The sequence below is a fragment of the Marisediminitalea alba genome (assembly GCF_002993365.1).
GTDB classification, from domain to species: Bacteria; Pseudomonadota; Gammaproteobacteria; order Enterobacterales; family Alteromonadaceae; genus Alteromonas; species Alteromonas alba.
Window position 1 is genome coordinate 1 of the sequence record NZ_PVNP01000003.1, and the last position, 115,343, is coordinate 115,343.

Here is a 115,343-nt window from a genome sequence, read left to right on the forward strand (position 1 = left end):
GGTTAGTCAGCCTTCTCAGGAGATCCCGGATAGCGCCTTTGGCGCTTCCGGGATAACAAACGCATACTGTTTAGGTTAGTCAGCCTTCTCAGGAGATCCCGGATAGCGCCTTTGGCGCTTCCGGGATAACAAACGCGATACTATTTAGGTTAGTCAGCCTTCTCAGGAGATCCCGGATAGCGCCTTTGGCGCTTCCGGGATAACTTCGCGCTTAGGCGCGAAGTTACTCTAAATGCTTGGGTTTATCTGTGTATGGAGGCCAGCCCATCATTTTCCCGGCCAGAACATGTAAATGGATGTGATAAACGGTTTGGCCACCAAACTCATTACAGTTCATTACCGCACGGTAACCCTCTTCGGCAAAGCCCATGTCCTTAGCCAGTTTGGCTGCTACTGTGTAGAGATGGCCGACCACCGCTTCATCTTCTTCGCTGATGTCATTAATGGTGGCAATCTGCTTTTTAGGAATGACCAGAAAATGAATCGGTGCCTGCGGATTGATATCTTTGAAGGCTAACGCCTTGTCGTCCTCGTACAAAATATCTGCCGGGATAGACTTATCAATAATCTTATCAAAAATAGTTTCAGCCATTTGTTATCTCCATCAAATCGATACAGGGCTTACCAGAATATAAAGGCAATCAGCACGACGCCAAGCAGTAAGCGGTATATCACAAACGGTAACATACCGATGCGGCTTATCCAGCTCAGGAACAAAAAGATGCACAGATAAGCACTAACAAAGGAAAAGCCTGCACCATAAATTAATGCCGACCAATCCACAGCTTCATTAGCTTCGAGCAGGTCTTTTACTGCTAGTAATCCGGCTCCGAGAATCACCGGAATAGACAGTAAAAACGAAAAGCGCGCCGCACTTTCCCGATTTAAGCCCAACATTAAACCCGCTGTCATCGTAATGCCTGAACGGGATGTACCCGGAATTAATGCCAGCATCTGGGCCAGACCAATAATAATGGTCTGACGCAGTGTCAGTTGTTCCAGCTTCTGCACATGTTTAGCTTTTACATCGGCGTACCACAGTAGTAAGCCAAACAGGATTGTCGTGGTAGCAATTACCGCGGCACTGCGCGCATGGGTTTCGATCAGGTCTTTCAGTAAAAAGCCGGCGATTACTGCCGGTATAGTGCCAATTACCACAAACCAGGCAAGCTTGCTGTCGGTGGTTTGTTGTTTGCTAAATCCATGCTTAAAGAAGGCCCCTGTCATTTGCAGGATGTCATTACGGAAGTAAATCATTACTGCCAGTAAACTGCCCACGTGCACAGCTACATCGAATGCCAGGCCCTGATTACGCCAGCCGAGCACTTCGGCAGGTAAAATCAAATGGGCGGAACTACTGATAGGTAAAAATTCGGTAAGGCCCTGGATAATGGCCAGAACAATAATTTCGAAAAGCGTCATCCCTGGGGTGAACTCCATTTAAAATCGACAGGTGTGGTTAGCTGCTTGCTGTGATCAAAGGCCTGCCAAAGTTGCGAGAACGTTTTGCCTACTACCGGATGGCGCATATCCGGGGCAATATCAGCCAGCGGCCGTAGTACAAACGCGCGCTGGAGAATTTCCGCTCTGGGCAGCGTCACCGGCGCATCACACACCATTTGATCGAAGCACAATAAATCTAAATCCATTGTGCGTGAACAGTGCTTTTTATACCAGTCTTTTCGCCCGTATTCGGCTTCTAATTGTTTGAATAACTGATAAATAGCCTCCAGCGATAAGCTGGTATCCACTCGTGCCACCCAGTTGTAAAATCCCGGCCCGTCAAAGCCCTCTGCCGGGCAATCATAAACCGGTGATACCAGCACATTGTCAAAGTACTGGTGCAGCAACCGGTAAGCTTCGCGGGTATGAAACTCACGCTCAATGTTTGAGCCAATACCAATAAAAACCTGATGCAGGCTCACTTTATTTGCCCGCCTCGTGGGTAATACGGATACCGACCTTAAGGGCATCGGGTAATATCCCCGGCTTTTCGATCGTCAGTACCAGTTTTTGGATGGGAAAGGCACTGCATACTGCACTGATAATGGCATTGGCAAACGCTTCAAGTAATTCAAAGGAAGAGTCGATACCCACTTGCTTAACGGTTTCTGCAACCGCTGCATAATCGATAGTGTGAGCCACATCGTCTGACTGCATAGCTGCGCTCAGGTCGGCATCGATCAGCAGATCGATAATAAGTACGGTATTTTGCGTGCGTTCCCAGTCATATACGCCTATCAGGGTAGGCACTTCCAGCCCTTCGATAAATATTTGCTGCATTGTTTGCTGCACCTTAAATCTCATTTTTTGCGAGTATAGCATTGGCGTTGCAGATTACGCGATCCCGGTAATCATGGCCAGTCCGGCCAGCTCACAGAACGTTTTATAACTATCACACATAGCGTCACAATGTCTGGCTTTGCGGGCGATATTCTAGTAGTGTGTGCACACTTTTCATACATAGTTGGAGCATTGGCTTGATTGCACTCAGTCTGTTAATGATTGGCGTTGCCTACCTGATAGGCTCTGTTAGCAGTGCAGTATTGGTCAGCCGTGCTTTTCGATTACCTGATCCGCGCCGACATGGCTCGGGCAACCCCGGTGCCACCAATGTTTACCGCCTCGGTGGTCGGGTTCCAGCTTTACTGGTGCTAATTATCGACGTCCTGAAAGGTACCATTCCGGTGTATTCGGCCTTTTTTATGGGGCTTGCCCCGGTGGCCCTGGGTTTTATTGCCATAGCTGCTTGTCTGGGTCATATCTTCCCGCTCTATTTTAATTTTGCCGGCGGTAAAGGCGTCGCTACGGCATTTGGCGCTATGTTGCCAATTGGACCAGCGCTGGCCGGTTCGCTGATTGCCAGCTGGGCGGTTGTGGTGTTTATCTGGGGATATTCTTCACTGGGCGCTATTGTTACCGTGCTACTGGCGCCAGTGTTTACCTGGTTTATCAAGCCTACTTACACCATACCGGTGGCCATGCTGTCGGTGCTGATCATATTCAGGCACAAAGAAAATATTCAGCGCTTGCTCAAAGGCGAAGAGAGTAAAGTCTGGGATAAAGGCAAAGCCAACGAGTAGGCGTTACTCTTCAGGGGTACTTTGCGTAAGTTGTTGCAATGCGTAATCAAGACTTGCTGTTGAGACACCGCCTACATGGCGATACAGTAACTTACCTTGTGGCGAATAAAACAGCGTGGTGGGCAATACCGCCACGCCGAAAGCTTCACTTACGGCTCCGCTGGTATCAAGCAGGACGTTTTCGAGTTTAAGGCCCTGGCTATTGAGAAAGTCATTAACTTCGGCAGCCGACTCCCCCTGATTTAAAAAAATAAAATGCAGATTAGGGTAATTTTGCTGGGCCTGTTCAAGCACTGGCATTTCGCGGCGACATGGCGGGCACCAGGTAGCCCACACATTCAGTACAATGGGCTTATCCGTAAAGGCTGCAAAGTCCACCGTTTGAAGAACATTATTCTGCACCACCGGTAACGGCATGGTCGTGCTGCGATTTACCCAGTTAACCCCAATATAAACCGGCAACATACAAGCGGCAGTGAGCAGAACAACTTTCACTGAAGGCTTGCGGGTAACAGGCAGTTTATGCACACGCCATATCAGTACCAGTGCCCCGGCTATCAATCCGGCCTGGGGCAAAAAGCCGCCATCGCGAATATCCAGCATGGCCAGCAAGTCAAATTGATATTGTGGCCACATGCGCCAGATAAATCCGGCTCTGGCGCCAAGGAGTGCCGCCACAAAAACACTGAACAGGGTGTTTTCTACCTGCGCGCGTAGTGGCTTTTCTTTTACGACCAGACGAAGCCAGACAAGTGCGAGGAACAAAGCTCCCCACACCAGAACATAGTCGATAGCCAGACCTACCGGCCCTATCGACAAGCTATGCAAGCCGGTTCAACCGGCAAGAGTGATTAAGCGCTGGCTTCACTGAACTGTTCATAAGCCAGCATGGCATCTGCGGCGTACATCAGCGACGGACCACCTCCCATGTAGACCGCCATGCCCAGCGTTTCCTCGATTTCCTGCTTGGTTGCACCAAGCTCCACCAGAGCTTTAACGTGAAAGCCGATGCAACCGTCACAGCGGGTAGATACGCCGATTGCCAGGGCGATGAGTTCTTTGGTTTTCTTGTCCAGTACGCCATCTTTGGTAGCGGCTTGCGCCATGGCAGAAAAGCCCTGCATGGTATCGCTGATATCACTGCGTAATGCTTTTAAATTACTGGAAATACGTTGGGTAATTTCGGGATAAGACTTACTCATTTTCACGACCTCGTAGGTTACTGTTCAGCCAGCGCCTGATTGAGTATGTCCAGCTTACCGTCGATGGGGCGGAGCAACTCAAGTCCCAGCACTTTTGCCAATGCCGGATACACCTCCAGATTACTGAAGCGCGGAAGGCGTTGCCCTTGCTTAAAGGCAGGCCCGGCAGCGACAAACGTTGCCCCCATGTCCGGATGTTCAGGCAGATAGCCATGACCGCCCGGACCAATACGGCTGTCTTTATTTTTAGCAAACCGGGCCGGTGCATCAATGGTAATGATAATATCACCGGTACGCGGATTATGCGGCATGTGATAATGGTTTCGTTGATTTTCATCAAACACTCTGACTCCGGGCAGTGCTAATGCTCGCAACGCCTCTTCCTGCTTTTTAACGTCCGCCTCGCTGACACCGTCTTTGGCGTACAAGAGTATTTGTTCGCCTTCGTTGAGTACCAGAAAGTCATCGCTGATATTCAGCTCGTCCTGATAAATTATCCGGCTGGTATCTACCGCGTTCATGCCGTGATCAGACACCAGGATTAGGTTAACCTTAATTGGCAAAGCCTGAATACGTTCATACAACTGGCCAATCAGCGCATCAATTTTTTGCACGGCGGCAAAAGTCTGCGGTGCGTCCGGACCATAATCGTGCCCCACGGTATCGACTAAAGAGAAGTAACCGGCAATAAACACCGGGCGGGTCGCATCCGGATAGGTCAGCCATTCAATGATCTGATCAATACGCTGCTGATAGTCTGAATATTTGGAATAGTGAAAATGATAAGAAGGTAACTGCCCGCCAATCCGTGCGTCTGACTCCGGCCAGAAGTAGGTGGCTGCCGGGTAACCATGGGTTTCTACCAGATTCCAGAACGGCATCGCCGTGATCCAGGTGCTGTCTTTGTAAGCTTCCCCCATGGAGTAGTAAGCATGGCGGCTTTTATCATAAAAACGGTTGTTCACAATACCGTGATTAACCGGCAACAGGCCGGTCAGCAGCGAAATATGATTAGGAAAAGTATTGGCCGGATACACCGGCTGCATGCTTTCAGCGCGAACACCGCGAGCGGCAATATTGGCCATAGCCCGGGCCTGATGCTTGTCGATATAGTCGTGACGAAAGCCATCGATTGAGATTAATACCACATGCTGTTCCGGACGTTCAGCATGTACATTCAGACTAAGAAGAATCAGGCAGCCAAGTAGACTGCGCCAGCTAAAAAATGTCATAAAAGGCTTTGATATCAATTAAAAAGCATAAGATAACACCTTTTTTATGACACTGGTGTTAACGAATCAAGCGGCCAGCGAGGAACTACCGATTCTGACAGAGGAGTGGTTTCACCTGCTTTGAGTCGCTGCAAGCCTGCATACGCTATCATTGCGCCATTATCGGTACAAAAACTTAAGCCCGGGTAATACACTTCGCCGTTGATATCCTGCATTAATTTGGTCATGGCAGTACGTAGCGAAGTGTTGGCACTCACGCCCCCGGCTATCACCAATCGTTTCAGTCCGGTTTGTTTAAGTGCCCTTTTACACTTAATAATCAGGGTATCGATTACCGCTTCCTGAAAAGCAAAGGCAATATTGGCCTTGGTTTGATCACTGCCGTCGGCGTCGCGAATAGTATTGGCAGCAAAGGTTTTAAGACCACTGAAGCTAAAGTCCAGACCAGGGCGGTCGGTCATCGGGCGCGGAAAACTGTAGTGGCCGCCTTCGCCCTGATCGGCCAGCTTCGCTAGCAGCGGGCCCCCCGGATAATCCAACCCCAGCAGCTTGGCCGTTTTATCAAAGGCTTCACCAGCCGCATCGTCGATAGACTCACCGAGTAATTCATAACTGCCGATACCATCTACGCGCACCAGCATGGAATGACCGCCAGACACCAGCAGCGCAACGAAAGGAAACGGCGGCGGGTTATCTTCCAGCATGGGGGCTAACAAATGCCCTTCCATATGATGCACGCCAATGGTCGGCACATTCCAGGCATAGGCTAACGAACGTCCTACTGAGGCGCCCACCAGTAATGCGCCAACCAGGCCGGGCCCGCGGGTATAGGCAATACCATCGATATCATCAGAAGAGGAATCCGCATCGCTCAACGCTTTTTGAATCAGCGGGACGATTTTGCGCACATGGTCTCGGGATGCCAGCTCGGGAACTACGCCACCGTAATCGGCGTGCAACTTAACCTGACTGTATAAGGTATGCGACAGAAGCCCCTGTTCGTCGTCATAAACAGCAATACCGGTTTCATCACAGGATGTCTCAATACCTAATACGCGCATAGTGTTCTGTTTGCCTTTAGTTGATCAGATTTAGCAGGGGTGACTGGCTGCGAAGTTTAACCGAATTGGTGAATTCAGGCCACTACGGTGCATTGGGTGTATTATATGGGGCGTTTTGGCTATTTTTTTAACACTAAGACTTTACATCCTTGGCGTGAATGATTAGAATTTCGCACCATTTTTAACCCGGGTGGTTTAAAAGTACCTATTTTAACCCGGACATCCTGTTAAGTTTTGAGGTGAATTTTTAATGCCTATCGTTAAAGTTAGAGAAAACGAGCCATTTGACGTAGCACTGCGTCGTTTTAAGCGTTCTTGTGAAAAAGCCGGTGTTCTGTCAGAAGTTCGTCGTCGTGAATTTTTCGAAAAGCCAACTTGGGAACGTAAGCGCAAGAAAGCAGCTGCTAAAAAGCGTCACCTGAAAAAGCTGGCTCGCGAAAACGCACGTCGCGTAAAACTGTACTAATTCACCTTTAGTCCAGTTTAGCTGCAATAACATGCAGCAAAAAAACCTGTAAGCAACTATCGACTGAGTAACTTATGGCGCTAATCGACGATTTAAAAAATGCACAAAAAGAGGCAATGCGGGCAAAAAACAAGGTCCGTCTTGGCACTATTCGCATGGCGTTAGCAGCTATTAAGCAAAAAGAAATCGATGAGCAGGTAACTTTAGGCGATTCTGATATCCTGGCAGTGTTAACCAAAATGGTTAAACAACGCCAGGATGCTGCCGCGCAGTACGATTCGGCAGGTCGTGAAGACCTGGCGCAAACTGAGCGCTCAGAGATTGTCGAACTCGAGTCTTTCCTGCCCCAGCCTCTTACAAAAGAGGAAATTGCCGTGCTGATCGATGAAGCTATGACTTCAACCGGTGCCAGCGGCATGCAAGATATGGGTAAGGTGATGGGTGTGTTAAAACCCCAGGTACAAGGCCGGGCCGATATGGGCGCACTGAGCGCCCAAATCAAACAGCGTTTAGGGTAAATTACCCAACCCACGCTGGCATTTATGGTAGCGGCGCAGATCGTTGCGCTTACCACATATCCTGATAAAGTATCCGCAATCCAATACTTCATGGCAGCGTAGTACAATCTATGGCAGGTAAAATCCCTCGCGAATTTATCGACGACCTGTTGGCCCGTACCGACATCGTTGAAATTGTTGATAGCCGTGTCCGGCTCAAAAAAGCGGGGAAAAACTATTCAGCCTGCTGTCCGTTCCACGACGAAAAAACGCCCTCTTTTACCGTAAGCCAGGATAAACAGTTTTATCACTGCTTTGGCTGTGGTGAGCATGGCAATGCCATTTCGTTTCTGATGGACTATGACCGGCTGGAGTTTGTTGAAGCTATTGAAGAACTGGCGAAGATGCACGGCCTGGAAGTGCCAAGGGAGCAAGGTTCAGGTCGTTTTACCAGTAACAAAGAGAAGCAGCAGAACGAGTCAGACTTCCAGTTAATGGAAAAGGTCACACGCTTTTTCCAGCATCAGCTTAAACACCATGCCCAGGGCAGTAAAGCGGTGGAGTATCTCAAGCAGCGCGGTTTGTCTGGCGAAATTGTTAAGCAATGGGAAATTGGTTACGCGCCGCCGGATTGGGATGCGGTACTCAAAACCTTTGGTACCGACAACGCGTTAAGAAAACAGTTACTCGATCTTAAACTGGTAAACCAAAACGACAACGGCAAACAGTATGATTTTTTTCGCGACCGGATCATGTTTCCGATTCGTGATAAGCGTGGCCGGGTGTGTGGCTTTGGTGGCCGGATTATGGAAGGCAATGGCCCGAAATACCTGAACTCACCGGAAACACGTATCTTTCATAAAGGATACGAGTTGTTTGGCTACTACCAAACCCGCCAGCAACGTAACTTACAGCGCATCATGGTGGTTGAGGGTTATATGGATGTGGTAGCGCTAAGTCAGTATGGCATCCAGTATGCCACCGCTGCACTCGGTACCGCGACCACTCAGGATCATATGACCATGCTGATGCGTGGTACGCAGGAAATTGTGTGTTGTTACGATGGCGACCGGGCTGGTAGAGATGCTGCATGGCGCGCGGTGGAAAATGCCCTGCCAGCCTTAAAGGATGGCGTACAATTAAAATTCCTGTTTCTGCCGGATGGCGAAGACCCTGATACCATGGTACGTCAGATTGGTCAGGAAGCCTTTGAGGAAATGGTCGCCAGGGCAACGCCGCTATCGACCTTTTTCTTTGATGCCTTACTTAAGCAGCATTCTGTTGGTACCCCGGAAGGTAAAATTGCCCTGAAATCAGCCGCCCAGCCACTGATAGACCAGGTAGCCGGCGAACAACAAAAGCTGATGCTGAGTGAAGAACTCAGCAAACACGTAGGTGAGTACGACCGTTTTAAGCTCGATAGGGATATTCGCGCCGCCAATGCCAGCCCTGGTTCAGCGGCCCCCAGACAGCAAAAAAATGACGGCGGCAATATCAATAAAACCCGCCTGTCGCCGATAAGTGTAATGATTAGATTGTTGCTGGAACATCCGTCACTGGCAGCAGAGTGTAGTGATTCCGTACAGCCTGAATTTCTCAACGGTTCAGGGATTGCCGGCCTCAATGTTTTACAGGATGTGTTCAGTTTTTGTGCCAGCCATCCGCAGGCTAAAACTGCACAAGTGGTTGAAAACTTCCGCGAGCACCCTTATTCAAAGAGTCTGGGTCGGTTACTCGTGCAGGAGCACTTCATTGATGAGGCCGACGCACAAAGGGTATTTCGGGACTGCTTTGCCCGCCTGTTAGACTGGCATTTCGATAGCCGCATTGACCAATTGTTGTCAAAATCAAGAATTCAGGCGCTTAGTAGTGACGAAAAACAGGAATTAAATATGCTCATGCGGGAACGGCAAAGCAGTTAATTCATCACAGCAACCTATGCATTGGGTATAAGTATTGAAAGTTGCGGTGAAGGCTTTAAACCTAAGCAACAACGAACCCGGAGCAGACTTCGGCATTAATCGCAGGCAACGGGCCTGCGACCGACAGACCAGTTAACGGCGAATTAGCACCACATTTACAGCAGAACCGGCAAGTTTTGAAAGGCTTATCAGCAAAATTAGATGCGGTAAAAGTAGCCGCCGTAGTAGTCAAAATAACCGTGTTTCTGTTATACTGTGTAATTCGCTGCCGTCGTCGCAATGGGCAGGCAATTAAACGTAAACCAACAAAAGCAGTCTACCGTAGGTAAGTTGTAACGTTATTACCTCGGTCCGTCATAGATTTACATTTGGACGGGTCATATTGCAATGGTTAATTTTTGAAAAGTGTAGGGTATATGGCGCAAAGCAAGCAGTCTCAGATTAAACTCCTGATTGCGAAAGGTAAAGAACAAGGTTATTTGACGTTTTCTGAAGTCAACGACCATCTGCCTCAAGACATTGTCGATTCGGATCAGATAGAAGATATCATCCGCATGATCAATGACATGGGTATCCAGGTAGCAGAATCAGCACCGGATTCCGATGAACTGTTAATGCAGGAAACCACCACTGACGAAGAAGTTGCAGAAGCGGCAGCACAAGCGCTGGCTACTGTTGAAAGCGAAATTGGACGTACCACCGACCCGGTCCGCATGTACATGCGTGAAATGGGTACCGTAGAACTCCTTACCCGTGAAGGCGAAATCGAAATCGCCAAACGTATCGAAGACGGTATTAATCAGGTTCAGTGTTCTGTTGCAGAATACCCTGAAGCCATTACTTACCTCCTCGATCAATGGGACCTTTACGAAGCAGAAGAAATTCGCTTAAGCGATATCATTTCTGGCTTTGTTGATCCGAATAACGAAGAAGACCTCGCCCCCACCGCCACACACGTTGGTTCAGAACTTTCTCAGGAAGAGCTGGACGACGAAGATGATGACGATGATGACGACAACGATGATGATGACGAAGATGATACCGGTGTTGATCCGGAAGAAGCTCGTCAGAAGTTTGCAGAATTACGCGATCAGTATCAGGTTGCCCGCAAGGTCATTGAAACAAAAGGTCGTACTCACGCCGATTCGCGTAAAGAAATTAACGCGCTGAGCGACATCTTTAAAGAATTCCGCCTGGTGCCAAAACAGTTCGATCGTCTGGTTCGCAATATGCGTGAGATGATGGACCGCGTACGCATCCAGGAACGTCTGGTAATGAAGTACTGCGTCATGCACGCCAAAATGCCGAAGAAAGACTTCATCAAAGCTTTCGCCGGTAACGAAACGTCTACCGCATGGTTGGATACGATTCTGTCTGGCAACGCACCTTATGCTGGCTTGTTACAGTCGTACAAAGAAGAAATCGAGCGCAGTGTTGGCAAGATTTCTCAGGTTGAGCAAGAAACCGGTTTGGTTGTTGCCGACATTAAAGATATCAACCGTCGCATGTCGATTGGTGAAGCTAAAGCCCGTCGTGCCAAGAAAGAAATGGTTGAGGCAAACTTACGTCTGGTTATTTCAATTGCTAAGAAGTACACCAACCGTGGTCTGCAATTCCTCGACCTTATTCAGGAAGGTAACATTGGTCTGATGAAAGCGGTGGATAAGTTTGAATACCGCCGTGGTTATAAATTCTCAACCTATGCAACCTGGTGGATCCGTCAGGCGATTACCCGTTCGATTGCCGACCAGGCGCGGACCATTCGTATTCCGGTTCACATGATCGAAACCATTAACAAACTGAACCGTATCTCTCGCCAGATGCTGCAGGAAATGGGTCGTGAACCAACGCCGGAAGAACTGTCTGAGCGCATGCTGATGCCGGAAGACAAAATTCGTAAGGTACTGAAGATTGCGAAGGAGCCAATCTCGATGGAAACCCCCATCGGTGATGATGAAGATTCGCATCTGGGTGACTTTATCGAGGACAGCACCATTATTCAGCCCCTCGATTCAGCTACCGGCGGCAGCCTGAAAGACGCCACTCAGGAAGTTCTGGCTGGCCTGACTGCCCGTGAAGCAAAGGTACTGCGTATGCGTTTCGGTATCGACATGAATACCGACCACACGCTGGAAGAAGTGGGTAAACAGTTTGATGTAACCCGTGAGCGTATCCGTCAGATCGAAGCCAAGGCGTTGCGTAAGCTGCGCCACCCCAGCCGCTCTGAACAGCTGCGCAGCTTCCTGGACGAATAAATCGTCTTGCTACTAATCATCAAAAGCCAGTCTTAATGACTGGCTTTTTTGTTTATTTCAACAAAGTGCATCTGGTGATTAAACGGGTTAATAATCACCTTATAAAGATGCAGTAAGTCACTACCCAGAATACCGACTACCTCTAAATCGGCCAGCACTGCCAGGTCCTGCTCGTAACCGGTTAGGGTTATCGCCTCGCCGCCAAGGGTAAAACTCACTTCGTTGTGTTTGCCAAACTTAACCAATTGGGGATCAAACACCGATACGCTTGCACCAGTATCCAGCATCACGCGCTGCATTTTGCCTTCCAGCATCACCTCGATAATAAGCGGGCCATACTGATCTTCATAGGCCAGCGTCGTGGTTGGCAGCAAACCGTGCGGTGGCTGTTCGTACAGGCAGATGAATTTGTTTCGGTAATCGAACTCCACGATATAATCCTGCAGAAAGCCCCACCCGATAACCGCCTCAATATCCGTAGAAATTTGCTCTGCCACACCTTCGATATCGCCGCGGGAACTGCTGAAACTAACGTCTGAAAACATGCGTTCGCCAAGCTTAAGCGTGCTTAACGTGCCCTGATATACGTCCCATTGATTGCCGTTAATATCACCGGCCTTAAAACCGGCCTTTTCGAGTGGAATCGCCAGGGCCTCAGCGGTAGAAAAAGCAATTTGCAGATTTTGCTGATCGCCAATATCAATCATCGCTAACATTGGCTCACCGTTAGCCTCGATGTCGGTAAAAATCAGTCCATAAGGGCTGATTTCAAATTTAAACGTTATGGGTTCATCGGCTGCATAAGCCGCATTAACTGCGGCTAAGGTAGCCAGCAAAAGATACAAAAGCTTGTGGATAAGACGACGTTTCATGGGTATTCATCCTTGAATAATTCTCAACGTAAAGCACCTTAAAATATAATCATCACTGTATAAAATTTCAACGCATGGGTGCTTGCATGGCTGCGTCTTGAGAGAAGTTAACCGTATGTAAATGTTATTTAGCCCCGAACCTATTCACCTCAATGAATAAATCAGGCTAAGATACACTGTGGTTAAAGTCACTTTACCGCTAAAAAACGACAGATACGAAATTCTAATAACGATAAGGGAATCACATGCAACTTCACAGGTTACGCCTGAGAGCTGCTGCACTCTGTTTTGCAGTCATCCTCTCTCCCACCGTTCCGGCAGCCACCGAATATCAAAAACCGGCGGAAGAAATTCTCCAGCTCGTCGATGTAAAACGCGCTCCCTATTTTCTGATGAATGATAGTCAGGATACCGCGTTGATGCTGTACCGCGATACTTATAAAACTATCGCCGAGCTATCCGAAGAGGAGCTGCGACTGGGGGGATTACGTATTGATCCCAAAGCGAATATCGGCAGTCGAGATACTTTTTATAACGATTTAAAAATTCAGCGAATCAACAGTCAACAAACGGTAGAAATCGCCGGATTACCCGATAGCCCGCGATTATCCAACTTTGCCTGGTCGCCGGATCAGCAAAAAATGGCCATGACCCACAAGACCCCGAACGGCATTGAGTTATGGGTTGTAGATTTAAAAACCGCTAAGGCCAAGCGCCTTACTAAAACAATCCTTAACGCCAACATGCGTGATGTAATCAACTGGTTTGCTGACGGCTCTGCACTGCTGGTAAAAGTGGTACCCGAGAACCGCCAGCCGCTGATTAACACCGAATCAGCCACCCCGACCGGCCCAACGGTATCGGTGAGTGACGGCAAAAAAGCCCAGAATCGTACCTATCAGGATCTGCTGAAAAACAAAAATGACGAATTTAACTTTGAACAGTTAACCCGCTCTGCGCTGGTAAAAGTCGACCTTAACGGCGACACTTCCAACTGGCTGGCACCGGCGATGTACGGCAATATTGATGTCTCACCCGATGGCCAGTATGTACTGGTTACCCGTTACAAAAAGCCGTTCAGCTATCTGGTGCAATACAACCGTTTTCCATCGGTCACCAGTGTGTATACCCATCAGGGCAAATTTGTTAATGATATTGTTTCGGTACCGCTGATTGAGGATCTGCCCAAGGGCTTTATGGCCACTCGCGAAGGCCGCCGCTCTGTCCAGTGGCGTGATGATAAACACGCAACCCTGGTCTTTGCCGAAGCGCAGGACAAAGGCGATCCGGCTGTTGAAGTTGACTATCGCGATGCGGTATACGCGCTGGAACCGCCATTCGATGGCACTCCGTCGCTGCTACTTAAAACCCATAACCGCTTTTCACGCATTATGTGGGGTAACGACGATCACGCGATTGCCCAGGATTACTGGTGGAACACCCGTAATACTAAAGCCTATGCGTTTAACCCGAGCGACAGCAATACAGAGCCTACGGTTATTTTCGACCGCAATTATCAGGATGCCTACAGCGATCCGGGCTCTTTTGTAACTGAGCGCAATGAATTTGGTCAGAGCGTACTGGCAATGGATGGCGCGAAGGTCTTCTTACTAGGCGATGGCTATTCAGATAAAGGACAATTTCCTTTCCTCGACAGTCTTAATCTTAAAACGCTCGAAAAAGAGCGCCTCTACCACTCTGCCTATACCGATAAACTGGAAGAGTTATACGATTACAAAGTTGATGAGCAAAAACTCACCGTGAGTATCGAGTCAAAAAGTAAATACCCGAACCGCTACTTCCGTCATCTAACCGACCAATCGATTACGCAGTTAACAGACTTTGAAAATCCGTTTAAAGCCATTCAGAGCGTTAAAAAGGAAGTCATCACCTATAAGCGTGACGACGGGCTGGAGCTTTCCGGCACGCTTTATTTGCCGGTTGGCTACGAGGAAGGTAAGCAATATCCGATGATCCTGTGGGCATACCCCCGGGAGTATAAAGATCAAAACAGCGCCTCACAGAATACCAGTAATCCCAATGAGTTTACCTATCCGTTCTGGGGCTCACCGATTTACTGGGTAAACAAAGGCTATGTGGTACTCGATGGCGCGGCCTTCCCCATTGTTGGCGAAGGCGATGAAGAGCCCAATGACAGCTTCCGCAGCCAGTTAGTAGCTAACGCCAGGGCCGCCATTGATGCCGTTGACGCGCGCGGGCTTATCGACCGACAGCGCGTAGCAGTGGGTGGTCACAGCTATGGTGCCTTTATGGTGGCTAACCTGCTGTCTCATTCTGATTTATTTGCTGCCGGTATCGCTCGCAGTGGTGCCTATAACCGCACCCTCACGCCCTTTGGCTTCCAGTCTGAAGAGCGCTCTTACTGGGAAGCTCCAGAGGTGTATTACACCATGTCGCCCTTTATGCATGCCGACAAAATGAAAACCCCGTTATTACTTATACATGGCGAGGCTGATAACAACAGTGGAACCTACCCCATGCAAAGTGAGCGCTACTTTAATGCCCTTAAAGGCCTTGGTGCCACAGCACGACTGGTAATGTTACCCAAAGAGTCCCACGGCTACCGCGCCAAGGAAAGTATCCTGCACATGCTGTGGGAACAGGACCAGTGGCTGGAACAACACGTAAAGGCTAAGTAACCCCTGCAGCGCGCAGGTCCGGCGGGCCTGTGTGCTCAGCAGCCTATTTCAACAGGAAAACAACAATGAAAAAACTGATTACACTTTTAACAGGATTATTTGTAAGCGCTTCCACCGCGGTACTCGCCAGTGATAACACACTCTCAGCTATAGAACAGCAGCAGGGTTGGGAAAGTTTGTTCGACGGTAAGTCACTTAAAGGCTGGCGAAATTATCAAAAGGACGAAGCCGGCAGTAACTGGCAAGTCACTAACGGCACCATCACCCTTACAAAAGGTGGCAGTGGCGACCTGATTACGGAAAAGCAGTATGACGAGTTTGAACTGAGCCTGGACTGGAAGATTTCCGAGGCCGGAAACAGCGGTGTTTTCTTTCTGGCTGATGAGAGTGAGCAGTATATTTTCTTCCATGCCCCTGAAATCCAGATCATCGACAATGAAAAACATCCCGACAGCAAGCTCGACTCTCATCGCTCTGGCTCACTGTACGATATGGTGGTTGCACCGCCTGCGGCCTATAAGGACGCGGGAGAATGGAATAACCTGCGCATTAAACTGCACAATGATGTGCTGGAAGTCTGGCAGAATGGCGTAATGACCGTTCACATCGTGATGCATTCGTCTACCTGGGACAAACTTGTAGCAGCCAGTAAATTTGCCAAATGGGAAGGCTTTGGCGACCAGACCAAAGGCCATATCGGGCTCCAGGATCACGGCGACAAAGTGTGGTTTAAAAAAATAAAAATCCGGGAGTTACGCTAATGACAAAATTTGCCCATCAGGTGGTTATTGTCGGCTCAGGTGCTGGCGGCGCGATGGCCGCCTACGAGCTGACCAAAGCAGGCATCAATGTACTGATGCTCGAAGCTGGTCGTGACTATAATCCCAAAACCGAAACGCCGATGTTTAAGCGCAACGCCGACGCGCCATTAATGGGCGCGGCCACATCAGATAAAAACTTTGGCTACTACGATGCCACCGTTGATGGCGGCTGGTCGGTCATTGATGAGCCCTACACCACCGATGATGAATCCGATTTTTTATGGTGGCGGGCGCGAATGCTTGGCGGTCGCACTAACCACTGGGGCCGTTATTCACTGCGCTTCAGCGAACATGACTTTAAAGGCAAAAGCCGCGACGGCCTGGGTGCAGACTGGCCCTTTGAGTATGCAGATATCGCCCCGTGGTACGATAAAACCGAAAGTCTGGTAGGGGTGTGTGGCACCAACACCGGGCTTGATGATATGCCCGATTCCCCGCCCGGCGTGCTGCAGCCGCCGCCCACACCAAGGATCCCGGAGTTACTGGTGGCCGCTGCCGCGAAAAAACACGGCATTACTGCGGTTCCCATGCACCGCGCGGTACTTACCCGGCCTAAGGACGAGCGGGCAGCCTGCTTTTATGCCACGCCCTGTGGGCATGGCTGCTCAATCGGCGCGGCATTTCAAACCACGACGTCGTTAATTCCAATGGCCCACAAAACGGGACATTTTAAGCTTATCACCAACGCCATGGTCAAACAGGTAAATACCAATGACGAAGGCAAGGTCACAGGACTGACTTACATCGATAAAGCCAGTAGCGAAGAGGTAACGCTGGACTCGCCAGTGGTTATCCTGGCAGCCAGCGCCTGTGAATCGGCCAGAATTATGCTGAATTCAGCGTCGCCCGGTCATCCCAATGGCCTGGCTAATTCAAGCGGCCAGCTGGGCCGTAACCTGATGGACTCCACCGGTGCCGGGCTAGGCGCTACTATACCAGCGTTGAAAAACCGCCCGCGCTACAACGAGGATGGCCATACTGCCAACCACCTGTTCATTCCCTGGTGGGGTCACAACGAGCAACATAAACTGAATTTTCCCCGTGGTTATCACTTTGAGCTGGGTACCGGTTTCAGAGAGCCCGGCGCCTGGGTATCCGGCGATTTCTCAGGGTATGGCGAGTCATTAAAAGATGAAGCCAAGGCTAATTATGGCGCCAGTGTGTACTTTGCCCTGCGCGGCGAAATGCTGCCTAATGAACACTGCTACATGGATATTGACCCTGACGTTACCGATAAATGGGGCATTCCGGTTGCCCGTTTCCATTGGCAGTGGTCAGAACATGAACTTAATCAGGTAGCCCACGGCCTGCAAACCGCTAAAACTCTGCTTGAGACCATGGGCGCAACCGTGGGTGAGCTGCCACCGCCAGAGCAAGCCATTGCCAAAGGCGGCGAGATTATCCATGAAGTGGGCACGGCCAGAATGTGCGACTCACCAACAGATTCTGTGACCAATCAATGGGGACAAACCTGGGACTGCCCGAATCTGTTTGTGATGGACGGCGGCGTATTTGCTTCTAACCCACATAAAAACTGCACGCTCACTATTATGACGCTGGCTATGCGAAACGCTAACTGGCTGGCAGGCCAGATCCAACAGGGAGCTTTGTAAGATGACCAATTCTAACCCTAACAATTCTTCTTACGGCTTAACCCGTCGTCAGTCGCTAAAGCTGTTTGGCATGATGCTGGCCAGTGCCGCTGTGCCAGTCCTTAGCGGATGCGCCACCAGTGAAAGCAAAGTCAGTGCTGTTGCCTCAGACTGGCCAACGCTAACCATAGAACCCATTAGTGTGGCCGGTTACGGGCAGGATCCCAGTTTGATTATGCCCCCGCCCTCACCGTGGCCAAAAACCCTCACTCAACAGCAGATTGCCCTGGTCTCCCGGTTAACGGATATTCTGGTGCCAGCGAGCAACGGTCAGCCCGGCGCGCTACAAATAGGCGCTGTGGATGTGATTGATGAGTGGGTCAGTGCGCCCTATGCTCAGCAACAGCGGGATCGGGACAGTATTTTGCGTTTGCTGATCTGGCTTGATGAAGAGTCGGTCCGCCGGTTTGACCAGCCGTTTCTGGCAGTTAACGAAAGCGAACAATTTGCCCTGCTCGATAACATTGCCTACGACAGAAACAATATCGAACAGCGCCTGCAACAACCCGCGGCGGTATTCAACCGCTTACGTTCACTGGTACTGGCGGCATATTTCTGCTCTGAAGCAGGCAGCCGCGAGATTGGGTATCAGGGGAACGTAGCGATAAGTGGGGACTACCCGGGCCCAACAGAGGAAGCCAGAGCCCATCTTGATGGCATTCTCGATGAGCTTGGTTTAAGCGAATACGCCTACCAGCCATAAAAACGGCTCTGGCTAAACACTCTCTGGCTGAGATTGCTCAGGGAGTGTTTGCCGCTTTGCCAGGCGCTCCAGCAACATGGCCGTAATAAACAGCACTAACATCGTCACAAAGCCAGTCAGCGCCAGCATCAGTGCGCCTTTTTCGTCACTGCTGTCCACCACTAAACCGGACACCACCGGCGCCAGTGTGCTGCCTATACTGCCGCTAAATAACATCAGCGTAACCAGCATGGGGGGCGAATCAGCTATCTGCTGGGTGCCAACAGAAATCGCAATCTTATAAATGCAAGTGGTCAGTAACCCAAAGGCCAGGCCCAGAGTCAGAAACGTTTCCACCGACTCAATGAGCAAAAAAGCTGTTGTGCAGGCAATAGCAATGCCAGACACCACCAGCAACATGATTCGGGTGGGGATAAAGTTCACCAGTACCACCGACGTGAGCAAGCCAAAAATAGAAAAGCCCCAGTAATTGCCTACCACCTGCCCGGCCACTTCCGGCTGGGCGTCAAAATAGGCCATCAGGTAATTCGGCGCCCAGGTTAAAAAGGTTGTCTGGGCAATAAGATAAAGGCAAACGCCAATAGCAAAACACATCACCCGCGGTGTAAGAATACGCTTGAACTGCATTAGCGCTGTCTCGCGCTCAGGGGCAGGTTCATCGTTACCCGCGGTTGATGTAGCATGATGCGTGTCGGGGAAAGCAGAGGTGGCGGCCAGGCTCAGAACAATAACCGCCAGGGAGGCTACCGCCAGATAACTTAACGTCCAGTCCAGCTCCCTGACCAACAGCCAGCCTGCCAACGTAGGAAAAATAAAACCGGCTGCGCTAAACGCACAGTCTGTGGCGATAAACGCCGAGGCCCTGCGCTGTGCACGGTAGATACGGGAAATGATAACGGCTCCGCCGGATAGTCCACAGCCGCAGCACACGCCTAAGCCAAGAAATACGGCCGCCAATGTGGAATATCCGGCCCCGGTTAAAAACGGTAACGCCAGACCCAGCAGCAACAATACCGAATATGTGGTTATCAGCAAGCGGCGCACACTAAACCGGGTATACAGATACATCGACAAAAGCGTACCGATAAGTGCGCCGCCGGTAAGCCAGGAGAAAATACTCACCGTTCTGGCTGCGCTCATGTCCAGCTGGGCTGCAATAGCATTAAGGATCACGCCAGCCTGAGTTAACAAACCAGACATGATCATATAGCTTAAAAACGCAATAAGGGTTAACCGAACCTGGCTGCTCAACTACGTGTTATCCTGTTGCTAAACGAGAAAATTAAAAGGGAAAGCTAATCGGCATAGCCCGCACCGATAGCGTTAAACGGCATATCAAGCTCCAGTTCTGGCACCTGTAACCCTATCCAGGCAGGAAAGGTATTACTGTTCGGCCCCGGAAAAACAGTGTATTCGTTAGCCCAGGGATATCTGTCGATAGCCGCCACAATATCCGGGATAAGCCGACGCGCTTTATCGCCCTGAATCGACAGTACCTTTTCTGGTCTGGCCCCGTACCAGTAGCGGTCCGGACTGGCAGTTTTGAAGTTACGCAGCGCCGGAAGACCACTTCTGACGCGCCAGCCAACCACTTCATACACCTGATACTCTTTGGCACCCTGCTCTTTAAATGCCAGCCAGGTATGCACAGCAAACCAGCCACGCCAGCTAAAGGCATCGGCAGCATAAACCTCGATCACCGCATCCTGAACCAGTTCTGGCGAAGGCGCGATCCCCGCCGGCTCCCGACTGGCAGTACGCCAGTCACTGTTGCTACAGGACGTTGTGGCAAACAATATTAATAAAACAGCGGCCAGTTGCCTGCCCATTCTTTAAACCTTTTGTCGTATAAATAATCCGATAACTATCTAATCAGCAGCCATGGGGTTATGCAAGCCAGTGCCGACCAAACTACCAGTGGTCAGGATAAACTTTAATCAGCACAACTGGAATTTGTACTGGTAAATCAGCATACTGGTTTAACAAACAGCAAATCAGGGAGCGTGTTTTGGGCTGGATTGATTACACAATCATCGCGATTTACCTTGTTGGCTTACTCGCCATGGGACTGGCTTTTCGTCATCAGCATAACAGCCGGGAGTATTTTCTTGGCGGCCGGACGATTCCGTGGCCGGCATTATCGCTGTCGGTGATGGCCACCCAGCTCTCTGCTATCAGCTTTATCTCTGCCCCTGCATTTGTAGGCTTACGGGAAGGCGGCGGCCTTATCTGGTTGTCTTACGAACTGGCGTTACCCTTTGCCGTGCTGCTAATGCTATGGCGTTTATTGCCCACACTACACCAAAGCGGTGTGGTAAGTGTGTACGATTTCCTCGAACGCCGCTTTGAACGCTCCACCCGTCTGCTGATTAGTTTTGTGTTCCAGCTCAGTCGTTCATTTGCCACCGCCATCATGATTTACGCCATCTCACTCATTCTGCAAGGCACCATGGGGCTGGAGCAATGGCACAGTATTGTAGTGATTGGGGTAATTACGCTGGTTTACTCTGCCATGGGCGGTATGAAGGCCGTGGTGTTCGGTGATGCGATACAGATGATTATCATCCTCGCCGGTGCGCTCACCTGCCTGTTTGTGGCATTGGACGTGATTGGTGGTGTGGACGCTGCCCTGGCGCTTATCGACAGTGATCGTATGGAAGCGGTTAACATCGACTCTCTGGGACTGAACGGGAATGATTTCGGACTCCTGCCCATGCTGTTTGGCGGTATTGTACTTTACGCTTCTTATTACGGCTGTGACCAGTCAGAAGCCCAGCGTTCGCTTTCGGCTCATAGCGTAAAGGATCTGCGCAAGGTGATGTATACCGTCGCGCTCAGCCGCTTTCCCATCACGGTAATTTATTGCACCACGGGCTTAGTGATAGGCGCACTGGTACTGAATACACCATCACTGGCAGCGCAAATCCCGGCAGAACAACCCGACTGGATGATGCCGGTTTTCATTATTAACTATCTGCCTGAAGGCGTTATTGGCTTATTGGTAGTGGCTATTATGGCGGCCGCTATGTCATCATTGAGCTCCGCCATTAATAGTCTGGCAGCGGTTACCACCGAAGACTTCTGTCGCTACAAAGGACATGAACCCAGTGATGATGAATACATGCGTTTCGCCCGCACCGCAGGTATCGGCTGGGGCCTGGTAACACTGGTATTAAGTTTATTTGCCGGAGACATTGCGCCCACTATCATTGAAGCCATCAATAAAATAGGCTCCGTATTCTACGGCCCGGTGCTGGCTACGTTTTTACTCGGCATCCACAGTAAAACCATTACCGCAAAGGCCGCTAATATTGGCTTATTACTGGGCGTATTCAGCAATACCTTTTTATGGCTCAGCGACAACCCTATTTTCTGGTTCTGGTGGAATGCTATTGGTTTTGCGGTCACGGTTCTCAGCGGCCACCTCGCGAACCGCTTAATCCCCACCAGCAATAAGGCCACACCACAAGCCAGTTTTGCCGGTTTAAATACCCGGATGATTGTGGTGTTGTTAATTTGGAGCGCTGTATTGCTCTACATCTGTTTCAATTTATCCGCCTGGCTGGCCTGACGACAGGGGATTTTGTAGCCGTAAAACGTATTCGAAATACCGGCCTACGAGCCGGTATCTCCCCAAAAGGCTATTGGCTCGTAAACAATCTGGTTTAACTGTGGTGCTGTTTTGGCGAGTTACTGGCTGTATACAGTGTGGCACTGCGGCTGAAACAACTGCTGCAAAGAAGCCAATACATCCTACACGTCATCCCCGAATTTGCGCAGCAAATATCGGGGACCCCCTACCTTGATATCGTAGAGTTTAAATTTCCTTTGCTCAAAGGCTGTATCAGATAATCTAGCCTGCTTGGGAGATCCCCGCTCAAAAGCATGCGGGGATGACAGATATTTTTTGGCCGGTATGACGAAAAAACTGTCATGCCGGAAGCTGCCTTGGCAGCTATCCGGTATCCCCTGAAAAGGTCTGCTCAGTCAAAAAGAGTGATATTAACATCTTCGGCAATCTCCACATCTTGTCGGCACCCCAACAAAATGCGGATGCTTCATCAGTGGCCCAACTGAACTTGTTAACACCACGACACCATGCGAGGAGATCCCCGCTCAAAAGCATGCGGGGATGACGGGTATTTTTTGGCGGAGATGATAGTTATTTTTTGGCCGGGATTACGGGATAATTGATACCGGCTCAAAGCCAACGCTACCCGTCTTCCCGGAAGTTTCGTAGAAACTGTCCGGGATCTCCTTGCGCAGTGACCGATTATCACTGCTGCCAATATAACGGCTTATCACCCGTTCGGTTATTGCGAACTATTGAGAAACAAAAAGTTTCCGGTAATCCGTAGGCTCGTCACGGACGACGAGCCAGGGCAGCGCGGGCAGGACGCCCGCTCTGCCTCGTTAGGGTTACCCTTTTTGTTTCTCAATAGGCTTCTTCGCAATGTAGAACTGAGTGAAGCTGTTATAGAGAGCTAAAGGGGTAGCCTCACTGCCACCCCTGGGTGCTGTCAGCACCCCAACAAAATGCGGATGCTTCATCAGTGGCCCAACTGAACTTGTTGACACCACGACACCATGCTAAGAGGTCCCCGCTCAAAAGCATGCGGGGATGACGGTTATTTTTTTGGCCGGCATGACAGCATCACTCCCCTTTCACATAAGGAATGTCATCATCCAGCTCTTCCAGTTTATGCGTACGCTTAAGCGGTGAGCCGGTGTGACGTGCCATCCAGTAATAGGCGGTGGGCACTATATACAGCGTCAGGAAGGCCGAGACCAGAACCCCGGCGAAGATCACCATACCAATAGCCATACGACTTTCCGCCCCTGCACCACTGGCCATTACCAGCGGAATACTACTGAAAACAGTAGTAAAACCAGTCATCACAATGGGCCGTAAGCGCATTGCTGAGGCTTTTCGTAAAGCCTGTTCAAACTCCTCACCGGCATCACGCAACTGGTTGGCGAACTCAACAATGAGAATACCGTTCTTGGCTGCCAAACCAATAAGCATCACCAGGCCTATCTGACTGTAGATGTTGAGTGTCATACCGGCAAAATACAGCCCGATAAACGCCCCCAGCAGGGCCAGTGGCACAGTCATCATGATCACCAGTGGATGCACCCAGCTTTCAAACTGGGCAGCCAGAATAAGGTAGGTGATCGAAAGCGCCAGCAAGAAGACAAACACAAACGAGTTACCAGACTCCTGATACAACTGAGACTCGCCTTTATAATCAATCGACACCGAATCAGGTAATTCGGTTTCTACAATATTTTCCAGATATGCCAGCGCTTCGCCCAGCGAATAGTCGCCTGCCAGGTTAGCCGAGATAGTAACCGAGCGCATACGATTGTAGCGGTTTAACTGCGCTGAGGTTGCCTGCTCTTTGAAGGAAAGCAGGTTATCCAGCGGGATCAGCTTGCCGGTATAACCAGAACGAACATAGAGGTTTTCAATGCTGTTGGGGCTTCTGAATTCAGACTCTACCCCTTCCATAATTACATCGTACTCTTCGCCACGATCGAGGAAAGTGGAAACCCGACGCTGGCCCAGCATGGTTTCCAGCGTGCGGCCCACATCACTTATTGATACGCCCAGATCTGCGGCGCGGTCGCGGTCTATCTCAATCAGTAATTGCGGTGAGGTGGATTTATAATCGGAATCAATACGCACCAGTTTAGGATTCTCTGAGGCTTTTTCGATGAGGATATCGCGCCACTCCGCGAGGTTTTCATAAGTATCGCCCTGCAACACAAATTGTACCGGCCGGTTAAAGCCGCCACCGCCTATACCTGAGCGCATAATCGCAAAAGCTCGCACATCAGGAATAACATTCAGCCGTTCACTGATTTCATCCATAATGTCAAAAGTGCTACGGTCCCGCTCGTCCCAGGGCACAACGCCTACAACCACAATGCCAGCCCGGCCGCCCCAGCCTGGTGCGCGCACTAAGACGCGGTCGAGTTCACCGGCATCACGGTACTCCATCACAATGTCTTCGACTTGTTTGAGGTTACGTGAGTTGCTTTCAAAGCTCGCGCCTTCCTGCGACTGCATTATAATAAAGAAGTTACTGCGGTCTTCTTTAGGTGTGAATTCGGCCGGAATACGTTGCTGCAACTGATAAATTAAGCCTACTGCCACAGCCAGTAGCAGCATCATCATGATTGGCTGATGAATGGTTTTACCCAGACTGTTAAAGTAGCCACCTTCCAGTTTTTTGAAGCTGTTATCCAGCCAGTTGCCAAACCCGGAGCGTTCGCTTTTCTTCAGCAGGATAGAGCCCAGCATGGGTGACAGGGTAAGAGCCGTAACACTTGAGAAAGCCACTGCCGCGGCGATGGCCAGGGCAAACTCGGTAAACAGGCGGCCCACGTTACCTTCCAGGAACACCAATGGCACAAACACCGAAATCAATACCAGCGTAGTAGCGACAACCGCAAAGCCAACTTCCCGGGTACCACGATATGCCGCCAGTATGGCGGGCTCACCCATTTCGATACGGCGGTGAATGTTTTCCAGCACCACGATAGCGTCATCCACCACCAGACCAATCGCCAGCACCATGGCCAGCAACGTCAGCAGGTTAATGGAAAAGCCCAGCGCCAGCATCACGATAAACGCCGCAATCAGAGAAACCGGTACTGTGACAGCGGGGATCAGAGTGGCGCTTACATTTCCCAGGAATAAATAAATCACCACGACCACCAGCAACATGGCAATGCCCAGAGTGTTGTATACCTCTGAGATAGACTGCTCAATAAATACCGAGGAATCGTAGCTTGGCACAATAAAAATATTGTCCGGCAGGCTTTGTTCGATGCGGGCAATTTGTTCGCGGGCCGCGCGCGCCACTTCCAGCGTATTGGCCTTGGACTGTTTGATTATGCCCAGGCCAATCATGTTCACGCCGTCACCGCGAAACTCGGTTTCATCCTCTACCGCAGTAAGCTCAACTTTAGCGATATCGCCTAAACGTACCAGGTAGCCGTCGGCACCAATGGCTACGGTGAGCGCCGCAAAATCTTCCGGGGTCAGGAAGCTACGCGCCACCCGTACCTCAAAATCACGGTTTAACGACTCAACCTGCCCAGCCGGTAACTCGACGTTTTCTGAGCGGATCACCGACTCAACATCGGCCACGGTAACATCTCTGGCGGCCATGGCGGTTCTGTCGAGCCACACTTTCATAGCGTAGGTTCTGCCGCCACCAATGCGTACCCGGGCAACACCGTTAACAATCGACAAGCGATCGACCAGATACCGCTCGGCGTAATCGGTTAGCTCCATGGTGTTGAGGTTGGTACTTCGCAGGTTAAACCACATTACCGGCTGTTCATCGGAGTTGGACTTCGACACCTCCGGCGGATCGGCCTGATCCGGCAGGTTATTCAAAGCCCGGCTAACTCTTTCCCGCACATCATTAGAGGCCGCATCAATGTCCCGCGACAGTTCAAACTCAATGGTAATATCGGAGCGCCCATTACGGCTGGTAGAGGTAATATTTTTAATTCCCTCAATCCCGCTGATACGGTCTTCGAGTAACTGGGTAATGCGGGTTTCAACAATGTTTGCAGATGCGCCAGGATAGTTAGTATTAATGCTGACGATAGGCGGATCGATATCCGGATATTCGCGCAGTGACAACATAGAAAAAGACACGATACCAAAAATAATCAGCAGCAGATTGACTACCGAGGCAAAAACCGGTCGCTTTACCGATACGTCTGATAACCACATGATTTAGCTCTCCAGCGTATCGCGATTAAGTACTCTTACCTCAGAGCCGTCGCGTACCCGCAGCGTGCCTTCAACGATAATTTGTTCGCCCGCATTCAGGCCATTAACGATTTGCACCCAGCCAGGGCGACGCTCGCCAACCATGACCTCGCGCTCGGAGACGACGTTATTCTCGGCCACCACGTATACAAACTGCTTATCGGCATTGGGCACCAGGGCTTCTTCCGGGATCACCAGCGTATCGAGAACCTGCTTTTCAATAGTGACTTGCATAAGCATGCCCGGGCGCAGCTCTGCCTCGGGATTGTTAATTACGGCACGGGATAAAATAGAGCGGGTAACCGGGTCGATACGCGAGTCCATGGCAACAATCTCGCCGCTGAATTCACGGCCCGGATAGGCTACCGATGTAGCCGTTACTTTCTGACCGATAGCCATACTGGCTAAATGATTCTCAGCTACGTTAAAATCCACCTTGATAACACTGATATCATCCAGCGTGGTAATTTCATCGGCGGGACGAACCAGCGAACCAACGCTGACCCGGCGAATACCAAGACGACCATTAAATGGCGCTTTGATTTGCAAGTCATCCAGTTGCGCATTGGCAACCGCTATTTGCGCTTCAAGGGATTTTACCAGGGCCTGCTGCTCATCCAGTAATTGTTCCGAAGCAGCACTGGTGCTGGCCAGGTTTTTAATTCGGCTCAGCTGGCGTTTAGCCTCTTCCAGGCTTACCTGTAACTGCGCCACCCGGGCGACTTCTTCTTTATTGTTCAGTTGTACCAGCAGTTGACCGGCTTCGACCTTATCACCGTCATCAAATAACACACGGGTTACCGTGTCGGCTACCTGGGCCGTAAGGGTTACGGATTCATTCGCAGTGGCAGTTCCCAGCGCATCGATGGTAACCGGAAACAATTTATTGCTGACTTCGTAAACCTTAACCGGCGTCAGTTTTTTTGTCATCGTCTGACCGGCTTGCTCCTGAGGCCAGTTTAAAAAAGCCAGCAACCCAACCAGTAACACCAAACCCAACAACAGTGGCGACAGCTTTTTACCCAATGCCATAATCAATCCTGCTATACTGGTACCCAGGATTATTGTCATCAGCGGGCACCGGAACTTAATAATAAATGTTAACCAACGGCTTAATTTTACCCGATAACCTCAGTAAGGGAGCGCGTTTAACAGCAATAATCTGTGTTTTAACGTTTTTCGGTTGCCACCCCCTGCCCCCGTCTGCACCGAGCTGCAGAATTTCTGAAAATGCCAGCCCGTTGCCCCCCTTACCAGAAGCTACTGCTGCAGCATGTCTTATTCGCATAGATAACAGCGTGTTGATGGTCAGGCACCGTTTGTCCGGTAAGCTGGATTTCCCGGCTGGCGGCCTACAGGGCGATGAAAGTCTGCGTTGCGCGGCACACCGGGAAACCTGGGAAGAAACGGGGTTTAACCTTGAGGTAGGCAAGCTGCTTACCTATTCCTCCTCAGGAATGCCAGTATTCCATTGCACAGGCGATGCTTCCATGGCGGCGCTGGCCGAGCAGGTGCCAGCGCCAGACTGGGCTAAAATAGAGGTAACCGGGCTGATTCGGGTAAACCCATTTGAGATAACAGACGAAGCATTAAGATTTAATGATGATCTGATCCCGCTCCGTGATGCGTTTGTACAGGCAGGAGAAGAAGATTAGCCAGCCGGTTGTTGCTTTATTGCGCTGGCTCAAGTTAATGACACACTGTGATTTTGCATTTCATACAGGCGTTGTATGGTAACACCACCACACAATCAGACCTGATTGAACAAAGGAGAATGTTATGCCGGCATACACCCCGCCACTCGCTGATTTTACTTTTCTGGTGAAAGACTGGCTGAAAATTGATGCACTTTATCAGTCATTAGGACTGGAAGAATTCGATGCAGAACTGGCATTGGAGGTTATAGAGCAAGGCGGTAAATTTGCCACGGACGTAGTCGCGCCGCTCAACCGTGAGGGCGACGAACAGGGTTGTAAGCTAAGCAACGGCCAGGTAGTAACCCCTGATGGCTTTGCTGCAGCCTATCAAAGTTATGTGGATAATGGCTGGAATGCAATGCTCGGCGATATTGAGTATGGCGGTCAGGGGCTCCCCTATTCGATGGCCGTACCGGTGCATGAAATGCTGAATTCAGCCAACCTTAGCTGGCGCTTAACCACCATGCTTACCGAAAGTGCCGTGCTTGCCGTCACCAAGCATGCTTCTGATGAACTCAAAGCACAGTATCTGGAAAAGCTGGTCAGTGGCCAGTGGACCGGTACCATGAACCTTACCGAACCGCAGGCCGGCAGCGATCTGAGCCTGCTATCGACCAAAGCAGAGCCCAATGATGACGGCAGTTACAAGATAACCGGTAGTAAAATTTTCATCACCGCCGGCGATCATGACTGGACTGAAAATATCGTGCACATGGTGCTGGCACGCTTACCGGATGCGCCGGCAGGAGTGAAAGGCATCAGCCTGTTTCTGGTACCTAAATTCCTGCTCAACGACAACGGCAATCCGGGCGAGCGTAATGCCCTGGCGCCCAGTGCGCTGGAAAAGAAAATGGGTATTAAAGCCAGCCCTACCTGCGTAATGAATTTCGACGGCGCTAAAGGCTGGCTGGTTGGCGAGCCCCACTGCGGTCTGGCCTGCATGTTTACCATGATGAATGATGCCCGTTTTCAGGTGGGTCTTGAGGGGCTAGGGGCTTCAGAGGCCTCCTTTCAGGGCGCATTAACTTATGCACGGGAACGTCTTCAATCCCGCGCACCACAAGGCGTACAACAACCGGATGACAAAGCTGATGCAATTGTTTATCAACCCGATATTGCCCGCATGCTGCTCACCCAAAAAGCATTAACCGAAGGTAACCGGGCACTGGCAATGCTGTATGCCAAATATATGGACATAGCGCATAACTCAAGCGACGAAGCGCATGACAATGCTGAAGCCATCCTGCAGTTTCTTACACCTATCTGCAAAGCCTTTATGACCGATACCGGGTTAGAGTCCACCAGCCTGGGCATTCAGATATTCGGCGGCCATGGCTATATTCGCGAATGGGGTATGGAACAACTTATGCGTGATGTGCGCATTGCCATGCTCTATGAGGGCACCAACGGTATTCAGTCGCTCGACCTGATTGGCCGCAAACTGACCCGCGACCGGGGCGACATGCTGGGTATTACACGTAACGCTTTTGCCGAATTAGTGGCCGGCATGGCCAGCGGCGAAGCCCAGCAGCACGCATCGGCTTTACTGGACGAGTGGTATCAGACCTCATTACAGGTAAAAGCGTTTTCGGCAGTGGATGCTGCCGGTGGTGCCTGTGATTATCTGGCCTACAGCGGTTACTGCCTGCTTGGCGTTTTATGGTATTCCATGGCAGATTGTGCGGCACAAGGCGATAACCCGGTGCTGGCCGCTGGCAAACAAAAAACCTGTGACTTTTATATTCAGCGTCTGTTGCCACGAACCGCTGCTCACAAGGCTGCGCTGTTAGAATCTGCAGACACCTTACTGGCCGTTGAGGGCAGTGAGTTCGACTACCTGTAAGCCTGTATTAGACCGATAAAAAAGGCCGCTGAGCGGCCTTTCTAACACTTAGTTTTTCGCGATAGTATCTTCAAATTCATCATCAAACCAACGTTTGATCATGTCTTTTTCATAACGGAACTGATCGCTGCTGCGGGCGCGGCTTATACGATTCATAAAAGCCATTTCTTTTATCTTTACATCAGCAGACTTCACCACTTTGTCGCCTTCTTTCAGTTGGTAACTAAACTCCATCCGCGGGATATACACTGTATCGATAATACGGATATCGAAAGCTCCCGCGCGCATGGTTGGCCAGACTTCCCCGGCTAAATCCAGATCGGTAACAGTTACCTCAAGTGTCTGACCTTCCGGTAAGGCTTCAGCCAGTTTATTAAAGTATTCATCCAGCGACTTAAATACGCGGTTACGAAAACTTTTGCGCGATTCGTTACTTGGTCTGACATCGGTATATGACTTGGGGTCTTGCCAGGTAATTTCGACTTTCGTCTCTGCCGCTTCAGCAGTGCTTTTTTGGGCCAGAGTGGCGCCAGAAAATACCATGAGCGCAGGTACCAATAACCACGACGCTTTTATATTTCGCATTGTAGGGTCCCCCCGAAGGTGTGATTAGAAGTCAGAGTATATACGTACTCAGTTAACTATTAGAACAATAAACCGCCAAAAAGTTTAACGGTTTATCGTATCTTTGAGCCTATCAGTCTTCACCTGAACCGGGGATGAACAGGAGCAATCAGCTATTTTGCGTGTCGGTATTCAACACCGGTGAACGGCGAATCTCAGAGCAAAACGTGTGAAGCGTCACGCCGTGGATGTAAGGATTTCTGTCTGTATTTTCACAATAAGCATCATAGAATTGCAGCGTTCTGACTCGTGAGGACAGTACCGTATCGAGATAGTCTTTCTGATAAGGACGCATTGCCGAATACTGCACTGCCAGACTGTCTTTAATTTCAGCCAGCTGCTGGCGCTCTTCACGCGTAGCGATCTCTTCCATCCAGTCACTCAGCGTAGCCTGAACGTCAGAAAATAAATACTGAACAAACGGTAGCTGTAATACCACTACCAAAATAGCGATTTCAATGATGACAGCGATTGAACGAAACATGCTTTATACTTCTCCCAAACTAGTGAGCCAAGTTTATCCCACGTCTAACCATTTAATAAGGTACGTGTTTTATACGTAGTTATTAAGAGTTATAGCTGTACTGGATAGTTCATTTTTTCGCCTGACCCGTTTATCGCTGCCCTGGCACCAAGTGTGTACACCTAAAAAATACGTTACACTGTCGCCGCGGCGAATCAGACTGCGATTGATCTATATTAAGTAAAATTAATATATGACAGGTATACTGCTGCCGTAATCATGTTTAGCTTCAGTGAAGGTAGTCCCATGAACGATCAAATCCCGGTGAAAAATGTTACTCCGGTAAAAGTTCACAAACCCGAAAAACTCGACGAGTCAAAACGCTATACGGCGCGCGATCGAATTTATGTACGGTCGGTTAAAGGCCCGTTAGAAAACTTCCGTCGCTTCTTCGGCTTCTTTTTTATTGCCTTATTCGTTGCCATCCCCTGGATCCAGTATGACGGCCATCAGGCTGTGCTGCTGAATATTGTGGATCAGCGCTTTACGATTTTCTCACTGACCCTGTGGCCACAGGATCTGACGCTGCTGGCTTATATCTTTATTGTGTCTGCCTTCGCACTGTTTTTTATAACTACCTTTGCAGGCCGGGTTTGGTGTGGCTTTATGTGCCCGCAGACTACCTGGACTTACATATACGTATGGTTTGAAGAATTCTTCGAAGGTAACCGTAACAAGCGTATTAAGCTGGACGAACGCCCAATGGACTTCGATAAGTTCTGGCGCAAAGCGGCCAAGCATACCGCCTGGGTTCTGGTTGCCTTGCTCACGGCGATGACCTTTGTTGGCTACTTCACTCCAGTGGCTCAGCTTTACGTAGACTTCTTTACCTTCAACACCAGTTTCTGGGCCGGCTTCTCAATTATATTCTTTACCGTTTGTACTTATGGTAATGCCGGCTGGATGCGCGAAATTATGTGTACGCACATGTGCCCATATGCTCGTTTCCAGTCAGCGATGTTTGATAAAGATACCTTTACCGTATCTTACGACGCCAGCCGCGGTGAACAGCGTGGTCCCCGCTCTCGTAAACTGGCCCATGAAGACTTGGCTGAAAAAGGCCTGGGCGAATGTATCGACTGTAACCTTTGTGTGCAGGTATGCCCTACCGGCATCGATATTCGTAACGGCTTACAATACGAGTGCATTAACTGTGGTGCCTGTGTGGATGCCTGTAACGGCGTAATGGAAAAAATGGACTATCCCAAAGGGCTGATCAGCTTTACCTCAGAGCACGAACTGGCTGGCGGTACTACTCATATCGTTCGCCCTAAACTGGTAGGTTACCTGGTGGTACTACTGGTAATGTGCGGTCTGCTGGTTGCGGATATCGTAACCCGGGTGCCTCTGGAAGTGGATATTATTCGCGACCGTAACTCCCTGTACCGCGAAAATATGAATGGCGACATTGAGAATGTGTACACCCTTAAAGTCCTCAATAAATCACAAACTGAACACACTTATACAATTAAGGTAGAAGGTTTGGCGGAATACGAGTACATTGGCGAACAAGTTGTTACCGTGGGTGGCGGCGAGGTATACAGTCTGCCTGTATCTGTCGCAACTGACCCCTACAACCTGTCTGACCGGGTTACCGAAATATACTTTAATGTTTCCACTACCGAAGCAGACGGCACTGTTGTAGAGGTTAGCGAGCCATCGAAATTCCTTTATCGATAAACAGGCCTTAATGTGAGTGACTTTACCTTTGCCGAACTGTCACCCGATATGATCCTTGCCGCACTGGAACAGTGCGGCATTTTTCCTCAATCAGGACTCCTTGCGCTAAACAGTTACGAAAACCGGGTCTACCAGTTTTTGAGTGATGAACAAAAGCGCTACGTAGTGAAGTTCTATCGCCCCCAGCGATGGACTAACGAACAGATTCTGGAAGAACATGCCTTCAGCCAGGCGCTTGCCGATGCAGAAATCCCGGTGGTTGCCCCACTTGCCCATCAGGGTCAAACACTGCACTTTGCCGAGCAGTATCGCTTTGCCTTATTTAATTCCGTGGGCGGCCGTCAGTTTGAACTGGATAATCTCGACCATCTGGAATGGATGGGTCGTTTTATTGGCCGCATGCATAAGGTAGCCAGCAGTACACCTTTCACGCACCGTCCGACCATGGATATTGAAAGTTACCTGACCAAACCAAGGCAAACCCTGGCCAGCAGTACGCTGTTACCGGAGTCACTGCATACCGCGTTTTTCACCATACTCGATCAGGTTATTGAGCTCACCCAAGAGTTGTATCAGCCAGGCCAACTGATTCGACTGCACGGCGATTGCCATGCCGGTAATATTCTGTGGCGTGACGGCCCGATGTTTGTCGACCTGGATGACAGCCGCATGGGGCCGGCGGTTCAGGACTTATGGATGATGCTGAACGGCGACCGCTCGCAGCAGCAGATGCAGCTTGAAACCCTGATAGAATCCTATGAGGAGTTCTGTGAGTTCGACAGCAAGGAACTGGCATTAATGGAACCATTGCGGGCCATGCGAATGGTGCATTATATGGCGTGGCTGTCTGACAGATGGGAAGATCCAGCGTTCCCGCGTGCCTTTCCCTGGTTTGCCGAAAACCGCTATTGGGAGCAGCAAATCCTGGCTCTGAAAGAGCAATTTGCTACGTTGCAGGAACCGCCACTCTCTTTGGTGCCGTACTAAGTACGGACACCATCAAGCCGGAGAATTATTCCCCGGCTTTTTTACTGCTTAACACTTCGATTTGATGTTTATCCGCCAGCGCATCAAAGGCACCGTAGCGAGACACTGCAATAGCACCACACTGCGTAGCAAAGCGCAAAGACGCCAGAATATTCTCAAAGTTTGCCACCCAGTGAGTAAACGATGCTTTATCCTGTACTTCGCCGGCCAGAGTAAATAAAAAGCCTCCCACAAAAGCATCACCTGCCGCGGTAGTATCGACTACCTGAGTTTTCGGTGTGGGATAAGTTCCATCGGTATCCCGGGTATAAAACGCTACCGGGTTAGCACCATCGGTAACCAGAATAAGCGATACGCCGCTGTCCAGCCACTGCTGTATGCTGGCGTCCACATTGGCTTCGCCATACAACTCCACCAGCTCTTCGTGACTGGCTTTAATCATATCCACTTTAGTGGCTGTCTCACTAATAAGCTTTGGTGCCAGGGCGGCATCATCCCAGAACGCCGGGCGCAGATTGATATCCAGACATAAAATACTACCGGCATCGCGAAACTGGTTGAGGGCATTTTCGGTTACCTTGCGCAATCCCGGTGTACTTACCGAGCCTGAACAAAAACTGATAATACGCGGCTCGGCAAACAATGCAGGCTCCAAATCGGCCTCAGATAAATCAGTATGAGCAGCGTTATCAATATAGAAATCGAAAGAGCGTTCGCCGCTATCATCCAGCCCAACAAAAGCCAAAGCTGTTTTGCCCTGTTCAGAAAATCCGGTAAACCGGGTACTAACACCCAAATCAGCCAGCGTGCGATACAGGTATTCGCCAAATTGATCCTTGCCGAGCTTGCCGAATAACCCGCTGTTGCCCCCCAGCTTGGCAACGGCAACCGCTACATTGGCAGGTGCCCCACCGGCGAATTTTTTAAAACTCTCGGTAGCGCCTGTAGCATCCTGCTCTTTGGTTGAAAGCATATCTATTAATGCTTCGCCCATACATAAAACCTGCATATGTTTTCTCCTGTTGGATGTCAGAGAAGTGTGAAATTAATCCCAAAGCAACCCGGCGAGATCCACGTCGAAGCGTAAACCAGCCACCCAGGCATTGTCTAAATCTTCAACACGCCCTCTGTCATTAAACTGGTCCGGATTTACAATGTAGTGGATATTCGGCTGCACGCGAATGTGATCGCCAAACTGCAACCCATAGCTCAGCTCCATCATAAGCTGATAGCCCGCTGGCAGACCGTTGCCGCCGTTAAGCTGTCTAAGCAGCGCCTGGTCCTCTAGTGCTTCATCACTGTAGTCCTGACGGGTTATCACAAAGCCAATGGTATCGGTATCGCGACCGGCAAAGGTACCATGCTTAACAAAACCGGCTTTCAGGTAATAATCCTGAGTTAGCTCGCCTTCAATACCGGTTAGTACCGCGCCAAATAACGTGACGCGGCGACGGGAATTTAAATCCGGGCGCAGTACGGTTTGCTCAAACCGGGCGAATACTCCGGAGCGGCCATTTTGGGTAGCATAGTTCTCGCCACTAACGGCTGCGAGGTTGCCCTCAGCATCACGGGACGGATCGGCGTAGTCAGCACCATCATACCAACCACCCACTTCATACCGGCGTGGATAGTCATCGTTATCCCAGGACGTTTTATAACCCAGCGTTACGGGCACCACTACGCCGGTGGAGTCTGCAATACGCCAGTCAAAACCGTGATCGCCAGCACGCTGATGCGCAGTGTTCTCTTCGTAAACACCGGCATGGAAATACACTTTATCATTGAACCAGAACTTGGCGTGGCCGCCCCAGCTCGATACCGGCCACCAGGTAAAATTACTGGTACGAAACACAAAGGTGGGGTTGCCACAGGCGGAGTTGGTCTGAAAGTACTGGCAAAGCTCAGAGCCTAAAAACGAGATGTTGGCCACCGTTCTGCCAGCTTCCAGCTGTAACTGCCCGTCCAGAAAAGACGTCTCAATGGTAAAGCGGGCTAAGCGAGAATTCTGGCCACCGTAGATTTCCTGCACGGACGTGCTGTTACCAATGTAATTCTGCGCCAGGTTCTGGCCATGTCGGTTGGTAAAAGCAACGTGAATGCGGGTGTTATCCCATCCGGCCGCTTTATCCATATTGATATCGGCGCCAACAAATAACTGACCGGCGTAAGCGCTTCCGCGCTGCTTGCCGCCTTCCACATTAGCCGCCGCTTCGCCGGTGTAACTGGCCAGCCAGTCGACATAACGGGTATCAGCGGCCTGTGTTGGCAGAGCGATACCCCATGCCAGTAGCCCGGCAGAAATCGCACCACAAATGGATTTAGCGAGCCCGGCGCGCGGTAAGGACCGGGATAAGTCGATATTTTTTAAGCGCATTTACGTCCCCTTGAAGGGGTGTGATTTTCAGACACGACGATCACACCCTGTTAACAGCAAGTCAGGGGAACGCAATTTAATGCAGCTTAAATATTAAATCAACTTTATTTATTTATTAAATTTACAAACTGTATTGGGCCAGTAAGGGGAGATTTGCACAGCCAAGGGCCCGTGCATCGGCGCCAACAGAGCCCGGCAATAGCCGTAATGGCGATAATCCGCGGCAATCTGCTTTCGCCAGTAATTGCTCACATTTATGTAACAACGCCTGCTTAACGGTATCCGGAACAGCGCCTTCAATCACCACGGCATCCAGGTCAAGAAAGGCATGAGCACTGATGGCAGCCTGCACAATTCCCTCGGCCGCCACTTCCAACCAATCGGCCACCTCGGGCAAATTCTCCGGCCAGATGGGATGCCGGCCGTGTAGAAAAGCGGTATCTACGCCCGTTTGTTTAAGCGTTCTTTCCAATCGGTGAAGTGAAGCACTATCGAGTAACTGAGCGTTACCTGAACCAGCCAGTACCGGCAGAGAACCCACCGCGCCGGCATTACCGCTACGGCCAACATGGAGCTTGCGGTTAAGCACCATGCCACCACCGATAAAGGTGCCCACAAAGCAATACAAATAGTCGCTAAGCTCGCGGTGCTGCCCAAACCAAAGCTCTGCAGCACAGGCGGCAATATCATCGTTACACAAATACACCGGTAGTTCGGTAAACTCCTGCACCGCCGCCAGTACATCAAACTCTTTCCAGCGCGCTAGCTCATCTTCCGGCGCACCGGCCTGCTCACTCCAGCGCCATATTTCAAATGGCATGGCCACCCCCACACCGCTGACTCTGCTGACTTCCTCTTCATCAAGGGCCGACAAAATGGCTCGCAACCCTTTTTGGGTAAATCGCTGCATCGCTTCAATAGCCGGGAAATCCCAGTGCTCACACAGTGAAGCCCGCACATTGCCCAGAAAATCAATCAGCGATATCTGCATACTGCGCCGACCAATTTTGATACCCAGTCCGAATGCGCCGTTGGCTCGAAGCGAGAACGGCACGCTGGGCTGACCACGCTTGCCACGATGGGGTTCACCGCGCTGCAACAAGCCATCGTGTTCGAGCCGGTTGATGATCACCGTGGCAGCCTGGGCTGACAGCCCGGTTTGTTTGGCAATCTGTGCTTTAGGGAGGTGTTGGTGCTGGCGGATAAGAGTAAGAATTCGTCTTTCATTCAGCGCGCGCAAACCCGACTGCCCCTTGGGTACAACACTTTTTTGCCATACTGGCAGAGGCTCATTCGACGTTGCTTGAATGGTTTCAGACATAACACTTCTCTTATTTATCCTTAAATCAACACGCTATATTAGTCCTTCAGAAGCCCGGTGCAAAGCTCTGCTGAACATCAGGCATAAAACTCCCTCAAATCAAAAGAAAACAAATTAAATAAATTTTGTTGATTTATTGACACGAAAAATTTTTGTTGCTTAAATCGCTTAACTAATTTTTTACATGACGAGGCTTATCGTGCAAAAACGCGCGCCATTGGTTTCCAGGGAAACACTGCTCCCTTTCATTCTGCTCACCATCTGTTTTGCTGCCTGGGGTGTTGCCGCCAATATGACGGACCCTCTGGTTAAAGTGTTTAGTAAAATCTTTACGATGTCATCGCTGCAATCGGCGTTGGTTCAATTTGCTTATTACGGTGCCTATTTTTGTCTGGCGATTCCTGCGGCCTTTATCAATAAACGATTCTCGTACAAGACCGGGGTGCTTACCGGGCTGGGTTGCGCCGCAGCCGGTGCATTTTTGTTTTACCCGGCCAGTCAGACCATGACTTACGGCTTCTTCCTGCTTGCGTTATTTGTGCTGGCCGGCGGACTCTCTATCCTGGAAACTTCAGCCAATCCCTATGTGATGGCTATGGGCTGTGAACAAAGCGCCACCCGCCGGTTGAACCTGGCTCAGGCATTTAACCCGGTGGGTACCAACCTTGGGGTATTTCTGGCCGCAACGCTGATTCTGCCTAACCTTAATCAGGCCTCAGCCGAACAGCGCGCCAGCATGTCTGCGGCCGAGCTCAAGTCTGTAATCGGCGCCGAACTGGATGCGGTGATGGTGCCTTACGTGGGGATGGCCTTTGTGCTGGTTGTGGTATGGATTGCCATTGCCTGTATTAAAACCCCGGTGAATGAGTCCACAGAACAGCGCGCTGAGAATATTCAGCTAGGGGCCTCACTTAAGCGTTTAATGCTTAACCGCCACTATCGTTTTGGCGTCCTTGCGCAGTTTTTTAACGTGGGAGCGCAAACCTGTGTCTGGACCTTTACCATCCAGTACGCCATGGCGGCGATTGGCGGTAATGAAGTAGATGGCGGCCAGGTGTTGCAGTACAGCATGATTGTGTTTCTTGTCTCACGCTTTGTGATGACCTGGTTAATGCAGTATTTGTATCCGGCAAAACTGCTGATGATTATGTCACTGATAGCGGCCGGGTTGTGTATTGTTATGACCCAGGCACCGAACATGGTTGGTGTGGTATCACTGGTAGCAATTTCTGCCTGTCTGTCACTGATGTTCCCCACTATCTACGGTATTGCGCTGGAAGGTCTGGGAGAAGATACCAAACTTGGCGCTGCTGGTCTGGTGATGGCGATTCTGGGCGGCGCAATCCTGCCTTTGTTTCAGGCTGCGATCATCGACTCATGGAGCGTAATCGTGTCTTACGTGGTGCCAGCCCTATGCTTCCTGCTAGTCGCCGGTTATGGCCTGTTTGATATCAAAAACAAAGCATCCCGAACCACTACAGCGAATAGCGCAAACTCTGCTCCGGTAACGGTGAAGTAATTCACCCGCTTACCAGCCGGTCATCTGAGGCCATAAAGATTAGTGCTTTCAGATGACTGCATTTTTACTGCCGGGGGTTTTTATCCGTTGGCGCTGCCGTTATAATCCCGCCCGCTCAGGTGCCTGATGTACGCTCATCGGGATAATCGGGAAGTAAGTGAAAAGCTTACGCTGCCCCCGCAACGGTAATCACGTATTGCATGCACATGTTAATACGATTCCCCTACGCCACCGACTATCGGGAAGGCGGGAATTCATGCCCCGGCATGACTGAAAGCCCGGAGACCGGCCTGCGCTGCGTCGGCAACTGCTCATAACGGGCCGGTTGCCACTTCTTATCCGTCTTAGCACTCGGCGGGAGTGCTGTTAAAAGAGCCTTTTATGAAAATTCGATCCCTTTCCTGTGCGGTAGCCCTTGCGTGCGCCGCGAACATTGCCTGTGCCCAGCAATCCTCGGTAGAAACCATTACTGTTACCGGTTCTCGTTTACCGGTTAGCCTGGACAAACTGGCGGCCTCAGTCTCAGTCCTCACCGAAGAAGATATTCAGGCTGCAGGTGCTACCCAGTTAACTGATTTATTACGCGGTATGCCCGGCGTGAGTCTGAGTCAGTCGGGTAGCCCTGGTTCACTAACCGAACTGCGTTTGCGTGGTAGCGAAACCAATCACCTGTTGGTATTGATCGACGGCGTGATTGTGAATGACCTCAGCCAGGGCGGTCTGGTAGATTTTGCCCACCTCACCGCAGATAACATTGCCAGAGTTGAATTGCTCCGTGGTGCACAAAGTGCACTGTGGGGCAGTGGTGCGGTGTCTGGTGTACTTAGCATCACAACTAAAGCGGGCAGTGAGAGTAATGACAACACGTCACTGAGTGCTGGTATTGGTAACGCCAGCACCTATCGTGCTTCCGTCTCAACACAGCAGTCGCTGGACAACCTGAGCGTGTCTCTGTACGCCAATCACTTTAATACCGATGGCGACAATGTGTCGCGTAGCGGCGGCGAAGATGATGGTTACCGCAATACCACCGCCGGTTTTGGACTGAACTGGCAGGCAACCGCCAGTAACACCTTTATGGCCGGTGCACGCATGGTTGATTATCGCAACGACTATGATGCAAGCGACTTCACTACCGGCCTGCCAGCCGATGCCGACAACGTTACCGATGGCGACCAGTTAACCTCCTACTTACAGTGGAACCTGGCTATCGCTGAGTTAGGCTATACCAGCGAACTTAAAGCCCAGTACCACAAGGATGATAACGACAACCTGACCAGCGGTTTTGACGCTGGTGGTACCACCGGAGAGCGTAAGCAGCTGAACTGGACTCAGTTTATCACTACCGACGTGGCCCAGTTTGCTATTGGCACTGAGTTACTTCGTCGCGAGTTCGAACAACGAGGACCATCTGACTGGGGCGATCCGAACTATCGTCGCGATGACAGCACCAGCAGTATTTTTGCAGAGTTAACCGGGCTGGGCACAGATGAGCTGACTACGCAGTTCAGTGTACGCTACGACGATAACGATCGCTTCGAAAAGGCCTGGAGTTATCGCGCCGGTGCACACTATGCCCTGAGCCGTCAGGTTAATGTTTTTGCCAGCATCAGCCAGGCTGTTAAAACACCAAACTTCACTGAGCTGTACGGCTATTATCCGGCCCAGTTTATTGGTAACCCTGATCTCAAGCCAGAACAAAGCAGGGAGTTTGAAGTGGGACTGCAAAGCCAGTTCAGCCGTCAGCTTTCGGCCGATTTCAGCGTATTTACTACGCGCCTGGAAAACGAAATCACCAGTGTATGGGACAGCGCCAGTGGCTTAAGCTCGGTGGCCAATGCCAGTCAGGATTCCCGCCGCGACGGCTTTGAAGCATCGCTGCAATGGGTTGCTGATACCTGGCAGTTCACTGTCCACTACAGCTATCTGGATGCCACCAGCGGTGATGGTGCCGATCAGGCGGTTGAACTGCGTCGCCCTAACCATACCGGCTCGGTGACCTACCGCCATTCATTAGCGGTTCAGGGTTTATCTGTTTATATCAAAGCAGATTACACCGGCGTGCGTCAGGATATCTTTTACCCGCCCACGTCATTCAGCGGCGAAGTTGTCAGTCTTGATCCGTACTGGCTAACCAGCATAAACGTGAACTATGACTGGAACCAACAGTGGCAGTTTGGGGTCCGAGTGGATAATGCATTGTCTGAAGACTATGAAGATATCATTGGCTACCGCGGTGCCCAGCGGCGCTTCCTGGTGCATACCAGCTATCGCTTTTAACTGTTAATCGCCGTTTAATTCGCCTGGTCGTCACTGACTAGGCGAATATTTAGCGGTATGATAATCTCAACGTTTATTTGAATTAGAAAGGAAAACACTCGAATGAAGAAGTTTGCTTTGTGGGTTGTACTAGCATTACTGATTCCATTACAGGTCTCTGCCGCTGTTAAGTGGGAAGAAGGTAAACATTACGAAGAAATCGATAAGCCCTTAAGTGACTCGCCCGAAGTCCTCGAGTTTTTCTCCTACTGGTGCCCGCACTGCTATCGCACAGAGCCGTTTGTAGCGGACCTGAAAAAATCCCTGGATGAAGGCGTTAAATTTGAAAAAGTACACGTTAACTTTATGCCTTACGCCAGTCAGGCTGTGCAGGATGAAGTGACTACGGCAATGCTAATTGCGAAAGCACTGAAGCAGGAAGACAAGCTGAGCGCCGCAATCTTTAACTATATTCATAAACAACGTGCCACCATTACTGGCATGAAAGACATCCGTAACATCTTTATTATCAACGGTGTGGATTCAGCAAAATTCGATAAGCTGGCTAAAAGCTTTGGCGTTAAATCGATGCTGGGTAAAAACAATAAAGTCGTAGAAGACTATCGCCGCGAAGTGCGCTCGGTGCCTACCTTCATTGTTAACGGTAAATATAAAGTACAGATTGGCCGTGACCTGACGCCAACTGAACGCCTGGAACTATTTAACTACCTGGCAGCAAAACGCGACTAAAATCACTTTGCTCCAGGCAATAATAAAGGTAATCAAGGGGTCAGAGTAATCATTTACTCTGACCCCTTGATTTTTTAGGCAAGCTTATCGGTTGCTATCCGGTAGCGAGGGTCTTCGTTAACGTTTATCTCAACGAATTTACCTGCCTTATTTAGCAAGCTCTGGCATTCCTGACTCACGTGACGGATATGCAGTTTCTTACCCGCCTGCTCGTATTTATCGGCCAGACCATCCAGCGCATCAATGCCTGATGAATCCCAAATACGGCTGTTCTTAAAGTCGATAACCACATCTTCCGGGTCATTAGCCACGTCAAACAGCTCTTTAAAGTGACTGACTGAACCAAAGAATACCGGGCCACGCAGCTCGTAGACTTTCCAGCCATCGTCATCAATGTGGGTTTTCGAATCAACGTAGCGAGCAGCTTTCCAGGCAAACACCAGCGCAGAAACTATTACCCCAACCACCACGGCAATCGCCAGGTCGGCAATAACGGTAACGGCGGTTACCAGGAACAAGACAAAAGCATCTTCCTTATTAACGCCACGGATTATGCGGAACGATGCCCACTCGAAGGTGCCTATTACTACCACAAACATTACACCAACCAGTGCTGCCAGCGGGATCATCTCAATCAGCGGTGCAGCGAATAAAATAAAGCCAAGTAATACTACTGCTGCGGTGATACCTGATAAGCGTCCGCGACCACCAGAGTTAATGTTAATCATGCTCTGGCCAATCATGGCACAACCACCCATACCACCAAAGAAACCGTTCACGGTGTTAGCAACACCCTGACCAATACATTCTTTGTTACCGCGGCCACGGGTATCGGTCATTTCGTCAATCAGGGTGAGGGTTAACAGTGACTCAATCAAACCCACCAGACATAAAATGACCGAGGTTGGTAAGATGATCATCAGCGTATCCCAGTTAAATGGCACCATAGGGATAGCAAACGTTGGCAGCTCGCCCGCAAGGGTGGCGCTGTCGCGTTGGTCAACCGGGAGCATGTCGCGCACGAAGTCGATAACCGTGCGAGCTTCCAGATCCAGTCCGTGCACTAGCAATGTAATAGTGATAATCGCCGCCAGCGATGCGGGTACGGCTTTGGTCAGTTTTGGCAATAAGTAGATGATTGCCATGGTTAATGCAACCAGCCCCAGCATAATGTAGAGCATAGTGCCGCTCATCCACTCCTGGGTACCCAGTGCGCCAGTGACTTTAAACTGCCCCAACTGGGCCAGGAAAATTACGATAGCCAGGCCGTTTACAAAGCCCAGCATAACCGGATAAGGCACCAGGCGAATAAACTTCCCTAAGCGAAATACGCCGCACAATATTTGCAACAAACCGGCCAATAACACTGCGGCAAACAAGTACTGGACACCGTGTTCGGCAACCAGGGCAACCATAACAACTGCCATCGCGCCGGTTGCACCGGAAATCATGCCAGGACGGCCACCAATGGCAGAGGTAATCAGCCCCATCATAAATGCCGCGTACAGGCCTATCATCGGCTCAACGCCGGCAACAAATGCAAAAGCAACGGCTTCGGGCACCAGTGCCAGGGCAACGGTTATTCCTGAGAGCACGTCATTCTTTACGTTACTTTCTTTACTCGTGATGATATCAAACATTACTATCTCAGCACTGAGGTGGTTAAAAATCGGTCGGCGATCCTACCATTACCAGGCTCATTTGTCCTTTAACAGTTTGTAAAAATCTGCCGCCCGATGCGATAAACGCAGTCAAAGCTGCCCCTTAGAGCATTGCCTGAGCCGGGTAAGTCGTTACCATAGTCGTTAACACCTCAGATAGTAAAAACTTCATGTCTCTCAATAACAAACAGCAAAAGACTCAGGCCATAATCAAAGCGGCTTGTCATTATTTTCTGCAGTACGGTTACAATGGCGCCACTACCGATCTGATCCAGAAAAAAGCCGGCGTTTCCAAAGCCACCTTATATAATCACTTTCCCACCAAAGAGAGTTTATTTGCCTCGGTGGTGAATACCCAGTGCAAACACTTTATTGAACAGGTCAGAGCCATTAGTTTGCCCGATATGCATTTTTCAGAATCGCTGTTTCGTATTGGTGAAGCGTACTTAACTTTATTACTGGCACCAGAGAATCAGGCGTTATTTCGCGCCGTGGTTGTTGAAGCGCCACGCTTCCCGGGGCTTGCGAAAACCTTTTATGATGCCGGGCCCGCCAGTATCCTGCCGGTGATAGCCGAAGCGGTTAACCGCGCTCTGCAAAAGCATGAGCTGGCTGATAACGGTTGCGAGCCGCTGCGTCTGGCGACCGACTTTATTACTGTTTTGCGGGGTAAATCGCAGATGTATTGTTTGCTGCATCCGGATTTTATCCCCGACCAGAACACCATTGCCGAGTGGGTTTCTGAAGCCGTGGATATCGTACTTAATCAGGTTAGCCTGCCATAGGATTGCATTGTGAATTCGCTGCGCCTACACTTTGCAGCAAAAATAACGTCGAAACGTCAGTTATGGATATTAAAGAATACATCGACCAATTCCCGGAAATCGCCGATCGCGAACGTCATGAGCAGTTTACCCTGCTGGAAAAAGCCCGCGACACCAGTTTCAATCCCCCGGCAAAACGCCTGTTCCAAATGTATTGCTGGCTGCTACCGGTATTTATGATTTTTGGCCTGGGTGGTATTTTGTATTCGTTTTTTGGTTACGGCAGTTGGCTACCCATAGCCGCTTTGTTGCTTGGCCTTATTATCTCCCGGCAAATGATTAATCAACGCCGTTCTGCACTAATGCAGAAAGGACTACAGGAAGTGCTCGCAAAAGAGACACCTCCGGCTACATCTGAGTAATTCTGGCTTTCAGTGCATTAAGGCACTCAAACACATCAACGCTGGCATCTTCCATTATTTGCAATGTGTTGATGAGTGTTTGCGAGTCGCCTTTTTCGCTCGCCTTTAATGCTTCGATACCAGACTCATGCACCCGCGCATGAGGGGCTTCCAGCTTTTTAAATTCAGGAAATGAAGCATACAGCGCTTTACCATCGCCTTCGTAATACCATTTACCCAGACGGCACTGATGGTGATCAGCCAGTTGCCCGGCCTGCTGGGTATTTTCCGTGCGGATAGCTTTGTATACGTTAACCTTCCACACTAGGTGATCGAGTTTCACGGTTTGTACAAAGGTGCTCAGGCTAACGGTTGAAATCGCTTTCGCCATCCCGCTGGCCATCGCTGATATTTCATGTACAGACTGATTAATTTTAGTAGCCGACTCCGACACATCCAGTGTTTCAGTATGACTTTGGGCGATATATTGCCTGGTGGTGTCTGTTTGCTGACTGGTTTCCTGGGTAAGAGTAGAAATCTGTTTTGACGCATCTGCCGAGCGCGCCGCCAGAGCCCGGACCTCATCGGCAACCACCGCAAAGCCTCGTCCCTGCTCTCCCGCCCGGGCAGCCTCAATAGCCGCGTTCAGGGCCAGCAGATTGGTTTGTTCTGCAATGCTTTGAATTTGCGTAACAAAGGTCTGTATTTCGCTGGCGGAATTAGAAAGTTCCTCTATAGACTGGTTCATCGACTCGGATTTACCCGCCAGGGTTTGCAGTACGCTCACGCAATGAGTCAGAGTGCTGCTAATCAATGAGAATTCACTGAGCGTGCCCTCAAGTCGCTCTTTTTCGTGACCCACTTCGGTGGCCGACGCGGCCACATCCATACGCACTGAGTCGAGCATTTCCAGCGAATGAAAGAAGTTTTCTACCAGCTTTCTTTCCACTGCCACTTTACTGGCCAGCACTTCTGCATCGGTGTAGGCGGTATGCAGTTGCTGCTCCATATTAGACAGATTCTGTTCCAGGCGGGCGTTTTCTGCCTTTAAACGTTCTATTTCTGCTAATTCAGCTACGGGTTGGCTGCGTCTGAAAATCATTGCGAGACTCAATTTATCCATGGTTAGATAAAATATAGCCTAATTAGTAAAAGCTTATATATAAAAATTCATAATCTGGTGTAGTTGCCATTCACATTATCAGCGTCTGATGCAAGGTTGACTGTATTAACCTTGCCCAGTGCCCGTTAATTGGTGGTATGCTGTTGTTTTCAGAACGCTTTCACTGCCTTCTCGGGGTTCTCAACCGCTATGCAAGCATCCACCTTTGATTTTGCCATTACTGTTATTGGCCCGGTCCTCGTATTACTTATCATGGGCAATGTATTATTGCGCGCCAAACTTATTAATGATGAATTTGTCGCCACCGGCTCCAAACTGGTGTTTACCGTGGCCCTGCCAGCCTTATTGTTTATCTCCATCAGTCAGGCTGATTTCAGTAAAGCGGCGAATCCGGTACTGATCATTACCGGCTTAACCGGCACGCTGGGCTATTTTTTGCTGCTGATGTTAGCCAGTCATCTGATGGTGCCGAATCGCCAGGCAACCGGGGTGGTCACCCAGGGCGGCTTCAGGGCCAATATGGGTATTATTGGTCTGGCTTATTGCGCACAAACCTACGGCAGTGATGGTCTGGCAGCCGCCTCTGTTTATCTGGGTATGGTCACCATTTTGTTTAATGTATTATCGGTATTTATTCTCAATTTTTATCAGGAAGGCAAGCGCTCACTTACCTCACAGATAAAAGGTATTTTGAAGAATCCGCTAATAATAGCCATTGTTATTGCGTTACCCTTCTCATATTTCGACTGGCGTCTGCCCGTATTGCTAACCACCACCGGTGAATACTTCGCACAACTTACCTTACCACTGGCCTTGCTGTGTACCGGCGCCTCATTGCGGTTCCGCTCATTCAGTGCGGACTGGTTTAATATTAGTGTTAGTTCGTTGAGTAAATGTGTGTTTTATCCGGCTGTGATGGTGGGAGTAGCCTATGTAGCCGGGCTGCGCGGCATGCCTCTGGGCATTGTATTACTGATGACCATCGCACCCACGGCCGCTGCCAGTTACGTTATGGTACGCACGCTTGGAGGGGATTACCGACTGGCGGCCAGCATCATCGCCATCACCACGGTATTGTCATTGCCCCTGACGATTGCGGCGTTCGATTTTCTCTCTGGCCAGGGGCTGCTTTAATCGTTACTGCGCTTAACGGTAGTTAGCCGAGTTTGCTGCCGCCCAGACACGCTGGCGAATCTACCGACGTCTGGTTACGCTTTTGCCATTCGGCCGGGGTATAGGTGTGCAAAGCCAGGGCGTGAACCGGCCCGGCTAGTGCTTCAGCCACCAGCGCATTCACCTGGCGGTGACGGGCAATAAGGCGAAGTCCTTCGAAGGCCTCACTGACAACAGTAACCTTAAAATGACTTTGTGCGCCATCCGGCACATTATGCATGTAACTCTCATCCAGCACTTCAAGGTACTGTGGTGCGAGTTCATCAGTTAATTGCTGCTCTATAAAGGGTTTTACCTGCATCATTTATGGCTCACCTGTATCGGAGTTTTCCGCTCCGGGAATATATCGAAAAGTAAGATTAATTCTACCACCGATAGGTTTGCGCGTCTTGCTGAGTCCGTGGTGATAGTATTGCTGCGTATCGCCAGCCATTACCAACAGGCTGCCGGGCTCCAGCATGAGTTCGCTGCGCTCGCCGCTGCGCAAATGCTTAAAACTAAAGCGCCGGGTGCTACCCAGTGAGATGGAGGCTATCACCGGGCGCGGGCCGAGTTCGGGTTCATCATCGGCGTGCATTCCCATTCCATCATTGCCATCGCGGTACCAGTTGGCCAGAACACAATTAAACGGCGCATTTAGTTCTGCGCTCAGTCGTTGCTGCAGTTGCGTTAAACTAGCTGTCATGGGATGCGGTGGCATGCGCAAATTGGAATAGGTATATTCACAATGAGGCGCGCCGTGCCACGATTGTAAGCGCGGAATTTTTACCTCTCGGCCGTACAATTTGATAGTATCCTGCCGCCAGGGTAATTCCTGCTGGAGCTGAAGATACAGGTCTTCAGCCTGCACTGGCGACAGCCAGTCAGACTGATAACGGATATCGGCATCGGGCAGTGATACAGGCGCCAGAGCCGCCGCCTGACTGGCAAATAGGTTAAATTGCATTATCGATAACACCGGGCAAACCACACATCATGAACACAGAGTTTACACTATCTGACCGCACATTGACGCTGATCCGCTATCCGGCCAAACATCAGCACAAGAGTCTGCAGGCCTGGGACAGCGCTGACGAATTGCTTATTGAGCATATCGGGCAGGAGCTACCGGCGTTATCAGGCAGCCAACAGCCGTGGATACTCTTTAACGATGATTTCGGTGCGCTGGGGTGTTGGTTTGCTGAAGAGCAACCGGTGTGGGTGTCTGACTCGAAAATTGCAGAGTTATCGTTTAAGGAAAACCTGACGACCAACCAACTGCCTGATGTGCCAATGCAAGATTGCCTCGCCCCTTTGCCTGACTCTCCGGCACTGGTCGTCATCAAAATCCCTCGCACCCTGGCATTGCTGGAAAGTCAGTTATTGGCGCTGCGCAAGGTGGCCGGGCCGCAAACCGTTATCGTCGCCGGAGCAAAAGTAAAAACCGTTACGCGCTCTGTGCTGGCATTGTTTGAAAAGCTCATTGGCCCCACTAAAACGTCACTGGCGAAAAAGAAATCCCGCCTGATTTTTTGTCAGCCGGATCCCGAAGTGCTTAGCCGCGAAATTAAAAATCCTTACCCCACGGTGTGGCCTTGCCGACTACCCAATGGCCAGACGGTGCAGGTTGCTAATCATGCCAACGTGTTTTCCCGCCAGTCGCTGGATATCGGTGCGCGTTTTCTACTCGAGCATATGCAGGTCAGCGACCATGACAACCTGCTCGATCTGGGCTGCGGGAATGGCGTACTGGGGCTTAATACTCTGAGTATGGCACCAAACGCGAAGGTCACCTTTGTGGATGAGTCATACATGGCGATTGCTTCAGCCCGCCTGAATGTCGAAAACAATTTCCCTGAGCAGCTTAATCAGTGCCGTTTTGTAGCCAGTAACTGTCTGGAATCCTTACTCAACCAGCCTGCCCGGCCAAGCTATACCAAAGTGCTGTGTAACCCGCCGTTCCACCAGCAAAATACCATTACCGACCATATTGCCTGGCAGATGTTTCATGACGCTTATGAACTGCTGGGAAAAGGCGGTCATCTGATTGTGGTAGCCAATCGGCACCTGGATTATTACCATACCCTTAAACGCTTGTTTGGCGGCGTTACTACCCTTGCCAGCCAGAACAAGTTTGTTATTTTTAGTGCTGCAAAACGATAAGGATAACCCATGCTAAGAGCTCTGCTATTTTCACTGCTGATTTTTACCGTGTCTGCCCAGGCCGCCAAAAAAGAAGCGGATGACGGTTCACAAATCCAGCCTGATAATTACTACCCGCGGGTTAAGCTGGAAACCACCATGGGTGATATTGTCATCGAACTGGATCGTCGCCGTGCGCCCATCACAGTAAACAACTTTCTGCGTTATGTGGATAAGCGAAGTTTCGAAGGCACCATTTTCCAGCGCATTATCCCAGGGTATATCGTTCAGGGCGGTGGTTACACAGTGGATTACGAAGAGAAATCGTCTTATCCTGCCATCTTTAACGAGTCAGGCAACGGCCTGAAAAATACCATGTACTCGGTAGCCATGGCCCGCCAGAACGACCCGCATACCGCAACCCGTCAGTTTTTCTTTAATCTGGATGAAAACGATAATCTCGACCCGGGCAGCTCATGGGGCTATGCGGTCTTTGGAGCCGTAGTGGAAGGCTATGAAGTGGTTGATGCCATAGGCGAAGTAGAAACCGAATATAAAGCGACCATTGGTTTCGCCGATGCACCGGTAGAGCCGATTATCATAAATAAAGTGGAACTGCTGCCACCTCAGTTTTGATCCACCTGATGCTTTTCAGGCTTATGTGAAAGCCAGTCGCTGGCGAAGGTAATACAGCTTTCGCCAGTGGCTTTAGAGCGATACATGGCTTTATCCGCCAGGCTCAATAATTCCTGCTCATTGGTTGCATCGTCAGGAAAACAGGCCACCCCGATGCTGGCACCAATTTCGACCAGCACCTCCTGAATAAGGTAGGGTTTGCAAATCGCATCAATGATTTTATCCACCAGCGCCTTACACATTTTATAAGACTCTATATCGGTGAGCAGTAGTGTAAACTCATCGCCGCCAAGCCTTGCCACAGTGTCGGAATCCCGTACGGTCTGCTTCATTCTGACAGCAACACGCCCCAGTAATAAATCCCCAAACTTGTGTCCATAGCGATCGTTTACGCCTTTAAACCCGTTGAGGTCGATAAACAACAGGGCGATTTTTTCATTGCGGCGCCGGGCATGCTTCAGTTCTACCGACAAGCGGTCATTAAAAAGGTGGCGATTAGGTAAATCCGTTAACTGATCGTGATAAGCCAGCAACGTGAGTTCCTGCTGCTGGGCTTTTTGCTGACTGTCATCAATAATGGTGTACACCGTTGCCGGACGGTTACCGATCAGGACTTTACTAACCTCTACCTGGCAATGATATTGCTCGCCAATTTTACGCACACCGAACATTTCACCTTCATGTTCATACAACAAAGTATCAACTTTGCGGCCAAGCAGCTCGCTCGTAGCATAACCACTCATGTTTTCCATGAGCTTATTTACTCTGATAATTTTATGGCTTTCATCAGCTACCAGAATGCCAGCAGCGATCTTATTCACTATGTTATCGACCAAATCCACAGAGTGAATGGCTTTTCGTACCCGCAAGCGGTACATCAAAATTGCCAGGGAAAAGTTAAAAATGGCCAGGAAAAAAGCCAGTCCCTGATAAAAGCGAATTGACATGGCTTCTGCCTGAGTTTCGTGTTCAAGCTCAACGGTAAGCTTGTTCATCAAATCGAGTAACGTGAGGTTTTTTCGCTGCGCCACATCGATGGCTTGCCGGAGGAGCAAATGGTCGTACTCACGGCCAATCAGTTGCCTGATTTTTTGTCTGAGGGGGGACCACTCCAGTAACGCCTGTTGCACTATCTGGGTGCTGGCATCGCTGGTTAGGGGGGCCACTTCAATCACATTGTGATCGGCCGAAAACGTTCGCCCCCCGCGGTGAAAGCTATCGAGAGTAAGGTCGAAACGCTTAAAGGTTTCGCGCAATTCTGCCAGCGCGGCACTGTAAGCTTCTTCGTTAGTATAGGCGTTTTCCATCATCAGCAGGTTTTTCACCAGCCGCTGGCTCAGCATCCGCTGCCTGCCGGAAAGGTTGATATTGATGGCGGCCGCTTCAATACGATAAGACAGCCAGACATTGAGCGAGAGGGCAATAAAGTCGAACGTTAAAAACAACACCACCGCCAATAGCGTTAGCGTTCTGCCATAACGCTGGCTAATAAAGGTTAGTTTGCTTTTGATAGATGCAAATAAGCCCAAGACGTCCCTGCTCCCTGCTTAAATGAATTTGAAAAGACATAGAATAATACCGGCTAAAGTATAACACATACCTCATAAATTAAAGCTGAATTGGCCTGTTCAGTCGAAGCCAGCAAGCAGACTACAAAGGGCGCAAAAAGAAATCGTGAGGCAGTTGCTGTGGCTGAAATAGCTTTCCCATGCGCTCAAACCCTGCACGCTGGAGCACTGCCAGCGAAGCAAGGTTATCCGGCCGGCAAATAGCGCTGACCTGGCGCTCATTAGTATGCGAGGAAGCCCAGCTTAGCACCAGGTTTACCGCTTCACAGGCATAGCCTTTGCCGCGCCCCCGGGGTAAAAAGGCATAACCAAGATCGGGGCAACTCAGAAACGGACGGCGGATAAAGCCACATAGTCCAATTCGCTTATCGCCCTCTGCATCAATGGCTTCAACCAGCCATAAGCCATATCCTTTGGCAGCAAAGCTGTCACTGGCTACGGTTATATACTGGCTGGCCTGACCATCGTCGTTAATACCGCGATCGCCGATAAACGTCAGCCATTGTTTGTCGTTAGTTACCGCCAGAATAAAATCCACATCATCCCGGCTCAGCCGTCGCAGCTTCAGCCGCTCAGACTCAATAATCATGACGGGTTATCCAGTAACTGATCAATCACTGCAAAGTAAGCCGGGTTGACCACTGCCGCCCGCGGGTAGCGGGGCGCTTCGCGATCGTTAACCCGGTGATGCTGCCAACCTGTGGTTGAGGCTATAAAACGCCGGGCGGCCGCTTCGCCGCCTAACTCCAGGCAACCGGCCAGACAGGTGTCGATATAGCTTTGATGGACCGGATAGTCGGCGCTTGAGGGCTCAACCTTTAACGACTCACAAATCCAGATATCGCGCAGTTTTAACCAATCAATCAATCGCTCGGTGAGGTCGTCAGCCAGTTCAAAGTTTAACTGGTCGATAGTCACCGGCGTAAAGCGGTAGTCCTGCTCCCGCTTTTGCAGCGCCGGATCAAGATGGGTAGGCACAAGCTGCGCATTCAGCCAGCCATCTTTTTTCTGATAGGCGCCAACGTAGGTTTGCAGTTCGGGTTCAGAGCGCGTGATCCAGCCCCGCTCGAAACCAAATACCTCAACCTCAACGCCATCGTGGGGAATCCCTGAATGACGACTCCGGGAGTCACTGTTCATCAGACTGCCATAGCCCAGCACAATATGGGGCTCAGAAATGGCCGTCATCCAACGTTCGAGCTGGGCTATGCTTTCCATCGCTTAGTACCTTAAAGGCCGCGCTGGCGGACAATCTCGTATAAACACACCCCGGTAGCCACCGACACATTTAAGCTGGATACACTGCCAGCCATGGGCAGTTTTACCAGTTCGTCACAGGTTTCGCGAGTTAACCGGCGCATGCCCTTGCCTTCGGCACCCATCACCAACGCCATAGGGCCGCTGAGCTTGCAATCATAAATCAGTTGTTCGGCTTCGCCGGCGGTACCAATTACCCAAACCCCTTTATCCTGCAGCTGTTTTAAGGTTCGCGACAGATTAGTGACCTGTATAAAAGGCACTACTTCAGCGGCTCCGCAAGCGACTTTGCGGGCCGTGCCGGTAAGCCCGCCAGACTTATCTTTAGGCACGATCAGCGCGTGGGCACCGGCCGCATCGGCGGTACGCAGGCAAGCGCCTATATTGTGCGGATCGGTCACACCATCAAGCACCAGCAATAAGGGCACGGGGGTTGAATCCAGCAGCCGGTCCAAATCGCTTTCATCGAGCGTTTTGGCTGGCTTCGCCCGGGCCACGATGCCCTGGTGCTGCTCACCTTTAACCTTATCGTCGAGCACTTTACGGTTACAAAACTGCACCGCAACGCCAAATCGACGAGCCTGATTAACAATATTAATCAACCGCTCATCATCACGCCCTTTCAATACCCAGATTTCAATTAATCGTTCGGGTTCGTTTTCAATTACCGCCTGCATGGCGTGCAGGCCGTATAACCATTCTTGCTGTGCCATTAACCTTTGTTACCTTTTGCCGGTCGCCCCTTCTTGGAGCTACCGCGCTTATTAGCTGTACTGCCAGATTTTCCCGCTGGCTTACGTCGTGATTTACCTGATTTTTTCGCACCGCTTTTATCGCCGTCTTTAGCACTACGACGCTGGCGGCCAGCCGATTTTTCATCACCACTGCGCTTATTGACTACTTTGACCTTTTTACCGCCAGTGGAACGCAACCACTTATTATCGAGCACCAGATCGATTTTACGCTCATCCAGGTTCACTGCCGCTACTATTACTTCCAGCTGATCGCCTAAGCGGTACTGGCGCGCTCCGCTCTCGCCGCTCAGGGTTTGCTTCACTTCGTCGTAACGGTAGTAGTCATCGTCGAGGGAGGTAATATGTACCAGACCATCGATATGGTATTCGGTGATGCGCACGAAAATACCAAAGCCGGTCACCGAACTCACCACGCCTTCAAAGGTTTCACCCACGTGATCCTGCATAAACTCACATTTGAGCCAGTCGCTGACATCCCGGGTAGCATCATCGGCGCGGCGTTCAGTCATGGAGCATTGTTCGCCTAACTGCTCGACTTCCTCTTCACTGTAAGACTTGGCACCATGAACCGTCTGCCCTTGTTTTTTAAGGATCGATTTAAGCGTTCTGTGCACCACCAGATCCGGATACCGGCGAATCGGCGAGGTAAAGTGAGCGTAGGCATCCAGCGCCAGGCCAAAGTGACCAATGTTGTCGCCATCGTAGATAGCCTGCTTCATGGAACGCAGCAGCATGGTCTGGATCAGTTCCTGATCAGGGCGACCACGGGTTTTGCTGACCACCGCAGTAAAATCGGCCGGCGAGGCGCCCTCTACAATGCTGTGCGGGATCCCTACTTCGCCCAGATAAGAGGTAAACGCGGTCAGCCTGTCCGCATCAGGCTTGTCGTGCACGCGAAACAGTGAATGCGCTTTATTGTTTTCAATGTACAAGGCCGCACTAACGTTGGCCATGATCATACATTCTTCAATCAGCTTATGGGCATCGTTACGCTCAATGGGCACGATGTTTTCAATCTTGCGCTGGGCATTGAAAACAAATTTACTTTCCTGCGTTTCAAACTCAATGGCACCTCGCTGAGCACGGGCTTTTTTAAGTGCGCGATACAGATCGTGTAAGTGGCGCAGGTGAGGCACAAATTCTTCATAACGTTGATGAAGCTCTTTGTTACCGCTTAAAATCTGCCACACTTTGCTGTAGGTAAAGCGGGCATGGGAATTCATCACCGCTTCGTAAAACTGATAATTCTCCAGCTTGCCCGCCGGGCTGATGGTCATTTCGCATACCATGCACAGCCGGTCAACTTCAGGATTCAGTGAGCATAAGCCGTTCGATAACACTTCCGGCAACATGGGGATAACCTGCTCAGGGAAGTACACCGAGTTACCGCGCTCCAGCGCTTCGGCATCCAGCGCACTGCCCGGCGTCACATACTGACTGACATCAGCAATGGCTACCCATAACTGCCAGCCACCGTTATCCAGCGGCTCACAGAATACAGCGTCGTCGAAGTCTCTGGCGTCTTCACCGTCGATGGTCACCAGCGGTAACTGACGCAGGTCGACGCGACCGGTTTTGTCTTCTTCCTTAACGCTGTCGGTTAACCCTTCAATCTGGCGGGTAACCCCTTTGGGCCACTGATGGGGAATATCGAAAGTGCGCAAGGCCATTTCAATTTCCATTCCCGGCGCCATGTGCTCGCCGAGCACTTCAATAATCCGGCCAACCGGACTGACCCGGCGACGGGGACGCTGAGTAATTTCCACAACCACCACATTGCCTTGTCTGGCACCGTGCGCGTGTTCTGGTGGAATAATAATCTCAAAGTTGATACGGCTGTCATCAGGAATCACCATTCCCATGCCCTGCTCGGTAAAATACCGGCCAACAATGGGTTCTTTGCGGGGCTCTATCACCTGATTAATATAGGCTTCGCGACGACCACGGCGGTCTGTACCGCTCTCACGGGCTTCCACCCTGTCGTCGTGCATAAACATTTGCATCTGCCCGGCACTGATAAACAAATCGCCGGAATTGTCATCGGGACGCAGGAAACCGTAACCGTCACGGTGACCTATAATTCGCCCGCGGATAAGCTTTTCCTGTTGTAGAACGGCATACCGTTTTTGTTTGGTAAATTGAATTTGCCCCTCGCGCTCCATAGCGCGCAGGCGTCGTTGAATACCAATCCGGCTGCCTTCGTCCTGGGCATTTACGCTTTGGCAAATGTCCATAAAGGTCATGGGTTTGCCATGCTCTTTAAGGGTTTCCAGCAAATATTCGCGGCTGGCTACCGGATTGTCGTACTTGGCTTTTTCCCGCTCGTAGTGCGGATCATCTGTCATATAAACTCTGTGGTTTGATGTATTGCTGCCAGTATAATACTAATCTGGCTCATTAAATACTCAATTGCGTATAAGAATTGTAGTGGTATCAGTATATAACGGACCACGGCATAAAAAAAACGGTGGCAGAGGCCACCGTTTTTGATTGTGTTGCAGTAAAGCGCTTGTGGCTTATTGTTTTTTCATCGACTCGTGAAAACCAGCCAGATCCTCAACCTTGGTGGCCCCTTCAATATCTGCAAAGGGTTGTTCCACAAAGCTGGTACCACGCAACTGTACAGAGATCCGTGCAGCACTGTCGTTAAGCATAGTTTGCTGGTAAAACGCCTTAACATCTTCCAGGGTCACTTTTTCCACTGCAGCAATGAGTTTCTGCTCACTATCGAAGTCATATTTTTCGCGATACCAGTCAGAAATAAACGGTACCACTTCGTCGCGCATGTTTTTAGGCGCTTCCTTCAGCGACACCAGTGCACTGGTTTTTAATTTGGCAAACTCTTCCTCGGTTAAGGCATCCAGTGCGACTTTGTATTGCGTTTTAAATTCATCAAAACGCGCCTGCATGGCCGCCACGTCTTTCACCGGGGTCTGAATAAACATTGCAAAACCGGTATAATCACCAATGCTGGTTGCCATACCGCCTACCGCGTAAGCCAGTTGCTCTTCGGTACGCAGCTTGTCAAAGGCAACGGTTCTGAAGTGGCCGCGTAATACCGTGCCGGCTGCGCGGGTATCAAAACCAGGCGTTGGATGCACCATCACATCAATCAGCGCCACATCGGCAACGGTCAGATCCTGCTGCCAGACCAGCGTCTGTTCAGCCTGTGGCAGCCAGAACTCACGCATATCGTAATTTACGCTGGTGCGATCATCCGGCAGAGCGCCTTTTACTAACGCTACCGCATTGTCCAGATCGGCCTTGTCATAGTTACCAAAGGCAAAAATACGCAGTTGGTTTTCACTCAGCAGAGCCTGCATAAACGCCTGCATATCAGCCACCGTTAACGACTCAGCCGCGCTGATAAGCGCATCAGTATTGAAGTTACCTTCACGGATCAGGTTGTTATACGCATCGAACGCCTGATAGAACGGGAATTTTTTGCCAGCATTCTGCAAACCACGTACGTAGCGATCGACTGCCTGGGCAAAGTTCTGCTCGTTAACGTCAACTACCAGTGCATCAAGGGCTTTGGTCAGTAACTCAGGCTGTTTATCGGTAAAGCCACCAATAGCCAGACTGATACCATTACCATCGTTAAAGCGTAACGACATCCCGGCAATGCTGGCCTCAGTCATCAGCGCGCTTTGCTGCAGGCTGTACAGGTCTTGCCACAGAGTCGTCATTACTGTTGCTTTAACATCTGACTCAGGCACACCTGAATTGATATAAACGGTCATTTCACCACGCGGTTGCTCGGTAAATGCCTGACTGGGGAACGACCAAACCTTAACGCCGTTTTCGTCAATCACCAGCTCAGGTTTTTCCTGTGGTGTTTGTGGCTTAAGGGCAAATTCTTCCGGAAGCAGCGTATTGACGGCCGGTAAATTCAGCGCGATTTGCGCAGGCTTTTGCCAGCTGGCAATTTCTTCGTCGCTAATGGTAGCAACCTGATATTTACCGTCATAGAAATGCAGCTGGCTGTCTGATGGTTCATTTTTACTGATGTACCAGATGCGAACGCGCTCAGGCGTTAACTGTGCCAGTACCTCTTCGATAGCCTCAGCATCGAAGGATTCGTAGTAATAGGGCGAAGATACCGCAAACTTAGCCGGTACTTCCTGCATCGCTGCCGCCAGATTTGACACATAGCTAAATTCATCGGATTTCTGCAGGAAACGGAAGCGGTTGTTCAGGCTGGTCTGAATTTCGCTGAAGTATTTAGCATCTACCCCTTGCTCACGGATCAGGTCGATATACTGCATGACCACAGCCACAATGGCTTCGCGGTTTTGCATACCGGCATCGGTGAGGTCGATGTTGATACTAAATGAACCGTAGTTACCATACATGTTCGGCGACGCAGAGGCAGACAGATTAGAAATCAGCCCCATGGCTTTTAACTGATAAGCCGGCGTACCAGGCATCTCAGAGCCAATCAGGTAAGTTAAAAACTGGTTAGGCTTAGTGGCAAACTCATCGCTGTTATCACTGATGGTGAAGTCGATATTGAGTTTTTTAACGTCTTCATTGGGTACGTAATGAATTCGCTTGCCGCCCACTTTGGCAAAATCGAGTTTATCGTCAACTGTTGGATTATCGATGTTCTTGTTTTCAATATTGCCGAAGTATTCTTCTGCCAGCGCTTTCATTTCGTCCAGTGGACGGTTGCTGATCATCGCCAGCTTCATAATGTTGGCCGAGTAGTAACGCTCGTAGAAGTTCACCGTTTCGGTGTGCAGCTTGCTGCCTTCCTTATCGCCAAGGGTTTCCAGGTTACCAATCAGAAAGCGGTTGGCCGGATGGTCGCCCATCAGGCTGCGCGCCAGTTTAAACTGGCCAAAGTAATCCATCTCGCGGCGCATGGACCATTCCGCATTGACCGCATTTTTCTCTTTGTCGGTATACTCCGGGTAAAGTTTGGGCGCCTTGAAGAAATCAGAGAAACGATCCAGCGCTTCGCCGTAGGCATCATTATTGATTTTAAACATGTAGTTGGTGATATCCAGCCACGTGTAGGCATTGTGCTGGCCACCGTTAGCGGTCATAAACTCGGTATACCCTTTGGTATCCGGGTAGCGCTCAGTCCCTAAGAACAGCATATGTTCCAGATAGTGCGCCATGCCCTGCTGTGACATCGGGTCGTGCAGCAAGCCTACACTCACGCTCAGTGATGCGGCCGATTTTTCGGCTGCCGGGTCAGACACCAGCATCACTTCTAATTGGTTGGGTAAAGTAAAAGTATCGTACTGTCTGTCGTCGTTAGGCGATACCATTACGCTCTCTGGCGTAGCAACCGGGCTGGCCGGAGCCTGAGCTTTTTCTGTGGCACATCCGCCAAGCAGTGCAGCGGAAACTACACCTGCAATCAAAAGCTTTTTCATTAAAATGTTACCTTATGCAGCGTTAATATAGTGAGTTGAAACTTTCACACCGACCCGGCTCTTAATAATGCAACTGTCGGAACGAATTTTCACGCAGCACACCATAAAGAAAAGCGCCGCAAGGCGCCAGTCACCGGTTACACAGGATTGTAAACAAATATGTCAGCGATGCTACTGACCCGATATGCAGTTTTGTTTACCGCAAGTCAGACATGCTGATCAATCAGGATCGCGTTGCCGTCGGGGTCGATCATGGCAATGCTTTCTGGTCCTGAAGAACCTGGCTCGGTTTTCTTGGTCAGAATCACCCCGGCATCGGTCAAGGCCGATTCTATATCCTGCACCGATGTAAACGAGTCCAGCGTTTTACAATCCTGATCCCAACCGGGATTAAAGGTCAGGACATTGCCCTCGAACATGCCCTGGAACAGTCCGATGACATTTTTACCGTTGCGCATAATCAGCCAGTTCTGATTAATGTCACCGCCAGACTCGCTGAACCCAAGTTTCTCGTAAAATGCTTTTGAAGTATGGATATCTTTTACCGATAAGCTTACCGAAAATGCGCCAAGTTCCATGTGTTGCCCTCATTGATTAGGTAAACCTAACTATCGTCCAGCCCGAGCTAAATTGCAAAGCAATACGACGGGTGACAGAAGGTAGGCAAGCTGCACCAGTTACGCTAAAGTGAGCATTCTTTTTTCCTACAGTTATTAAAGCGCCATGGACAGACGACGATTTATTAAACTTTCTTCTTTACTCGGCGGTACTCTTACTCTGTCGACCCAGTTAACCGGCTGTGCCTCGGCCCCCCAAACCAAAGACTATTTCCCGGCCGTTGAATTTACCCACGGCGTAGCCAGTGGCGATCCAACCACCAGCGCCGTGATTCTGTGGACCAGAGCAGTACCGGCCGACAATGACGACAGCGGTTATGTGCGCTGGCAAATTGCCACCTCGCCGGACTTCAATTCACCGCTGCGCGACGGCGTGGCAAAAACCACGCGCAACAACGATTTTACCGTAAAAATTGATGTTCAGGATTTACCTGCAGGCCGGTCGTTCTACTATCGCTTTTTTACCAGTGAAAACCGTTCCGTAACCGGTACCACCAGTACTCTGGCGACGGGCGTAATTGATAAGCTGAAGTTTGCTATTTTTTCCTGCGCTAATTATCCGGCGGGTTACTTCAATGCTTACAAAGCAGCCGCTGAGGATAGTGAAGTTGATGTGGTACTGCACCTTGGTGATTACATTTATGAATACCCGAAAGGCGGCTATGCCACGGCCAACGCAGAAGCCATAGGCCGCGACTTTATGCCGGGTAATGAAGGAGAGCTGCTAACGCTTAAGGATTACCGGCTTCGCTATGCAACTTACCGGCAGGACAACGGCCTGCAGTTACTGCATCAGCGTAAACCTTTCATCGCTATCTGGGATGATCACGAGATTGCCAACGATACCTATATGTCGGGAGCGCAGAACCATTCGGCCGACGAAGGCGATTTTTTTGCCCGGCGCACCGCCGCTATTCAGGCCTATTACGAATGGTTACCCATTCGTCCGCCCATGGGCGATGGTAACCCGCAGATTTACCGCAGCTTTGAATTTGGCAATCTGGTAAACCTGTATATGCTTGATACACGGGTAATTGGTCGTGAAAAGCAGCTTAACATGGCCGATTATAAGCGTGCCGATGGCCAGTTTGACGGCAAAGCATTTATGCAGGCGCTGCATAATCCGGATCGCACATTGCTGGGCAGGGCCCAGTTTAACTGGCTGGCCGATGAAGTTAAGCAAAGCAGTGCCCGCTGGCAGGTGCTCGGGCAGCAGATCCTGATGGGTAAGATGCATTATCCTGCTGAGGTACTAACCAGCGAGCGTGAAGCCGTGGCAGGTGCCATTGAAGGTTTGCTTGGTCTGCTCAAAAAGCAACAGGCGGGCGCCACCCTAAGCGAAGAAGAACTGGCTCGTTTAGCCACCAAACTCCCCTACAATCTGGATGCCTGGGATGGGTATGCCGCAGAGCGTGACAAAGTACTCAGCTTGTTCTCGGATGCGCAAAAATCTTTACTGGTGATTGCCGGGGATACCCATAATGGCTGGGTGAATAAGCTTACCGACAACAGCGGCGAGACCGTGGCGATGGAGTATGCAACACCGAGCGTTTCGTCTCCGGGCATGGAAGGCTATCTGGGGCTAAACACAGCACAGGCTAAACGACTGGCTGATGCTTTGCCCCTGTTAATTGACGATCTCAGTTACTGCAATCTTCATGAGCGGGGCTATATGACCATGTCATTTACCCTCTCCATGGTCACCACCCAGTGGCACTATGTAAGTAACATCAGCAACGAAAACTACACCGTTTTCACCCGCCACACCGAGCGGTTTGTCAATTAAGCACTTGCTACAAAGGGCCTTAACAGGCCCTTTGTAGATCTCATGTCGCGCTCAACGAATATACATCTGAGCAAAGTCCGGAATGCGATATTCCGCGCAGATCTGTTCAAAGCCTACACTTAACACCGAATAAATTTCATCCTGGGCACTTTTATCATTGGTGGTCTTTGCCAGCATATTGAGTAGTTGTATGGCTTTATCTGGCTCTCCATAACAACCAAACTCTGATGCCACATGGATCTTCGCGTAAATATCGCCTTCGTCGGCAGCTTGCTGAATGAGGCTTAAGCCGTTCTCGTTATAGGTAAGCCGACCCAGAATAAACTTCGCCCTCACATTACCGCGCTCTTCGCTAAGGTAAGTCAGTACGCGCTTTGCTTTATAATCAGACTTTGGATAACGGGTGTAGCGGTGGCCACTTTTATTCGCCAGACGTCCGGCAAAGTAAGCAAAAGCGTGACGCATTGCTTCGTCGGTCGGCAGCGTATCAAGGTGGGCAGAGGTCACATCAATCGCCCGTGTTTCAAAAGCCTCGCGCTCGGCCATTCGGCTTTCGTGATGGGATTGAGAGGCGCGAAAAACCTCAAAACCGGTTAAAACGATTAAACACGCGGTGAGTGTCAGGCAACAACCTAAAAGCGCCAGCGGCGTGGTTATAAACCAACGATTTCTCAGTCGCCGACTGCTGTTATGCGGGGTTTCTTCGGTGAGAACATAAAATGCCCGGTGCTGCTCAAAGGGAATCGTTAGCCTACCGATATAGGCTGCCGACCATGCGCCAGCACCGTACAGGCCAACTATAATAAACGCCCGGACCGATTGGCCTTCACCGAGGCTGAGGCCAAACATAAAAGCCGCCACAACCACAACAAGGTGGGCCAGAAATGCCATTACCGCGAAGGAAAGTTGATAGCCTCGGCCGTAGAACCGCACCACAATTCCAATTGCCGCGCCACTGAGTGCCAACATGACCGGTGCGAAGCGGTCGTCGTACAAATAAAGCCAGTACCAGAGTACCAGTATGGGTACCGACCAGAACGCCACGGCCAGTGCCGCTTTTAATCCATGTTGCCCGTTAAGCTTTGCTTCAACGGCATCGATTTCCTGTTGGTTTACCTGCACTGCCGTGTTCCAAATATCATTTAATTCTATGATTTTGCTCAATTATACAGAAAATCAATAGTACTGCGGCAGTTTCTTTTACTGGCTTAAACTGGCATCGGGATTATGAATCGAGGGGAGTTCGTGCGGCCCTCACTGCCCGGGGATGCATAAGCTTTTCGAGCTCTTGCAGGTAGGTAGCAATAGTTTGATGGGTTTGCTTATCTGCCGTAACGGCGTTGTACAGCCACTGATAAGCATCCTGATAATCATAGGGAGAACCGTAACCGTCGATAAACAGTTCGGCCAGTTGCATTTGAGCTTTAAGATTTCCCAGTGCCGAGGCTTCGCGCAGAAATATCACCGCTCGTTTGCGGTCTTGCTGCACCAGCGTGCCTTTACTGTAATAGCGACCAAGCTGTTCAAGTGCGGCCGGCAGTCCCTGGTCGGCAGCCTGACGCATAAAATCGATGCCCCGTTCCGGATCGGCTTCAACACAAACACCCCAGGCCAGCATATCGCCCCATAAAAACTGATAGGCGGGCACTTTGAGGACTTCTGCCCGGGCTTCAATATCCTGATTTAACTGGCAGCGATCCATCACCACCCGGTCGAGATGCGCATTACGATTGATCATATTGATCAACTCGTCCTGAGTATAAAGCTGCACAGCTTTAATCTCCTGTGCCTGCGCTGCGTTAACGACTCCCAGCCACAGGACTGAGAGCATCACTAATAAACCACCTTTGTTCTGCATATCACATTCTTCCAGCTAACTCGTCGCCTCTTGGCGTTTTATCGGCCGGCGGGGCGAAAACCTAATTAAATTTAATATTCATGGCACTGTTAATGCGCCGCGTATGCTCTACCACATCAATACCAAGATCGGTGAGATAGCCCCCGTCTACCTGGGTTATCAGGCCTTTGGAATACAGCCGGGCCGCCGCTTCAACAATGGACTGGGTAGCATCATGGTGAATTTTTAATCCCTGCATCAGACTTTCGGCAGGAAACTTCAGTAACAGGTTTAGCTCTTCGATGACGTCGTGTGAAAAAGCCATAAGGACTCCAGGCAACTATTCTCTTTTATTTGTATAGCCAGTATGCGCTTGTTTAGCCAACATGTCATGACGATATGTAGCGCCCACCAACCGGTTTTTTAAAACCTTTCACTCAATGTTTATATAATACCCTTATTAATAAAAACGCAACCAGCGTATACCGCCTTTGGCAAGAATACGCAGAATCGGCGCCCAGGAGTGATCGGCTCAGGGTCTTTAATGGTATACTCCTGAAAACAATCCTGTTTTGATGGGTATCATAAAAACCCAAAGCACGCTGCTGGGATAGCCACAAACTATGAAGTATAAAGATTTACGCGACTTTATCAGTCAGTTAGAAAAAAACGGCGATTTAGTGCGCATTACCAAGCCAATCAGTACCAAACTGGAAATGACCGAAATAGCCGACCGTACCCTGCGTGCCGGCGGCCCTGCTCTGTTGTTTGAAAACCCGGTGGATTTTGACATTCCGGTATTAATGAATCTGTTTGGTACACCAGAGCGGGTAGCCCTGGGAATGGGGCAAAGCTCGGTAGCAGCCCTGCGTGAAGTCGGAAAGCTGCTGGCCTATTTAAAGGAGCCAGAGCCGCCTAAAGGACTCAAGGATCTGTGGGAAAAACTCCCGGTTTTTAAACAGGTTCTGAATATGCCTGCTAAGGAAGTGCGCAAGGCGCCTTGTCAGGAAGTGGTGCTAAGTGGCGACGAGGTTGATCTCACCCGCCTGCCGGTGCAGCACTGCTGGCCGGGCGATGCAGCGCCGCTGATCACCTGGGGGCTCACTGTTACCCGGGGCCCACACAAGAAACGCCAGAACCTGGGCATTTACCGTCAGCAGGTGCTGGGTAAAAACAAACTCATTATGCGCTGGTTGTCGCACCGCGGCGGCGCGCTGGATTTTCGGGAATGGTGTCAGACCCACCCCGGCGAGCCTTACCCTGTTTCGGTGGCGTTAGGCGCCGATCCGGCCACTATTCTGGGGGCGGTAACGCCGGTACCGGATACCCTTTCTGAATATGCCTTTGCCGGACTGTTACGCGGCGATAAAACCGAAGTGGTTAAGTCGGTGAGCAACGATTTGCAGGTACCTGCCAGTGCCGAATTTGTACTGGAAGGTTACATCGCGCAGGACGAAACAGCGCCGGAAGGCCCCTATGGCGATCACACCGGCTACTATAACGAGGTAGACGAATTCCCGGTCTTTACGGTGACTCACATCACTCATCGTAAGGATCCGATTTATCACTCAACCTACACCGGCCGTCCGCCGGATGAACCGGCTGTGCTTGGTGTGGCATTGAATGAAGTTTTTGTGCCCATTCTGCAAAAGCAGTTCCCTGAAATTGTTGATTTCTATCTGCCGCCGGAAGGCTGTTCCTATCGTATGGCGGTAGTAACGATGAAAAAACAGTATCCAGGACACGCTAAACGGGTGATGATGGGCGTTTGGTCGTTCCTACGTCAGTTTATGTACACCAAGTTTGTTGTGGTGTGCGATGACGACGTTAATGCTCGCGACTGGCAGGATGTGATTTGGGCGATTACTACCCGAATGGATCCCGCCCGTGATACAGTAATGATAGAAAACACGCCCATTGATTATCTTGATTTCGCCTCGCCGGTATCAGGGCTGGGTTCCAAAATGGGCCTGGATGCCACCAATAAAATGCCCGGCGAGACTGACCGGGAATGGGGCGAGCCCATCGTTATGGAGCAAGCGGTAAAAGACCGGGTGGATGCAATCTGGGATGAACTCGGTATCATGAACAGCGCAAATTCCGGACAATAAAGTAAACCTACAAACATTAAGAGATTCTGTATACATGTCACAAATTAGATGCCAGGTTGAAGGTATAGCACCACTGACCAAGACGGTTTATCGGGTCGATCTGACCCCTGATGTTTCTCTCGACTTCCAGTCGGGACAGTATGTTTTGGTACACATGGCTGAAGACGATAAACGCCCTTTCTCTATTGCCAATGCGGCGCACGACAACAACCGCCTGGAACTGCACATTGGTGCCGAGCCGGGTAACAGCTATGCGGGCGAAGTGCTTGAGCGCATGCGTCAGGAAAAAGCCATTTTCATCTCCGGCGGGCACGGCCAGGCCACCCTGCAAGACGGTGATACGCCAATGATTCTGGTGGCTGGCGGAACCGGCTTTTCTTACACCTATTCAATTTTAATGCAATCACTGAAGGTCAATCCAAACCGTGAAATCACCCTGTACTGGGGCGGTAAGCACCTTGAGGATCTGTATTATCACAAAGAACTGATTTCGCTGGCTGCACACCATCCGCACCTGACCTACATTCCGGTAGTCGAAAACGCTGCCGATGACTGGGACGGTCGCAAAGGCTGGGTTCACCATGCCGTGCTGGCAGATTACGCCGACTTATCCGGCGTCCAGGTCTATATTGCCGGGCGCTTCGACATGGCTAAGGTAGCCCGCGACGATTTCTTTGAGCGAGGCCTGACTAAAGAAAACCTGTTTGGCGACGCCTACGCGTTTATTTAATCTCACACACTGACGGTGGTTATAATGAAAATAATACGTCCACTTACTTTACTGGCTGTTAGCGCCAGCCTGTCATTGCAGGCTGCTCAGCTTGAATATGTTGATCAGCCTCAACTGCATGATATTGCAGCTAATATCTCTGCCCAGCGGATAGAGCAGGATATTGAGAAGCTGGTGAGCTTTGGTACCCGCCACACTCTGTCTGAAACTGAGTCTGAGACCCGGGGCATTGGTGCTGCGCGCCGCTGGGTTAAAGCCGAGTTTGAGCGTATCTCAGCCGAGTGCGGTAATTGCCTGGAAGTGTATTACAGTTCTGCCACCATCAGTGGAGAAAAGCGCATACCTGATCCGGTTGAGGTCGTCAGTGTGATTGCTGTACAACGTGGTGTGAGCGATCCAGACCGCTACGTATTGATGTCGGGAGATATTGATTCGCGGGTCTCAGATGTGATGGATGCCACCTCAGACTCTCCCGGCGCGAACGACAATGCCTCGGGGGTAGCCGGCACACTGGAAGCTGCCCGCGTACTCAGTCAGTATCGATTTAATGGCAGCATTGTTTATGCCGCGTTATCTGGCGAAGAGCAGGGCTTATTTGGCGGTAAAATTCTGGCTGAACAAGTCGCTAAAGATGGCTGGCGGTTAAAAGCCGTGCTGAATAACGACATGATTGGCAACATTGAAGGGATCAACGGCGTTATTAACAACACCACGGCCCGGATTTTCGCCGAAGGCACGCGTCAGACAGAAACTGACCGCGAAGCCACCATTCGTCGCTTTACCGGCGGTGAGGTAGACTCACCGAGTCGCAACCTGGCCCGTTATATCGATTTAGTCGCTGACCGCTATATTCCTAATCTGGATACCATGGTGGTTTACCGCCTCGACAGATTCGGCCGCGGTGGGCACCACCGCCCGTTCAACGACCTTGGCTTTCCTGGCGTTCGAATCATGGAAACCAATGAAAACTACGTGCGTCAGCACCAGGACCTGCGGGAAGAGGACGGCATCAAATATGGTGATACCATTGATGGGGTTAACTTTGATTACGCTGCTAAACTTACTGCACTGAATGCGGTGAGTCTGGCCAGTATGGCCTGGGCACCTAATCCGCCTGCCGAGGTAAGCATCAAAGGGGCAGTAGAGCCTTCTACTACTCTGAGCTGGCGGGCTTTGGACAAAGCGCAAAACCCGCAACTGGCTGGCTATAAGATTTACTGGCGCTATACCGACGCTCCGCAGTGGCAGTTTAGTCGATTTGTTGGAGATGTGACCGAATTTACCCTGGAGAACGTAGTGATAGATAACTATTTCTTCGGCGTAGCCAGTGTCAGTAAAGATGGTTTTGAGAGCCCTGTTGTGTTTCCGGGTGCCGCAGGAGCGTTTGGCGAGTAATGTTTAAAGAGGTGTGGTAAATATGCAATTAAACGGTGTGGTGCCTGGCCTTTTGTCAGCGTGGTTAATGGTATTAGCCTTTTCTGCTGCGGCGCAATCGCCCATCACCTTAGTTGCTAACCCCTTACCCACCCTGGTTAGTGAAGAGACCGAAAATGCCAGGCTCAATCAACTGGTTGAGCAGGCATTCAGCGAGCTCGGCGTAGAGGTCACTCTGGCCGTAGACCGTCCGGCTTTTTCTGGCAGCGGTTTACTCACCGGCAAGTACGACGGCGAATTTGCTCACCTTGCCCTGCAGGAACAGCGCGACAACCTGCTCTACAGCAAAGCCTATCTACCCGCCCTGCTGTATGTCGCCAGCCGTAAGTATCCACTCGATGAAGTCACCCAGTTTTCCCACATTCGCAATAGTCGGGTGGCAACCACCAACCGAATTGCCAACACGCCGGCAATGCGCAATATTAAAGCAGTGTCCTGGGTGCGTAATCCGGCGCTTTTCGACATGTTCAGTCAGCTGTCAGAAAAACGTGCTGATTATGTTTTTGAAGACTGGCTGGTCATTGCCGAATTTAACCGGATGCTCACCAACAATGGTGAAAAGCCTTTATATGTATCACCCTATCCGTTAGTGACATCCGCCGTAACAATCAGTCTGCGCAAGGATTACCCCAATGCCCGGCAACTACTGGACAGATTTGATAGTTATATTCGTGATATTCAGCGCGATGGCCGGTTTAACCTTGCTATGGCAGTGAGCTGGACCAGCATGGATATCAATGGTGACGGCACAGCAGACTGGATAACCAGCGCGCAAATGCACCATGACGATGTACCGCCCATGTCGCAGAAAGGCGTGCTGCCACTGGATAAAACCAAACCAGGCGAAGCCTCTTTGTTTGTAATAGATGGTGAGCAATTCAGTAGCTGGCCTGATGCCCAGGCAAAGCTTAACGACCAACCGGTTCTGCCCCGCCCCACTCTACTGGATCGGGAAGTCTACAAGCGCATGCTTCAGCGTTGGTAAACCTGGAGTCATTATCGCACCTAGGCGACAACTTCATACTACGATGAAAGACTCCCCCCTTGCTTTCTTAGCTAAGTGCTAATATAGCTGCAATAATAAAAATTCCCCCAAATCCCGAAATTTAAACTAAAGTTTAATTAATCACTATTCGGGATATTGTGATGAGCAGCGCAATAATAGATATCGACAACTTAAACATAAAAAATATACTGGAGCATGCTCATATCGGTGTAATTATACACCGTGCTGATACCTCTGTTGTTTATGCAAATCCGGCAGCAATTAAGCTACTTAACCTGAGTTACGATCAGTTAATCGGCAAAGACGCCTACGATCCACAGTGGGCCTTTGTTGACGAAAATGGCTTGCCACTCGAGCACAATAGCTACCCTGTAAATCAGGTACTAAATTCTAAACAGCGTATAGAGAACAAAACAATTGGCTTAATCGACCATACCAGTAAAGATATAGCCTGGTTTATGGTGAACGCTTACATGGAAGGGCATGAGGGGGCGAAAAACTGCTTCATCGTAGTAACGTTTTCAGACATCACCGAGCGGGTAAAGCCATTTTCAGCTGAGGACATACTGGAAAATGCCCAGGACATTATAATTGTCACAGAAGCTGACAATATCGACTATCCGGAAGGGCCCAAGATAGTTTACGTAAACCGGGCATTCGAAAAGCTTACCGGTTACACTAAAGATGAAGTCATTGGCGAATCACCGCGCATATTACAAGGCTCACTTACCGACAAAGAGGCCAGGAAGTCTATTTATCAAGCGCTCAGGAAAAAACAGTCCGTCAGTCAAACGTTACTGAATTACGATAAATGCGGCCGCCCCTACTGGATAGATATGAACATTATCCCTTTAAAAAATAACTCTGGCCAGGTTACCCACTTCGCTGCTATTGAACGAGATATATCACAAATAAAGTTTCATCAAGAACAACTAGCCAACAGAAACAACGATCTTAAAGCCTTAAAAGCCAATTTAGAAAAAAGAGTGCGGGAAAGAACGCTTTCACTCCAGCAGGCGAAAACGCAATTAGAGAGTATGGCTTACTTTGACCCACTTACCCAGTTACCCAACCGACGCTTTTTCAGCATACATTTGAGTAAGCTGATTGCTGCTGCAAAACGTCGCAAGGAAATGATAGCGCTCGGCCTGATAGATATCGACAATTTCAAGTCCGTTAACGATACATTTGGGCATAATGCAGGTGACGAAATATTAAAAAAAGTAGCAGAGATCATTAGCGACCTGTTCCGTCATGAAGATGCAATCTGCCGCTACGGCGGAGAGGAATTTGCTTTCTCAATAATGATCTCTCAAAAAGATCAGGCTGAACAAGCTTGTGATCGTCTTATTCAGGCAATCAGAGATAAGCAATACCAACTTGAAGAAACAAATTTAACAATTACCGCCAGTATTGGTGTGTTTACCACGTTAGCAGAGAATATCGACAACGAGCATGAGCTATTTAGAAATGCCGACTCTCTGATGTATAAAGCTAAACAAGATGGCAAGAACCGTTACTACATCGACTAGGTTTATCAACTTATTGCCGATAATCCTTTTTTTACATTGTATAAACGAGTACAGCCTTAACAAACCAAAGCTCTTAAAATTCGCTCCCACACTGTGCCTTTGCAGTAATATAAAACGGTGGCTCGCAAGCTAAAGACGTTGAAACTACATTAACATTACCTAAAGATAAACAAAGTTTATAAGTATTCACACACCACCCTGTGGTTTTCGCTGTTCTATGCGGGCCTTTGAACGGATCTGTAAATGACCCGTCACCTTCCGATGGATCGGATGGATGGGACGCCACTAAGGTACCTTTTGTCTCAATGAAAGACCGCCAGCAGTTCGACATCAATGTGTCATGAAGAGACATGACTCTATTTGCTACCAGCAGGTGAGAAAACTGAACACCATCAATGCTGGAAAGTAAGGGATGTATCTTAAAATCTAACTCAGGATTATGGCTCGAAAGGTTAAACCTGTCCGCAGTAGAAACTTCAAAGGTAATAGCATTTCCTTCCCCATAGATTCTGGTGGCTCTTAGCGACTGTGTTGTTGGATCAGGACTAATAAAAAACGAGCCATCAGCCAGCGAAAGCTCAAATGACGGTTTGTTGGCAAAGATTTCACTAACAAACCGGCTCCAACTCCTGCCATCCATTCTGACCAGAATGCCCTGAGCAATTTGCTGGAAAACAGTTTGCCGCTTCTCCAGTGAGTTAAGATATTCGGTAGGGTGATGTCTGCAAGCGTTCTCTTCGCTTTCTGAATGCTCCCCGTTAAGCGAGGTAGCGTAAGCAACACTGCCTGTGGCCAGACACGCTGAAACGATATATGCCCCTAAATTCTTCAAAAGAAATCCGTTTTATTATGAAGTAGAAACGCCAGCATCGGCAAAAGGGGCTATTTGTCAATCGATTAGCAATTTGAAAGCAGTACTTCAAAAAAGTTAGAAAGACGGTTTACCACTGCGAGCCACGCCACTGGCCAACCCATTCGCCATTTTGCAGGATATCTTCAACTCTGCTGAAGGGGTCTGTAGTGGTAGCCATAAACAACCGATACTCGCCGCGACTGTCTTCAAACACGTAGGTCCCTTTGGTGTCAGGACCGGCAATTAGTTTTAGTCGGGTTGATACGCTTTGTTGCACTGTACCTTGTGAGTACGTTTGTGACATGATGCTTGCCTTTATGATTGGTTCATTTTAACAGACCGTGCTTACAGCCAATTACTTTCAACGTTAAAAAAATGACTGTAAGCCAGTTTGCGCACGGCCGAGTATCAGGCCATGAATATCGTAAGTCCCTTCGTAAGTATTCACTGTTTCCAGATTCAACATGTGCCGCATAATGTGGTATTCGTCAGAGATCCCATTACCACCATGCATATCCCGCGCTTTTCTGGCAATTTCCAGCGCTTTACCGCAGTTATTGCGCTTTATCAGGGATATCATCGCCGGATCAAACTGTTCTGCATCGATCAACTGGCCGACTCTGAGTGCCGCCTGTAAACCCAGCGTAATTTCGGTTTGCATATCTGCCAGTTTAGTTTGAAACAACTGAGTTTGCGCCAGCGGCTTACCAAATTGTTTACGATCCAGACCATACTGCCGGGCCGCATGCCAGCAAAACTCAGCGGCGCCCATGGCTCCCCAGGCTATACCATAACGGGCCATATTCAGGCAGCTGAAAGGCCCTTTCAGACCGCTTGCCCCGGGCAGCATGTTTTGCTCAGGTACAAACACCTCGTCCATGACTATTTCGCCGGTGATAGAGGCTTTAAGCGACAACTTACCGCTAATTTCTGGTGTAGACAGCCCTTGCATACCGCGCTCAAGAATAAAGCCACAGATGGCATTATCCTGCGCCGTATTCTTAGCCCACACCACACAAATATCAGCAATAGGTGAGTTGGTGATCCACATCTTGCTTCCACTGATACGGTAGCCACCAGCAACCGGTTCAGCGCGGGTTTCCATGCTGGCCGGGTCGGAGCCGGCATTAGGTTCGGTTAAACCAAAGCAACCAATCATCTCGCCACTAGCGAGCTCTGGCAGGTATTTTTGTTTTTGCTCTTCGCTACCAAATTGGTAAATAGGATGCATAACCAATGAAGACTGCACGCTCATGGCGCTGCGGTAGCTGCTGTCTACCCGTTCGACTTCACGGGCAATCAACCCATAGGCCACATAACTTACACCGGCACAGCCATAACCATTGATGGTGGCGCCCAGTAAACCCATGTCGCCAAACCGGCGCATTATTTCAGGGTCAAACCGTCCCTCTCGGTTAGCGTTTAAAATACCCGGTTGCAGGGTTTCCTGACAAAACTGATGGGCCGAGTCGCGCAGCATACGCTCCTCATCACTAAGTTGAGCATCCAGCATTAACATATCCTGCCAATAAGGGTTAACCGACATCCTCATCTCCTGTTTATCGTATTTGTAGGGTCGCTTTAGATAAGCTTTTATAGTTAGCTTTTGTGGGTAACATTATACACTTTACGACCTGTAGCCTGGCTAAATCCCGCTTAAAGGCAACGCCGTTGTGTACTTTATTTGTTCCATCGCAAAGCTCGAGGTGACATCTCCCATGGGCATGTTTTTAATCAGGCGCTTATAGAAATGATCAAAGCTTTGCATATCGGCTACCATCACCTTAAGCATGTAATCGTATTCGCCGGACATGCGATAAAACTCTACCACCTCCTCAAAAGCGCTGCAGTGCCGGGCGAATTCATTTAACCATTGATCATCATGGCGGGCGGCTTTGACCTGCACAAAAACGGTGAGCTTTAAGCCCAGCGCCTCGGCATCCAGCAGGGCAACTTTACGGCTGATCGGCCCTTGCTGTTGAAGGCGCTGAATACGTCGCCAGCAGGGTGTGGTGGTAAGGCCAACCTGTTCGGCGATTTCCTGTACAGCCATCTCACTGTCACCTTGCAACAGGGCGAGTATTTTTTTATCGGTGGCATCCATAGAATTATTTTCCAATAAAAATCAATTATTGAGTTTCACCAATCAATAACAATGACATTTATCGAAAATTTTAGCAACGCATTGCATGACTAACAGAGCATACTTTTAGTCTCTTTTCTTTGCTCTACCGGATATCTGATATGTTTGATTCGCCAGCGGCGTACTCCCAGCCAAACGCTATTCACCAGTGCATTACTGAAACTATAGGCAATACACCGCTGGTGCGCCTCAAACGTTTACCTGAATTACGGGGTGCCGGGGCTACCGTGCTGGCCAAGCTGGAATATTTCAATCCGGCCGGGTCGATAAAAGACCGGGCTGCGTTGGCTATGCTGGAAGATTTGTTGCGCCAGCATAACGGCAATGTCAGACATATCATTGAAGCCACCTCTGGCAACAGCGGGGTAGCCTGTGCCTGGTTAGGTGCTGTATACGAGATTCCGGTTACCATTGTTATGCCGGAACATATGTCGAGCGAACGACAATTAATGATCCGCCATTATGGCGCCAATTTAATTACCACACCCAGTGGCGATGGCATGCCCGGAGCCATTGCTCACGCGGATAGTCTGTTAGATGACATTGAAGGTGCAGTATCCATGGACCAGTTTGCCAACCCTGCCAATGCCGCTGCGCACCAGAACACCACGGCGCGTGAAGTATGGCAACAAAGCAACGGACACATTGACGCGCTCGTTGCCTGCATGGGCACCGGCGGCACGCTCACCGGCATGGCGCGCTACCTTAAAGCCCACAACCCGGCGATTAAAATCATTGCAGCGGAGCCCAGCGCCTGCCCGTTATTAAGCACAGGCGAAGGGGGCGAACACGCCATTCAGGGTGTTAATCCGGGGCATATTCCTAAGGGGCTGGATCGCAGTCTGATTGATGAGGTACTGACAGTGGATTGCCAGCAGGCTATTGAAACCGCCCGACTACTGGCCCTAAAAGAAGGCATGGCAGCAGGCATATCATCCGGCGCCACCACAGCCGCTGCGCTGGCTCTGGGTGGCAGAAAAGAATTTCAGGGGAAAACCATTGTCACCATACTGGCCGATAGCGCCGAACGGTATTTCTCTACCACCCTGTTTGCGTAAGATAATTAGCCCAGCTTGTGCCACCATGGCACGCTAAAATCAACATTGCTGGCAGGGATTTCAACGGCATTGGGTCTGACAAGCCCTAGCCACCAGGTTTCAGCAATATCTTTATCGAAAAACACCAGTTGCTGTTTCTCGCTGTATGCCTTATAGGCATTAAAATAGGCTTCGATAGGTAACACCGGGTGACTATGGTCAAATACCACGCGACCGCCGTGTGCTTTATATAGATGCGCATCTACAGCAAATTGCAGGGCGGCAAACTCAGCCAGTTCGTCGAGTTTCTTACCATTAAACGACTCACTGCCAAAGGCCTCTTTAAACGACGCGACAAATTCCGGTGCGGCCGTCAGGTTATAGTTGGCAGCATAGTCGCGCACAAAGTGATGCTCAACAAACTCAACAATCTTAGTGAAGTTCTGCAACTCCCGGCGCTCAGCGCCCATGGGATCCTCTTTTAAACTGGCCAGCTCTTCTTCAGTAGGCTTAAAGTCGCTCTCTGTCAGGGTATGGGCACCAACAGACACCACGGGCTTATCTTCTGCCAATGACTCAGAAAACTGCAAACAACAAAAGAGTAATAAGAAAAATTGAAAAACGCGCTTCATGGTCACAATGCTCTTTACACACATTCGCCATGCAGGACGTAAGCGTACCGCTCACAGCTAGTGTGATTGGTTTACCGGTAAACCACCAGAGTGATGGTTCAGAATAGAGAAAGGCCCCTACCTTTCGGCAGGGGCCTCACAAATTATTTAGATGGCTTGTACGTTAGCCGCCTGCAGACCTTTTTGTCCCTGTTCAACTTCAAATTGAACTTTCTGACCTTCTACCAGGGTTTTATACCCATCGGAGATGATTGCACGAAAATGAACAAATACGTCTTTACCGCCGTCGTCCTGCGTTAAAAAGCCATAACCTTTTTCAGCATTAAACCACTTAACGGTACCAGTTACTTTAGACATGAAAACCTCAAAAAAACTCTGTAAAACCTTTGTGCCATGCGACACGAACTTGCTTCTTTAACTAGGGGTGACTCACGGCAAAACTATCAAACAGGTCATACAGCGCTAACTTTAATTAGCGATTATAACTGCGCGACGTTAGTAACGAACGAAAGCACAACTATTTAAAGAACAACACCACTATAACCACACCCTGAGTAAATTGATACTAAAATCACCCAAACTCTTATAATTTCATTAAAAATTAATTTTAAGGTCATATTGAAATAACTGATTCGCCTGCAAAAATTGGCCTTTCAGTCAGGGTGTGAACTCAGCGACGGCCCTTCCACCAGGCCACAAACCAGCACCCACTGCCCAGTAAAGCCAGACCAGCCGACAAGCTCCAGTGAGCCGGATATAAAGGCAGAATGGCGGCCACAATAATCAGGGTTGCGCCGACAATACTAAAGTGCAGAGCCTTCTGTGCCCGCTTTTGTTGCTGCAATAATGCGGCATTGGCCTGCTGCTGCTTCTCCGGGAAGTGTTTTACCTGCTTAAGCGTGTCATACAGTAAATCCGGCATGTCCGGCAGCTTTTCACTCCAGAAAGGCAGGTTAGACTTCACTTTGGAAAACATTGCCCGCACACCAATTTGCTCGCGCATCCAGTTTTCCAGGAACGGCTTAGCGGTCTGCCATAAATCCAGTTGCGGGTATAACTGGCGGCCAAGGCCTTCGATATAAAGCAATGTTTTTTGCAGCAACACCAGTTGCGGCTGCACTACCATGTTAAAACGCCTGGCCGTATTAAATAATTGCACCAACACATTACCGAATGAGATTTCGGCCAGCGGCTTTTGGAAAATCGGTTCACACACCGTGCGAATGGCCACCTCGAATTCATCGATATTGGTATCCGAGGGAACCCAACCAGAATCGGCATGTAACTGCGCTACTTTTCGATAGTCGCGATTGAAAAACGCAATAAAGTTCTCAGCCAGGTAACGCTTGTCTTCCTGATTGAGCGTACCGACAATGCCAAAGTCGATGGCAATGTACTGCGGATTTTGCGGGTTTTCCCGCGACACAAAGATATTGCCCGGATGCATGTCGGCATGGAAAAAGCTGTCACGGAACACCTGGGTAAAGAACACCTCAACGCCGCGCTCGGCCAGAATCCGCAGATTAGTATCTTGCTCTATCAGCGCTTCAATATTAGAAATAGGAATGCCGTAGATACGCTCCATTACTAACACGTTCTTAGTACAGTAGTCGCTGTAAATATTGGGCACGTATAAGGCTTCGGAACCTTCAAAGTTTCGCCCTAACTGCATACCGTTAGCCGCTTCGCGGTTAAGGTCAAGTTCGTCCACGATGGTTTTTTCGTACTCTTTAACCACTTCAACCGGGCGCAATCGCTTGCCATCAGGTAACCACTTCTGCAGCACTTTGGCAAAGGTCAGCATCAGCTCGGTATCGGCTTTAATGGTTTTACGAATATCGGGGCGCAGCACTTTTACCACTACGTCGGTGTTGCAGTCTTTCAGTTTCGCCGCGTGCACCTGGGCAATACTGGCCGAGGCAAGGGGTGTTTCACTAAACTCGCCAAACACCTGATCGAGAGAAGAAATATTCAGCGCTTTAAGAATAATCGCTGTGGCGCGCTGACTATCAAAAGGTTTTACCCGGTCCTGCAGCATGGCCAGCTCGTTAGCAATTTCCGGCGGCAGCAGATCACGCCGGGTCGACAACATCTGACCAAATTTAATAAACACCGGTCCCAGAGCCTGTAATGCCAGAGTTAACCGGGCGCCGGCATTTTTCTCTTTGTGCTGGTTACGGATCCAAAAGATACTCATGCGCATAAGGCGCACATACCAGGGCAACCACTTGGCAGGGATCAATTCGTCAAGACCGTGCTCGAGCATGACCCGGTTAATATGGTAAATCCTCAGTAACTGCATAGTTCCTACTGCTTGCTCCGTTCCAGTCGCTCAAGACGCGCTTCGAACCGCTCGGCATCATCACGCAGGTTGCTCACCTGATCAGAAAAATGCATCACTGCCAGTTTATGAGCCGCCAGTTGTTTTTCATCGGTAAGAGCGCTGCCCAGAATAGCCTCGGCTTTGCGGCCGGCTCTCTGCAGCTGCGCCTGAGCTTTGGCCGCTAAACCAAATAACTCGTGAGCGATAACATCATTGGTTCGAATGGCCAGTTGCTCTTCCAAATCAATATTGAGTGACTGCAATAAACCAGAAAACGCCTGAGCAATGGCCAGCTCGCCATTCACTTCCAGCTCGCCGCTTTTAATCAACCGGGTTAACTGACTGGTGTCACGAAGGCTGGGTAGTACGCTCAACCGGGTTTTGATAATGCATTCATCAACGCCAGCCGGGTCCGGCGCATCGGCCAGAGCCAGTACATCAACTTTGGTAGAAAACACCAATGCAAAGCGCTGCTGCAGGTCATCAAGCTCAACTACAAGACGCTTCCCTTGCAACTGGCTTAGCTTTGCCGCAGCATCCGGATCAAGCGACAGCACTTTATTCAGTGCTGTTTCGATAGTGGCAGTTAACAGAGGTACCGCGGACATTAAAATTTATAACCCCGGTGCAGGGCTACTATTCCGCCAGTCAGATTCTGGTAATCACAGTGTTCAAAGCCCGCGTTCTCAAACATGGCTTTAAGGGTTTCCTGATCCGGGTGCATACGAATGGACTCAGCCAGATACTGGTAACTTTCGCGGTCGTTGGCCACCAGTTGGCCCATGGTGGGCAGAATATTAAATGAATACCAGTCGTAGGTTTTCGACAGCATTTCGTTGGTGGGTTTGGAAAACTCCAGTACCAACAAGCGGCCACCAGGCTTCAGAATTCGAAAGATCGAGGCCAGCGCTTTATCTTTATCGGTAACATTACGCAGGCCAAATGCCATCGTCACCAAATCAAAATGATTATCCGGAAATGGCAGTGCTTCAGCATTCGCCTGCACATAGTTGACATTGCCAACCACGCCTTTATCACGTAGTTTGTCACGGCCAACCGATAGCATGGAATGGTTAATATCGGCCAGGACTACCTCACCAGCGGGACCAACCAAACGGGAAAATTTGGCAGCCAGATCACCGGTTCCACCCGCCAGATCGAGCACCTTCTGGCCACTCTTAATACCACTACAATCTATGGTGTAGCGTTTCCATAAACGATGAATGCCCATCGACATAAAATCGTTCATAACATCGTATTTGGCTGCAACGGAATCAAAGACACCGGCTACCATCGACGCCTTTTTAGTCCGGTCGACAGTTTTAAAGCCGAAATGCGTCGATTGTTCAGATGAACTGGTTTCATCACTATTTGGTGTTTGTTGTTCTGACATGGATAAATTCTTCTTTTTAGAGTCCGGGATCTCATTACCCTGAAAGCGCGAGAAAGAATGATGAGCCGGCTGATGCAATGCGGCAAGTGTAACCAAAACCGGGGGCGCTTACCATCCTGTTCATGACGACTTGCCCGATGTTATTGACCGGGCGCAACTACAGCCGGTAACTCGGCCAGTGAGTTTAACACCCTGTCCGGGTGATAACGCTGAATGTCCTCGCCGTGGTTATACCCATAGGGTAACGCGATGACCGCACAACCTGCGGCTCTCGCCGCATGAATATCCGATTTTGAGTCACCAATCATCAGCGCTTGCGACGGCTTACCACCCAGTTTATCCAATGCTAACAGCAAAGGGTCTGCGTGAGGCTTTTTGTGCTCACAGGTATCACCGCTCACCACTACCGAAAAATAGCGGTCCAGCCCTTTTTCGGCCAACAAAGGCAAGGTAAACGCTTCGGCTTTGTTAGTCACGCAAGCGAGTTTATAGCCGTTTGCCGTTAACCATTGAAGGGCCGGTATCACGCCCTCATAAACGGTGCTGCGTTTGCCGTTATGCGCTTTATAGGCGGCCAGAAATGCATCGTAGGCAGACGTAAACAAACGCTCATCGGGTTGCTCGTCCATGGTGTCTGATACTGCGCGTTGCATAAGCTTCTCGATACCGTTGCCCACCCAGCAGCGCACGGCTTCAACGCCACGGGTTGGCAAACCTACTGTCTGCATAGCAACATCTACGCAATAAGCCAGGTCCGGCACGCTGTCTACCAGCGTGCCGTCGAGGTCAAACAAAATAAAGGGGTAGTGCTTTTCTTCCATGGCAGACGACCTTGTTTATTTAAACGCGGTTATCACCGCAGCTGTAGGCCAGAATCTGACTTAGCTCTTGCAGGCTTCGTCCACTCTGGGCCTGCCAGTCAGCAAAGGTATTGGCGATAGTGGTAAGGCTTTGCTTTGATGTAAGGCCGCCACTGATCAGATCATAAGCCCGAAAGTAACCTTCCACATCACGGCTCAGCAGAAACGTGTCGATTCCCAGTGCACGCAGTGCATAAGGGCCGGTGTTGCCGCCCAGTCGCGCTCCGTGCTTTTTAAGGTGGGCCCACAAGTCGATCACAGCCGCGCCGGTAAACTGACTGGCAAATTTACCAAAGCTTCCGTGTGACAAACGAATGTCATTGAGCATCAGGGCGTTGTCGCGGATCGTCATAACTTTTTTAAGGTTACGCACGATCCGTTTATCCGTGGCCCGCTGTTCGAGCATTTCATCGGACATTAATAGCACCTTTTCAACCTCAAAGTTAAAAAACAGCGCTTCAAATTCCGGCCACTTTTGCTCAATCACGCGCCATACAAAGCCTGACTGAAAGACTTTTTTGGTAAAGGCCGAGAGTACCCTGTCGTCGCTCAACGCTTTAACGCCAGCCGGTGATAGGGGCTGGCTAACCAGCGCTTCCAGCCCCCGCTCGCCGCCCTTTCGTTCAGCCGCCCGGGCATAGATAGCGGCAAATGATTCCGCCGCCATCAGGCACCTGTCGCCACAATACCGTTATGGCGAAGCAGTGCGTCTACTTTAGGCTCGCGCCCTCTGAAGGCGACAAATAAATCCATTGGCTCACGACTGCCGCCCATTTCAAGAATATTGTGCAGGAAGTCGGCACCCGTTTGCGGATTGAAGATCCCTTCTTCCTCGAACCGGCTGAACGCATCGGCAGACAATACTTCTGCCCATTTGTAACTGTAATAACCGGCTGCATAACCACCGGCAAAGATGTGCCCGAAGCTGTGCTGGAATCGATTGAACGACGGTGGCTGAAGCACGGCGACTTCGTTGCGAACCTGCGAAAGCACTTGTTGAACATCCACATGCTCGCCGTCTTCCATGTGGAGCAGGAAGTCGAACAGGCTGAACTCCAGTTGACGGATCATTTGCATTGCGGCCTGATAATCCCGGGCGGCCAGCATTTTATCCAGTAACTCTTTAGGTAGCGGTTCGCCGGTTTCGTAATGGCCGGAGATAAAGCCCAGAGCCTCTTCCTGCCAGCACCAGTTTTCCAGAAACTGACTGGGTAATTCAACCGCATCCCATGGCACGCCGTTAATGCCGGATACCCCGGGCACTGACATTTGCGTAAGCATGTGATGAATACCATGACCAAATTCATGGAACAAGGTTACCACTTCATCATGGGTAAACAGGGCTGGCTTATCGCCGACCGGCCCGTTGAAGTTACAGGTGAGGTACGCCACCGGTGTTTGCAGATCGCCACTGGCCTGAAAACGGCGCACACGGCACTCATCCATCCAGGCGCCGCCACGCTTTTTAGGACGAGCGTAGAGGTCGAGGTAGAACTGCCCGCGCAGGGTGTCGTCTTTGTCGGTAATAGAGAACAGGCGCACATCTTTGTGCCAGGTATCAGCATTTTCGACTTCGGTAATAGTCAGGCCATAGAGTTTCTCTACCACCGTAAATAAGCCGGCCAGCGCTTTGCTCTGGGGGAAATACGGCCGCAGTATTTCATCTGAAATACTGTAACGCTCCTGCTTCAGTTTCTCGCTGTAATAAGGTACGTCCCAGGCTTCAAGTTCGTCCATCTGATGCTTTTCAGCAGCGTAAGCCCGCACTTCTGCCAGTTCTTTTTCTGCCTGGGGTTTGGACTTTGCCGCGAGGTCGCGCAGAAAGCCCACTACCTGTGAGGTTGAATTGGCCATTTTGGTAGCCAGAGAGCGCTCTGCGTAGCTGGCAAAGCCTAATAGTGATGCGATTTCTGAACGCAGGGCCAGCGTTTCGTTGATAATCTCAGTGTTATCCCACTCACCGGCATTCGGCCCCTGATCGGATGCACGGGTTGCATAAGCACGGTACATTTCCTCGCGCAGCGCACGGTTATCGGCATACAACATTACCGGCAAATAGCTGGGAATATCCAGCGTGAACAACCAGCCCTGTAAATCTTTCTGATGGGCAGCCTGTTGCGCGGCATCAAGCGCCGACTCTGGCAACCCGGCCAGCTCTGACTCATCGGTAATGTGTTTGGTCCAGCCCATGGTGGCATCCATCACATTATTGCTGAAGGTCGACGATAACTCAGATAAACGCGCCTGAATTTGCGCAAAACGCTGTTTTTTCTCAGCCGGCAGCGCCACACCAGACAACGTGAAGTCGCGTAACGTGTTATCAATAACCTTACGCTGCGATTCATCCAGTTGCAGATACTCATCACTGTCGCGCAGGGCCTTGTATGCCTGAAACAACCCTTCATGCTGCCCCACCCAGGTGCCGTATTCCGACAGCAGCGGCAAACAGGCATCGTGGGCTTCACGCAGTTCATCGCTGCTGACTACCGAATTCATGTGCGACACCGGCGACCAGACTTTGCCCAGTACATCGTCGGCTTCATCGATTTTGCTTACCACATTGGCATAAGAATAATCACCACTGGCAACCACCGCCTCGATGGTTTGCTTACAATCTTCAATTGCTTTGGTGACCGCAGGCTTCACCTGATCCGGGGTAATTTGAGAAAAACGTGGCAGGCCATCTACCTGTTCGAGTGCAAGTGTAGTCATAGTCGTTATTAGGATCCGTTGCCAAATTAATATTGCTTTAGTGATGGGGTTCACAGGCTAAAAAAACAAGCCCCGCACCGAGCGGGGCCTGGACTTTTTACGTGATGGATTCAATTTGGTTCAGTCAGTGGCATTTCAGGAATTAGCGCTGCAATTCGCGCGAAAATAAATGCCCTGCAACCGGGCCTAACTGATACTGACACGCTGCGTATTATCAACCGGATTAGCCGGACGTGGGATAAGAACCCGTAACACACCGTTATCATAGCGTGCGACCACATCAGCATTGTCGTTAACGGCAAAGGGTAAGGCGACAACCCGCCTGAAGCTGCCACTGCGACGTTCTCTGAAATGAAAGCCTTCGTCTGTTGTGGATTCCTGTTCCTGCTTACGCATACCTGAAAGCACTAAACGGTCTTGCTGAACTTCCAGATGAATATCTTCTTTCTTCATGTCCGGCAAGTCTGCGGTTAACTCAAGGCCTTCTTTGGTTTCTTTTAAATCCAACGCCGGCATATAAACGTTATCACCAGCGGCGAAACCTGTCATGGCCGGAAAACCAGCAAAGAAATCATCAAAAACACGATCAATTTCGCCTTTTAATGCACCAGGGTGATTACGACCAAACACACTTGGAAATAAACTCATAACCCCTCCTTAATCGATACCGATAGTTCGCTAACCTGTCCTCAGGTACTTTTCCTTCATCGTTTTACGATGAGTGAATTTATTGCTCCCTGCATCATAAATATGGTTGGTCGGTGTAGGGTTTTCAAGCTGCCGCATGGTCAACTATTGCGCTATATCAAGCTTTTTAAGCCGCCGGGTTAACGTCCCTGTTGTGCCTTAAATTTGGCATAAAAAGGTTGTCTTATCATGAGCTTTTCAAATTCCTGGCGGGAGACTGCCGGGCTAAATATGTAGCCCTGGATCTTGTCGCAACGCATGGCCTGAAGACAGCGCAAATCCGCCTCTTCCTCAACGCCTTCAGCAACCACCTCAATACCCAGTTTCTTACAACTCAGAATCAGATTGTGAATAAACTCCTGGCGGTGACTATCGGTATGCAGGTTATCAATCATTACCTTGTCGAGCTTCAGGGTATCGATGGGCAATTTAGACAGGTACGAAAACGACGTAAAGCCAGCGCCAAAATCATCAACGGCAAGTCTCACTCCGAGTAACTTGAGTTGCCAAAGAAGCTCTTCAAGGTAGTGAGAGTTTTCAGCCAGGGCGGTTTCGGTCAGTTCAAGTTCAATAAATGAAGGAGGCAGATAATAGTGCTGCAAACGCTCACCAATAAACTCCACAATACGCGAAGACTGTAACTGTTTGGCAGAGATATTAATCGCAATACTGTCGAGCTCAGCACTAAAGCGTCTTAGTTCGCTGGCGACTTTAAATCCCTGGTCCAGCACCCACTCACCAATCGCTTCTATCTGTCCATCCAGTTCGGCAAGACGGACAAATTCTGAAGGGGGAACCCAGCCTAAACTGTGATGTTGCCAGCGCAGCAGCACTTCAGCACTATTAATCATCCCCGAGCTCAGCTGCACTTTGGGCTGATAGGCCAGCTTAAACTCCTGATTCCGCAATCCACTTTGCACCTCTGCGCTGAGCTGCTGCTGTCGACGGTACTGCGTAATAGTGGAGTTATCCAGCTGCGAAATACTGATACGATGACTGTCGCGAACGATGGTATCAACCAGGCTGCTGATCAGAATATCGTGGTCAAGCTGCGAATCCCTGAGGTTTCGAAACCCCACGCCTATGTGGCAAAATACTGATACCCCTTTGATGGCAAAGGTACGCTGCAACTGCTGGCGAATCTGGCAACACAGAGAGCGCGTTATTTCGATGGTGGATTCTTTAAGATACAGCGCAAACACTCCAGCCTGAGTGCGTTGTAGCAAGTGTGGCTGCGTGACCATATATTCCAGACGCTGGCCAATATAGGCTTCGGTATCCAGCGATGCAGCTTCCCCATGGGCCAGGCTGATGTCTGAAACGTTCATAAGCTTAATCAGCACCACCGACTCATAATCACGCAGATTTGGCTTATCATTTTCGTGATCAAAGTCGGCCAGTTGTTGCGCCGATGTTTTTTGTCCTCCCTCGCTGCACTGATTAAGCACTTTTACCACTTCATTACGCAAATCCTGGCGATTCCAGGGCTTGGTGAGATACTTTGTCAGCATACGCTGATTGAGTAATTCTACTGCCGCCTGTAAATCGCCTTCACCGCTGAGCATAAAGATGTGCGTATCGGGAGAGTATTGTTTAGCAAATCGCACCAGATCGACGCCATTCACGTCAGGCATCTTATGATCGGTGATTAACAGAGCGACATCCTGCTCGCGCAATACAGACATAGCTTTGCGACCAGAAGTGGTTGTAGTGATGCAGCAGTTAAGATCTTTAAGTTCACGTTTGAGGGCGTTGACCACGCCTTTTTCGTCATCTACCAGCAGTAAATTAAGTGCTTTTTCTGGACTAGCACTCTGGGTATCACAAGCCATGCTATCTACCTCTTTTATGATAACAATAATCCGATGTGCGATTCCTTGCAGACAGATAATTCATGTTGTTATCACAAATTAGCACAATGTCACTAATGTCGCAAATTATACATATTGCTTAATTGCCATATTTGATTAACAATGCTATAAATGGGTCTCGATGAAAACTTAAGCAACGAGGATCAACTGTGAAAACACTGACATCCGGCGAAATTGCCGAATATTGTGACGTTAATCTCCGAACGGTTATCCGATGGTTGGAAAGCGGCAAGTTAAAAGGGTTTAAATTACCAGGTCGTGGTAACAACCGGGTTCTGATCAACGATTTTATCGATTTTCTGGAACGCCATAATATGCCGATACCGGATAGCCTGAAGCCCGAGGCTTCTCCGCTCATCCTGATTGTTGATGATGAACTACCAGTGGCTAAATCCATCCAGCGGGTGGCGCGTCGCGCTGGTTACGACACGCTGATTGCTACCGGTGGTTTTCAGGCAGGCATGATGCTGAGCCAGCACTCACCGCGGGTAATGACCCTTGATTTAAGCATGCCCGGTATGGACGGCTACAGTGTATTGCAATACACCCGTGAACAGGAGTCACAGCGTGGTCTGAGAATTATTGTGATTTCAGCGCTCGACGATGCGAGCCTGGAAAAAGCTAAGGAACTTGGCGCCGACGCCACCCTTACCAAACCGTTTTCAAATCACGATCTGACTCAACTGTTTGAAGAATTCATGCAGGTATAAACGGTAAATCAAAGCGGAGAGCAATATGAAATTTGTGCTTGTTATCCTGGCTATTCTGGGGGCGACCGACGTATTTGCCGACTCAGGCAATCAGGCACCTGCCGAGAAGCCAGCACAATACACCTTCGGTGTAGTGCCCCAGCAATCTGCTTATCGACTTGCTCAGATGTGGACTCCCCTGCTCCAGCACCTTGCGCAGGAGACCGGTCTGTCATTGAACTTTATCACTGCCAAAGACATCCCCAGTTTCGAGGATGAGTTAACCGCGGCAAATTATGATTTGGCTTACATGAACCCTTATCATTACGTTGTATTTCACAACAGGTCAGATTATCAGCCACTGGTGCGGGACTCAGAAAAAGGTCTGCGGGGGATTATCGTGACCCGTAAAGACAGCAATATTACCAACATTGAGCAATTACAGGGGGCAACCCTTGCTTTTCCAGCCCCGGCCGCTTTTGCAGCCAGTATTGTACCGCGTGCCGAGCTCAATCGTGCTGGCATTAGTATTAGTCCACGTTATGTAAATTCTCACGATTCGGTCTATCTTAATGTCATTAAAGAACTCTTTCCGGCAGGGGGCGGCATTATCCGATCACTGGAACATTTACCGGCGGCACAACGCTCGCAACTAAAAATATTATGGCAAAGTAAAGCCTATACCAGTCATGCGATTGCTGCGCACAGCAGGGTACCCCTCGCCCACCAGAAATCACTGATTGCTGCGATGGAAAAACTGGTGACCACCGAAAAAGGCAGAGCTTTACTTAAACAGTTGAATTTTAATCGTCTTGATGCGGCTGAAGATAAAGACTGGAATGACATCCGCGCGTTAGGCATTAATTCGCTGTCGAGACCGGACATCTGAGCCAGCATCATGCGCCTGTCATTACGTACCAAAACCATCGCCGGTACGGCGTTAATCGAAGCGACACTGCTGCTTGTTCTGATTATAACGAGCCTGACGTTTATTAACGCGCTTATCGAAGAAAACGTTGTGAAACGTGCGCAAACCACCGCCAACCTGTTCTCATCGATCACCCGTGATCCGTTGTTATCGCTCGATCTGGCTTCGCTTGAGTCTTCGGTAGAAGAACTCATGAATAACCCCGATATCGCCTACGCCAGGGTAGTCGACAGTCAGCAACGAGTGCTTGCTCAACGTCGCCGCGAGGGTAGCACCGAGAGGCCGTTTAATCCGGATACATCGGTACAGGAGATTGACGACTCTGTTTATGATACCCGGAAACCTATTACTGTCGCCGGCGAATACTTTGGTGAGGTTCAAATTGGTATCGACGTGACCTCAGTGCAATCATCGCTGCTGCAGATCCGCAACTGGATTATCTCTCTGGCTCTGCTGGAGATGGTGCTGGTTGCGCTGTTTTCCTTTGGTTTAGGCACTTACCTGACGTCCCAGTTGCAGTCTTTGCGCCAGGGGGCGAAAGACATGCTAAAGGCCATCCCAACTCACAGCTATAAAAGCGTATCGATCCCAATTAAAGGTCGTGACGAACTTTCAGAACTGGCCCTGTCGTTCAATACCCTGGTGGATACGCTGGCTGAAGAATATGAAAACAGAAGCGGTGCGCAGGACGAACTCAAAAAATTAAACCGTTCACTGGAAAACAAAGTGAAAGAGCGCACCGAGGCCTTAAGTAACAAAAACACTGAACTGGAAAATGCCAACAAACACCTGAAAGAAACACAACAGCAATTATTGCAGGCGGAAAAAATGGCCTCAGTGGGTCAGTTAGCCGCCGGTGTAGCCCATGAAATCAATAATCCCATAGGCTTTGTCAGCAGTAACTTAAGCACATTAAAAGATTATCTGTCGCTGTTTCAAATTCTGCTGGATATGGCGAAGAAGCTTCACAGCGATGAATCCATCGAGGCTTTAAAAGCCAGGGTGGACGAACTTCAGGCATTTTACACGCAGCATGATCTGGACTTTATCAGCGAAGATGTGGGATCCCTTATCGAAGAGTCGGCAGAGGGGTTACAACGAGTCAGTGAGATCGTTAAAGGACTGAAGATATTTTCCCGGGTCGACTCAGGAGAGTCGCAATGGTACGACCTGAACCATTGTCTCAACACCACGCTGACGATGGTCAATAACAAGCTCAAATATATCTGCAAGGTAGAAAAGCAATTCGCCGATTTGCCCAAAGTGTACTTTAATTTGGGTAAGTTAACGCAGGTCTTCACCAACCTGCTAATCAATGCCGGCCAGGCAATAGAAGCCACCGGTAAGCAAGGCGTAATCAGTATCAAAACAATGCAGGAAGGCGATATTGTGAAAGTCCGTATCCAGGACACCGGCTGTGGGATTAGTCAGGAAAATCTCGACCAGCTGTTTAATCCGTTTTTTACTACCAAACCTGAAGGACAAGGCACCGGGCTGGGCTTGTCTATTACCTATGGGATTATTCAGGAGCATGGCGGCCAGATTCAGGTCTCCAGTACGCCAGGCGAAGGGAGTGTCTTTGAACTAGCCTTACCTATAAACGGTCTGGATGACCAACAGCATGCCGCAGCGCAACACTAGCGGGCAGGATCATCGAGGAAATACTATGCCGAACACCGAAGCTGCAACGCCAAGATACTCAGTACTTTGTGTTGATGATGAACAAAATATTTTACGCTCCATCAAGCGGGCGCTATTTTCATTGAAAATCGATCTGACCCTTGCAGAGAGTGGTGAAGAAGCATTGGCGATTATGGAGCAAAAAACCATCCATGTGGTCATTTCGGATATGAAGATGCCGCACATGACCGGCGCCGAACTGCTCGAAAAAGTAGCCGCAAAATATCCAGACACGTTCCGGGTGGTGCTAACCGGCTTTGCGGATATCGACGCCACCATAAAAGCCGTTAACCAGGGGCGAATTCATCGTTATCTGCAAAAGCCCTGGGACAATCAGGAGCTGATTAATACTATCGAAGAAGGGCTCGAACGCATTAAGCTCAAAGACGAAAATGCCCGCTTGCAAAAACTGACTCGCTTGCAAAACGCCAAACTGAAAGAGGTCAACAACGACCTGGAAAAAACGGTTCAAAAACGCACCCGGCAAATTAAAGCGGCGCTTAACCGCATTGAAACCCGCAACCGTGCACTGGAGCAGGTACTGTTTAATGTGATTTCTATTAATCCGGATATCGACGGCAAATTTGCCATTGAGGTGAGTGAGCTCAGTAAAAAACTGGCCGCCAAACTCGGCTGCAACACAGATGAGAAAAAGCTCTATGCTTATGCCAGCCTGATTGGCGAATTAGGGTTATTGGGATTACAACCTGAAAACTTCCGCCCGCCGTTTGCCAAACTGACTTATCAGCAGCAAAAAGATTACATGTCACAGACTCACCTGGCCAAGATGATCCTGGCGCCAGCCGAACATATGCAGCCCATCAGTGAAATTATCGAGTTTCAGTTTGAGCACTATAATGGCAGCGGTTTATACCACAAAGTGGCTAAGGAAATTCCGCTGGGCGCGCGGATTCATGCCATCGCCCGCGACTACTGGCGCATGGTTGGCGGCCGCATGAGTGCTCAGCGCATGGAGCCAAGAGACGCCAAAGCAGAGCTGAAAAAACATCGTAATACCCGTTATGATGGCGAAATTCTTGATTTACTGCTTAGCGACCATGATATTCATAAGCCCAGCTTTATCGAAAATCACCTAACCAGTGAAGAACTGGCGGCTGGTATGGTACTGGGCAACAACCTGTACAATGATAATCATATTCTGCTGCTACCTGCCGGCCATGTATTTTCAGAGGCGACCATCGCCAAGCTGAAACAATACGAACGTGAGCACAAGCGTCACTTTGAGATTTTAATTGAAAATGAAAAAAGCAAAGAAACTACCTAAGCAGGATTTTATAGCGTTTTTTGTTCGCCAGGCATAGCGACAGCCATAGGCGCTGTCGCAGTGCTCAGTTTAAGACTGCCGGTATCTGCTCTTCCGGGCGCAGCGTTAACACTTCGTAACCATCGGCTGTCACGGCAATGGTATGTTCCCATTGTGCTGATAACTTTCGATCGCGGGTAATCACCGTCCAGCCGTCTTTTTTCAGTTTGGTTTTATGGGTGCCCTGATTAATCATGGGCTCAATGGTAAACACCATGCCCTCGCGCAAAACCAGTCCGGTACCGGGCGTTCCCACATGCAATATTTGTGGTTCTTCATGCATTTCGCGGCCGATGCCATGACCGCAATATTCTCTTACCACGCTGTAACCATGTTGCTCGGCATGCCGCTGTACGGCGTCACCGATATCGCCAATACGGGCTCCGGGCTTAACCGATTCGATGCCTTTCCACATGGCTTCGTAGGTGACTTTTACCAGCCGGTGTGCCAGTGGTGAAACTTCACCTATACAATACATTTTGCTGCTATCAGCAATGTAGCCATTCTTTTCCAGGGTGATGTCCAGATTAACAATATCCCCTTTGCGCAGGGCTTTGGCCGCCGACGGTACGCCGTGGCAGATAACCTCGTTCACAGAGGTATTTAAAGCGTATTCATAACCATACTGCCCTTTACTGGCAGGCCGGCTTTTAAGCGTATCAACAATATAGTGCTCCACAAATTCGTTGATCGCCAAAGTGGTTACACCGGCAGCAACAAATTCATCCAGCGCACCAAACACACGCGCCAATAACTGACCGGCCTCGCGCATTAATGCCACTTCCTGTGGCGTTTTAACTATCACGCTACTCATTAACCAGTCGGACCTTGTTGATTTTTTGCCGATGCATCTCCTGCTCCAGAATTTGTTCGTAAGTCAGCGAAGGGTTTTGTTCTGCTAACCGACCGATTTTCATCCAGAACTCGGCCTGAGAATTCATTGAGCGCTCCATCACCACGCTGTGCTTGCGCACCTCTTCGTGCAATTGATCAGAGATTTTTACGATGCCCATCAGACTCACCCTAAACGCTATATAAAACTACATATTGCTACACTATATCTTCAACCGGATAACCATGCAAAAAAAAGCCCGCGGCCGGAAGGCTGCGGGCAAAATGGGAAGTTACACACATGAAGAAAGAAATGTTACAAGCTACTGCTAGCTTTTAAGTTCACCGCTCGCTGATTCAATATGCGCGCGGACAAACCACTGGAACTGCTCCAGTTGGGCTAACTGACCGGTTACCATATCTTCAGATACCGGGTCGAGTTCACTCAGGGTATCAATGGCCTTACGATGGTCTTCGTTGACACCATTATACACTTTGTCCAGCGCAGTCAGATGGTCTGTCACCAAGCCCTTACCTACTGAATAATCGTCCCAGCGACGACGTTCTACAATCGATTTTGGCGTACCTACCGGTACACCTCCAAGGGTGGCAATACGCTCGGCAATGGTGTCGGTCATTTCACGCACTGCTTCCACCTGTGGGTCAAGCATTTCATGCACACCAATAAAGTTCGGTCCTACCACATTCCAGTGAATGTGCTTAAGCGTAAGCTGTAAATCAATCAAGGCGACCATACGGTCATCAAGCACAGAGATAGCATCTTTTGCTGCATTGTCTTTAATGCCCGGGGCGGTAAATTCTGCAATTTTTACGTTGCTCATAATTCCTCCTGCTCGTTAAAAGTCGTAAGGCTGATACGGTATCAACCTTTCAAATTCGTACGATTAAGAGGTTGCATAGCCTGTGCCGGATTGCCGCCAAAGGCCTTAATCCCCGCCATACCTGGCTTTCAACGCCACCAGCCAAAGTGTAGAGCCCTCATTACCATGCGTTCATAGAGGTAAATAATGCATGCGCCTGTAAATTCTTCAGAGCACTAGCCCTGCTGAAAGTAAATAATCCCATAGCGGGTCTTTAAGGTAACCCTGGGCGACTGACTCGCTGCCTGTCATGCACAGAGTAAGTTTGTCCGGCTATACGAAATCATGCACAATAGCAGCACTACAATGACGAGAGAATTTGCGATGCAAGAGTTTGACTATATCTGTATTGGCGGCGGCAGTGGCGGCATTGCCTCGGCCAACCGGGCAGCAAAACACGGCAAGAAAGTCCTGCTTATTGAAGCAAAAGCAGTGGGCGGTACCTGTGTAAATGTGGGCTGTGTGCCGAAAAAAGCTATGTGGTACGGCGCTCAGGTAGCAGAAGCCATTCACAAGTACGGGCCGGATTACGGCTTTGATGTAACAGTAAATAAATTTGACTGGTCTACGCTGGTTAAGAACCGTCAGGCGTACATATCTCGCATTCATGCCTCTTACGACCGGGTGCTGGGCAACAATCAGGTAACCCTGCTCAAAGGTTATGCAAAATTCGTTAACAACACTACCGTGGAAGTCGACGGTGAACAGTACACTGCCCCGCATATTCTTATCGCAACCGGCGGTAAGCCTTTCCGCCCGGATATCCCCGGCGCAGAGTACGGTATTGACTCAGACGGTTTCTTCGAGCTCGACGAGCAGCCAAGACGTGTTGCCGTAGTAGGCGGTGGTTATATAGGTGTGGAACTGGCTGGCGTGCTGCACGCGCTGGGCAGTGAAACCCACTCTATCCTGCGTCAGGAATTACCGTTACGCGGCTTCGATGCCATGTTGCAGGAAACGCTTAAGACCCTGATGCTCGAAGAAGGCATCGATATTCACGAAAAAACCGAAATCAAACAAGTTACCAAACTGGACAACGGCGATCTGGAACTGACGTTAACCGATGGCAATACGCTTACCGTTGACTGCCTGATCTGGGCCACCGGCCGCAAGCCAAATACCGCAACAATTGGCCTGGATAACACCGACGTTGAAATGCGCCACAACGGGCAGATAGTGGTCGATAAGTTTCAGAATACTAACGTTGAGGGCATTTATGCGGTGGGCGATATTACCGGCCAGCCTGAATTAACCCCGGTGGCGGTTAAAGCCGGGCGGATGTTGAGCGAGCGCCTGTTTAACGGCCAGACCAACGCCCATCTCGACTACGATCTGGTGCCTACCGTGGTCTTCAGCCACCCGCCAATTGGTACCATCGGTATGACCGAAAGCGAGGCAGAAGCTAAGTTTGGTAAAGATAACCTGACCATTTACCGTTCTAACTTTGCGGCCATGTATACCGCTGTTACCCATCATCGCCAGCTCACCAGTATGAAGCTTATCTGTGCCGGTGAAGAGCAGAAGGTAGTAGGTTTACACGGCATAGGTTATGCCATGGACGAAATCCTGCAAGGCTTTGGCGTGGCTATTAAAATGGGCGCAACCAAAGCTGACTTTGACGCCTGTATTGCCATTCACCCCACCAGCGCCGAAGAATACGTTACGATGTAATACAAAGCCCGGGAGAGTAAACGTCACGTTTACTCACTCATAAAATAAATAAAGCTGACCTTCAGTTTCTGTTGGTCAGCTTTTTTATTGGTAATTGTTGATTACGCGCTATCTGAATCAACACTTTACGCTACGTTTGGTGAGAAGTTTACGTATCGGGCAAACAGCTTTAGCACTGCAAATAAGTAATATAAGTATCCTGCTGCCGATAAATATTAGTCACTTCGGTTCGTCCGTCCGGATAGACTGTAGTGATCACTTCCACAACGACCCAATCAGTGTTAACAAATGTCGTCGGCTCGCATTGTTTTGGTATATCTTTTGAGGAAGCTACCCTCTTAGCTTCCCGAAGACTACTTTGTGAAGAAGTACCTTGACTCTCAGCTTGAGTAAACGTTCTGTTTTCGCTGGTTCTTGACGCGTCTTTGTTTAATACTATTTCAACCACCCCTTCTTTTACCGTAACATCTACTACTAACACAGACCCATCCGCGTATTCAATTTTTACTCTAAAGGTAGAGAGGTTCTTAAGTGAAGATAATTCCATATTTAATGGACTAATAAAGTTAATGACACCTTCAAGCTTAGTTACTGCTGATATAAAGGCGTGGAAACCAGCATCATTGACGACAGCGTTATCAATATCTGTATTTAGGGAACCGGCACAATTGACGTCTGTACTGGTATAGTCAAGTGCGGTTAAACACTGTTCAACAGTGTTTTCCACTCTTGTTGAGGCACTCTGTCCCGTTGCATCTGTAACGTTCCCGTACTCGTCCATTTCCAGCGTAAACTTTTTAACTATCGACTGCCTGAGTTCTGCGATTTCGGCAAGTGTTTCAGTGGCTTCAACTTCGTGGTTGGTAGGCTGTATTTCAACAGCTGTTTTATTACCGGGCATGACGAGGTTACCCATTGGGTCATAAACATTTGGGTGTATGGTAATTTCGTACTTTACCGTTTGTTTATTATCAACATCAAAGAAAGTGAAATAATCAGTTTTACTTTGATAGGCTATATCATCGCCAATACACATTGGGCCCGACGATTCGCATTCGGTCGTTTCAGAATGCAAGTAACTCATTGACAGGGCGTGATTGGTAAAATTTTGTGGGCAGGCGGTAAAATCGCTGCTAAGAGTGGTAGCACATATCTCCCCTCTTTCAACCCCCAGGGAATTAGCTTGGGTATGCAGCGAATAAGCAGAAACGAAAAACGTAACGACTGAAATTAAAGCAGTTTTTATAAAATATTGTAAATCCATTAATCCATTAATCCATTTTGTTCAATGCTAGCCCCCATTGACTAGCAACATAAAAATAACATATTCAGTAAGCTGGTTCAAACAAGCGGCCTTTTCTCCGAGTAAACGATGCGTCAATAAATGTGTGCTCAAGAACACCCTGTAGCCCTATTAAGTTGCTGTTTAATGCTGATATAAACTGGCAGGCAGATTCATCAACCTCGTACTATAGTTAACTGACAGCAACTTTATTTGTTTATCGGTTCTGACAGTGGCAACGAGGTAACCTCACAATGCTCAGTGACGAATTACTTTTTACTAACGATGACAAAACCGATCTCGAAGAAGAGCTATTAGCGGCCTGGACAGTGCTGGTAGTTGATGACGAGCCGGAAGTGCATGCGGTCACCCGTATGGTGTTGGCCGATTTTGTGTTTGAGCAACGCCCGGTGAACATTATCACCGCCAGCAGTGCCGCTGAAGCCCGTGATATCTTGCTTGCCGATAAACATAACGCCATTGCAGTAGCGATTATTGATGTAGTAATGGAAACTACCCAGGCTGGTCTTGAACTGGTGCGCTGGGTCCGCGAGACGCTAAGAAATCATTTGATCAGGCTGATCCTGCGTACAGGTCAGCCCGGCGAAGCGCCGGAAGAAAGGGTGATCCGCGATTACGACATCAACGATTATAAAAACAAAACCGAGCTTACCGCCATGCGCCTGACAACCAGCATGTATGCGGCGCTGCGGGCATACCGGGATATTCGCCTGATTGAGCGTCACCGACAAGGGCTGGAGAAAATTATCAGCGCCACCACCGAATTTATCGAGTGCGATACTCTCCCGCAATTTGCCTCCGCTATCTTAAAACAAATATCCGTACTGCTGGCAATCGAGACGTCCGCTATTATTTGCTGCGCCATAACCCGCGACGTAAAAAGTGGCAATCAGTATAAAATTCTGGCCACCAACTTTCAGAGCAAGTCTTTATCAACCATCCCGGCGAAGGTACAAACCCGCATCGAAGAAGCGTTAAACCAGCACAGTAATATTCAGGGCAACGATTACTTTGTGAGTTACTTTACTACCCGCAGGGGCATGGAAAATGTGCTTTACGTAGCGAAAAATGAGCCGCTGGAGCCTGTCCAGCATCATTTGCTTTCTTTTTTTGCTCACAATATCGCGGTTTCCCACGAAAACCTCAAGTTGCGTGAAGTGATCCGGGACTCGCAACGTGAACTGTCGTACATTATTGGCGAGGCGGTGGAGCTCAGGTCTAAGGAAACCGGTTCACATGTGCGTCGGGTAGCACATATCAGCGCCCTGCTGGCCAGGCAGTACGGCTTACCCGACAGCGAAGCCGAAATGATAAAACTGGCATCGCCGCTGCACGACGTTGGCAAAGTCGCCATCCCGGATCTAATTTTAAACAAGCCCGGGCCACACACTGATGAAGAGCGGCAGATAATGCAAACCCATGCCAAAGCAGGGTTCGACATGCTACGCAAAAGTACCAACCCGATTTTGCAGCTTGGCGCTACTATTGCCCATGAGCATCATGAATGCTGGGACGGCAGCGGTTATCCTAATGGACTCGTCAAAAATGCCATTTCTGTTGCCGGACGCATAGTGGCAATTGCCGATGTGTTTGACGCGCTGGGCAGTTCACGTTGCTATAAAAGTTCCTGGTCTGAAACACGAATTCGTGAATACTTCAATGAACAACGTGGCAAACAATTTGATCCCAGGCTGGTTGATTTGTTACTGGCAAACTTTACCACTTTCGCAGCCATCCGCGGCCAATTCCCCGACCCGCAATAAGCTCTGCGGTGTATGCCGCAAACTAATCCGATGAACTGCAACACCTCAAACTAAACATACTTTATACTGACCGTTAACAATCCAGGGAAGATTGCTTTTGCTGCGGGCTCAGTCCCCGCCATGACAACAAAAAAGACGTAGAGAATAACAATGAAGCTAACGACAAATCAGCACACCCCTAAGCAAAAATTAACCTTATTAGGTGCTTCGGTATTGACCTCACTTTGTCTGCTCAGCGCTCCGCTGGCAGCACAAGAAGGTGATATAGAAAAAAAGTGGGAAGTGACTAACCCACCGTACCCTTTGCACGATGTTACCATTAACACCACCGAAACTACCTGGTCGAGCCTGGACGTAGCGCCTGATGGCGAATACTTCCTGTTCGACATGCTCGGCGACATTTATAAAGCTGACCTCGACGGCGGCAACGCTACGCCATTAACCCAGGATTTCGCCTGGAATATTCACCCGGCCATCTCGCCCGATGGCAGCAAGATTGCGTTTATCTCAGATCGTGGCGGCGTGTCGAACGTGTGGGTAATGGATGCCAACGGTGAAAACCTGCGCCAGGTAACCAAAGAGAAAAACAACACTATCCACTCACCTAAATGGAGCCCGGATGGCGAATATATTGTGGTGACCAAAGGCATTACCTCTACCCGCAGTATCCCGGCCGGCGAAATCTGGATTTATCACCATTTTGGCGGTAGCGGTCTGCCGATTAAAGAGCGGGTATCCGGTAAACGTGAGCAAAACAACATTACCGATCCGGTGTTCTCTCACGATGGCAACTATATTTACTATACCCAGAGTACCTCTGGCGGTTACCGCTTCGACTATAATCGCGATCCGCTGGAAGGCATTTTTGCCATTACCCGCTTTGATCGCACTACCGGTGAAGAAGACCGCGTTATCTCCGGTACTGGCGGCGCCGTGGTACCAACCCCTTCACCAGACGGTAAGTACATTGCTTTTCTACGTCGGGTGAAGTACGACACCGCGCTGTTCATTAAAGACCTTGCCACCGGTGAAGAAACGCTGCTCACCCGCGATATGGAGCGCGATATGCAGGAAGGCTTTGGTGTAGAAGGTTACTATGCCTACTTTGACTGGACACCTGACAGCAAAGCGATTGTGTACTGGGCCGGCGGAAAGTTTCATAAGCTCAATGTAAAAGATCAATCGGCAGACACCATCGATATCGCCGTTGAGGCCAAACTGCAATACGCCGATGCATTGCGTTTTGATGTAGACGTGGCACCGGATACCTTTAACGTAAAAATGATCCGCTGGTCGCAAAAATCGCCGGGCGGTAAATCTGTGCTGTTTCAGGCGCTGGGCAAACTGTACGTTAAAGATTTAAAAAGTGGCAAAGCGAAACGCCTCACCCGTCAGGATGAGCATGATGAATACTACCCACGCTATTCTGCCGACGGTAAGCGCATTATCTACACTACCTGGAACGACCAGAAGTTAGGTGATGTTCGCATCGTCTCTGCCCGTGGTGGTAAGGGCAAAGTCATAACCCCTGAGCCGGGGCACTACATAGAGCCGGCGTTTTCACCCGATGGCGAGTTAGTGACCTACCGTAAATTTACCGGCGGCTACCTGCTTGACCCGAAGTATTCGGTAGAGCCAGGCTTATACGTGATGGACCTGGATAAAGGCGAACCGAAAAAGGTCACCAATTCAGGTATGCAGCCCCACTTTGCCGGCGACAATGAGCGCCTGTTCTTTACCGAACGCAGTTACGATTCTCCTTACGGCGCCACCCAACTGGCCAGTGTAAACCTGCATGGCGACGACCATCGGGTGCATTTATACGGCGCCGACAAGGTAGCGGAATACCGCCTGTCGCCGGATCGTAAATGGGTTGCATTTGTTCATCAGTTTAATACCTACGTTACGCCATACGTAGACAACGGTAAGAAAGTGACAATTGGCCCGAATATGTCTTCTCTGCCGGTGACTCAGCTGTCTGATCGCGCCGGAGAGTACCTCACGTGGGCGCCGGATAGCAGCAGTGTAGGCTGGTTCCATGGCCCCTACTATTTTGAGCGTAAGCTGGAAGACGCGTTTGCCTTTGCCGGTGGTAAATCGGCCGATGAACTGCCGGATCCGCTCTCTGAAGGCCTCGATTTGAGCTTCACCGCCACCAGCGACAAGCCCAGCGGTTATAAGGCGCTCGTAGGTGGTACCGTGGTCACCATGCGCGATGCCGACAATACCAGGGAAGTTATCGAAGACGGTGTGGTGCTGATCCTGGATAACCGCATTGCCGCGGTAGGTAAGCGCGGCGACGTGGATATCCCCGGCGACGCTATGCTTATTGATGCCTCAGGTAAAACCGTTCTGCCCGGGTTAGTGGATACCCACGCCCACGGCGGACAGGGTCGCAGTGAGATCATTCCGCAGCAAAACTGGATGCAGTATTCTAACCTGTCGTTTGGCGTGACCACCATTCACGATCCGTCTAACGATACCACTGAGATCTTTGCTGCTTCCGAGCTTCAACGTGCAGGTGAACGCGTCGCACCGCGCATCTATTCTACCGGTACTATTTTGTATGGCGCGGAAGGTATCGGCTATAAGGCACAAATTAACAACTACGACGATGCGTACTTCCATGTTCAGCGCCTGAAAGACAGCGGTGCTATTTCGGTGAAAAGCTATAACCAGCCGCGTCGGGATCAGCGTCAGCAAGTACTTTGGGCTGCTAGAAATCAGCAAATGATGGTGGTACCGGAAGGCGGTGGTAAGTTCCAGCAAAACCTCACCATGCTGGTTGACGGCCATACCGGCCTTGAGCATTCACTACCCATTGCCCGTGGCTACGACGACCTCACCCAGCTATGGAAAGCCACTGATTTTGGTTACACGCCAACCTTTGTGGTGTCTTACGGTGGCCTGATGGGTGAAGAGTACTGGTACGATCGCACCGAAGTGTGGAATAACGAACGCTTACTGCGTTATGTGCCTTCTACTAGGCTGGATGCCCGTGCCATTCGCCGCCCTACCGCGCCGGATGATCAGTACAACCATGTGAATGTGGCTGAATACGCTAAAGAGCTGCGCGATAATGGCGTAAGTGTACATATTGGTGCGCATGGTCAGCGTGAAGGATTAGCTGCTCACTGGGAAATGTGGCTGATGAATCAGGGCGGCTTTACGCCGTGGGAAGCTCTGCGTGGTGCCACCATTGATGGCGCAACGCATCTGGGCATGGGCAAGGATCTCGGCAGCATTGAGCCGGGTAAACTGGCCGACCTGATGATCACCGACGGCGACGTGCTTAACGACATCCGTCGCAGTGAATATGTCACCTACACCGTGATCAACGGCCGCGTGTATGACGTTGCCACGATGAACGAAATGGGCAGCAAGCAAAAGCGCCAGCCGTTCTTCTTTGAAGGTAACAACAAAGCCTTTATGCCGCAGCAAACGGCGACAGAAGTGGAGGCCAAGGCGCACCAGTATCACTGGAAGCATACCAACCACTAAACGCAAAAGCCGGAACCTATGTTCCGGCTTTTTTATACTGCCTTGATACTTCTATTGCGCGTTAGCTTCCTAAATTCGCTACACGTTGTGCATCAAAAATCTCAATCCAGTATCCGTCGGGGTCTTTGATAAAGGCAATATTATTCATACTGCCATCTTCCAGGCGTTTCTGAAATTCAACGCCGAGTTCGTCAAAGCGCTTACACGCCCCTTGCAGATCCGGCACATGAAAACCAATATGGCCAAAGCCGCGGGGATCGCTGTTACCGTTGTGATAGCTCGTGGTGTCGGCGCTGTCGTCCCAATTGTGGGTGAGCTCCAGCATGGCCGGACGGCCAAATGTTTGAGCCGTGCGCTTAGCTTCATCGTCGCTGATGTCAGAAAAATCCTCGCCGGTAGTGAGAAAATATAAACTGAACTTCATTTCCGGGAAGTCGAGCTTGCGCAATAAGGTCATGCCCATTACACGGGTATAAAAATCCAACGAACGGACCGGATCGGCTATCCGTAACATAGTCTGGTTAAATACAAAGCCGTCGGTGGCCGGGTCTTTTTGTTCACACAAGCCTTCGGCTTGTTCAAAGTGGCGAGACATACGTTGCCCTCATCTGATTTTAAATTGATGTATAAAACTGGGGACTAAACACAGTTTCACAATCCCACTGGCCGCGCGATTATGCCACTTCGCAGCTAGTTTGCGCGGTTAGCAGGAAAAGACTCCAGCAGTGTTTCTACCAGCGTGGTTAAGGCCTGTTGCACGGTAATGCTATCGCTGGCCTCTAACTCTGCGCTGCCCGCAGCGCTGTAGATAAACTCACCGTTCTGCACCACCTCAATTTGCAGATTCTGGTATTCGGTAACCTGCTCGCCTACTGGCACACTAAAAATGCTTCCCAGTGAAATACCGCCAGAGCGGCCAAATACACCGGTGCCAAGCCCGATACTGACCGACGAGCCCCCCTCTTCCACCCGGCTGGAAGGGAAAAAGCCGACTTTGATATCAGCATCTTCTTCGCCCGCTGCGGTGAGCCCTTTGCCTTGCAACACGGTAATAATGGTCGACGCCATATGCTGCTCCAGGGTAGGGTTAACTGAGTTGAGCGGTGGCTGAACATAAAAGGTTTTCAGCGCGGCGAAGTTAGTCTCGTCGCGCATTTTGATTTGTGGTTTATTGCTGGCACAGCCGGCTAGCCAGGCGCAAAATAAAAACACCAGCACTACGCGGTAAGGGAAAGACGTGCCTGCCTTATTGTTATTCATCGTGATAACCATTGAGTTGAGTTACCTTTTTAACGCCGAAGACAGGGTGTTCGGATCGTTTTAGCCGGGAAATAAGGCCAACCAGGAGGACAAGCCCTCCTGCTCAGAACCCGATATATTACCGGTTACGGCCATACTGTTCATGGGAAGACACCCAGTCGGAACTGGAGATGGCCGAGGCCAGTGAAATTTCACCCGCCAGCGCCACCGCGCCAACGATTTCGGCAAACTTATACACATTACCCCGGCCATAACAACCCAATAGTTCCAGACACTCACGCTGAGTACCAATACCGGTACCGCCACCATAAGTCGCCACAATGAGCGACGGAATAGTCAGGGAGATATATAAATCGCCTTCCTCGGTCAGCTCAGAATACATGATACCAGCGGAGGACTCCGACACGTTGGCCACGTCCTGCCCGGTAGCAATAAACATCGCGGTAATGCCATTAGGCGAGTGTAAGCCAGTATTATTGACGCCGGATAAAAAGGAGCCGACGCCCGCTACCCGGCCGTGATAATCAATCTGTTTAGGATCCACCCGCATTACCGACAACAAATGCTCGCGCTTAATGGTCGCTTCGGCAATCACCCGTTTACCCCGGGTACGCATAATATTAATTTGCGACGCTTTTTTATCGGTGGCGAAGTTGGACTCCAGATAAAAGTTTTCGATGCCTTCGTAGTGGTCGAGGATCCAGCCACAGGCAGCAAATGTAGCGCGCCCCACCATGTTCTGCCCTGCTGCATCGCCGGTACGGTAATTGAAGCGCAAAAAGGCAAACTTGGTAGACAGGAAACTGTCAATATAAGTAAGCTTGGCGATGGATGAGGTGGCTTCTGCTTCCTCGCGAATTTTGTCGATATTTTCGTTTACCCAGGCCACAAAATCCCGCGCGCCGCGAGCATCAGAAAACACAAACACCGGCGCGCGCTGCATGGCATCATCCACCACGGTGGATTTGATCCCGCCACTCATATTAAGCAGTTTCATCCCGCGATTATACGAGGCCACCAGCGTGCCTTCGGTAGTGGCCATTGGGATCAGAAAATCGCCTTTGGCATGCTCGCCGTCGATAGTGACCGGCCCCGCCACGCCAACTGGCACCTGCGCCACACCAATGAAGTGCTCGATATTGCCGCGCAGGGTATTAGGATCAATGGAGTACTGGCCAACATGGTGAATATTAGCGCCGGAGAAGTTTTCAAAGAACTTCTGGCGTTTTTCGATAATCCCCGGAGAGTAATCATCATGCGGATCGCGGGGAATATGCCCCTCAGCCAGATTCGGCGCCGATACGTTATCTTCCACGCTGAATTTCAGTTTGCCGAAAGGTGAGGCCCGGAACACCAGTTCGATAGTCTGTTTTTCCGGGCTCACTGGCAGGGTTTTATTTAAGTAAACCGTAATGGCCTGCTTAAGCTCAAAAGGTACTTCACCGCTTTCATTCAGCTCTGTCATCGACATAATTTGCTCAGGGCCAACCTGCAGCGTGACATTTTCAGGCGCAATAACTTCCCCGTTTATGGCAATACTGTCTACCTGTTTGAGCACGGCATCTTTGAGCCGGTTTTTAAGCATAAACTGCAAACCATCTTCAGTTTGCGTCAGGCTCCCATGGGTGTACAACTGACGGAGCAAAATACTGGGTATAAACATAACTACGGCTTCCTTGGCAAAACATACATCAAGTGTAGAGCTTTCTTTGCTAACCACAATATATTAACAATCTGCATTAGGAAAGCCGCCGTCAGCATACCTTTGACCTGCAACAACTGTCAGACCAGTGTTGCAATGGCTGGCACAAATGAGACATACACCTGCATTTTGAGACATCAGACGACCATCGTCCCCTCAAAAAGCCCACCGGGCCTGACCTTCACCATAAATAAGGGTTCTCAGGCATAAGGTTGAATCATCAACCCACAGCAGGAATGGACGCCATGCAAAGCCAAACATTATTTCGCCACCAGGCCGTCGTTTCACAGCAGCAAAAAATCGATGGAGCAATATTACTCAGGCCAAGACTACCCACTCTTATGATTACCGTGCTGCTGTGTAGCTGGTTAATTGGTGTTATAAGCTGGCTGTTGGCGGGACGCTACACTTATACCCAAACCGTAACAGGCTGGCTGGAACCCACCCGCGGTATTACCCCGGTATACGGACCGGCATCAGGCGCTATTGTTAGCGAAGTGCTGGTTAGCGAAAACACACAGGTGCAAAAAGGTGCACCACTTATCAGGCTGACCCGGGACGCAATTTTACATAACGGCCAGAGTATCAACGACACGCTGATTAAGGAGCTCGACACGCAGATTGAACGTCTGCAAAGCCAATACAGGCTTACCCAGAAAGGTTTTACAACCCAACAGCAACGCCTGACTAAAGCGGCCCAACGACTCACTGAGGATCGCTCACGCCTCGCCGCCATGCGCGTTTTGCTGGATGACAAAATGGCCTTACTGGATAAGCAAATTCAGTCGTTCACCGAACTCACTCATCAGGGATTTTCCAGCCGCCAACAATTACAAACCTTAGAAACCCAACGAATCGACGAAACCTATCAGCGTCAGAATCTTGAGCGCGAATGGATAGCCACCTTACAAGCCATTGAAGACAACCAGTTTGCCCTCAGCGAAGCAGAACACGCCCATCAGTTACAACTGCTGAATATTGAAAATCAAATCAGTGAACTGCAAAAAAGTCTCGATCAGCAATACAGTCAGCAGGAAGTCATTATTACCGCGTCCACAAACGGCCGGGTAACCAACCTCAATGCAAAGCCAGGCCAGCTAGCCCAGAGCAATGTGCCGCTGCTTTCGCTGATGCCATTTAACGCCGAGGTCTCTGCACAATTGTTAATCCCGGTCGCCGCGGCGGGCCAGATCTCCCCGGGCCAATCGATCAGTTTACGCTACGATGCCTTTCCGCATACCCAGTTTGGCACCTATGAAGCCACCATCGATTCGGTATCTGCTCACCTGCTACTGCCACAGGAGGTCGCACAAAAACCGTTGGCAATAAACACCCCGGTGTACCTGGCAAAAGCAACTCTGCAAGCCACCAGCATTGAACATTTTAATCAACGCATTGCCCTGCGAGCCGGCATGACCTTTGCCGCAGAAATAGCCATTCGCGAGCGCAATCTGATGCAATGGTTATTTGAACCACTCTATGAACTGCATGGAGGTGTGTTATGAGCACCGCCACACTGTTCAAACTGCCCTTGCAGCTCGGCTGGCGCCGTTCGACGCCACAAATATTACAAGCCGAAAACGCCGAATGCGGACTGGCCTGTATCGCCATGGTAGCCGGCTATCACGGGCTCAATGTAGACCTGGCCAGGCTACGCAGCTTACGCGCCTTCAGCCAGCAGGGCGCTAACCTTAAACAGCTGATTGATTTCGCCCACTCACTCAACCTCAACAGCCGGGCGCTAAAGCTTGAGCCGGAGGATATGAACGAGCTACAGCTCCCCTGCATTTTGCACTGGAACATGCAGCACTTCGTTGTGTTAACCAGAGTGACAAGCAAAGGCATTGAGATTCAGGATCCGGCATGTGGCAAACGCCGTCTTAGCTGGCAACAGGTTAGTGATGCCTTTACCGGTATTGCCCTGGAGCTTCAGCCTGGCAGTGACTTCACGCCTCAAAACCTGCGCCAGCCATTAAAGCTCAGCCAGTTATGGCAGCGTATCGTAGGTATCAAGCGCTCCTTACTGGTGTTGTTTATTTTGTCTTTGCTGCTGCAATGTTTTGCGCTGGCATCGCCCTATTATATGCAACTGGTTATCGACTCAGTGATAGTCAATAACGATGCTTCGCTGCTCAATGTGCTGTTTCTCGGCTTCTTTCTGCTAATTGTTGTGGAAGCGATCACCAATCTTACCCGCCAGACTGCCGGCATTGCTATGTCTGGGCACCTCGCCCAGCAACTCTCGGTAAATGTCTTTACTCATTTGATCCGGCTGCCATTCAGTTACTTTTCCCAGCGCCATATCGGTGACATGGTGGCTCGTTTTGGTAGCTTGCAGGAAGTCAGACGCTTTATCAGTCAGGGTATTGTCGCGCTCATTTTAGACACGCTAATCATGCTGTGCACACTGATTTTAATGGCGTTATACAGCCTGAAACTAATGCTGGTGGTAGTAGGCATTGCGGGGTTTTTTCTTGCCCTACGGTTAATTTTGCTAGGCCCGGTGCAGCGCTTACAACAAGAAAGAATTGCCTGTGCCGCGAAGGAAAACAGCCACTTTATAGAAACGCTGAGGGGCATTCAGTCAATCAGAATGCTTAAGCTCGAGTCGTTCCGGTTACATGGCTGGCAGCATTTACTTACCGATACCCTGAACCGTGATATTCGTTTGCGCCGCTGGGAAATGGGATTTAGCATCGTGCATCTGCTCCTGTTTGGTATTGAAAATCTGCTGGTGGTTTATCTGGCTGCTACGCTGGTGATGGAGCAGGCTTTTACCGTTGGCATGCTGTACGCATTTACCAGCTACAAGAACCGCTTTAATTCAGCCATCAATGGTTTGCTCGAGCAATTACTTCAGTGGCGCTTATTGCGGGTGCACCTCGACAGGCTGGCGGATATTGTCCAAACGCCGGTGGACTTTGCCTCATTGGCGCCAACGTCTTGTTGTCCACCGGCCCATTTACCGGTAGCACACAAGCTAACGATTGAGGATGTAAGTTTTGCCTATCAGGGTCAACCGCCGCTGTTTGAAAAATTAAATCTAGAAGTGTTACCGGGCCGGATGATAGTAATCACCGGTGTAAGCGGCAGTGGCAAATCCAGCCTGGCTAAATGCCTTACCGGCTTATTTCCGGCCACTTCAGGTCAGATCCTGATTGACGATAAGCCACTCAACAGCCGTGATCCTGGCCAGCGGATCAGCGCTGTGATGCAGGATGATGTATGTCTGTCCGGCACCGTTATCGACAATGTCAGTGGTTTTCAGCAACACATTGACATGCCGCGGTTAATAGAATGCTGTCAACTGGCCAACCTGCACGACACCATCACCAGGCTGCCCATGCAGTATTACACTCTGCTCCAGGAAGGTGGCACCAATTTTAGCGGCGGCCAGCGCCAGCGCTTGTTTCTCGCCCGGGCGTTATATCAGCGTCCGGCTCTGTTGCTACTCGATGAAGCCAGCAGCCACCTCGATGCCAACAGTGAAAAGCTTATCAATCAACATCTTTCCCGGTTACCCATGACCCGGGTGGTTATTGCCCATCGGCGCGAAACCATTCAAATGGCCCATCAGCGGTATCACCTGGCAGGCGGCCAGCTGACGGAAGTAGCCATCAATTATACGCCTGATTTACCAACCCCCACTCAACAAGGAGAGCATCATGTTTGATCAAGAGTTATTAAACCCTGAACATTTGGAACAGTTGTCTAAACGTGAACTTCAGGTGGCGCATAAAATTATCGAAGGCTTACCGAACAAAACCATTGCCTCGCAATTGTTTATCAGTGAGCGAACGGTGAAATTTCACTGCGCGAATATTTATCGCAAGCTGGAAATTCGTAACCGGGCAGCATTAATGGCCCGCTATTTCAGAACCTTGTATACGCAAATCCCTACGGTGTGAGTGGGGATGTGGCAAGTAAGCCTGGCCGGTACAGACGTACCGGCCGGTTTGTATGTTTGGCGTTACAGGATAGTATTGTGGCAGTTAAACACTTTAGACAATTAGAGCCTATGAATATCTAAAACTAAGTCCCGCAAGTTCGACGCAATTGAGTTGGATTCAATTTTCTATTTTGACTTATGTAGGAATTCCGTTTTCAGTACCAAAATAAGTTATTCAGTCTATTGGATAGTTCGGATAAAACCGCCAGATAACTGGATCATAGTATCGTGCCTGCATATACAGTAATCGATTTTATGATCCGCTAATTCTGAGCAGTTCAAAGACGATTATTTATCTGATGTTATAGCAGAAGCCATTTTTAAAAGAGCGTCCCAACTATCAGGTGGATTGCCCGAAGCTAGCAGTTTAGCAAATACTTTATATGCATCGTTTTTGCTTTCATATGCGCGTTTGGTTTTTTCATCGTTAACCCACGCATAAACGATAACTTTAGATGCTTGATGATAGCGAAAAAAGAGTCGATATTGTTGGAAGAATTTTGCTCTGAACCAGTGTTTGTTGTTGTCACCTAATGTTGAACCTTGGCGATATTCAGTCGCTGTAGGATCATTCGGAATGATTTCGACTATTAGCTTCTCTATTGCTGCTAATCGCTTGGTCGCGTTTTTCTTTTTGTAGCCGATAGGGTCTCGTGCTTTAAAAGCGTTAACTTGAGCAGTCAACGATGCTAACTGCTCTATAAACAAAGGATGGGCGTATAGCGTCCAACCATTTTTTACAACAAAACTACTATCCGCCAAAATCAGTCGTCGTCTTCATCTAGTGGCGCGTTCAAATCGATTTCAACCCCCTCTACCAACGATTGAATAGACGCTTGCATAGCAGGACTTAGCGCTTGAATATTCTCTGGGTGTTGTTCAATATCGTTGCCTAAAAAAGCCAAAAATGAATCTAACGCAGGATCATCTTCAGAAGGCTCGGCACGCGATAACGTCACACTACCGTTAGGCTCCACCGTAAACCTGATTTTATCTTTTTTACCCAAATGCAGTGCTTTGCGCACAATGCTAGGCACGGTCGTTTGATATCGCTCCGTCAAAGTTGATTCAGTTTGTAATGGTAATTGCGGCATGTTGCTATCCTCAATTGAGTACACACAGCAATAGTAATGCATTTACATTACTATTGCTAGTGCTGATTAATATAAACGCTCATTACTCAAAGCTGAGGGATGACTTTTGTTGTACACCTCACCAAGCTTGATGCGAGACACATGCGTATATATTTGCGTAGTGGAAATGTCAGCATGGCCAAGCATCTCCTGCACATGCCGAAGCTCCGCGCCGTTATCCAGCATAATGGTTGCTGTCGCATGCCGAAACAAATGACATGCACCACCGCGCTTCATACCACTGAGCTCAACTTATCGACCGACCATTTCTGAGAGTTTGCCAGGCTTATACGTCTTGCCATTGTTTGCTAAAAACAATGTGCTGCCAGAAGCGATATTACTTTCTATTTGTCACTTCAAGATGTGACCTAAGTGGGGGGATTTCAGAACCTTGTACAGGCATATCCCAACGGTGTAAGCGGAATGTGGCAAGTAAAGCCTGGCCGGTACAGACGTACCGGCCGGTTTGTATGTTTGGGATTAGAGGATAAAGCGGCTTAAGTCTTCGTTGTCGACTAAAGTTTCAAGGTGCTGATTAACGTAATCGGCATCAATGATGTAGGTTTCGCCCTGTTTTTCAGAAGCATCGTAAGAGATATCTTCCATCAACCGTTCCAGCACAGTGTGCAGTCGGCGGGCACCGATGTTTTCGGTTTTCTCATTCACCTGCCACGCCGCTTCGGCAATACGCTGAATACCGCTTTCGGCAAACTCAACGGTTACCCCTTCGGTTTTCATCAACTCAATGTACTGCTCGGTAAGCGATGCATTAGGCTCGGTAAGAATACGTTTAAAGTCTTCCACTTTGAGCGCTGAGAGTTCAACTCGAATAGGCAGACGGCCCTGTAATTCAGGGATCAGATCCGACGGCTTGCTCATCTGGAAAGCACCGGATGCCACAAACAGAATATGGTCGGTTTTGATCATACCGTGCTTAGTAGACACCGTAGAACCTTCTACCAGTGGCAGTAAGTCACGTTGCACACCTTCGCGGGAAACGTCGGCCGAGTTGGCGCCTTCGCGTTTACAGATCTTATCGATTTCATCCACAAATACGATGCCGTGTTGCTCCACCGCTTCGAGGGCTTTTTCTTTCAGATCTTCTTTGTTAACCAAACGCGCGGCTTCTTCTTCAATCAGCACTTTCATGGCATCTTTAATGCGCATTTTCTTTTTCTTCTTCTGCGAACCAGAAGAAGACAGATTTTCAAACATGCCCTGCAGTTGGTTGGTCATTTCTTCCATGCCCGGTGGTGCCATGATCTCTACACCAATTTGCTGCTGGGCAACGTCGATTTCGATTTCTTTGTCATCCAGACTGCCTTCACGCAGCTTTTTGCGGAAAGACTGGCGGGTGCCGCGATCTTCCGAGCGCTCTTTTTCACCCCAGGCATTTTCGGCAGGCGGGATGAGGATATCCAGAATACGCTCTTCGGCAGCTTCCTCAGCGCGATAGCGCACCTTTGCCATTTCCTGCTCTTTGGTCATTTTTACCGCAATGTCTGCCAGGTCGCGAATGATGGTTTCGACTTCCTTACCTACATAACCTACTTCAGTAAATTTTGTTGCCTCTACCTTAATAAACGGCGCATTCGCCAGCTTGGCCAGACGGCGGGCAATTTCGGTTTTACCTACACCCGTTGGACCAATCATTAAAATGTTTTTCGGGGTGACTTCCTGGCGCAGTTCTGGCGCTAACTGCATACGGCGCCAGCGGTTACGCAGCGCAATGGCGACTGCGCGCTTAGCGCTTTGCTGACCGATAATATGGCGGTCCAGTTCGTGGACAATTTCTCTTGGTGTCATTTCAGACATAATTAACCCTTATGTAAAACTGACGGTGGTCAGTAGGGCAGCCGCTTCTTAGCCACTGCCAACACAATTCATTTAGTAATCGAGTACTTCAACCGTTTGATTATGGTTGGTGAACACGCAAATGTCGCCGGCAATAGATAAACTCTGAGTAGCAATTTCGTGTGCCGTTAACTGCGTATTATTTAATAACGCGGTGGCCGCGGCCTGGGCATAGTTACCACCCGAGCCAATAGCGATTAGATCCTGCTCTGGCTGCACCACATCGCCGTTACCGGTAATAATCAATGAAGCGGTTTCATCGGCGACAGCCAGTAAGGCTTCCAGACGCCGTAACATGCGGTCGGTACGCCAGTCTTTGGCCAGCTCTACTGCCGCTTTGGTCAGGTGCCCCTGATGCAGTTCCAGTTTGGCTTCAAAGCGTTCAAACAAGGTAAACGCATCGGCGGTACCACCGGCAAAACCGGCTAATACTTTATTTTGATACAGGCGGCGTACTTTACGGGCATTGCCTTTCATTACGGTATTGCCCAATGACACCTGGCCATCGCCGGCCATGACAACCTGATTATCTCGTCTGACTGATACTATTGTAGTCACGTTTACTCCACTGTAGTGGTTTGGCACAGCTTTCCGCCGGGCGGTCTGTGCGTTGACAATGAGTAGTAGGTGGGGGAGCCTGACGATTTTTCAAGACTTAAAAGGTGAATATACGCTGGCGTTTGCAGCAGTCAATTAAAAAGCCGGCGACTGCCGGCTTCCGATTATTTACAAATTCCAGAACCAGATCTGGCAGGTGGTGATATTTACTTTGCGCAGTGCGTGTTTGGCACGCTCAGCGTCGCGCTTGGCGTCAAAGGGGCCAAGGATCACACGGAACCATTCGCCATTGGCGCCATCGCTATGCCGGATCTGCGCCTCCAGCCCCTGAAACGCAATTTTAGCGCGCATTTCATCGGCCTGAGCCCGGGTTCTGAACGACGCGCACTGCATCAGATAACGCTTATCGGATTTTTCCTGCTCGGCCACTTCGACTTCTACCTCGTACCCCGGCAGGGTTTTAATGTATTCCCATTCTTCCTCCGGCAGTTCCGGCAACTCATCTTCGATAGGCGCAGGCTCTACTGTAAGCGGCTGAGCGGTATCCGGATCGGCATTATCTTTAATTGACCACAAGAACCAGGCAAAGCCCAGTAGCAAAGCCACCACAACGGCCACCGTTACCCAGGGTACAGTTACCTGTGGCTCCTGCTGGTTACGACCTCGTCTGGCGGTAGTTTTGTTTTTTGTTTTCTTGGTATTTTTCTTTTGTGGCGCACGTCCACGAGAAACGTAATCGCGTTGAGACATAATGCTGTGTCGATTTCCCTGTGTGGATGATTATTATTATCTGCAGGCAGTGTACCTGCTCTTTGGCAAAAATGCTGCTTTAAAGTGTGGTTAACGCTGAAAGTTTACCAGTAACCACACTTAACTCAGATCGACCGGATCAATATCCAGGCTCCAGCGTACCTTGCCAGCCAGAGGTAACGCTTCTACCTCTGGCAGGTGGTGTTTTAGCCAGCTATGTAGCGCGGCGCGCTGCTGACTCTGTAATACCAGCATGTAGCGAAAACGCCCCTGGCGTTTCTCTATCAAACAGGGCAACGGCCCGATAAACTGCCCTTTGGCGACATTCACACTGGCCCGGTAGCAATCGCGTATCTGCTGTAACAGGTTGGCGGCGAGTCCGGCTTCGCGAGCTTCGGCGCGGAAAATGGCCTGACTGCTATACGGCGGCAGAGCCCCCAGCTTACGCTCCTGCAATGCCTGACGGGCAAAATGTGCAAAGCCGTTATTAATGAGATCCTGTAAAAGTGGGTGGCCGGGGTTATCGGTTTGCAGCCACATTTCGCCCGGTTTACTGGCGCGACCGGCACGACCAGCCAACTGCGTAATCAACTGCGCGAGCTTTTCCGCCGCCCGAAAGTCAGCCGAGAATAACGCGCCGTCACAGTCGAGCACAACGACTAAGGTTACATGAGGAAAATGATGCCCCTTCGACAAAATTTGCGTGCCCACCAGCAACTGATATTTGCGCGCATTTATTTCATCGAGTCGGGTGATAAGCTTGTCTTTGCCTTTTACCGCATCACTGTCGATTCTGACCTGCTGTACATCGGGAAATAACTGGCCCAGTCCCTGTTCGAGCTGCTCGGTGCCAATGCCGGAGGTTTGCAGGTCGTGGCTGTTACACTCACTGCACTGCTGCGGCATTCGCCGGCTCGCGCCGCAATGATGGCACTGCAGCCGGCCCTGGGACTTATGGTAGGTAAACGGCCGCTCACAACTTTTGCAATCGACCGTTTGGCCGCAATGATGACACAGCACTGCCGGCGCAAAACCGCGACGGTTTAAAAACACTAACACCTGATTACCCTGTTGCAGATGGCTGCGCATAATGCTTATCAGGCCCTGAGCTATTCCGGCATGGAGCGGCTGATCACGTGAATCGAGTACCTTTAACTGGGTGTGACTGGCTCCGCCGGCCCGCTGACTTAAGGTTAAATGGGTATAGCGTTTATTCAGCGCGTTATTCAGGCTTTCCAGCGACGGTGTAGCACTGCCCAGAATCAAGGGTACGTTTTCGGTATGGGCTCGCTTTACCGCGAGATCCCGGGCATGGTAACGCAAGCCATCCTGCTGCTTAAAAGACTCATCGTGCTCTTCGTCCACAATGATCATGCCTGGTCTTTTAAGCGGCGTAAAAATGGCTGAGCGGGTACCAATGATAATCCCCAGTTCTCCGCGCCGCGCCTGTTGCCAAACCTTCAGCCGCGCCAGGTCAGTCATTTGTGAGTGCAACACGCCAACATTAATGCCGAAGCGACGCTCAAAGCGCCCTACTGTTTGCGGTGTCAGGCCTATTTCCGGCACCAGAATCAACACCTGTCTGCCTTGTTTGAGTACCGGCTCAATTACCTGCAAATACACTTCGGTTTTACCGCTACCGGTTACACCGTCGAGTAAAAACGGTACAAAGTGGCTGGCCTGCTGATTGATAGCCGCAATGGCCACGCCCTGCTCGGTAGAGGCAACAGGCGGTGTTTGCTGCAGACTAAATGACGCCCAGTCCTGCTTTTCAGTCAGGCGGATACTGGTTTGAGTGGTCAGCGCTTTCTCTTCCAGCGCCTTTAACACCGCATTTGAGAATTTCGTTTTAATTTCTTCACTGGCCACCGGGCCCCGGGCCAGTAGTGCGATGCATTCGAGCTGTTTTTTGCCTCGTAAAGTAGGCGTTTGCGCTTCGGCTTGTCCGGCTTCGGTTAAGGTTAATGCGGGAACGCTGTCACTCAACGCCCCGCCTTTGCGCAACCGGGTGGGCATAACCGTTGCCCAGACTTCACCAATCGGATGGTGATAATAAGTGGCCAGCCACTGAGTTAAAGCCTGCAGGGTTGCATCAAACAGCGGTTGCTCGTCGAGTACTTCGGTTACCGCTTTCAGTTTAACTTCAGACTCCGTCTCGCCCGCCGGGTCGTTATAACTTGCTGTCACTACCCCGATTAGCTGACGGCGACCAAAGGGCACGCTCACCCGTACACCCGGCTCCAGCTGTTGCTCGCTGGTGTAACTAAAAGTTTGTCGTAGTGGCACCGGAACGGCTACATCAATGATTGGCATAGTGAATTTTGAACAACAGACATTATCAGGCTGAATTTAAGTAGCGGTTATCCTAACATGCAGACTGCAAAGTATTGCACGAAAATACTTGATTGATTATTCGGCATCCATTAATATGCGCCGCTCTAAAAAGCAGGCGGTATGTCGCTTGTAGTGAAAATTAGTCACGTATGGTGGCCAACTTCGGGTTGGTTAGCGATGCGGCCTTATTTTGAGGTAATCCCATGAAACAAGATATCCACCCTAAATACGAAGAAATTACTGCTAGCTGTTCTTGCGGTAACGAAATCAAAGTTCGTTCAACAATGGGCAAAGACATCAGCCTGGACGTATGTTCAGCTTGTCACCCTTTCTACACTGGTAAACAACGTAACGTTGACACCGGTGGTCGTGTTGACCGCTTCAAGAAGCGTTTTGGCGCACTGGGCAAAAAATAAGCCCCGTCCTGAAGAAAAAGCTTCGAAGAAAAAGCGCCTTTACGGCGCTTTTTTTGTGCCTGTTTTTACTATCATGTTAATTGATTGGGGTAATGGTAAAACCATTTTCCATAAGTAAAACAAATTACGATTATTTCTTCAGCAACGTGGCGTTCAGGGCCTGTTCGCGTTATGTTAGTTAGCATTAACAAGTTTGTAAGGTACTATCGATTTTACAATTGATAGATACCATGCCATATGACATGCGCTGTGATACAGTTCGCCTATAATAACAATAACCTAGCGACTGGCTTACAAGATAAAAATTACAGGACTTACAAAAATGTCAGATTTTCGCCAACGTGCCCTCGACTACCACGCAAAACCTACGCCGGGCAAGATCCGCGTAGAGCTCTCCAAACCGGCAGAAAGTGTTGATGATCTCGCCCTTGCTTACAGCCCCGGCGTAGCGGAACCCTGCCGCGAAATAGCTGAAGATCCAAACGCTGCTTATACCTACACCGGTAAAGGTAATATGGTTGCCGTTATCAGTAACGGTACCGCAATCCTCGGTCTCGGTAACCTCGGTCCACTGGCCTCCAAACCGGTAATGGAAGGTAAGGCGCTATTATTCAAACGCTTCGCCGGCCTTGATTCGATTGATATCGAGGTAAAACACCGAACTACCGAAGAGTTTATTAATACGGTAGCCAATATCGCCGACACCTTTGGCGGCATTAACCTGGAAGATATTAAAGCGCCGGAATGCTTTGAGATTGAACAGGAGCTGATCAAGCGCTGTAAGATCCCGGTTTTCCATGATGACCAACACGGCACCGCGATTGTAACGGCTGCCGGTATGCTTAACGCACTGGAAATTCAGGGCAAAGAAATCGGCGACGCCAAGATTGTCTGTATGGGTGCCGGTGCCGCTGCCGTGGCCTGTATGGAATTGTTAATTAAGTGTGGTGCCCAGCGTGAGCGCATTTATATGCTCGACCGCAAAGGCGTTATCCATACCCGCCGTGACGATCTCACGCCGCACAAGATGCTGTTTGCCAACAACACCGACAAACGCACTTTGGAAGACGTAATGGACGGCGCGGATATTTTTGTTGGTGTATCCGGCCCGGACTTACTGCCACCTGAAGCACTGGAACTGATGGCGCCTAACCCGGTGGTATTTGCCTGCTCTAACCCGGATCCGGAAATAAAACCTGAAGTGGCTCTGGCTACCCGTTCTGATTTAATTATGGCTACCGGTCGCTCTGACTACCCTAACCAGGTTAATAATGTATTGTGCTTCCCGTTTATTTTCCGTGGTGCACTGGATGTTCGGGCTACCGCCATTAACGATGAAATGAAAGTCGCCGCGGTAGAAGCGCTGCGTGCTGTATCCAAAGAACCGGTACCTGAATCGGTATTAAAAGCCAGTAATGTGGACAGCCTGACCTTTGGTAAGGATTACATTATTCCTAAACCCATGGATCCGCGTCTGTGTAGCCGAATCGCCAGAGCCGTTGCTCAGGCCGCTATCGACTCAGGCGTAGCGCGCCTCGAAGTGATGCCGGATTACAAGTAATTACTGATAATGCGAATAGCGAAGCCACCTTGCCGGGTGGCTTTTTAATTTATTCAGGACGATTACAATAGATAAACCAACAGACTATTTGCCGTTAAAAGCTGCCAATATGAGCGAAACTTCATTAATCCTGCGGACAAAGCTGGCTTTGCTTGCCCGTTCATGTACGGTATGGTCGCCGTCGCCATAGGGGCCAAAACCATCAAGGGTTGACACACCAGCTGCCGACGCCACATTGGCATCACTCACACCACCACGGTGTTCTAAATTAAGCGACTCACCCAGTAATCCTTCAATTTCGTGAATCAGCGCTTGTTGAGCGGCTGACGGCTGCATTACATCTCGTTGTAAGCCGCCAGTCACATTCACCACAATGCCTTCTACTGCTGGATTGTTGACGATTTCTTCAAAGCCGGCCAGTAAACGTTCCCGTTCATCGGCCTGGCTAAACCGAGCTTCAACAGTCAGACTAGCGCTCGGGGAAATCGTGTTAGCACCAATGCCGCCGTGCATTTTACCCGCGTTAACCGTAGAGCCTTTTGCCAGATTAGTCAGCGAGGTGAGCGCGATGAGCATATGTGCAGCAGCCAGGTTAGCATTGATACCGTCGGCATAATGGTTTCCGGCATGCGCGCCTTTACCGGTTAACTCGATATGGAAGGTCGCGATACCTTTACGTGCGATCACCACATTATTGTCTGGCCCTGCTGCTTCAAATACCAGACAGGCGTCATAGTGTTTAACCAGTTCTGCCGTTAATGCCTTGCTGTCATCACTACCGGTTTCTTCATCGCTCACCAGAAGCATATCAATATTGCGAATTTCGCCCTGACTGGCTTTGACATTCCTGAGCGCTTGCAAAGCAACATAGTTACCGCCCTTCATATCACACACGCCCGGCCCGTAAACCCACTCATCATCTTCGCTGAAAGCAGTAAAGGTATTGGGCGGGAAAACGGTATCCAAATGCCCCAGCAACAGCACTTTTCGACCGTCTGATTTCGCCGAAATATAGTGTACGTGATTGCCAATATGATCGCGGCTGTG

The 115,343-nt window shown here is 49.9% G+C and carries 102 protein-coding genes, 1 pseudogene and 1 riboswitch (1 of these 104 running past the window's edge); of the genes and pseudogenes, 41 read left to right on the plus strand and 62 right to left on the minus strand.

Annotated features, from left to right (window positions below):
• Window positions 1-223 precede the first annotated feature (223 nt).
• The 4 genes from C6Y40_RS00030 to folB are packed head-to-tail and all read right to left on the minus strand — an operon-like array spanning window position 224 to window position 2,283.
• Complete coding sequence (locus tag C6Y40_RS00030; protein ID WP_105932744.1) at window positions 224-592, minus strand: histidine triad nucleotide-binding protein; 369 nt, start codon at window positions 590-592, stop codon at window positions 224-226.
• Between the two features lie 29 nt (window positions 593-621).
• Window positions 622-1,422 (minus strand): undecaprenyl-diphosphate phosphatase, encoded by an 801-nt coding sequence (locus C6Y40_RS00035; protein ID WP_105932745.1) that lies wholly within the window; start codon window positions 1,420-1,422, stop codon window positions 622-624.
• Window positions 1,419-1,925 carry a 2-amino-4-hydroxy-6-hydroxymethyldihydropteridine diphosphokinase gene (gene folK / locus C6Y40_RS00040; RefSeq protein ID WP_240621792.1) on the minus strand — a complete coding sequence of 169 codons (507 nt, stop codon included), beginning with the start codon at window positions 1,923-1,925 and terminating at the stop codon, window positions 1,419-1,421. Before folK ends, C6Y40_RS00035 begins: the two co-directional genes overlap by 4 nt.
• A 1-nt stretch (window position 1,926) precedes the next feature.
• Window positions 1,927-2,283 carry a dihydroneopterin aldolase gene (gene folB, locus C6Y40_RS00045; RefSeq protein ID WP_105932859.1) on the minus strand — a complete coding sequence of 119 codons (357 nt, stop codon included), beginning with the start codon at window positions 2,281-2,283 and terminating at the stop codon, window positions 1,927-1,929.
• A 197-nt stretch (window positions 2,284-2,480) separates the two neighbouring features.
• Here folB and plsY point away from each other — a divergent pair, with 197 nt between their 5' ends.
• Window positions 2,481-3,083, plus strand: a complete 603-nt coding sequence (gene plsY / locus C6Y40_RS00050) for a glycerol-3-phosphate 1-O-acyltransferase PlsY (protein WP_105932747.1) — start codon at window positions 2,481-2,483, stop codon at window positions 3,081-3,083.
• Between the two features lie 3 nt (window positions 3,084-3,086).
• On the opposite strand, the gene C6Y40_RS00055 is transcribed toward plsY, so the two are convergent.
• Genes C6Y40_RS00055 through tsaD form a run of 4 tightly spaced genes read right to left on the minus strand, consistent with a single transcriptional unit; the run spans window position 3,087 to window position 6,578 of the window.
• Entirely contained in the window at window positions 3,087-3,911 is an 825-nt protein-coding gene (locus C6Y40_RS00055; protein WP_146129457.1) for a TlpA disulfide reductase family protein, read from the minus strand.
• Window positions 3,912-3,934: 23 nt separating this feature from the next.
• Window positions 3,935-4,285 (minus strand): carboxymuconolactone decarboxylase family protein, encoded by a 351-nt coding sequence (locus C6Y40_RS00060; RefSeq protein WP_105932749.1) that lies wholly within the window; start codon window positions 4,283-4,285, stop codon window positions 3,935-3,937.
• Between the two features lie 17 nt (window positions 4,286-4,302).
• Window positions 4,303-5,517, minus strand: coding sequence for an alkaline phosphatase family protein (locus C6Y40_RS00065; RefSeq protein ID WP_105932750.1), 1,215 nt, complete (start codon window positions 5,515-5,517; stop codon window positions 4,303-4,305).
• A 44-nt stretch (window positions 5,518-5,561) separates the two neighbouring features.
• Complete coding sequence (tsaD, locus tag C6Y40_RS00070; RefSeq protein WP_105932751.1) at window positions 5,562-6,578, minus strand: tRNA (adenosine(37)-N6)-threonylcarbamoyltransferase complex transferase subunit TsaD; 1,017 nt, start codon at window positions 6,576-6,578, stop codon at window positions 5,562-5,564.
• Window positions 6,579-6,828: 250 nt separating this feature from the next.
• Between tsaD and rpsU the strand changes: the two genes are divergently transcribed.
• From rpsU to rpoD, 4 genes are all read left to right on the plus strand, one after another.
• Window positions 6,829-7,044, plus strand: coding sequence for a 30S ribosomal protein S21 (gene rpsU / locus C6Y40_RS00075; protein ID WP_012517258.1), 216 nt, complete (start codon window positions 6,829-6,831; stop codon window positions 7,042-7,044).
• A gap of 74 nt (window positions 7,045-7,118) precedes the next feature.
• On the plus strand, window positions 7,119-7,562 hold the full coding sequence (locus C6Y40_RS00080) for a GatB/YqeY domain-containing protein (RefSeq protein WP_105932752.1): 444 nt from the start codon (window positions 7,119-7,121) through the stop codon (window positions 7,560-7,562).
• Window positions 7,563-7,672: 110 nt separating this feature from the next.
• Window positions 7,673-9,463: a DNA primase gene (gene dnaG / locus C6Y40_RS00085; RefSeq protein WP_105932753.1), complete on the plus strand. Its 1,791-nt coding sequence runs from the start codon at window positions 7,673-7,675 to the stop codon at window positions 9,461-9,463.
• A 416-nt stretch (window positions 9,464-9,879) separates the two neighbouring features.
• Window positions 9,880-11,718: an RNA polymerase sigma factor RpoD gene (rpoD, locus tag C6Y40_RS00090; RefSeq protein WP_105932754.1), complete on the plus strand. Its 1,839-nt coding sequence runs from the start codon at window positions 9,880-9,882 to the stop codon at window positions 11,716-11,718.
• A gap of 32 nt (window positions 11,719-11,750) precedes the next feature.
• On the opposite strand, the gene C6Y40_RS00095 is transcribed toward rpoD, so the two are convergent.
• On the minus strand, window positions 11,751-12,590 hold the full coding sequence (locus C6Y40_RS00095) for a pepsin/retropepsin-like aspartic protease family protein (protein WP_105932755.1): 840 nt from the start codon (window positions 12,588-12,590) through the stop codon (window positions 11,751-11,753).
• 245 nt (window positions 12,591-12,835) lie between these two features.
• Here C6Y40_RS00095 and C6Y40_RS00100 point away from each other — a divergent pair, with 245 nt between their 5' ends.
• The 4 genes from C6Y40_RS00100 to C6Y40_RS00115 all read left to right on the plus strand — a co-directional run bounded on the left by C6Y40_RS00100 (window position 12,836) and on the right by C6Y40_RS00115 (window position 18,426).
• Window positions 12,836-15,250 (plus strand): S9 family peptidase, encoded by a 2,415-nt coding sequence (locus tag C6Y40_RS00100; RefSeq protein WP_105932756.1) that lies wholly within the window; start codon window positions 12,836-12,838, stop codon window positions 15,248-15,250.
• A gap of 65 nt (window positions 15,251-15,315) precedes the next feature.
• A complete protein-coding gene (locus C6Y40_RS00105; RefSeq protein ID WP_105932757.1) occupies window positions 15,316-16,011 on the plus strand; it encodes a 3-keto-disaccharide hydrolase in 696 nt (231 codons plus the stop codon).
• Complete coding sequence (locus C6Y40_RS00110; RefSeq protein ID WP_105932758.1) at window positions 16,011-17,684, plus strand: GMC family oxidoreductase; 1,674 nt, start codon at window positions 16,011-16,013, stop codon at window positions 17,682-17,684. Before C6Y40_RS00105 ends, C6Y40_RS00110 begins: the two co-directional genes overlap by 1 nt.
• A gap of 1 nt (window position 17,685) precedes the next feature.
• A complete protein-coding gene (locus C6Y40_RS00115) occupies window positions 17,686-18,426 on the plus strand; it encodes a gluconate 2-dehydrogenase subunit 3 family protein (RefSeq protein WP_105932759.1) in 741 nt (246 codons plus the stop codon).
• A 12-nt stretch (window positions 18,427-18,438) separates the two neighbouring features.
• On the opposite strand, the gene tsgA is transcribed toward C6Y40_RS00115, so the two are convergent.
• Window positions 18,439-19,677: an MFS transporter TsgA gene (gene tsgA / locus C6Y40_RS00120; RefSeq protein WP_105932760.1), complete on the minus strand. Its 1,239-nt coding sequence runs from the start codon at window positions 19,675-19,677 to the stop codon at window positions 18,439-18,441.
• Between the two features lie 44 nt (window positions 19,678-19,721).
• Entirely contained in the window at window positions 19,722-20,255 is a 534-nt protein-coding gene (locus tag C6Y40_RS00125; RefSeq protein WP_105932761.1) for a DUF3750 domain-containing protein, read from the minus strand.
• A gap of 233 nt (window positions 20,256-20,488) precedes the next feature.
• Here C6Y40_RS00125 and C6Y40_RS00130 point away from each other — a divergent pair, with 233 nt between their 5' ends.
• A complete protein-coding gene (locus tag C6Y40_RS00130; protein WP_420836915.1) occupies window positions 20,489-21,997 on the plus strand; it encodes a sodium:solute symporter family transporter in 1,509 nt (502 codons plus the stop codon).
• A 1,083-nt stretch (window positions 21,998-23,080) separates the two neighbouring features.
• Here the strand turns inward: C6Y40_RS00130 and C6Y40_RS00135 are convergent.
• Both C6Y40_RS00135 and C6Y40_RS00140 read right to left on the minus strand, forming a co-directional pair.
• The gene (locus tag C6Y40_RS00135; protein ID WP_105932763.1) at window positions 23,081-26,182 is read right to left on the minus strand and encodes an efflux RND transporter permease subunit; all 3,102 of its coding nucleotides are present in this window, start codon (window positions 26,180-26,182) and stop codon (window positions 23,081-23,083) included.
• Window positions 26,183-26,185: 3 nt separating this feature from the next.
• Window positions 26,186-27,253, minus strand: coding sequence for an efflux RND transporter periplasmic adaptor subunit (locus C6Y40_RS00140; protein WP_105932764.1), 1,068 nt, complete (start codon window positions 27,251-27,253; stop codon window positions 26,186-26,188).
• A 65-nt stretch (window positions 27,254-27,318) separates the two neighbouring features.
• Here C6Y40_RS00140 and C6Y40_RS25340 point away from each other — a divergent pair, with 65 nt between their 5' ends.
• Complete coding sequence (locus C6Y40_RS25340; RefSeq protein WP_105932765.1) at window positions 27,319-27,876, plus strand: NUDIX hydrolase; 558 nt, start codon at window positions 27,319-27,321, stop codon at window positions 27,874-27,876.
• A gap of 124 nt (window positions 27,877-28,000) precedes the next feature.
• Window positions 28,001-29,761 carry an acyl-CoA dehydrogenase family protein gene (locus C6Y40_RS00150; protein ID WP_105932766.1) on the plus strand — a complete coding sequence of 587 codons (1,761 nt, stop codon included), beginning with the start codon at window positions 28,001-28,003 and terminating at the stop codon, window positions 29,759-29,761.
• 48 nt (window positions 29,762-29,809) lie between these two features.
• Here the strand turns inward: C6Y40_RS00150 and C6Y40_RS00155 are convergent, their stop codons facing one another.
• The gene (locus C6Y40_RS00155) at window positions 29,810-30,346 is read right to left on the minus strand and encodes a DUF3016 domain-containing protein (RefSeq protein WP_105932767.1); all 537 of its coding nucleotides are present in this window, start codon (window positions 30,344-30,346) and stop codon (window positions 29,810-29,812) included.
• Between the two features lie 148 nt (window positions 30,347-30,494).
• Complete coding sequence (locus C6Y40_RS00160; RefSeq protein WP_105932768.1) at window positions 30,495-30,869, minus strand: hypothetical protein; 375 nt, start codon at window positions 30,867-30,869, stop codon at window positions 30,495-30,497.
• Between the two features lie 285 nt (window positions 30,870-31,154).
• On the opposite strand from C6Y40_RS00160, the gene ccoG reads away from it, so the two are divergent.
• Window positions 31,155-32,588: a cytochrome c oxidase accessory protein CcoG gene (gene ccoG / locus C6Y40_RS00165; protein WP_105932769.1), complete on the plus strand. Its 1,434-nt coding sequence runs from the start codon at window positions 31,155-31,157 to the stop codon at window positions 32,586-32,588.
• A 12-nt stretch (window positions 32,589-32,600) separates the two neighbouring features.
• Entirely contained in the window at window positions 32,601-33,575 is a 975-nt protein-coding gene (locus C6Y40_RS00170) for a serine/threonine protein kinase (protein ID WP_105932770.1), read from the plus strand.
• A 25-nt stretch (window positions 33,576-33,600) separates the two neighbouring features.
• Here C6Y40_RS00170 and C6Y40_RS00175 read toward each other — a convergent pair whose 3' ends face one another.
• From C6Y40_RS00175 to C6Y40_RS00185, 3 genes are all read right to left on the minus strand, one after another.
• Window positions 33,601-34,584, minus strand: coding sequence for a carbohydrate kinase family protein (locus tag C6Y40_RS00175; protein WP_105932771.1), 984 nt, complete (start codon window positions 34,582-34,584; stop codon window positions 33,601-33,603).
• Between the two features lie 36 nt (window positions 34,585-34,620).
• On the minus strand, window positions 34,621-35,949 hold the full coding sequence (locus tag C6Y40_RS00180) for a carbohydrate porin (protein WP_105932772.1): 1,329 nt from the start codon (window positions 35,947-35,949) through the stop codon (window positions 34,621-34,623).
• Between the two features lie 121 nt (window positions 35,950-36,070).
• Window positions 36,071-37,270 (minus strand): ROK family transcriptional regulator, encoded by a 1,200-nt coding sequence (locus C6Y40_RS00185; protein ID WP_105932773.1) that lies wholly within the window; start codon window positions 37,268-37,270, stop codon window positions 36,071-36,073.
• Window positions 37,271-37,469: 199 nt separating this feature from the next.
• Here C6Y40_RS00185 and fucP point away from each other — a divergent pair, with 199 nt between their 5' ends.
• From fucP to C6Y40_RS00200, 3 genes are all read left to right on the plus strand, one after another.
• Complete coding sequence (gene fucP / locus C6Y40_RS00190) at window positions 37,470-38,789, plus strand: L-fucose:H+ symporter permease (protein ID WP_105932774.1); 1,320 nt, start codon at window positions 37,470-37,472, stop codon at window positions 38,787-38,789.
• Between the two features lie 100 nt (window positions 38,790-38,889).
• A riboswitch (cobalamin riboswitch) is annotated at window positions 38,890-39,097 on the plus strand.
• 73 nt (window positions 39,098-39,170) lie between these two features.
• Window positions 39,171-41,069, plus strand: a complete 1,899-nt coding sequence (locus tag C6Y40_RS00195) for a TonB-dependent receptor plug domain-containing protein (protein WP_105932775.1) — start codon at window positions 39,171-39,173, stop codon at window positions 41,067-41,069.
• 102 nt (window positions 41,070-41,171) lie between these two features.
• Window positions 41,172-41,798 (plus strand): thiol:disulfide interchange protein DsbA/DsbL, encoded by a 627-nt coding sequence (locus C6Y40_RS00200; RefSeq protein WP_105932776.1) that lies wholly within the window; start codon window positions 41,172-41,174, stop codon window positions 41,796-41,798.
• 74 nt (window positions 41,799-41,872) lie between these two features.
• Here the strand turns inward: C6Y40_RS00200 and C6Y40_RS00205 are convergent, their stop codons facing one another.
• Complete coding sequence (locus C6Y40_RS00205; protein WP_105932777.1) at window positions 41,873-43,438, minus strand: SulP family inorganic anion transporter; 1,566 nt, start codon at window positions 43,436-43,438, stop codon at window positions 41,873-41,875.
• A gap of 191 nt (window positions 43,439-43,629) precedes the next feature.
• Between C6Y40_RS00205 and C6Y40_RS00210 the strand changes: the two genes are divergently transcribed.
• The gene (locus C6Y40_RS00210; RefSeq protein WP_105932778.1) at window positions 43,630-44,244 is read left to right on the plus strand and encodes a TetR/AcrR family transcriptional regulator; all 615 of its coding nucleotides are present in this window, start codon (window positions 43,630-43,632) and stop codon (window positions 44,242-44,244) included.
• A 62-nt stretch (window positions 44,245-44,306) separates the two neighbouring features.
• On the plus strand, window positions 44,307-44,645 hold the full coding sequence (locus C6Y40_RS00215; protein WP_105932779.1) for a MerC domain-containing protein: 339 nt from the start codon (window positions 44,307-44,309) through the stop codon (window positions 44,643-44,645).
• Here the strand turns inward: C6Y40_RS00215 and C6Y40_RS25495 are convergent.
• Window positions 44,632-45,027, minus strand: a complete 396-nt coding sequence (locus C6Y40_RS25495) for a CZB domain-containing protein (protein ID WP_420836916.1) — start codon at window positions 45,025-45,027, stop codon at window positions 44,632-44,634. The genes C6Y40_RS00215 and C6Y40_RS25495 overlap by 14 nt on opposite strands.
• A 9-nt stretch (window positions 45,028-45,036) precedes the next feature.
• A pseudogene (locus tag C6Y40_RS25500) lies at window positions 45,037-45,747 on the minus strand (methyl-accepting chemotaxis protein); the annotation flags it as partial.
• Between the two features lie 189 nt (window positions 45,748-45,936).
• Between C6Y40_RS25500 and C6Y40_RS00225 the strand changes: the two are divergent.
• Window positions 45,937-46,881 (plus strand): AEC family transporter, encoded by a 945-nt coding sequence (locus C6Y40_RS00225; RefSeq protein WP_105932781.1) that lies wholly within the window; start codon window positions 45,937-45,939, stop codon window positions 46,879-46,881.
• Window positions 46,882-46,903: 22 nt separating this feature from the next.
• On the opposite strand, the gene C6Y40_RS00230 is transcribed toward C6Y40_RS00225, so the two are convergent.
• A complete protein-coding gene (locus tag C6Y40_RS00230; RefSeq protein WP_105932860.1) occupies window positions 46,904-47,221 on the minus strand; it encodes a BolA family protein in 318 nt (105 codons plus the stop codon).
• A gap of 3 nt (window positions 47,222-47,224) precedes the next feature.
• Window positions 47,225-47,866 carry an alpha-ketoglutarate-dependent dioxygenase AlkB family protein gene (locus C6Y40_RS00235; RefSeq protein ID WP_105932782.1) on the minus strand — a complete coding sequence of 214 codons (642 nt, stop codon included), beginning with the start codon at window positions 47,864-47,866 and terminating at the stop codon, window positions 47,225-47,227.
• 29 nt (window positions 47,867-47,895) lie between these two features.
• Between C6Y40_RS00235 and C6Y40_RS00240 the strand changes: the two genes are divergently transcribed.
• The gene (locus C6Y40_RS00240) at window positions 47,896-49,062 is read left to right on the plus strand and encodes a methyltransferase (RefSeq protein WP_105932783.1); all 1,167 of its coding nucleotides are present in this window, start codon (window positions 47,896-47,898) and stop codon (window positions 49,060-49,062) included.
• Between the two features lie 9 nt (window positions 49,063-49,071).
• On the plus strand, window positions 49,072-49,677 hold the full coding sequence (locus C6Y40_RS00245) for a peptidylprolyl isomerase (RefSeq protein ID WP_105932784.1): 606 nt from the start codon (window positions 49,072-49,074) through the stop codon (window positions 49,675-49,677).
• Here C6Y40_RS00245 and C6Y40_RS00250 read toward each other — a convergent pair.
• The 7 genes from C6Y40_RS00250 to C6Y40_RS00280 all read right to left on the minus strand — a co-directional run bounded on the left by C6Y40_RS00250 (window position 49,668) and on the right by C6Y40_RS00280 (window position 59,222).
• Complete coding sequence (locus tag C6Y40_RS00250; RefSeq protein WP_105932785.1) at window positions 49,668-51,206, minus strand: diguanylate cyclase domain-containing protein; 1,539 nt, start codon at window positions 51,204-51,206, stop codon at window positions 49,668-49,670. The genes C6Y40_RS00245 and C6Y40_RS00250 overlap by 10 nt on opposite strands.
• 121 nt (window positions 51,207-51,327) lie before the next feature.
• Complete coding sequence (locus tag C6Y40_RS00255) at window positions 51,328-51,834, minus strand: GNAT family N-acetyltransferase (RefSeq protein WP_105932786.1); 507 nt, start codon at window positions 51,832-51,834, stop codon at window positions 51,328-51,330.
• Window positions 51,831-52,463, minus strand: coding sequence for a gamma-glutamylcyclotransferase (locus tag C6Y40_RS00260; RefSeq protein ID WP_240621794.1), 633 nt, complete (start codon window positions 52,461-52,463; stop codon window positions 51,831-51,833). The genes C6Y40_RS00255 and C6Y40_RS00260 overlap by 4 nt, the downstream gene beginning before the upstream one ends.
• Before the next feature lie 11 nt (window positions 52,464-52,474).
• Window positions 52,475-53,215: a 23S rRNA (guanosine(2251)-2'-O)-methyltransferase RlmB gene (rlmB, locus tag C6Y40_RS00265; RefSeq protein WP_105932787.1), complete on the minus strand. Its 741-nt coding sequence runs from the start codon at window positions 53,213-53,215 to the stop codon at window positions 52,475-52,477.
• Window positions 53,215-55,602, minus strand: a complete 2,388-nt coding sequence (rnr, locus tag C6Y40_RS00270; RefSeq protein ID WP_105932788.1) for a ribonuclease R — start codon at window positions 55,600-55,602, stop codon at window positions 53,215-53,217. Before rnr ends, rlmB begins: the two co-directional genes overlap by 1 nt.
• A gap of 171 nt (window positions 55,603-55,773) precedes the next feature.
• Entirely contained in the window at window positions 55,774-58,644 is a 2,871-nt protein-coding gene (locus tag C6Y40_RS00275) for an insulinase family protein (RefSeq protein WP_105932789.1), read from the minus strand.
• Between the two features lie 206 nt (window positions 58,645-58,850).
• The gene (locus C6Y40_RS00280; RefSeq protein ID WP_105932790.1) at window positions 58,851-59,222 is read right to left on the minus strand and encodes a VOC family protein; all 372 of its coding nucleotides are present in this window, start codon (window positions 59,220-59,222) and stop codon (window positions 58,851-58,853) included.
• Window positions 59,223-59,367: 145 nt separating this feature from the next.
• Here C6Y40_RS00280 and C6Y40_RS00285 point away from each other — a divergent pair, with 145 nt between their 5' ends.
• Window positions 59,368-61,047 (plus strand): alkaline phosphatase D family protein, encoded by a 1,680-nt coding sequence (locus C6Y40_RS00285; protein ID WP_105932791.1) that lies wholly within the window; start codon window positions 59,368-59,370, stop codon window positions 61,045-61,047.
• A 51-nt stretch (window positions 61,048-61,098) separates the two neighbouring features.
• Here the strand turns inward: C6Y40_RS00285 and C6Y40_RS00290 are convergent, their stop codons facing one another.
• The 3 genes from C6Y40_RS00290 to C6Y40_RS00300 all read right to left on the minus strand — a co-directional run bounded on the left by C6Y40_RS00290 (window position 61,099) and on the right by C6Y40_RS00300 (window position 63,209).
• Entirely contained in the window at window positions 61,099-62,169 is a 1,071-nt protein-coding gene (locus C6Y40_RS00290; RefSeq protein ID WP_146129458.1) for a hypothetical protein, read from the minus strand.
• A gap of 103 nt (window positions 62,170-62,272) precedes the next feature.
• Entirely contained in the window at window positions 62,273-62,878 is a 606-nt protein-coding gene (locus C6Y40_RS00295; RefSeq protein ID WP_240621801.1) for a tetratricopeptide repeat protein, read from the minus strand.
• 88 nt (window positions 62,879-62,966) lie between these two features.
• The gene (locus C6Y40_RS00300; protein ID WP_105932794.1) at window positions 62,967-63,209 is read right to left on the minus strand and encodes a TIGR02647 family protein; all 243 of its coding nucleotides are present in this window, start codon (window positions 63,207-63,209) and stop codon (window positions 62,967-62,969) included.
• Window positions 63,210-63,507: 298 nt separating this feature from the next.
• Here C6Y40_RS00300 and ubiD point away from each other — a divergent pair, with 298 nt between their 5' ends.
• The 5 genes from ubiD to C6Y40_RS00325 all read left to right on the plus strand — a co-directional run bounded on the left by ubiD (window position 63,508) and on the right by C6Y40_RS00325 (window position 69,697).
• Window positions 63,508-64,995 carry a 4-hydroxy-3-polyprenylbenzoate decarboxylase gene (ubiD, locus tag C6Y40_RS00305; RefSeq protein WP_105932795.1) on the plus strand — a complete coding sequence of 496 codons (1,488 nt, stop codon included), beginning with the start codon at window positions 63,508-63,510 and terminating at the stop codon, window positions 64,993-64,995.
• Window positions 64,996-65,029: 34 nt separating this feature from the next.
• A complete protein-coding gene (gene fre, locus C6Y40_RS00310) occupies window positions 65,030-65,725 on the plus strand; it encodes an NAD(P)H-flavin reductase (RefSeq protein ID WP_105932796.1) in 696 nt (231 codons plus the stop codon).
• A 24-nt stretch (window positions 65,726-65,749) separates the two neighbouring features.
• Complete coding sequence (locus C6Y40_RS00315; protein WP_105932797.1) at window positions 65,750-67,120, plus strand: M28 family metallopeptidase; 1,371 nt, start codon at window positions 65,750-65,752, stop codon at window positions 67,118-67,120.
• A gap of 22 nt (window positions 67,121-67,142) precedes the next feature.
• Entirely contained in the window at window positions 67,143-68,144 is a 1,002-nt protein-coding gene (locus tag C6Y40_RS00320; RefSeq protein ID WP_146129459.1) for a substrate-binding periplasmic protein, read from the plus strand.
• Between the two features lie 161 nt (window positions 68,145-68,305).
• Window positions 68,306-69,697, plus strand: coding sequence for a sensor domain-containing diguanylate cyclase (locus C6Y40_RS00325; protein WP_240621795.1), 1,392 nt, complete (start codon window positions 68,306-68,308; stop codon window positions 69,695-69,697).
• 73 nt (window positions 69,698-69,770) lie between these two features.
• Here the strand turns inward: C6Y40_RS00325 and C6Y40_RS00330 are convergent, their stop codons facing one another.
• From C6Y40_RS00330 to C6Y40_RS00345, 4 genes are all read right to left on the minus strand, one after another.
• Window positions 69,771-70,529: a hypothetical protein gene (locus C6Y40_RS00330; RefSeq protein WP_105932799.1), complete on the minus strand. Its 759-nt coding sequence runs from the start codon at window positions 70,527-70,529 to the stop codon at window positions 69,771-69,773.
• 109 nt (window positions 70,530-70,638) lie between these two features.
• Entirely contained in the window at window positions 70,639-70,854 is a 216-nt protein-coding gene (locus tag C6Y40_RS00335) for a hypothetical protein (protein ID WP_105932800.1), read from the minus strand.
• Window positions 70,855-70,917: 63 nt separating this feature from the next.
• Window positions 70,918-72,096, minus strand: coding sequence for an acyl-CoA dehydrogenase (locus C6Y40_RS00340; protein WP_105932801.1), 1,179 nt, complete (start codon window positions 72,094-72,096; stop codon window positions 70,918-70,920).
• A gap of 99 nt (window positions 72,097-72,195) precedes the next feature.
• Window positions 72,196-72,654, minus strand: coding sequence for an Lrp/AsnC family transcriptional regulator (locus tag C6Y40_RS00345; protein WP_105932802.1), 459 nt, complete (start codon window positions 72,652-72,654; stop codon window positions 72,196-72,198).
• 140 nt (window positions 72,655-72,794) lie between these two features.
• Between C6Y40_RS00345 and C6Y40_RS00350 the strand changes: the two genes are divergently transcribed.
• Entirely contained in the window at window positions 72,795-73,751 is a 957-nt protein-coding gene (locus tag C6Y40_RS00350) for a PLP-dependent cysteine synthase family protein (protein WP_105932803.1), read from the plus strand.
• A 5-nt stretch (window positions 73,752-73,756) separates the two neighbouring features.
• Here the strand turns inward: C6Y40_RS00350 and C6Y40_RS00355 are convergent, their stop codons facing one another.
• The 10 genes from C6Y40_RS00355 to C6Y40_RS00400 all read right to left on the minus strand — a co-directional run bounded on the left by C6Y40_RS00355 (window position 73,757) and on the right by C6Y40_RS00400 (window position 84,169).
• On the minus strand, window positions 73,757-74,362 hold the full coding sequence (locus tag C6Y40_RS00355) for a hypothetical protein (RefSeq protein WP_105932804.1): 606 nt from the start codon (window positions 74,360-74,362) through the stop codon (window positions 73,757-73,759).
• Between the two features lie 147 nt (window positions 74,363-74,509).
• The gene (gene cspE / locus C6Y40_RS00360) at window positions 74,510-74,719 is read right to left on the minus strand and encodes a transcription antiterminator/RNA stability regulator CspE (protein WP_105932863.1); all 210 of its coding nucleotides are present in this window, start codon (window positions 74,717-74,719) and stop codon (window positions 74,510-74,512) included.
• A gap of 313 nt (window positions 74,720-75,032) precedes the next feature.
• On the minus strand, window positions 75,033-76,664 hold the full coding sequence (gene ubiB, locus C6Y40_RS00365; protein ID WP_105932805.1) for a ubiquinone biosynthesis regulatory protein kinase UbiB: 1,632 nt from the start codon (window positions 76,662-76,664) through the stop codon (window positions 75,033-75,035).
• Window positions 76,665-76,669: 5 nt separating this feature from the next.
• Window positions 76,670-77,293 carry a ubiquinone biosynthesis accessory factor UbiJ gene (locus C6Y40_RS00370; protein WP_105932806.1) on the minus strand — a complete coding sequence of 208 codons (624 nt, stop codon included), beginning with the start codon at window positions 77,291-77,293 and terminating at the stop codon, window positions 76,670-76,672.
• Complete coding sequence (ubiE, locus tag C6Y40_RS00375; protein WP_105932864.1) at window positions 77,293-78,078, minus strand: bifunctional demethylmenaquinone methyltransferase/2-methoxy-6-polyprenyl-1,4-benzoquinol methylase UbiE; 786 nt, start codon at window positions 78,076-78,078, stop codon at window positions 77,293-77,295. Before ubiE ends, C6Y40_RS00370 begins: the two co-directional genes overlap by 1 nt.
• A 140-nt stretch (window positions 78,079-78,218) precedes the next feature.
• Window positions 78,219-78,899, minus strand: a complete 681-nt coding sequence (locus C6Y40_RS00380; RefSeq protein WP_105932807.1) for a phosphoglycolate phosphatase — start codon at window positions 78,897-78,899, stop codon at window positions 78,219-78,221.
• A gap of 19 nt (window positions 78,900-78,918) precedes the next feature.
• Window positions 78,919-79,605, minus strand: coding sequence for a DNA-3-methyladenine glycosylase I (locus C6Y40_RS00385; RefSeq protein WP_105932808.1), 687 nt, complete (start codon window positions 79,603-79,605; stop codon window positions 78,919-78,921).
• A complete protein-coding gene (gene prlC / locus C6Y40_RS00390) occupies window positions 79,605-81,650 on the minus strand; it encodes an oligopeptidase A (RefSeq protein ID WP_105932809.1) in 2,046 nt (681 codons plus the stop codon). Before prlC ends, C6Y40_RS00385 begins: the two co-directional genes overlap by 1 nt.
• Before the next feature lie 186 nt (window positions 81,651-81,836).
• Complete coding sequence (locus tag C6Y40_RS00395) at window positions 81,837-82,298, minus strand: Hsp20/alpha crystallin family protein (protein ID WP_105932810.1); 462 nt, start codon at window positions 82,296-82,298, stop codon at window positions 81,837-81,839.
• A gap of 179 nt (window positions 82,299-82,477) precedes the next feature.
• Entirely contained in the window at window positions 82,478-84,169 is a 1,692-nt protein-coding gene (locus tag C6Y40_RS00400) for an EAL domain-containing protein (protein WP_105932811.1), read from the minus strand.
• Between the two features lie 188 nt (window positions 84,170-84,357).
• Here C6Y40_RS00400 and C6Y40_RS00405 point away from each other — a divergent pair, with 188 nt between their 5' ends.
• The 4 genes from C6Y40_RS00405 to nosR are packed head-to-tail and all read left to right on the plus strand — an operon-like array spanning window position 84,358 to window position 88,790.
• Window positions 84,358-84,918: a response regulator gene (locus C6Y40_RS00405; RefSeq protein ID WP_105932812.1), complete on the plus strand. Its 561-nt coding sequence runs from the start codon at window positions 84,358-84,360 to the stop codon at window positions 84,916-84,918.
• Between the two features lie 25 nt (window positions 84,919-84,943).
• On the plus strand, window positions 84,944-85,786 hold the full coding sequence (locus tag C6Y40_RS00410) for a phosphate/phosphite/phosphonate ABC transporter substrate-binding protein (protein WP_105932813.1): 843 nt from the start codon (window positions 84,944-84,946) through the stop codon (window positions 85,784-85,786).
• A 9-nt stretch (window positions 85,787-85,795) separates the two neighbouring features.
• Entirely contained in the window at window positions 85,796-87,466 is a 1,671-nt protein-coding gene (locus C6Y40_RS00415) for an ATP-binding protein (RefSeq protein WP_105932814.1), read from the plus strand.
• Between the two features lie 25 nt (window positions 87,467-87,491).
• Window positions 87,492-88,790 (plus strand): response regulator c-di-GMP phosphodiesterase, NosR family, encoded by a 1,299-nt coding sequence (gene nosR / locus C6Y40_RS00420; protein ID WP_240621796.1) that lies wholly within the window; start codon window positions 87,492-87,494, stop codon window positions 88,788-88,790.
• Between the two features lie 64 nt (window positions 88,791-88,854).
• Here nosR and map read toward each other — a convergent pair whose 3' ends face one another.
• The 3 genes from map to dps all read right to left on the minus strand — a co-directional run bounded on the left by map (window position 88,855) and on the right by dps (window position 90,502).
• Window positions 88,855-89,643 (minus strand): type I methionyl aminopeptidase, encoded by a 789-nt coding sequence (gene map, locus C6Y40_RS00425; protein ID WP_105932816.1) that lies wholly within the window; start codon window positions 89,641-89,643, stop codon window positions 88,855-88,857.
• Window positions 89,636-89,842, minus strand: a complete 207-nt coding sequence (locus C6Y40_RS00430; protein ID WP_105932817.1) for a ParD-like family protein — start codon at window positions 89,840-89,842, stop codon at window positions 89,636-89,638. Before C6Y40_RS00430 ends, map begins: the two co-directional genes overlap by 8 nt.
• Before the next feature lie 147 nt (window positions 89,843-89,989).
• Window positions 89,990-90,502: a DNA starvation/stationary phase protection protein Dps gene (gene dps / locus C6Y40_RS00435; protein ID WP_105932818.1), complete on the minus strand. Its 513-nt coding sequence runs from the start codon at window positions 90,500-90,502 to the stop codon at window positions 89,990-89,992.
• A 363-nt stretch (window positions 90,503-90,865) separates the two neighbouring features.
• On the opposite strand from dps, the gene gorA reads away from it, so the two are divergent.
• A complete protein-coding gene (gorA, locus tag C6Y40_RS00440) occupies window positions 90,866-92,212 on the plus strand; it encodes a glutathione-disulfide reductase (protein WP_105932865.1) in 1,347 nt (448 codons plus the stop codon).
• A gap of 169 nt (window positions 92,213-92,381) precedes the next feature.
• Here the strand turns inward: gorA and C6Y40_RS00445 are convergent, their stop codons facing one another.
• Window positions 92,382-93,476 carry a hypothetical protein gene (locus C6Y40_RS00445; RefSeq protein WP_105932819.1) on the minus strand — a complete coding sequence of 365 codons (1,095 nt, stop codon included), beginning with the start codon at window positions 93,474-93,476 and terminating at the stop codon, window positions 92,382-92,384.
• A gap of 272 nt (window positions 93,477-93,748) precedes the next feature.
• Here C6Y40_RS00445 and C6Y40_RS00450 point away from each other — a divergent pair, with 272 nt between their 5' ends.
• Window positions 93,749-95,278, plus strand: coding sequence for a DUF3369 domain-containing protein (locus tag C6Y40_RS00450; RefSeq protein ID WP_105932820.1), 1,530 nt, complete (start codon window positions 93,749-93,751; stop codon window positions 95,276-95,278).
• A gap of 150 nt (window positions 95,279-95,428) precedes the next feature.
• On the plus strand, window positions 95,429-98,779 hold the full coding sequence (locus tag C6Y40_RS00455) for an amidohydrolase family protein (protein ID WP_105932821.1): 3,351 nt from the start codon (window positions 95,429-95,431) through the stop codon (window positions 98,777-98,779).
• Between the two features lie 61 nt (window positions 98,780-98,840).
• On the opposite strand, the gene gloA is transcribed toward C6Y40_RS00455, so the two are convergent.
• The 3 genes from gloA to C6Y40_RS00470 form a co-directional block, all read right to left on the minus strand.
• Window positions 98,841-99,374, minus strand: a complete 534-nt coding sequence (gene gloA, locus C6Y40_RS00460; protein WP_105932822.1) for a lactoylglutathione lyase — start codon at window positions 99,372-99,374, stop codon at window positions 98,841-98,843.
• Window positions 99,375-99,469: 95 nt separating this feature from the next.
• Window positions 99,470-100,039: a DUF4136 domain-containing protein gene (locus C6Y40_RS00465; protein WP_105932866.1), complete on the minus strand. Its 570-nt coding sequence runs from the start codon at window positions 100,037-100,039 to the stop codon at window positions 99,470-99,472.
• A 118-nt stretch (window positions 100,040-100,157) separates the two neighbouring features.
• Window positions 100,158-101,702 (minus strand): hydroxymethylglutaryl-CoA reductase, encoded by a 1,545-nt coding sequence (locus C6Y40_RS00470; RefSeq protein ID WP_105932823.1) that lies wholly within the window; start codon window positions 101,700-101,702, stop codon window positions 100,158-100,160.
• 284 nt (window positions 101,703-101,986) lie between these two features.
• Here C6Y40_RS00470 and C6Y40_RS00475 point away from each other — a divergent pair, with 284 nt between their 5' ends.
• The 3 genes from C6Y40_RS00475 to C6Y40_RS00485 are packed head-to-tail and all read left to right on the plus strand — an operon-like array spanning window position 101,987 to window position 105,649.
• A complete protein-coding gene (locus C6Y40_RS00475) occupies window positions 101,987-103,246 on the plus strand; it encodes an HlyD family secretion protein (protein WP_170308374.1) in 1,260 nt (419 codons plus the stop codon).
• Window positions 103,243-105,414: a peptidase domain-containing ABC transporter gene (locus C6Y40_RS00480; RefSeq protein WP_105932825.1), complete on the plus strand. Its 2,172-nt coding sequence runs from the start codon at window positions 103,243-103,245 to the stop codon at window positions 105,412-105,414. The genes C6Y40_RS00475 and C6Y40_RS00480 overlap by 4 nt, the downstream gene beginning before the upstream one ends.
• Complete coding sequence (locus C6Y40_RS00485) at window positions 105,407-105,649, plus strand: helix-turn-helix domain-containing protein (protein WP_105932826.1); 243 nt, start codon at window positions 105,407-105,409, stop codon at window positions 105,647-105,649. Before C6Y40_RS00480 ends, C6Y40_RS00485 begins: the two co-directional genes overlap by 8 nt.
• A gap of 329 nt (window positions 105,650-105,978) precedes the next feature.
• Here C6Y40_RS00485 and C6Y40_RS00490 read toward each other — a convergent pair whose 3' ends face one another.
• The 7 genes from C6Y40_RS00490 to priA all read right to left on the minus strand — a co-directional run bounded on the left by C6Y40_RS00490 (window position 105,979) and on the right by priA (window position 112,298).
• Window positions 105,979-106,452 carry a type II toxin-antitoxin system YhaV family toxin gene (locus C6Y40_RS00490; protein WP_105932827.1) on the minus strand — a complete coding sequence of 158 codons (474 nt, stop codon included), beginning with the start codon at window positions 106,450-106,452 and terminating at the stop codon, window positions 105,979-105,981.
• A gap of 2 nt (window positions 106,453-106,454) precedes the next feature.
• Window positions 106,455-106,784, minus strand: a complete 330-nt coding sequence (locus C6Y40_RS00495; RefSeq protein ID WP_105932828.1) for a type II toxin-antitoxin system PrlF family antitoxin — start codon at window positions 106,782-106,784, stop codon at window positions 106,455-106,457.
• A 66-nt stretch (window positions 106,785-106,850) separates the two neighbouring features.
• Entirely contained in the window at window positions 106,851-107,060 is a 210-nt protein-coding gene (locus C6Y40_RS25350; protein ID WP_105932829.1) for a tyrosine-type recombinase/integrase, read from the minus strand.
• A gap of 243 nt (window positions 107,061-107,303) precedes the next feature.
• Window positions 107,304-108,638, minus strand: a complete 1,335-nt coding sequence (hslU, locus tag C6Y40_RS00505) for an HslU--HslV peptidase ATPase subunit (protein WP_105932830.1) — start codon at window positions 108,636-108,638, stop codon at window positions 107,304-107,306.
• Between the two features lie 72 nt (window positions 108,639-108,710).
• Window positions 108,711-109,235 (minus strand): ATP-dependent protease subunit HslV, encoded by a 525-nt coding sequence (gene hslV / locus C6Y40_RS00510; protein ID WP_105932831.1) that lies wholly within the window; start codon window positions 109,233-109,235, stop codon window positions 108,711-108,713.
• Between the two features lie 168 nt (window positions 109,236-109,403).
• A complete protein-coding gene (locus tag C6Y40_RS00515; protein WP_105932832.1) occupies window positions 109,404-109,985 on the minus strand; it encodes an SPOR domain-containing protein in 582 nt (193 codons plus the stop codon).
• A gap of 120 nt (window positions 109,986-110,105) precedes the next feature.
• On the minus strand, window positions 110,106-112,298 hold the full coding sequence (priA, locus tag C6Y40_RS00520) for a primosomal protein N' (RefSeq protein WP_105932833.1): 2,193 nt from the start codon (window positions 112,296-112,298) through the stop codon (window positions 110,106-110,108).
• A 224-nt stretch (window positions 112,299-112,522) separates the two neighbouring features.
• Between priA and rpmE the strand changes: the two genes are divergently transcribed.
• Both rpmE and C6Y40_RS00530 read left to right on the plus strand, forming a co-directional pair.
• Window positions 112,523-112,735 (plus strand): 50S ribosomal protein L31, encoded by a 213-nt coding sequence (rpmE, locus tag C6Y40_RS00525; protein ID WP_105932834.1) that lies wholly within the window; start codon window positions 112,523-112,525, stop codon window positions 112,733-112,735.
• Window positions 112,736-113,057: 322 nt separating this feature from the next.
• Entirely contained in the window at window positions 113,058-114,296 is a 1,239-nt protein-coding gene (locus C6Y40_RS00530) for a malic enzyme-like NAD(P)-binding protein (RefSeq protein WP_105932835.1), read from the plus strand.
• Between the two features lie 84 nt (window positions 114,297-114,380).
• Here the strand turns inward: C6Y40_RS00530 and C6Y40_RS00535 are convergent, their stop codons facing one another.
• On the minus strand, window positions 114,381-115,343 hold the 3' portion of the coding sequence (locus C6Y40_RS00535) for a M20 family metallopeptidase (protein ID WP_240621797.1). Its footprint extends 132 nt past the window's final position; the window shows 963 of its 1,095 coding nt (coding positions 133-1,095); the start codon falls outside the window, past its right edge; it ends in the stop codon at window positions 114,381-114,383.

Bases quoted from the DNA above. Each gene is read 5' to 3' on its own strand.
- C6Y40_RS00030 (WP_105932744.1), bottom strand. From the start codon at position 592: ATGGCTGAAACTATTTTTGATAAGATTATTGATAAGTCTATCCCGGCA.
- C6Y40_RS00035 (WP_105932745.1), bottom strand. From the start codon at position 1,422: ATGACGCTTTTCGAAATTATTGTTCTGGCCATTATCCAGGGCCTTACC.
- folB (WP_105932859.1), bottom strand. From the start codon at position 2,283: ATGCAGCAAATATTTATCGAAGGGCTGGAAGTGCCTACCCTGATAGGC.
- C6Y40_RS00060 (WP_105932749.1), bottom strand. From the start codon at position 4,285: ATGAGTAAGTCTTATCCCGAAATTACCCAACGTATTTCCAGTAATTTA.
- C6Y40_RS00065 (WP_105932750.1), bottom strand. From the start codon at position 5,517: ATGACATTTTTTAGCTGGCGCAGTCTACTTGGCTGCCTGATTCTTCTT.
- tsaD (WP_105932751.1), bottom strand. From the start codon at position 6,578: ATGCGCGTATTAGGTATTGAGACATCCTGTGATGAAACCGGTATTGCT.
- rpsU (WP_012517258.1), top strand. From the start codon at position 6,829: ATGCCTATCGTTAAAGTTAGAGAAAACGAGCCATTTGACGTAGCACTG.
- C6Y40_RS00080 (WP_105932752.1), top strand. From the start codon at position 7,119: ATGGCGCTAATCGACGATTTAAAAAATGCACAAAAAGAGGCAATGCGG.
- dnaG (WP_105932753.1), top strand. From the start codon at position 7,673: ATGGCAGGTAAAATCCCTCGCGAATTTATCGACGACCTGTTGGCCCGT.
- rpoD (WP_105932754.1), top strand. From the start codon at position 9,880: ATGGCGCAAAGCAAGCAGTCTCAGATTAAACTCCTGATTGCGAAAGGT.
- C6Y40_RS00095 (WP_105932755.1), bottom strand. From the start codon at position 12,590: ATGAAACGTCGTCTTATCCACAAGCTTTTGTATCTTTTGCTGGCTACC.
- C6Y40_RS00100 (WP_105932756.1), top strand. From the start codon at position 12,836: ATGCAACTTCACAGGTTACGCCTGAGAGCTGCTGCACTCTGTTTTGCA.
- C6Y40_RS00105 (WP_105932757.1), top strand. From the start codon at position 15,316: ATGAAAAAACTGATTACACTTTTAACAGGATTATTTGTAAGCGCTTCC.
- C6Y40_RS00110 (WP_105932758.1), top strand. From the start codon at position 16,011: ATGACAAAATTTGCCCATCAGGTGGTTATTGTCGGCTCAGGTGCTGGC.
- C6Y40_RS00115 (WP_105932759.1), top strand. From the start codon at position 17,686: ATGACCAATTCTAACCCTAACAATTCTTCTTACGGCTTAACCCGTCGT.
- C6Y40_RS00125 (WP_105932761.1), bottom strand. From the start codon at position 20,255: ATGGGCAGGCAACTGGCCGCTGTTTTATTAATATTGTTTGCCACAACG.
- C6Y40_RS00130 (WP_420836915.1), top strand. From the start codon at position 20,489: ATGGGACTGGCTTTTCGTCATCAGCATAACAGCCGGGAGTATTTTCTT.
- C6Y40_RS00135 (WP_105932763.1), bottom strand. From the start codon at position 26,182: ATGTGGTTATCAGACGTATCGGTAAAGCGACCGGTTTTTGCCTCGGTA.
- C6Y40_RS00140 (WP_105932764.1), bottom strand. From the start codon at position 27,253: ATGGCATTGGGTAAAAAGCTGTCGCCACTGTTGTTGGGTTTGGTGTTA.
- C6Y40_RS25340 (WP_105932765.1), top strand. From the start codon at position 27,319: ATGTTAACCAACGGCTTAATTTTACCCGATAACCTCAGTAAGGGAGCG.
- C6Y40_RS00150 (WP_105932766.1), top strand. From the start codon at position 28,001: ATGCCGGCATACACCCCGCCACTCGCTGATTTTACTTTTCTGGTGAAA.
- C6Y40_RS00155 (WP_105932767.1), bottom strand. From the start codon at position 30,346: ATGCGAAATATAAAAGCGTCGTGGTTATTGGTACCTGCGCTCATGGTA.
- C6Y40_RS00160 (WP_105932768.1), bottom strand. From the start codon at position 30,869: ATGTTTCGTTCAATCGCTGTCATCATTGAAATCGCTATTTTGGTAGTG.
- ccoG (WP_105932769.1), top strand. From the start codon at position 31,155: ATGAACGATCAAATCCCGGTGAAAAATGTTACTCCGGTAAAAGTTCAC.
- C6Y40_RS00175 (WP_105932771.1), bottom strand. From the start codon at position 34,584: ATGCAGGTTTTATGTATGGGCGAAGCATTAATAGATATGCTTTCAACC.
- C6Y40_RS00180 (WP_105932772.1), bottom strand. From the start codon at position 35,949: ATGCGCTTAAAAAATATCGACTTATCCCGGTCCTTACCGCGCGCCGGG.
- C6Y40_RS00185 (WP_105932773.1), bottom strand. From the start codon at position 37,270: ATGTCTGAAACCATTCAAGCAACGTCGAATGAGCCTCTGCCAGTATGG.
- C6Y40_RS00195 (WP_105932775.1), top strand. From the start codon at position 39,171: ATGAAAATTCGATCCCTTTCCTGTGCGGTAGCCCTTGCGTGCGCCGCG.
- C6Y40_RS00200 (WP_105932776.1), top strand. From the start codon at position 41,172: ATGAAGAAGTTTGCTTTGTGGGTTGTACTAGCATTACTGATTCCATTA.
- C6Y40_RS00205 (WP_105932777.1), bottom strand. From the start codon at position 43,438: ATGTTTGATATCATCACGAGTAAAGAAAGTAACGTAAAGAATGACGTG.
- C6Y40_RS00210 (WP_105932778.1), top strand. From the start codon at position 43,630: ATGTCTCTCAATAACAAACAGCAAAAGACTCAGGCCATAATCAAAGCG.
- C6Y40_RS00215 (WP_105932779.1), top strand. From the start codon at position 44,307: ATGGATATTAAAGAATACATCGACCAATTCCCGGAAATCGCCGATCGC.
- C6Y40_RS25495 (WP_420836916.1), bottom strand. From the start codon at position 45,027: ATGGCCAGCGGGATGGCGAAAGCGATTTCAACCGTTAGCCTGAGCACC.
- C6Y40_RS00225 (WP_105932781.1), top strand. From the start codon at position 45,937: ATGCAAGCATCCACCTTTGATTTTGCCATTACTGTTATTGGCCCGGTC.
- C6Y40_RS00230 (WP_105932860.1), bottom strand. From the start codon at position 47,221: ATGCAGGTAAAACCCTTTATAGAGCAGCAATTAACTGATGAACTCGCA.
- C6Y40_RS00235 (WP_105932782.1), bottom strand. From the start codon at position 47,866: ATGCAATTTAACCTATTTGCCAGTCAGGCGGCGGCTCTGGCGCCTGTA.
- C6Y40_RS00240 (WP_105932783.1), top strand. From the start codon at position 47,896: ATGAACACAGAGTTTACACTATCTGACCGCACATTGACGCTGATCCGC.
- C6Y40_RS00245 (WP_105932784.1), top strand. From the start codon at position 49,072: ATGCTAAGAGCTCTGCTATTTTCACTGCTGATTTTTACCGTGTCTGCC.
- C6Y40_RS00255 (WP_105932786.1), bottom strand. From the start codon at position 51,834: ATGATTATTGAGTCTGAGCGGCTGAAGCTGCGACGGCTGAGCCGGGAT.
- C6Y40_RS00260 (WP_240621794.1), bottom strand. From the start codon at position 52,463: ATGGAAAGCATAGCCCAGCTCGAACGTTGGATGACGGCCATTTCTGAG.
- rlmB (WP_105932787.1), bottom strand. From the start codon at position 53,215: ATGGCACAGCAAGAATGGTTATACGGCCTGCACGCCATGCAGGCGGTA.
- rnr (WP_105932788.1), bottom strand. From the start codon at position 55,602: ATGACAGATGATCCGCACTACGAGCGGGAAAAAGCCAAGTACGACAAT.
- C6Y40_RS00275 (WP_105932789.1), bottom strand. From the start codon at position 58,644: ATGAAAAAGCTTTTGATTGCAGGTGTAGTTTCCGCTGCACTGCTTGGC.
- C6Y40_RS00280 (WP_105932790.1), bottom strand. From the start codon at position 59,222: ATGGAACTTGGCGCATTTTCGGTAAGCTTATCGGTAAAAGATATCCAT.
- C6Y40_RS00285 (WP_105932791.1), top strand. From the start codon at position 59,368: ATGGACAGACGACGATTTATTAAACTTTCTTCTTTACTCGGCGGTACT.
- C6Y40_RS00295 (WP_240621801.1), bottom strand. From the start codon at position 62,878: ATGCTCTCAGTCCTGTGGCTGGGAGTCGTTAACGCAGCGCAGGCACAG.
- C6Y40_RS00300 (WP_105932794.1), bottom strand. From the start codon at position 63,209: ATGGCTTTTTCACACGACGTCATCGAAGAGCTAAACCTGTTACTGAAG.
- ubiD (WP_105932795.1), top strand. From the start codon at position 63,508: ATGAAGTATAAAGATTTACGCGACTTTATCAGTCAGTTAGAAAAAAAC.
- fre (WP_105932796.1), top strand. From the start codon at position 65,030: ATGTCACAAATTAGATGCCAGGTTGAAGGTATAGCACCACTGACCAAG.
- C6Y40_RS00315 (WP_105932797.1), top strand. From the start codon at position 65,750: ATGAAAATAATACGTCCACTTACTTTACTGGCTGTTAGCGCCAGCCTG.
- C6Y40_RS00320 (WP_146129459.1), top strand. From the start codon at position 67,143: ATGCAATTAAACGGTGTGGTGCCTGGCCTTTTGTCAGCGTGGTTAATG.
- C6Y40_RS00325 (WP_240621795.1), top strand. From the start codon at position 68,306: ATGAGCAGCGCAATAATAGATATCGACAACTTAAACATAAAAAATATA.
- C6Y40_RS00335 (WP_105932800.1), bottom strand. From the start codon at position 70,854: ATGTCACAAACGTACTCACAAGGTACAGTGCAACAAAGCGTATCAACC.
- C6Y40_RS00340 (WP_105932801.1), bottom strand. From the start codon at position 72,096: ATGTCGGTTAACCCTTATTGGCAGGATATGTTAATGCTGGATGCTCAA.
- C6Y40_RS00345 (WP_105932802.1), bottom strand. From the start codon at position 72,654: ATGGATGCCACCGATAAAAAAATACTCGCCCTGTTGCAAGGTGACAGT.
- C6Y40_RS00350 (WP_105932803.1), top strand. From the start codon at position 72,795: ATGTTTGATTCGCCAGCGGCGTACTCCCAGCCAAACGCTATTCACCAG.
- C6Y40_RS00355 (WP_105932804.1), bottom strand. From the start codon at position 74,362: ATGAAGCGCGTTTTTCAATTTTTCTTATTACTCTTTTGTTGTTTGCAG.
- cspE (WP_105932863.1), bottom strand. From the start codon at position 74,719: ATGTCTAAAGTAACTGGTACCGTTAAGTGGTTTAATGCTGAAAAAGGT.
- ubiB (WP_105932805.1), bottom strand. From the start codon at position 76,664: ATGCAGTTACTGAGGATTTACCATATTAACCGGGTCATGCTCGAGCAC.
- C6Y40_RS00370 (WP_105932806.1), bottom strand. From the start codon at position 77,293: ATGTCCGCGGTACCTCTGTTAACTGCCACTATCGAAACAGCACTGAAT.
- ubiE (WP_105932864.1), bottom strand. From the start codon at position 78,078: ATGTCAGAACAACAAACACCAAATAGTGATGAAACCAGTTCATCTGAA.
- C6Y40_RS00380 (WP_105932807.1), bottom strand. From the start codon at position 78,899: ATGGAAGAAAAGCACTACCCCTTTATTTTGTTTGACCTCGACGGCACG.
- C6Y40_RS00385 (WP_105932808.1), bottom strand. From the start codon at position 79,605: ATGGCGGCGGAATCATTTGCCGCTATCTATGCCCGGGCGGCTGAACGA.
- prlC (WP_105932809.1), bottom strand. From the start codon at position 81,650: ATGACTACACTTGCACTCGAACAGGTAGATGGCCTGCCACGTTTTTCT.
- C6Y40_RS00395 (WP_105932810.1), bottom strand. From the start codon at position 82,298: ATGAGTTTATTTCCAAGTGTGTTTGGTCGTAATCACCCTGGTGCATTA.
- C6Y40_RS00400 (WP_105932811.1), bottom strand. From the start codon at position 84,169: ATGGCTTGTGATACCCAGAGTGCTAGTCCAGAAAAAGCACTTAATTTA.
- C6Y40_RS00410 (WP_105932813.1), top strand. From the start codon at position 84,944: ATGAAATTTGTGCTTGTTATCCTGGCTATTCTGGGGGCGACCGACGTA.
- C6Y40_RS00415 (WP_105932814.1), top strand. From the start codon at position 85,796: ATGCGCCTGTCATTACGTACCAAAACCATCGCCGGTACGGCGTTAATC.
- nosR (WP_240621796.1), top strand. From the start codon at position 87,492: ATGCCGAACACCGAAGCTGCAACGCCAAGATACTCAGTACTTTGTGTT.
- map (WP_105932816.1), bottom strand. From the start codon at position 89,643: ATGAGTAGCGTGATAGTTAAAACGCCACAGGAAGTGGCATTAATGCGC.
- C6Y40_RS00430 (WP_105932817.1), bottom strand. From the start codon at position 89,842: ATGGGCATCGTAAAAATCTCTGATCAATTGCACGAAGAGGTGCGCAAG.
- dps (WP_105932818.1), bottom strand. From the start codon at position 90,502: ATGAGCAACGTAAAAATTGCAGAATTTACCGCCCCGGGCATTAAAGAC.
- gorA (WP_105932865.1), top strand. From the start codon at position 90,866: ATGCAAGAGTTTGACTATATCTGTATTGGCGGCGGCAGTGGCGGCATT.
- C6Y40_RS00445 (WP_105932819.1), bottom strand. From the start codon at position 93,476: ATGGATTTACAATATTTTATAAAAACTGCTTTAATTTCAGTCGTTACG.
- C6Y40_RS00450 (WP_105932820.1), top strand. From the start codon at position 93,749: ATGCTCAGTGACGAATTACTTTTTACTAACGATGACAAAACCGATCTC.
- C6Y40_RS00455 (WP_105932821.1), top strand. From the start codon at position 95,429: ATGAAGCTAACGACAAATCAGCACACCCCTAAGCAAAAATTAACCTTA.
- gloA (WP_105932822.1), bottom strand. From the start codon at position 99,374: ATGTCTCGCCACTTTGAACAAGCCGAAGGCTTGTGTGAACAAAAAGAC.
- C6Y40_RS00465 (WP_105932866.1), bottom strand. From the start codon at position 100,039: ATGAATAACAATAAGGCAGGCACGTCTTTCCCTTACCGCGTAGTGCTG.
- C6Y40_RS00470 (WP_105932823.1), bottom strand. From the start codon at position 101,702: ATGTTTATACCCAGTATTTTGCTCCGTCAGTTGTACACCCATGGGAGC.
- C6Y40_RS00475 (WP_170308374.1), top strand. From the start codon at position 101,987: ATGCAAAGCCAAACATTATTTCGCCACCAGGCCGTCGTTTCACAGCAG.
- C6Y40_RS00480 (WP_105932825.1), top strand. From the start codon at position 103,243: ATGAGCACCGCCACACTGTTCAAACTGCCCTTGCAGCTCGGCTGGCGC.
- C6Y40_RS00485 (WP_105932826.1), top strand. From the start codon at position 105,407: ATGTTTGATCAAGAGTTATTAAACCCTGAACATTTGGAACAGTTGTCT.
- C6Y40_RS00495 (WP_105932828.1), bottom strand. From the start codon at position 106,784: ATGCCGCAATTACCATTACAAACTGAATCAACTTTGACGGAGCGATAT.
- C6Y40_RS25350 (WP_105932829.1), bottom strand. From the start codon at position 107,060: ATGAAGCGCGGTGGTGCATGTCATTTGTTTCGGCATGCGACAGCAACC.
- hslU (WP_105932830.1), bottom strand. From the start codon at position 108,638: ATGTCTGAAATGACACCAAGAGAAATTGTCCACGAACTGGACCGCCAT.
- C6Y40_RS00515 (WP_105932832.1), bottom strand. From the start codon at position 109,985: ATGTCTCAACGCGATTACGTTTCTCGTGGACGTGCGCCACAAAAGAAA.
- priA (WP_105932833.1), bottom strand. From the start codon at position 112,298: ATGCCAATCATTGATGTAGCCGTTCCGGTGCCACTACGACAAACTTTT.
- rpmE (WP_105932834.1), top strand. From the start codon at position 112,523: ATGAAACAAGATATCCACCCTAAATACGAAGAAATTACTGCTAGCTGT.
- C6Y40_RS00530 (WP_105932835.1), top strand. From the start codon at position 113,058: ATGTCAGATTTTCGCCAACGTGCCCTCGACTACCACGCAAAACCTACG.